At 44.0% G+C, this 90,684-nt stretch carries 78 protein-coding genes, 1 other RNA gene, 2 pseudogenes and 1 riboswitch (1 of these 82 running past the window's edge); of the genes and pseudogenes, 61 read left to right on the forward strand and 20 right to left on the reverse strand.

Features of this window, described 5'->3' with window-relative positions; all coding sequences use genetic code 11:
• From ABE613_RS02740 to ABE613_RS02810, 15 genes are all read left to right on the forward strand, one after another.
• On the forward strand, positions 1–774 hold the 3' portion of the coding sequence (locus ABE613_RS02740) for a nucleotidyltransferase domain-containing protein (RefSeq protein ID WP_347375607.1). Its footprint begins 489 nt before the window's first position; 774 of the gene's 1,263 nt are visible here — the last part of the coding sequence; its start codon lies beyond the left edge, outside the window; it ends in the stop codon at positions 772–774.
• A gap of 180 nt (positions 775–954) precedes the next feature.
• On the forward strand, positions 955–1,341 hold the full coding sequence (locus ABE613_RS02745) for a hypothetical protein (protein WP_347375608.1): 387 nt from the start codon (positions 955–957) through the stop codon (positions 1,339–1,341).
• Between the two features lie 180 nt (positions 1,342–1,521).
• The gene (locus tag ABE613_RS02750) at positions 1,522–1,962 is read left to right on the forward strand and encodes a S24/S26 family peptidase (RefSeq protein ID WP_347375609.1); all 441 of its coding nucleotides are present in this window, start codon (positions 1,522–1,524) and stop codon (positions 1,960–1,962) included.
• Positions 1,963–1,987: 25 nt separating this feature from the next.
• On the forward strand, positions 1,988–3,772 hold the full coding sequence (locus ABE613_RS02755; protein WP_347375610.1) for an ABC transporter ATP-binding protein: 1,785 nt from the start codon (positions 1,988–1,990) through the stop codon (positions 3,770–3,772).
• Positions 3,773–3,841: 69 nt separating this feature from the next.
• The gene (locus ABE613_RS02760; protein WP_347375611.1) at positions 3,842–4,603 is read left to right on the forward strand and encodes a tyrosine-protein phosphatase; all 762 of its coding nucleotides are present in this window, start codon (positions 3,842–3,844) and stop codon (positions 4,601–4,603) included.
• Positions 4,604–4,618: 15 nt separating this feature from the next.
• Positions 4,619–5,491, forward strand: a complete 873-nt coding sequence (locus ABE613_RS02765; RefSeq protein WP_347375612.1) for a hypothetical protein — start codon at positions 4,619–4,621, stop codon at positions 5,489–5,491.
• 1 nt (position 5,492) lies between these two features.
• Entirely contained in the window at positions 5,493–6,953 is a 1,461-nt protein-coding gene (locus ABE613_RS02770; RefSeq protein ID WP_347375613.1) for a polysaccharide biosynthesis tyrosine autokinase, read from the forward strand.
• 5 nt (positions 6,954–6,958) lie between these two features.
• Positions 6,959–8,452 carry a tyrosine-protein kinase domain-containing protein gene (locus ABE613_RS02775; protein WP_347375614.1) on the forward strand — a complete coding sequence of 498 codons (1,494 nt, stop codon included), beginning with the start codon at positions 6,959–6,961 and terminating at the stop codon, positions 8,450–8,452.
• Positions 8,453–8,465: 13 nt separating this feature from the next.
• Positions 8,466–9,404 (forward strand): LCP family protein, encoded by a 939-nt coding sequence (locus ABE613_RS02780; RefSeq protein ID WP_347375615.1) that lies wholly within the window; start codon positions 8,466–8,468, stop codon positions 9,402–9,404.
• 224 nt (positions 9,405–9,628) lie between these two features.
• The gene (locus ABE613_RS02785; RefSeq protein ID WP_347375616.1) at positions 9,629–11,053 is read left to right on the forward strand and encodes a D-alanyl-D-alanine carboxypeptidase family protein; all 1,425 of its coding nucleotides are present in this window, start codon (positions 9,629–9,631) and stop codon (positions 11,051–11,053) included.
• Positions 11,054–11,588: 535 nt separating this feature from the next.
• Positions 11,589–14,753: an isoleucine--tRNA ligase gene (ileS, locus tag ABE613_RS02790; protein WP_347375617.1), complete on the forward strand. Its 3,165-nt coding sequence runs from the start codon at positions 11,589–11,591 to the stop codon at positions 14,751–14,753.
• Between the two features lie 37 nt (positions 14,754–14,790).
• On the forward strand, positions 14,791–17,277 hold the full coding sequence (locus ABE613_RS02795) for a glycogen/starch/alpha-glucan phosphorylase (protein ID WP_347375618.1): 2,487 nt from the start codon (positions 14,791–14,793) through the stop codon (positions 17,275–17,277).
• Positions 17,278–17,350: 73 nt separating this feature from the next.
• The gene (locus tag ABE613_RS02800) at positions 17,351–18,277 is read left to right on the forward strand and encodes a SpoIID/LytB domain-containing protein (protein ID WP_347375619.1); all 927 of its coding nucleotides are present in this window, start codon (positions 17,351–17,353) and stop codon (positions 18,275–18,277) included.
• 44 nt (positions 18,278–18,321) lie between these two features.
• Positions 18,322–19,080 carry a peptidoglycan DD-metalloendopeptidase family protein gene (locus tag ABE613_RS02805; RefSeq protein ID WP_347375620.1) on the forward strand — a complete coding sequence of 253 codons (759 nt, stop codon included), beginning with the start codon at positions 18,322–18,324 and terminating at the stop codon, positions 19,078–19,080.
• A gap of 151 nt (positions 19,081–19,231) precedes the next feature.
• Positions 19,232–19,480, forward strand: a complete 249-nt coding sequence (locus ABE613_RS02810; RefSeq protein WP_235232481.1) for a GIY-YIG nuclease family protein — start codon at positions 19,232–19,234, stop codon at positions 19,478–19,480.
• A gap of 62 nt (positions 19,481–19,542) precedes the next feature.
• Here ABE613_RS02810 and trhA read toward each other — a convergent pair whose 3' ends face one another.
• On the reverse strand, positions 19,543–20,205 hold the full coding sequence (gene trhA / locus ABE613_RS02815) for a PAQR family membrane homeostasis protein TrhA (RefSeq protein ID WP_235232480.1): 663 nt from the start codon (positions 20,203–20,205) through the stop codon (positions 19,543–19,545).
• Positions 20,206–20,480: 275 nt separating this feature from the next.
• Between trhA and ABE613_RS02820 the strand changes: the two genes are divergently transcribed.
• Complete coding sequence (locus ABE613_RS02820; protein WP_347375621.1) at positions 20,481–21,050, forward strand: ECF transporter S component; 570 nt, start codon at positions 20,481–20,483, stop codon at positions 21,048–21,050.
• A gap of 30 nt (positions 21,051–21,080) precedes the next feature.
• On the opposite strand, the gene ABE613_RS02825 is transcribed toward ABE613_RS02820, so the two are convergent.
• From ABE613_RS02825 to ABE613_RS02835, 3 genes are all read right to left on the reverse strand, one after another.
• Positions 21,081–21,974, reverse strand: a complete 894-nt coding sequence (locus ABE613_RS02825) for a LysR family transcriptional regulator (RefSeq protein ID WP_347375622.1) — start codon at positions 21,972–21,974, stop codon at positions 21,081–21,083.
• 286 nt (positions 21,975–22,260) lie between these two features.
• Entirely contained in the window at positions 22,261–22,869 is a 609-nt protein-coding gene (locus ABE613_RS02830) for a nucleoside recognition protein (RefSeq protein ID WP_347375623.1), read from the reverse strand.
• Between the two features lie 122 nt (positions 22,870–22,991).
• Positions 22,992–24,356 carry an MATE family efflux transporter gene (locus ABE613_RS02835; RefSeq protein ID WP_347375624.1) on the reverse strand — a complete coding sequence of 455 codons (1,365 nt, stop codon included), beginning with the start codon at positions 24,354–24,356 and terminating at the stop codon, positions 22,992–22,994.
• 195 nt (positions 24,357–24,551) lie between these two features.
• Here ABE613_RS02835 and ABE613_RS02840 point away from each other — a divergent pair, with 195 nt between their 5' ends.
• On the forward strand, positions 24,552–25,079 hold the full coding sequence (locus ABE613_RS02840) for a spore maturation protein (protein WP_347375625.1): 528 nt from the start codon (positions 24,552–24,554) through the stop codon (positions 25,077–25,079).
• A gap of 77 nt (positions 25,080–25,156) precedes the next feature.
• Here ABE613_RS02840 and ABE613_RS02845 read toward each other — a convergent pair whose 3' ends face one another.
• The 4 genes from ABE613_RS02845 to ABE613_RS02860 all read right to left on the reverse strand — a co-directional run bounded on the left by ABE613_RS02845 (position 25,157) and on the right by ABE613_RS02860 (position 30,013).
• Positions 25,157–25,792: a hypothetical protein gene (locus tag ABE613_RS02845; RefSeq protein WP_347375626.1), complete on the reverse strand. Its 636-nt coding sequence runs from the start codon at positions 25,790–25,792 to the stop codon at positions 25,157–25,159.
• A gap of 172 nt (positions 25,793–25,964) precedes the next feature.
• Positions 25,965–26,765: an MBL fold metallo-hydrolase gene (locus ABE613_RS02850; protein ID WP_347375627.1), complete on the reverse strand. Its 801-nt coding sequence runs from the start codon at positions 26,763–26,765 to the stop codon at positions 25,965–25,967.
• 185 nt (positions 26,766–26,950) lie between these two features.
• Positions 26,951–28,729 (reverse strand): DUF885 domain-containing protein, encoded by a 1,779-nt coding sequence (locus ABE613_RS02855; protein ID WP_347375628.1) that lies wholly within the window; start codon positions 28,727–28,729, stop codon positions 26,951–26,953.
• Positions 28,730–28,915: 186 nt separating this feature from the next.
• On the reverse strand, positions 28,916–30,013 hold the full coding sequence (locus ABE613_RS02860; RefSeq protein ID WP_347375629.1) for a COG1361 family protein: 1,098 nt from the start codon (positions 30,011–30,013) through the stop codon (positions 28,916–28,918).
• 237 nt (positions 30,014–30,250) lie between these two features.
• Between ABE613_RS02860 and ABE613_RS02865 the strand changes: the two genes are divergently transcribed.
• The 4 genes from ABE613_RS02865 (at position 30,251) to ABE613_RS02880 (ending at position 35,675) form a co-directional block, all read left to right on the forward strand.
• Positions 30,251–31,198 carry a hypothetical protein gene (locus ABE613_RS02865; RefSeq protein ID WP_347375630.1) on the forward strand — a complete coding sequence of 316 codons (948 nt, stop codon included), beginning with the start codon at positions 30,251–30,253 and terminating at the stop codon, positions 31,196–31,198.
• A gap of 594 nt (positions 31,199–31,792) precedes the next feature.
• On the forward strand, positions 31,793–33,721 hold the full coding sequence (gene metG, locus ABE613_RS02870; protein ID WP_347375631.1) for a methionine--tRNA ligase: 1,929 nt from the start codon (positions 31,793–31,795) through the stop codon (positions 33,719–33,721).
• 114 nt (positions 33,722–33,835) lie between these two features.
• Positions 33,836–34,822: a diaminopimelate dehydrogenase gene (locus tag ABE613_RS02875; RefSeq protein ID WP_347375632.1), complete on the forward strand. Its 987-nt coding sequence runs from the start codon at positions 33,836–33,838 to the stop codon at positions 34,820–34,822.
• 85 nt (positions 34,823–34,907) lie between these two features.
• Complete coding sequence (locus tag ABE613_RS02880; protein ID WP_347375669.1) at positions 34,908–35,675, forward strand: TatD family hydrolase; 768 nt, start codon at positions 34,908–34,910, stop codon at positions 35,673–35,675.
• A gap of 232 nt (positions 35,676–35,907) precedes the next feature.
• On the opposite strand, the gene ABE613_RS02885 is transcribed toward ABE613_RS02880, so the two are convergent.
• Entirely contained in the window at positions 35,908–36,252 is a 345-nt protein-coding gene (locus ABE613_RS02885) for a hypothetical protein (protein ID WP_347375633.1), read from the reverse strand.
• 123 nt (positions 36,253–36,375) lie between these two features.
• Between ABE613_RS02885 and ABE613_RS02890 the strand changes: the two genes are divergently transcribed.
• From ABE613_RS02890 to nrdG, 3 genes are all read left to right on the forward strand, one after another.
• Complete coding sequence (locus ABE613_RS02890; protein ID WP_235232466.1) at positions 36,376–36,591, forward strand: helix-turn-helix domain-containing protein; 216 nt, start codon at positions 36,376–36,378, stop codon at positions 36,589–36,591.
• A gap of 175 nt (positions 36,592–36,766) precedes the next feature.
• Positions 36,767–38,956, forward strand: coding sequence for an anaerobic ribonucleoside-triphosphate reductase (nrdD, locus tag ABE613_RS02895; protein WP_347375634.1), 2,190 nt, complete (start codon positions 36,767–36,769; stop codon positions 38,954–38,956).
• A gap of 15 nt (positions 38,957–38,971) precedes the next feature.
• A complete protein-coding gene (nrdG, locus tag ABE613_RS02900; protein WP_347375635.1) occupies positions 38,972–39,463 on the forward strand; it encodes an anaerobic ribonucleoside-triphosphate reductase activating protein in 492 nt (163 codons plus the stop codon).
• 70 nt (positions 39,464–39,533) lie between these two features.
• On the opposite strand, the gene ABE613_RS02905 is transcribed toward nrdG, so the two are convergent.
• On the reverse strand, positions 39,534–40,574 hold the full coding sequence (locus ABE613_RS02905) for an AraC family transcriptional regulator (RefSeq protein ID WP_347375636.1): 1,041 nt from the start codon (positions 40,572–40,574) through the stop codon (positions 39,534–39,536).
• 247 nt (positions 40,575–40,821) lie between these two features.
• Between ABE613_RS02905 and ABE613_RS02910 the strand changes: the two are divergent.
• From ABE613_RS02910 to ABE613_RS02920, 3 genes and pseudogenes are all read left to right on the forward strand, one after another.
• A pseudogene (locus ABE613_RS02910) lies at positions 40,822–41,808 on the forward strand (L-arabinose isomerase family protein); the annotation flags it as partial.
• A 19-nt stretch (positions 41,809–41,827) separates the two neighbouring features.
• The gene (locus tag ABE613_RS02915; RefSeq protein ID WP_347375637.1) at positions 41,828–42,529 is read left to right on the forward strand and encodes an L-ribulose-5-phosphate 4-epimerase; all 702 of its coding nucleotides are present in this window, start codon (positions 41,828–41,830) and stop codon (positions 42,527–42,529) included.
• A 23-nt stretch (positions 42,530–42,552) separates the two neighbouring features.
• Positions 42,553–44,145, forward strand: a complete 1,593-nt coding sequence (locus tag ABE613_RS02920; RefSeq protein WP_347375638.1) for a xylulokinase — start codon at positions 42,553–42,555, stop codon at positions 44,143–44,145.
• 334 nt (positions 44,146–44,479) lie between these two features.
• Here ABE613_RS02920 and ABE613_RS02925 read toward each other — a convergent pair whose 3' ends face one another.
• The 3 genes from ABE613_RS02925 to aroF are packed head-to-tail and all read right to left on the reverse strand — an operon-like array spanning position 44,480 to position 47,330.
• The gene (locus ABE613_RS02925; RefSeq protein WP_347375639.1) at positions 44,480–45,223 is read right to left on the reverse strand and encodes an SDR family NAD(P)-dependent oxidoreductase; all 744 of its coding nucleotides are present in this window, start codon (positions 45,221–45,223) and stop codon (positions 44,480–44,482) included.
• A gap of 15 nt (positions 45,224–45,238) precedes the next feature.
• Positions 45,239–46,300 (reverse strand): 3-dehydroquinate synthase, encoded by a 1,062-nt coding sequence (aroB, locus tag ABE613_RS02930; RefSeq protein WP_347375640.1) that lies wholly within the window; start codon positions 46,298–46,300, stop codon positions 45,239–45,241.
• Positions 46,301–46,313: 13 nt separating this feature from the next.
• Positions 46,314–47,330, reverse strand: coding sequence for a 3-deoxy-7-phosphoheptulonate synthase (gene aroF / locus ABE613_RS02935; RefSeq protein WP_347375641.1), 1,017 nt, complete (start codon positions 47,328–47,330; stop codon positions 46,314–46,316).
• Positions 47,331–47,547: 217 nt separating this feature from the next.
• Between aroF and ABE613_RS02940 the strand changes: the two genes are divergently transcribed.
• Both ABE613_RS02940 and ABE613_RS02945 read left to right on the forward strand, forming a co-directional pair.
• The gene (locus tag ABE613_RS02940; protein WP_347375642.1) at positions 47,548–48,171 is read left to right on the forward strand and encodes a 4'-phosphopantetheinyl transferase family protein; all 624 of its coding nucleotides are present in this window, start codon (positions 47,548–47,550) and stop codon (positions 48,169–48,171) included.
• A 12-nt stretch (positions 48,172–48,183) separates the two neighbouring features.
• Entirely contained in the window at positions 48,184–49,914 is a 1,731-nt protein-coding gene (locus tag ABE613_RS02945) for a glycoside hydrolase family 2 protein (protein ID WP_347375643.1), read from the forward strand.
• A gap of 25 nt (positions 49,915–49,939) precedes the next feature.
• Here the strand turns inward: ABE613_RS02945 and ABE613_RS02950 are convergent, their stop codons facing one another.
• Positions 49,940–51,190 carry an ammonium transporter gene (locus ABE613_RS02950; protein ID WP_347375644.1) on the reverse strand — a complete coding sequence of 417 codons (1,251 nt, stop codon included), beginning with the start codon at positions 51,188–51,190 and terminating at the stop codon, positions 49,940–49,942.
• A 117-nt stretch (positions 51,191–51,307) separates the two neighbouring features.
• Entirely contained in the window at positions 51,308–51,646 is a 339-nt protein-coding gene (locus tag ABE613_RS02955; protein ID WP_347375645.1) for a P-II family nitrogen regulator, read from the reverse strand.
• Between the two features lie 412 nt (positions 51,647–52,058).
• On the opposite strand from ABE613_RS02955, the gene ABE613_RS02960 reads away from it, so the two are divergent.
• The 5 genes from ABE613_RS02960 to tadA all read left to right on the forward strand — a co-directional run bounded on the left by ABE613_RS02960 (position 52,059) and on the right by tadA (position 57,467).
• On the forward strand, positions 52,059–53,222 hold the full coding sequence (locus tag ABE613_RS02960; RefSeq protein WP_347375646.1) for a MalY/PatB family protein: 1,164 nt from the start codon (positions 52,059–52,061) through the stop codon (positions 53,220–53,222).
• Positions 53,223–53,342: 120 nt separating this feature from the next.
• Positions 53,343–54,479: a hypothetical protein gene (locus ABE613_RS02965; RefSeq protein WP_347375647.1), complete on the forward strand. Its 1,137-nt coding sequence runs from the start codon at positions 53,343–53,345 to the stop codon at positions 54,477–54,479.
• A gap of 32 nt (positions 54,480–54,511) precedes the next feature.
• The gene (locus ABE613_RS02970) at positions 54,512–55,939 is read left to right on the forward strand and encodes a deoxyguanosinetriphosphate triphosphohydrolase (RefSeq protein ID WP_347375648.1); all 1,428 of its coding nucleotides are present in this window, start codon (positions 54,512–54,514) and stop codon (positions 55,937–55,939) included.
• Positions 55,940–56,005: 66 nt separating this feature from the next.
• Positions 56,006–56,950 carry a DUF6128 domain-containing protein gene (locus ABE613_RS02975; protein ID WP_347375649.1) on the forward strand — a complete coding sequence of 315 codons (945 nt, stop codon included), beginning with the start codon at positions 56,006–56,008 and terminating at the stop codon, positions 56,948–56,950.
• Positions 56,951–56,993: 43 nt separating this feature from the next.
• Positions 56,994–57,467, forward strand: coding sequence for a tRNA adenosine(34) deaminase TadA (gene tadA, locus ABE613_RS02980; RefSeq protein WP_347375650.1), 474 nt, complete (start codon positions 56,994–56,996; stop codon positions 57,465–57,467).
• Between the two features lie 55 nt (positions 57,468–57,522).
• Here the strand turns inward: tadA and ffs are convergent.
• Positions 57,523–57,784: signal recognition particle sRNA large type (ffs, locus tag ABE613_RS02985), an RNA gene on the reverse strand.
• 134 nt (positions 57,785–57,918) lie between these two features.
• Between ffs and ABE613_RS02990 the strand changes: the two genes are divergently transcribed.
• The 6 genes from ABE613_RS02990 to ABE613_RS03015 all read left to right on the forward strand — a co-directional run bounded on the left by ABE613_RS02990 (position 57,919) and on the right by ABE613_RS03015 (position 64,463).
• Positions 57,919–59,640, forward strand: coding sequence for a B12-binding domain-containing radical SAM protein (locus ABE613_RS02990; protein ID WP_347375651.1), 1,722 nt, complete (start codon positions 57,919–57,921; stop codon positions 59,638–59,640).
• A 216-nt stretch (positions 59,641–59,856) separates the two neighbouring features.
• Positions 59,857–61,368: a VanW family protein gene (locus ABE613_RS02995; RefSeq protein ID WP_347375652.1), complete on the forward strand. Its 1,512-nt coding sequence runs from the start codon at positions 59,857–59,859 to the stop codon at positions 61,366–61,368.
• 38 nt (positions 61,369–61,406) lie between these two features.
• On the forward strand, positions 61,407–62,339 hold the full coding sequence (locus ABE613_RS03000) for an AIR synthase-related protein (protein ID WP_347375653.1): 933 nt from the start codon (positions 61,407–61,409) through the stop codon (positions 62,337–62,339).
• Complete coding sequence (locus ABE613_RS03005) at positions 62,293–62,784, forward strand: Lrp/AsnC family transcriptional regulator (protein ID WP_347375670.1); 492 nt, start codon at positions 62,293–62,295, stop codon at positions 62,782–62,784. The genes ABE613_RS03000 and ABE613_RS03005 overlap by 47 nt, the downstream gene beginning before the upstream one ends.
• Entirely contained in the window at positions 62,784–63,953 is a 1,170-nt protein-coding gene (locus ABE613_RS03010; RefSeq protein WP_347375654.1) for an aminotransferase class I/II-fold pyridoxal phosphate-dependent enzyme, read from the forward strand. Before ABE613_RS03005 ends, ABE613_RS03010 begins: the two co-directional genes overlap by 1 nt.
• Before the next feature lie 18 nt (positions 63,954–63,971).
• Positions 63,972–64,463 (forward strand): tRNA (cytidine(34)-2'-O)-methyltransferase, encoded by a 492-nt coding sequence (locus ABE613_RS03015; RefSeq protein WP_347375655.1) that lies wholly within the window; start codon positions 63,972–63,974, stop codon positions 64,461–64,463.
• Positions 64,464–64,532: 69 nt separating this feature from the next.
• Here the strand turns inward: ABE613_RS03015 and ABE613_RS03020 are convergent, their stop codons facing one another.
• The 4 genes and pseudogenes from ABE613_RS03020 to ABE613_RS03035 form a co-directional block, all read right to left on the reverse strand.
• On the reverse strand, positions 64,533–66,428 hold the full coding sequence (locus ABE613_RS03020; RefSeq protein ID WP_347375656.1) for an extracellular solute-binding protein: 1,896 nt from the start codon (positions 66,426–66,428) through the stop codon (positions 64,533–64,535).
• Positions 66,429–66,433: 5 nt separating this feature from the next.
• Complete coding sequence (locus tag ABE613_RS03025; protein WP_347375657.1) at positions 66,434–67,270, reverse strand: ABC transporter permease; 837 nt, start codon at positions 67,268–67,270, stop codon at positions 66,434–66,436.
• A gap of 499 nt (positions 67,271–67,769) precedes the next feature.
• Positions 67,770–68,849 (reverse strand): annotated as a pseudogene (locus tag ABE613_RS03030) (ABC transporter ATP-binding protein); the annotation flags it as partial.
• A gap of 15 nt (positions 68,850–68,864) precedes the next feature.
• Positions 68,865–69,398, reverse strand: coding sequence for an XRE family transcriptional regulator (locus tag ABE613_RS03035; RefSeq protein WP_235232440.1), 534 nt, complete (start codon positions 69,396–69,398; stop codon positions 68,865–68,867).
• A gap of 135 nt (positions 69,399–69,533) precedes the next feature.
• On the opposite strand from ABE613_RS03035, the gene ABE613_RS03040 reads away from it, so the two are divergent.
• The 21 genes from ABE613_RS03040 to ABE613_RS03140 all read left to right on the forward strand — a co-directional run bounded on the left by ABE613_RS03040 (position 69,534) and on the right by ABE613_RS03140 (position 90,454).
• On the forward strand, positions 69,534–69,890 hold the full coding sequence (locus ABE613_RS03040) for a hypothetical protein (RefSeq protein ID WP_235232439.1): 357 nt from the start codon (positions 69,534–69,536) through the stop codon (positions 69,888–69,890).
• Between the two features lie 73 nt (positions 69,891–69,963).
• A complete protein-coding gene (locus ABE613_RS03045; protein ID WP_235232438.1) occupies positions 69,964–70,464 on the forward strand; it encodes a shikimate kinase in 501 nt (166 codons plus the stop codon).
• Between the two features lie 302 nt (positions 70,465–70,766).
• On the forward strand, positions 70,767–72,059 hold the full coding sequence (gene murA / locus ABE613_RS03050; protein WP_235232437.1) for a UDP-N-acetylglucosamine 1-carboxyvinyltransferase: 1,293 nt from the start codon (positions 70,767–70,769) through the stop codon (positions 72,057–72,059).
• A 114-nt stretch (positions 72,060–72,173) separates the two neighbouring features.
• The gene (locus ABE613_RS03055; protein WP_347375659.1) at positions 72,174–73,349 is read left to right on the forward strand and encodes an MFS transporter; all 1,176 of its coding nucleotides are present in this window, start codon (positions 72,174–72,176) and stop codon (positions 73,347–73,349) included.
• A 128-nt stretch (positions 73,350–73,477) separates the two neighbouring features.
• A riboswitch (SAM riboswitch) is annotated at positions 73,478–73,577 on the forward strand.
• Positions 73,578–73,694: 117 nt separating this feature from the next.
• On the forward strand, positions 73,695–74,882 hold the full coding sequence (gene metK / locus ABE613_RS03060; RefSeq protein ID WP_235232435.1) for a methionine adenosyltransferase: 1,188 nt from the start codon (positions 73,695–73,697) through the stop codon (positions 74,880–74,882).
• A gap of 77 nt (positions 74,883–74,959) precedes the next feature.
• Positions 74,960–76,456 carry a HAMP domain-containing sensor histidine kinase gene (locus ABE613_RS03065; RefSeq protein WP_235232434.1) on the forward strand — a complete coding sequence of 499 codons (1,497 nt, stop codon included), beginning with the start codon at positions 74,960–74,962 and terminating at the stop codon, positions 76,454–76,456.
• Complete coding sequence (locus ABE613_RS03070) at positions 76,449–77,138, forward strand: response regulator transcription factor (protein WP_235232433.1); 690 nt, start codon at positions 76,449–76,451, stop codon at positions 77,136–77,138. Before ABE613_RS03065 ends, ABE613_RS03070 begins: the two co-directional genes overlap by 8 nt.
• A 137-nt stretch (positions 77,139–77,275) precedes the next feature.
• Positions 77,276–78,655: a TrkH family potassium uptake protein gene (locus tag ABE613_RS03075; protein ID WP_347375660.1), complete on the forward strand. Its 1,380-nt coding sequence runs from the start codon at positions 77,276–77,278 to the stop codon at positions 78,653–78,655.
• A gap of 34 nt (positions 78,656–78,689) precedes the next feature.
• Positions 78,690–79,331 (forward strand): potassium channel family protein, encoded by a 642-nt coding sequence (locus tag ABE613_RS03080; RefSeq protein WP_235232431.1) that lies wholly within the window; start codon positions 78,690–78,692, stop codon positions 79,329–79,331.
• A 23-nt stretch (positions 79,332–79,354) separates the two neighbouring features.
• Entirely contained in the window at positions 79,355–80,152 is a 798-nt protein-coding gene (locus ABE613_RS03085; protein ID WP_235232430.1) for a TrmH family RNA methyltransferase, read from the forward strand.
• Positions 80,153–80,229: 77 nt separating this feature from the next.
• Positions 80,230–80,670 carry an NfeD family protein gene (locus ABE613_RS03090; RefSeq protein ID WP_235232429.1) on the forward strand — a complete coding sequence of 147 codons (441 nt, stop codon included), beginning with the start codon at positions 80,230–80,232 and terminating at the stop codon, positions 80,668–80,670.
• Positions 80,667–81,596: an SPFH domain-containing protein gene (locus tag ABE613_RS03095; protein ID WP_235232428.1), complete on the forward strand. Its 930-nt coding sequence runs from the start codon at positions 80,667–80,669 to the stop codon at positions 81,594–81,596. Before ABE613_RS03090 ends, ABE613_RS03095 begins: the two co-directional genes overlap by 4 nt.
• A gap of 22 nt (positions 81,597–81,618) precedes the next feature.
• Positions 81,619–83,712 carry an ornithine carbamoyltransferase gene (gene argF / locus ABE613_RS03100; RefSeq protein ID WP_235232510.1) on the forward strand — a complete coding sequence of 698 codons (2,094 nt, stop codon included), beginning with the start codon at positions 81,619–81,621 and terminating at the stop codon, positions 83,710–83,712.
• A complete protein-coding gene (locus ABE613_RS03105; protein ID WP_235232427.1) occupies positions 83,713–84,693 on the forward strand; it encodes a biotin--[acetyl-CoA-carboxylase] ligase in 981 nt (326 codons plus the stop codon).
• Positions 84,686–85,015 carry a DUF6145 family protein gene (locus ABE613_RS03110; RefSeq protein ID WP_235232426.1) on the forward strand — a complete coding sequence of 110 codons (330 nt, stop codon included), beginning with the start codon at positions 84,686–84,688 and terminating at the stop codon, positions 85,013–85,015. Before ABE613_RS03105 ends, ABE613_RS03110 begins: the two co-directional genes overlap by 8 nt.
• An 82-nt stretch (positions 85,016–85,097) precedes the next feature.
• Positions 85,098–85,868, forward strand: coding sequence for a type III pantothenate kinase (locus ABE613_RS03115; RefSeq protein ID WP_235233685.1), 771 nt, complete (start codon positions 85,098–85,100; stop codon positions 85,866–85,868).
• A gap of 72 nt (positions 85,869–85,940) precedes the next feature.
• Positions 85,941–86,897, forward strand: coding sequence for a tRNA dihydrouridine synthase DusB (dusB, locus tag ABE613_RS03120; protein WP_347375661.1), 957 nt, complete (start codon positions 85,941–85,943; stop codon positions 86,895–86,897).
• Positions 86,898–87,140: 243 nt separating this feature from the next.
• Complete coding sequence (greA, locus tag ABE613_RS03125; RefSeq protein ID WP_235233683.1) at positions 87,141–87,623, forward strand: transcription elongation factor GreA; 483 nt, start codon at positions 87,141–87,143, stop codon at positions 87,621–87,623.
• 74 nt (positions 87,624–87,697) lie between these two features.
• Positions 87,698–89,629, forward strand: coding sequence for a lysine--tRNA ligase (gene lysS, locus ABE613_RS03130; protein WP_347375662.1), 1,932 nt, complete (start codon positions 87,698–87,700; stop codon positions 89,627–89,629).
• A 227-nt stretch (positions 89,630–89,856) separates the two neighbouring features.
• Positions 89,857–90,150, forward strand: coding sequence for a type II toxin-antitoxin system RelB/DinJ family antitoxin (locus tag ABE613_RS03135; protein ID WP_347375663.1), 294 nt, complete (start codon positions 89,857–89,859; stop codon positions 90,148–90,150).
• On the forward strand, positions 90,140–90,454 hold the full coding sequence (locus ABE613_RS03140) for a type II toxin-antitoxin system RelE/ParE family toxin (protein WP_347375664.1): 315 nt from the start codon (positions 90,140–90,142) through the stop codon (positions 90,452–90,454). The genes ABE613_RS03135 and ABE613_RS03140 overlap by 11 nt, the downstream gene beginning before the upstream one ends.
• The last annotated feature ends 230 nt before the right edge of the window (positions 90,455–90,684 follow it).

The raw sequence follows: 90,684 nt of genomic DNA on the forward strand, positions 1-90,684 counted from the left end.
CTGCCGCAGGAGATTCCTTATATTAATCCGCAAAATGGTGTGTATATTGAGATGCATTTTGACCTGTTTGCAGAAGAGTCCGGTGCATATGGGCACCTGAACAGAGAGTTTGGAGATGTATTTGATACTTGTATCAGTGAAGAGATTCAGGGTCAAACAGTCTGGACGTTGAGTCCGACGATGCATCTTTTTTACCTGATCTGTCACAGCCTGAAGCACTTTCTCCATGGCGGGTTCGGAATCCGGCAGGTCTGTGATATGGTAATGATGGCAGAACACTACGGAGCTGATATTGACTGGGAGTATATATACGGGAGATTACAGGAATTACGCATGGAAGGGTTCTGGAATGGACTGGCGGAGATAGGACGGAAGTATCTTGGATTCTCTTTTGAGAAAGCGCATTATCCGGTGTTCCTGCAGAAAGAACACGTGAACTGTGATCATCTGCTTCTTGATCTCCTTGACAGCGGCATCTTCGGCGACAGCACGATGGAGAGAAAGCACAGTTCTAATATTACACTGGCAGCAGCAGAAAGCGGAAAGAAAGATACCGTGGCTTCCGTGAAGGCATCCCTGTTTCCGGGGAAAGCCTATATGGAAAAAGGATATCCGTGGATAAAAAAATGCCCGTGGCTTTTGCCGGTAGCCTGGGGCATGAGAATCGTGGGTTACTTAAAGAGAAAAAGAAAGAGCAGCAAAGAAGAGCCGGGCGGCGTGGAGATTGGAATGAGCCGGGTGGAGCTTTTGCGGGAGTATGGTATTATAGATTGATGAGAGGCTTGATAATGGATGGATATATATTATTTAAGAATAATAAATAGGTACAAAATATCCGTTTATTTATAAAATTATTGTTGACTTTTCCTTATAATATAGAGTATACTTAAACATAGAATTATAGAAATGAAGGTTTATCGAATGTAGCATAGATATGAAGGAGTGGAGTAATTTATGAGGAAAGAATATGTAAAGCCATCAATAACAAGTGAAGAGTTTGTAGCTAATGAGTATATCGCCGCATGTTGGAATATAAGGTGTAATGTACCATATGGGTATGGATATTATGAAACGAATGGCAAGCCGGGATATCAGTCTGATGATGTCTATATTGCTGAAGGGAGCGGATGTAAAAAAATGCATGAAGCAAGAGGTATTGATGCAGCCGGACCGGCGGCTAATGCAATGTGGCAACCAACTAATGTATTTGGTCAAAAAGTGGGGGATCCTTACGGAGTATTCTATTTCAAGGCAAAAGGAGATCATTGGGGTGATTCCAATCACCATTTTTGCACATTAGATAAAGTGAATTGGGATCCAAATCCAAATGCATCGAACTAGTGAGATTAATTCAATACAGTTTTATGAAACATGATTTTTAATTATATGAAAATTTTGCGAACATATTGTGTGTGATATATGTTTTGCAAAATTTTCTTTTTGTTTATAGATATATGCCAATCTACTGATATCTGTGCTACAATGCTTCTGTATAAGCATATGGCAGAGTGGAGGTTATCCATGAGAAGAGTTGATACGCAGGAATATTTATCTGTATTGAAGGATCTGGTGCAGGAGGGAAAGGAAGTGAGCCTTCTGGTGGCTGGCAGCAGTATGTCTCCGTTCTTGATCCATGAACGCGACTATGTGTATTTCCGGCAGCCGGACCGGGAACTTCGTAAGGGGGATATTGTATTTTTTCAGAGGAAGAGCGGGCAGTATGTGATGCACCGGATCTGGAAGGTGCGTCCAGAAGGATATTATATCGTTGGGGATGCGCAGATTGACATAGAAGGACCGGTCCTCAGGGAACAGATCTTTGCAATTGTGACAAAGGTGCAGAGAAAGGGCAGATGGATAGAGCCCGGAGACTTCTGGTGGGAGTTTTTTGAGCATGTGTGGCTTCATATGATACCGGTACGACGTATGATCATGAGCGTGTACGCGAAGATAAGAAGATAGAAGTTCTGATACGTGGAGGAATTAGATGGAAGAAAATCAAAGTGGAAAAGGAATATCCTTTGAATCGTTGGATATATTGATAAAGAGATGGAAGGATGGGACATTTTCGGAGATCATTGATGACTGGAAATGGATATTTTCCTATAGTAAGAGATACAAGAGTGCGATCATATTCTATACGCTGCTTGGTATATTCAGTACATCCATGGGGCTTGTGAGCAGTGTGGCGAGTAAGTATATGATTGATATTATTACCGGATATCAGACGAACAAGCTGTGGATCATGATTGCGATTACACTGGGAAGTGCGGTGTTCAGTCTGGTGTTTTCCAATGTGATCAACCGTGTGTCAGCAAAGCTGAGTATCTATATTAATAATGATATTCAGGCGGATATATTTGATAAGATTATAGATGCAGACTGGTTGGAGATTAATAAGTACAGCAATGGAGATGTGCTGAACCGTTTTAACAGTGATGTGAGTACGATCAGTAGTAATGCCATTAGCTGGCTTCCGACGATTGTGATCGCAGTCTATAATTTTATCGCTACGTTTGTTGTCATCTGGCATTATGATAAGATTATGTCTCTGCTTGCATTTGCCAGTGCGCCGGTTATGCTTCTGATGTCGAAGTTTTTGATCTCGAAGCAGCGGGAGTATGCAAGAAAAGTCAAAGAGATGAACAGTGATATGATGACGTTCGAAGTGGAGACTTTTTATAATTTTGATACGATCAAGTCTTTTGGCATCTCTTCTTTATATGGGAAGAAGATGAGGGAATGGCAGCGCAAATATAAGGATGTAAGTCTGGAGTACAATATGTTCTCTATTAAGACAGGGGTATTCATGTCAATCATGGGAATGATCGTGCAGTATGCGGCATTTGGCTACTGTCTGTTCCGTCTGTGGACGCATGATATTACGTATGGAACGATGACATTGTTCTTGCAGCAGAGAGGCAACCTGAATTCCGCGTTTAATAATGTGATTTCGATTATTCCGAACTTTTTAAACAGTTCTATATCTGCGCACCGTATCCGGGAGCTGGCACAGCTTCCGAAGGAAGTGCATATTGCGGAGAGCAGTAAGCTGGATGCGCTTGCAGAGCATGGATTCGAAGTGCGGATGCGGGATGTGGATTTTTCCTATGTGGAAGGAACACGGGTAATTACAAAGTCTTCGTTCCGGGCATGCCCGGGAGAGATCGTGGCTTTGGTAGGACCGTCTGGAGAAGGTAAGACAACCATGATTCGTCTGATCCTTGGATTGATTCGTCCGGAAGCGGGACAGGCGGTCATCAGGGGCTTGGATGGAAGTGAAGTGGAGATGAATGTGGAGACGAGACATCTCTTTGCCTATGTTCCCCAGGGAAATACAATTCTGTCGGGGACGATTGCGGAAAATATGCGGATGGTGAAGGAAGATGCCACGGATGAGGAGATTATTGAGGCGTTGAAGGTATCCTGTGCATGGGATTTTGTCGGAAAGATGCCGGAGACGATCAATAGTAATATCGGTGAGAGAGGCCGTGGCTTTTCGGAAGGACAGGCTCAGAGGATTGCAATCGCACGGGCAGTGCTTCGGGATGCTCCAATCCTGCTGCTGGATGAAGCAACGTCTGCATTAGATGTAACGACGGAACGGCAGGTGCTGAGAAATATTATCAGTCAGCGGCCGAACAAGACTTGTATTGTGACGACGCACCGGCCGAGTGTGTTGAATATGTGTCAGCGGGTATACCGGGTGATGGAAACGACGGTCACTGAACTGTCAGAGGAAGAAGCTGGAAAGATGGCGATGGATTTTTAGTAGTTTTTTACACAGAGAATGCATTTTGTGATATAATTACACATTATTGCATGAATAAAGGATGATAAAATGATAGATATACATGCGCATATTTTACCAGGTATAGATGACGGGGCGGAGGATATATACGATACTCTTGAGATGGCGAGAATGGCGGTAGACAGTGGCGTGAAAGCTATGGTGGCGACGCCGCACTGTAATCTGCCGGGGCTTTTTGATAATTATTTTAGCGATGCTTATGTCAAGGTGTTCCAGGATAGTGTACGGGCGTTGGCAAGGGAGAAGATTCCGCTTAGGCTGTATCCGGGAATGGAGGCTTTTGCGACGTATAATCTGCCGGATCTGCTTGTGGATGGGAAGATTATGCCGCTCAATCAGAGTCGCTATGTGTTGGTGGAATTTTCTTTTGATGAAGATCCTGATTTTGCAACGGATCTGCTGCGCAGGATGTGTGCGGTAGGTGCCAAGCCAGTAGTTGCACATGCGGAGCGATATGAATTTATTCAGGACCGGCCGCAGATTGCGTATCAGTGGAGACTGAGCGGATGTGTGATACAAGTGAATAAGGGGAGTTTTCAGGGGAGATTCGGAAGAAAGGCACAAAGGATAGCTTATCGTATGCTTAAGCATAATCTGGTCTCTGTTGTGGCAAGTGATGCACACAGTCCGTTTCAGAGGACACCGTATATGTTGGATGCATATGAGGAAGTGTGTGAGGAGTATTCTAAGAGATGTACAGATCTTGTGTTCAAACACAATCCTGAGAGAATCTGCAGTAATAGTCCCATATTGAAACGGAAACCAATCGAGTTTTCTGAGTATGATATATAGATAAGGAAGTAGAGTATGAGAAGATTAAGAATAGTCATATGTATAATATTTGTCGTGTCGTGTATTCTGTTTGCAGGATATCAGGTGAAGGTAAGAGTGTTGGAAGATCATACGGCACCGGAGATTCAGTGTAAGGAAGATACGGTGTCCGTCAGCGTGGCAGATCAGGAGGAGGCTCTCTTAAAGGGGGTCACGGCGAAGGATAATAAAGATGGGGATATTACAGATTCTATTCGAATCTCCGCGATGTCACATTTCATTAATAATAAGCGTACCGTGACGTATGTGGTCTTTGATAAGGCCAATAATATGGCGACTTTGGAACGGACGGTGGAATATACAGATTATACGTCTCCGAAGATCCACATGCTGAAGCCTCTGCGTTTTTCCAGTACAGATCAGGCGGATACAACGATGTCAGAGTATCTGTCCGCGGAGGATTGTCTGGATGGGGATCTGACCAATCAGATTCGTACGATTGTGGATAACAGTTATTATAGTGGACAGGCAGGAACATTTCCAGTGACTCTGCAGGTCAGCAACAGTGCGGGAGATGTGTGCTCGGTAGCGGCAGAGATGACGATTACGGATTCAGATGACCGTCAGGAGCGTTATAAGGAGTATCCGCTTCTGTCAGAGTATATCGCATATACAACTGTGAATCAACCCATTGATCCGGCTGCTTACCTGATTGGAATTGAGAAAAATGGGACGGAATATACTTATGAAGCGGATGGTGCTATGATTGCCGGAACCAGGGAGGCAATCGGAATTGCATCTTATGTAGATTATGAGAATCCAGGTGTCTATACGGTGGAATTTACTTATACAGGTGACAGTGGTGTGACTGCAGTTACCAAGTTGTATGTGGTTGTGGAAGGAGAATAGAATGAGCAGAGACGAGAAAAATAGAGACGAGATATCGGCAGCAGTTGATTCGGGAGTCGATCTTTTTACTCTGGTGCAGGATATTCTCAGGAATTGGTGGGTGATTCTTCTGGGAGCACTTGCAGGAGCGATGTTAACCTATGTAGTAACGAGTGTACAGTATGTCCCGGAATATACGACGACGGCTACATTTGTAGTCGGTTCCAAAGGAAGTAATAATACCTACAGTAATCTTTCAGCAGCATACAGCATGGCACAGACCTTTGAAAAGGTATTGAAAAGTAATGTCATGGAGAAGATTATCTGTGAGAATCTTGGAATGGAAGAAGTAGATGCGAAGATTACTACGGAGGTAAAGGAAGGGACCAATCTGCTCACGCTAAATGTGACGGCAGACACGGCGAAGGATTCCATAGATATTATCCGGACGATCATGGAGCACTACTCAGAAGTGTCTATTTATACAGTGGGAAATGCGGTTCTTAGTGTACTGGAAGAACCGAAGATGCCTTATGCATCGACCAATCCATTGAACACAAGAAGAGAGATGAAGAAGGGATTCTTAGGTGGAGCCGGAATATGTATCCTCTTATTTGGACTTTTATCCTTTATGCAGAATTCGGTCAAGCAGGAGAAAGAGATTGAGAAAAAACTGGATGCGAGAAGTCTTGGCGCGATCAGCTATGAATTCAAATACAAGACGCTGCGGGAGTTCGTACATCATAAGAAATCTGCTGCGCTGATCGATAATCCAATCGCAAGTTTTCCGTTTGTAGAGAGTTACAAGAAGCTGGCGGCGAAAGTGGAATACCAGATGGCGAAGGATGATCGCAAAGTTCTGGTGGTTACAAGTACCGCGGAGAATGAAGGAAAGTCTACGGTGGCAGCGAACCTTGCAATCAGTCTTGCGGAGCAGGGGAAGAAGGTTATTCTTGTTGATGGTGATATCCGCAGACCTTCTCAGTTCCTGATCTTTGATCTGAAGGTTGAGGAGAAGAATGAGCTGGGTGAATTCCTGAAAGGTTCTGGTGTGCTGACGGATATATTGATGAAAGGGGAACGACCGCATCTGTTCTTCCTTGGCGGAAGAAACTGTTATTCTTCTTCCACTGAGATCCTTCATACAGATAAGCTTCCGAAGTTGATGAATGCATGTAGAAAATATGCGGATTATGTAATCATTGATACTCCACCGGCAGGGCTCATGGGAGATGCGCAAGTATTTGCACAGTGTGCAGACGCGGTATTGATGGTAGTAAGACAGAATTATATGCTGGCTGAAGATGTTAATGATATTATGGATGATTTTCGTGATAATCATACGAAGATCCTGGGTGTTGTGCTCAATGGAGTGCAGACATTTTCCAGTGTGGCAGACAGCTCGGTCGGACGCTATTATGGCAAGTATGGATATGGACAATATGGTCATTATGGGAATTATAATAAGAATAGAGGGAATTGAGGCATATGGAAGATTATAGAGAAATGTCCGGGAAGGAATCTCGGGAAGCGCCTGAGAAGATAGATCTTACGTCGCTTCTGGTTGATTTTTGTCAAGGGGTGCGTAAGTTATGGTGGCTGATCGTAGTTTTGACTGTGTTTTTTGCAGTGAAGAATTATTTTACTACTACAACTACTTATGTGTCTCAATATGTTGCGTCGGCGACGGTATCGGTGAATTCTACCACTGGAAGTTCTGCACAGGATATGGCACAGATATTTCCGTACATTCTTACCAGCGGTGTTCTGGAAGATGTAGTGGCGGAAGATCTAGGAGTGGCTACCCTTCCAGGTACGATTAGTGCAGAGGCGGATGAGGGAACCAACCTGCTCACAATCTCTGTGACGGCAGATGACCCGCAGGTGGCGTATAATACACTGGTCTCTGTGTTAGACAATTATCCGCAGGTAGCAGAGTTTGTTGTGGGAAAGACGCAACTCACCGTGTTGGATGAGACGGGAATTCCGTCAGATACAAAGCGTTCAGAGGTAATTCGAGGTTCCTATAAGAGAGGCGCTTTAAAAGGAGCTTTGATTGGATGTGTCATACTGGTTCTCTATGTGTTGCAGAGAAGAACGGTGAAGTCCAAGAAAGAATTAAAAAAGCAATTGAATCTGATGGATTGTGGAAGTGTTCCGTATATTCGGGTGAAGAAGCGTAAGAAAGAGACATTTCACAATACGTTAAGTCTGTTGAATGAAAGAATCTCACAAGGATATGTGGAAGCAATCCGAAAAATAAGAATTAAGGTAATGCGGGATATGGAGGAGAATGGTTTCCAGTCTCTTCTGATTACCAGTTCCATTCCAGGAGAAGGTAAGACGACCCTTGCGGCGAATCTGGCTATCTCAATCGCGAAGCAGGGGAAGAAGGTAATCCTTGTGGATTGTGATATGAGAAATCCATCTGTTGCGGGTGTGATGAATGAACAGGAGAAGCACCCTGGGCTTGGAGTGGTTCTGAAAAAGGAAGTTGCCATTAAGGATGCTATGGTAAATGTAGAAGTGCAAAATGGAAGTCTGAAGGTGCTCTACGGTGGTGAGAATGACGAAGGAAATACGAAGCTTCTGAGTTCAAAGAGCATGCGGGCGTTGGTTCAGGCATTGATTAAGCAGGCGGATGTTGTCATATTTGATACGGCCCCGTCGGGATTGCTGGCAGATGCCCCGGTACTTGCACGATATGTGGATGCAGCACTCTATGTGGTACGTTATGACCATACGAAGATGAGGCAGATTCGAGAAGGTGTGCAGGCTCTTGCGATGAGTGGCATCCACATCATCGGTTATGTATTTAACGGTGACAGTTCAAGCAGAAGCCGTGGATATGGGTATGGTTACAGCTATGGATATAAGCGTTATGGCGGCTATGGGCGTTATGGAAGCCGGAGTCATTATGGAAATTATACGGACGCAGAAAAAGGAACACAGGATCAAGACGGACGTGTCATTAAGGAGTAAGGAGGCACTGTAGATGAAGTTTTTCAGAAAGCATAAAAAGCGGAAGATTATAGGAATTGTCATACTGGCAGTGATATTGTTGATTGTAGGTGTCTATGGTTCTATTATCTGGAAATTCTACAAAGATACGGTTGATATTGTTCCTGCAGATGAGGTGGATCCAAAGGCGAAGTCTGTAAAAATTGCAGAGGCGGATCAGAAGGATGACGAGGTATACAATGTGCTGTTGGTCGGTACAGATTCCAGAGATCCGAATTCAGACATGGGACGTTCTGACAGTATGATGCTGGTTTCATTTAACAAAAAGGAAAATAAATCTACGGTGGTTTCCTTCTTGCGAGATTCGCTGGTAGATATCGATGGTTATGGCAAGAGTAGACTTGGTCATACCTACGCATATGGAGGGGTCGGTCTTACGATCAACACCATCAATAAGACTTATGATCTGGATATTCAGAATTATATTACCATTAATTTTGAAAATCTGGTCGGCATTATCGACGAAATCGGCGGCGTGAAGGTATATATTTCCGAAGAAGAGGCAGAATATTATCGTCAGAACGGTATGCCGAATATCGAGTCCGGCGATGTGATTCTGACAGGCTCCCAGGCACTGGCACATGCCAGAAACCGTACGCTGGGAAGTGATTTTGAGAGAACGAGAAGGCAGCGCAGCGTCATGTACGGAATATACCGCAAAGTAATGGAAGATAAAGATCCTTCCTCCATTCTCTCGCTGATCAATTACTGCATGAATCAAGTTGAGACGAATATGAGCGTGACAGAGATCTACGATATGGCCAAAGATGTCCTGGCGGTAGATAATCTGAAGATGCAGCAGGCAAGTCTTCCGCAGGATGGAACTTATACGGATATCACCTATGAGGGGATGGCAGTATTGGAGATAGATTTTGATGCGAATAAGAAGTTCCTGGAGGAATTGCTGTATTAATCGCTGGATGGCTGCGTGAATGGTAAGATTTGAATATGTTTTGTGATAAAAGGAGAGGCGTGTACTCTCCTTTTTGTGTATGGTGCGTGGGTGTTGAGTTATCTTGTGTATTCATATTGCGCATAACATTGTACATGGAAATAAAGAGGGAGATATGATAAAATGAGTAAGAGATATAGAGCATGCTCTGTAAAGGGTGCTCGGAATGTACGGAGGAAATATCTATGAAAAGAGGCAGGCGGATCCTGGCAGTCTTTTTGATGATGGTCGTCTTGTCGGTCATCTTATGTGGTGGAATCTGTCCGGGAATGATCCTGACGGTATCGGCCACAGAGATGGCAGAAGAAGGGGACGAAGGGCTGACGGAGCAGGAGAAAGCCGAAAAAGCGGAGCAGGAGTTGCAGCAGCAAGTCTATGCGATGCCGGTTGAGAGTAATGGGTGGGAGAACTGGCCTCAGGGACCCGGAACCTACGGCGAGGCGGCGATTGTGATGGAGGTAGGGACGGGAGCGATCTTGTATGCGAAGAATATTGACGATCACCACTATCCGGCAAGTATTACCAAAGTGCTGACAGCGTTAGTGGCGTTGGAGAATGGGCAACTGACGGATACGGTAACATTTTCCCATGACAGCGTAGCATTTCTGCAGCCAGGAGATTCTTCGGTGGGCTTGAAAGAAGGCAACATTATCTCGCTGGATCAGGCATTGCACGCTACTTTGCTTGCATCAGCCAATGAGGCGGCTTATGCGGTGGGAGAAAGTGTGGGAATCAATGCCGGATATGATTATAACTGGTTCCTGGAACAGATGAATACCCGGTGTAAGGAACTGGGCGGAGAGAATTCGAATTTTGTGAACACTAATGGGCTGCACGACCCGAATCATTATACCTGTGCGAGGGACATGGCACTGATTGGAAGAGAGTTGTTCAAGTATCCAGAATTCTTCAGTATTGTACAGACTTTGAATTACGAGATTCCTGAATCAGAGACCACGGAGCAGCACGTCTTCCAGCAGAAGCATAAGATGCTGATTCCAGGGAACTCGAATTATTATGAATATGCGATTGGTGGAAAGACCGGATACACATCCGATGCGCTGTCTACGCTGATTACCATGGCGGATAACGGCAACTTACAGTTGGTGTGCGTCGTGCTGCGCACCCATGGGGCAAATATATACCCCGATACAAGAAATCTCTTCGATTATGCATTTGCCAACTTCCAGAAGATCTCCGTGGAAGAGAATGAAACATCAGAAGATGTGGATGAATGCAGTGGATATGTCGTGGTGCCAAATGGCGTGGAATTCACGGACTTGGCTATGGAGATTATTCCAGATGGCGGGACAAGTACAGAAGCCACACTAGAATATCGCTATGATGATCAAGTAGTTGGCTCTGCCCGGGCTGTGCTAAGCCAATCTTATCTGGCAGAACACTCCGCAAAAGTGCAGGATGTCAAAGAGCTGCGGGCGCAGACAAAAGAAAAATCGGAGGATAATGAGAAAAACCTGTGGGAAAAGCTCGTCGAGAAATTCGGCAAAAAGTCCCTGGCCGAAAAAATCATCATCCTCGTAGCCAGTATCTTATTACTGGTGCTGATTGCAGTATTTTTACGCACCATGATCGTCAGAAAACGAAAGTAATTTGGGACGGGGGTTTTTTCATTTTCCTCCGTCCCAAATTAAAATATCCCTGTCCCTTTTTCGATTTACCCTGTCCCCTTTATACAATATGACGAAAAATATGCAGAATCATTGTGAAAAAATCCCTTGACGAATCAAGGGGGTTTTCAGTATAATAAAACCGCATATTGAGAAAAATGTTGACGAAGACAGTAGGTTATATTTGAACGATGCAGAGAATCGGGGATGGTGGGAGCCTGATACAAGTAGAATATATCTGAATATCACTTCCGAGTTGCAGTTCCTGAAAGGCGGTAAGTTGAACCGAGTAAAGGCTGCCGGGATTCGCCCGTTACAGAGAAGACATATGATAGTATGTTTAGGTGGTTTATAAACGTAAGTACAGCTTTCGTCCTATTCAGGACGGAAGCTTTTTTGTTCTATATCCATGAAAAAATTCATTTTGGGTACAGGGCATATTTCAATTAGGTACACCACATTTTTTATTTTGGGACGTAGTACTTTGCAAAAGTACTACGTCCCCAAGGAGGTTATTATGTATAAGAAGGTTTCTACAGATTTGAATTTTGTGGACAGGGAGAAGGCTACTGAGAAGTTCTGGGAGGAGAATCACATCTTTGAGAAGAGTATGAAGGAGCGTGAGGGGAACGAGATCTACATGTTCTACGATGGTCCTCCGACTGCGAATGGCAAGCCGCACATCGGCCATGTGCTGACGCGTGTTATCAAGGATATGATCCCGAGATATCGTACGATGAAGGGCTATGAGGTTCCGCGTAAGGCTGGATGGGATACTCACGGTCTGCCGGTTGAGCTGGAGGTTGAGAAGGCTCTTGGCCTGGATGGCAAGGATCAGATCGAGGAGTATGGTCTGGAGCCATTTATTAAGAAATGTAAAGAGAGTGTGTGGAAATACAAGGGTATGTGGGAGGATTTCTCAGGTACTGTTGGTTTCTGGGCGGATATGGAGAATCCGTATGTTACGTATGATAATAACTTTATTGAGTCTGAATGGTGGGCATTAAAGAAGATCTGGGACAAGGGTCTTCTGTATAAGGGATTCAAGATCGTGCCTTACTGCCCGCGTTGTGGAACTCCGCTGTCTGCGCAGGAAGTTGCGCAGGGATATAAGGATGTTAAGGAGCGTTCTGCGATCGTTCGTTTCAAGGTCATTGGCGAGGATGCTTATTTTCTGGCATGGACGACGACGCCTTGGACATTGCCGTCTAATATCGGTCTCTGTGTGAACCCGGATGAGGAGTATGTGAAGGTAAAGGCTGCGGATGGTTATGTATATTACATGGCCGGAGCACTGCTGGATACGGTTCTTGGCGGTCTGGCGGAGAAGTCTGGCGCTGCTGAGGGAACCGCTGATTATGAAGTCCTTGAGACTTATAAAGGAAAGGACCTGGAGTACAAGGAGTATGAGCCGTTGTATCAGTGTGCTTATGACTGTGCAGCGAAGCAGAATAAGAAAGCGTTCTTTATTACCTGTGATTCTTATGTAACATTGACAGATGGTACTGGTGTGGTTCATATCGCACCTGCATTTGGTGAAGACGATGCCAAGGTCGGACGCAAGTACGACATGCCGTTTGTTCAGCTGGTTGATGAGAAGGGTAATATGGGAGAGACGACTCCATTTGCCGGATTATTTGTGAAGAAGGCTGATCCGGAAGTGCTGAAGGATCTGGAAGCAAGAGGACTGTTGTTCGATGCTCCGAAGTTCGAGCATAGTTATCCACACTGCTGGAGATGTGATACTCCGCTGATCTATTACGCTCGCGAATCCTGGTTCATCAAGATGACGGATGTTAAGGATGATCTGATCGTGAATAATAATACCATCAACTGGATTCCGGAAAGTATCGGTAAGGGCCGTTTTGGCGACTGGCTGGAAAATGTTCAGGACTGGGGTATCAGCCGTAACCGTTACTGGGGAACTCCGCTGAATATCTGGGAGTGTGAGTGTGGACATCAGCATTCCATCGGCAGCATTGCGGAATTGAAGGAAATGTCTGACAACTGCCCGGATGATATCGAGCTGCACCGCCCATATATTGATGAAGTGACGATCAAGTGTCCGATCTGCGGTAAGGAAATGCATCGTGTTCCAGAGGTTATCGACTGCTGGTTCGACTCTGGTTCTATGCCATTTGCTCAGCACCACTATCCATTTGAGAATCAGGAATTGTTCGAGAAGCAGTTCCCGGCAGATTTTATTTCTGAAGCGGTAGACCAGACCCGTGGATGGTTCTATTCTCTGTTGGCAATCTCTACTCTGATCTTCAACAAGGCACCATATAAGAACGTTATCGTTCTGGGCCATGTGCAGGATGAGAATGGACAGAAGATGAGTAAGTCCAAGGGAAATGCGGTGGATCCATTTGACGCACTGGAGAAATACGGTGCAGATGCGATTCGTTGGTATTTCTATGTAAATAGTGCTCCGTGGCTGCCAAATCGTTTCCACGGAAAAGCAGTAACCGAAGGACAGCGCAAATTCATGGGAACTCTGTGGAATACTTATGCTTTCTTCGTACTGTATGCGAATATTGATGAGTTTGATGCAACCAAGTATGCATTGGAATATGATAAATTATCCGTTATGGATAAATGGTTACTGTCCAAGCTGAATACTTTGATCAAAGAAGTAGACGATGATCTTGGCAATTACAGGATCCCGGAAGCAGCAAGAGCATTGCAGGATTTTGTGGATGATATGAGTAACTGGTATGTAAGAAGAAGCCGTGAGCGTTTCTGGGCAAAGGGTATGGAGCAGGATAAGATTAATGCTTACATGACTCTGTACACAGCACTTGTAGAAGCCTGCAAGGTTGCAGCTCCGATGATTCCGTTCATGACGGAAGATATCTACCAGAATCTGGTAAGAAGCATTGATCAGGATGCGCCAGAAAGTATTCACCTGTGTGACTTCCCGGTGGCAAATGATGATTATATCGATGAGGAACTGGAGTCTAACATGGATAAAGTCCTGAAGCTGGTAGTGATGGGACGTGCCTGCAGAAATGCTGCAAACATCAAGAACCGTCAGCCAATCGGACAGATGTATGTAAAGGCATCTTTTGAGGTTCCAGAATTCTATCAGGAGATCGTAGAAGACGAATTGAACGTAAAAACTATGACATTTACACAAGAAGTCCGTGATTTTACGTCATATTCTTTCAAACCTCAACTAAAGACAGTGGGACCAAAATATGGTAAAATGTTAGGAGGCATTAAGGCAGCGCTCGGTACGATCGACGGAAATGCAGCAATGGATGAGTTGAATGCTACAGATGCCCTGAAGTTAGATATTAACGGACAGGAGATTACACTGTTCCGTGAAGATCTGTTGATTGAAAGCGCTCAGATGGAAGGCTATGTATCTGAAAATGATAATGGTATCACAGTGGTTCTGGATACGAATCTGTCAGAAGAGCTTCTGGAAGAAGGATTTGTACGTGAGATCATCAGTAAAGTACAGACCATGCGTAAGGAAGCTGGCTTTGAAGTGATGGATAAGATTGAGATCACTTATGAAGGAACAGAGAAGGCTGAGAAAGTATTTGCAGCAAATGCAGAGACTATTGGAGATGAAACACTTGCACTGAAGGTGGAGAAAGCGGCGCCTGCAGGTTATGTAAAAGAGTGGAAGATCAATGGAGAAAAAGTGACACTTGGCGTGGAAAGAAAATAATCTTGCCCCAGGCTTGAGTAAAGGAAGGGAAAATATTATGTATAATCCAAGATTTGAAAAAGAAGCATTTAAAAAAGAAGTGGAAAGCAATGTAAAGCATTTATTCCGCAAAACAGTAAAAGAGGCAACACCACAGCAGCTGTTTCAGGCAGTATCATATGCAGTAAAAGAAGCAATTATTGATGACTGGATCGCAACGCAGAGACAGTATGACAAAGATGATCCGAAGATCGTATATTACATGTCTATGGAGTTCTTGTTAGGAAGAGCACTTGGCAATAACCTGATTAATATGACAGCGTATACAGAAGTAAAAGAAGCATTGGACGAGATGGGAATTGACCTCAATGCCATCGAAGATCAGGAGCCGGATCCGGCACTTGGTAATGGCGGTCTGGGACGTCTGGCAGCCTGCTTCCTGGATTCACTTGCATCTCTGGGATATGCAGCATATGGCTGTGGTATCCGTTATCGTTATGGAATGTTCAAACAGAAGATTGAAAATGGTTATCAGGTAGAGACACCGGATAACTGGCTGAAAGACGGCAATCCGTTTGAATTAAGAAGACCAGAATATGCCAAGGAAGTTCGCTTTGGCGGAAATATCCGTGTTGAGTACGACAATCAGACTGGGGATATTCGCTTTAAACAGGAAAACTACGAATCTGTTATGGCGGTTCCATATGATTATCCAATCGTAGGATACAATAATCATGTGGTTAACACCTTACGTATCTGGGATGCAGAGCCGATCGTAGACTTCCAGCTGGAGTCATTTGACCGTGGAGATTATCACAAGGCAGTAGAGCAGCAGAACCTGGCAAAGAATATTGTAGAGGTCCTGTATCCAAATGATAATCATTATGCAGGAAAAGAGCTGAGACTGAAACAGCAGTATTTCTTCGTATCTGCAAGTCTTCAGGCAGCAGTTGCAAAATATAAGAGAAAACATGACGACATTCACAAGTTATATGAGAAGATGACCGTGCAGATGAACGATACACATCCAACCGTTGCAGTTGCAGAGTTAATGCGTATCCTGCTGGATGAAGAGAATCTGGGATGGGATGAAGCATGGGAGATCACCACAAAAGTCTGTGCATACACCAACCATACCATTATGGCAGAGGCTCTGGAGAAATGGCCGATCGACTTGTTCTCAAGACTGCTTCCTCGTGTATACCAGATCATTCAGGAGATCGACCGCCGTTTTATTGAGCAGATCCGTGCAATGTATCCGGGTGATGAGAATAAGGTTAAGAGCATGGCAATCTTAAGAGACGGTCAGGTGAAAATGGCTCATCTTGCAATCGTTGCCGGTTACTCTGTCAACGGTGTGGCAAGACTTCACACAGAGATTCTGAAGAAACAGGAATTAAAAGATTTCTACCAGATGATGCCACAGAAGTTCAACAACAAGACAAATGGTATCACGCAGAGACGTTTCCTGATGCATGGTAACCCGCTTCTTGCTGACTGGGTAACCGAGAAGCTTGGAACCAAGGACTGGATCACAGACCTGTCTCTGATGAGTGGACTGAAGCCGTTGGTTGATGATCCGAAGGCTTGTCAGGAATTCATGGATATTAAGTATAAGAATAAAGAACGTCTGGCAAAATATATTCTGGAGCACAACGGAATAGAAGTGGATCCAAGATCTATCTTTGACGTACAGGTAAAACGTCTTCACGAATACAAACGTCAGCTGTTGAATATTATGCATGTTATGTATCTGTATAATCAGATCAAAGAGCATCCAGAGAAACATTTCTTCCCAAGAACATTTATCTTTGGTGCCAAAGCATCTGCAGGATACATCCGTGCAAAACAGATTATTAAGCTGATCAATTCCGTTGCAGATGTCATCAATAATGACCGCAGCATCAACGGCAAGATTAAAGTTGTATTTATCGAGGATTACCGTGTATCCAATGCAGAGATGATCTTCGCGGCAGCAGATGTCAGCGAGCAGATCTCAACGGCTTCCAAAGAAGCATCTGGTACTGGTAATATGAAGTTCATGTTAAATGGTGCTCCGACTCTTGGAACTATGGACGGTGCAAACGTAGAGATCGTGGAAGAAGTCGGAATTGAGAATGCATTTATCTTCGGTCTGAGTTCAGACGAAGTCATTAACTATGAGCAGAATGGCGGCTATAATCCATGGGATATCTATAACAACGATCCAGATGTGCGCAAAGTCGTTGACCAGCTGGTAAATGGAACCTACTCAAATGGCGACACAGAGATGTACCGTGATCTGTACAATTCTCTTCTGAACACCAGGGGCGGCAACCGTGCAGATATGTACTTCATCCTGAAAGATTTCCGCGCTTATGCAGAGGCACAGGAGAAGGTAGGAGCAGCTTACGAAGACAAGGAAAGATGGGCGAAGATGGCTCTTCTGAATACTGCTTGCTGTGGTAAATTCTCTTCTGACAGAACTATTCAGGAATATGTGGATGATATCTGGAAACTGGATAAGGTGACTGTTGAAGTGAATAATGAGGTTCCTGAGTATTAATAAGATGTTCAAATCGTGAAAAAATAGAATAAAATATACGACCCTTCCATACAGTGTATGGGAGGGTATTTTTATGCGAGCAAAGTTCAAAAAATTCGGATGTTATGTCATCATTATTATATTACTGCCATACGTGGTCACGGTGTTCCTGAATGGGCCAAGCATTACTTCTTACTCGCATGTGGATGAGACGTATGTGAAAGTAAAGGTGGCGGATGCTTCAGGGGATGAAGCTGCCGGTGGGGATGCTACAGCAGGAACCGTAGTGGAGATGCCGATTGAGGAATATTGTGTGGGAATGCTAGCAAAAGAGATCCCGGCATCTTATGAAGAAGAGGCATTAAAGGCACAGGCGATTCTGGTTCGGACGGATGTCTATAAGAAGATTAATGAGTCGGGAAGCGATACGGTATTGGAAGGTGACTTCTGGACACAAAAGCAGATGGAAAAGGCATGGGGCAGTAAATATTCGAAATATTATCATAAGCTTGAGGAGGTCTGGAGTGAGACCGAAGGGCAGGTGCTCAATTACGGGGATACACTGGCACTGACACCATTTTTCCGGCTGAGTAATGGCTGGACTCGTGATGCCAAAGAGGTATTGGAAAGTGAAGATTATCCTTACCTTAAGATCGTAGAATGCCCGGACGATATCGAAGCCGAGAAGCAGCTGCAGACGGTGACAGTGGATGATATGGACGCAGAGATCACGGCAACTGATACCGCAGGATATGTGTTGAATGTCCGTGTCGGACAGGAGAATGTCAGTGGCGAAGAATTTCGCAATACATACAAGTTGGCTTCGGGATGCTTTACCTTACAGCGCTGCAACGGACAGATCCGGATCACGACTAGAGGGATTGGTCATGGGCTGGGGTTAAGCCAGTATGAAGCCAATCAAATGGCAAAAAACGGCAAAGCATATGAAGAGATTTTACAATATTTTTTTGAAGGAACCGAAATCAAAGAAGTCGCAGAAATATTACTGGATACAGAATAAGACCATCGCGATCTGGCAAAAATATAGTCAGAGGTGGTGATAAGATGAATAAAAAGCAAAAGCCTTCGCAGAAAAAGAAGGCTGCTACCGTTGCGGCAGTATTATGCTTTGTGGCAGCAATTGCAATAGTTGGAACATATACATTCAATGACTATAAAACGACACAGCAAAAAGAACAGCTTGCGCGGGCGGAGGAAACCAATGATACAGAAGATGAAAAAGATACAGAACCGGCAGAAGAGGCCAACAATCTAGTTGTCAGCAATCAAGATGACACTAAGGAGCAGGAAGACCAGAATCAGGAAGACACTGCTGACACGGGTGGTACCAGTGGAAACGGAAGTGCAGTACAAAGTACATCCGGAAGCGGAACGAACGTAAGCTTTAATGAAGACAGTACACTTCTGTGGCCGGTAGACGGTACGATCCTGATGAGCTATAGTATGGACAAGACCGTATATTTCTCGACCCTGGATCAGTATAAGTACAATCCGGCAGTCATTATCTCCGGTGCCGAAGGTGACCAAGTCATCTCCGCGACAGCCGGAATCGTCAAATCCATCGATGTCACGGCAGAGACCGGAACGACCGTCAATGTAGATATCGGCAATGGATACGAACTATTCTACGGTCAGCTCAAAGAAGTACCGGTTAAAGTCGGCGATTACGTGGAGGCAAAGACCGTGTTAGGTTATGTCAGCCAGCCGACCAAATACTATAGCGTAGAAGGATGCAACGTCTATTTCGAGATGCGAAAAGACGGACAACCAGTAAATCCAGTCGAATACCTGGCAGAAGAATAAGTCTTGTTTGGGGACGGGGGTTTTTTCATTTTCCTCCGTCCCAAATTCAGATATCCCTGTCCCTTTTTCAAGTATCCCTGTCCCCATTTGACAATTGTGGAAATTTTTCTATAATAATAAACAATATGAAAAAATAAGTCGGAGCAGGAATATGAACTATACATATATTGTGAGATGTAAAGACGGAAGCCTCTACACTGGCTGGACAAATGATATAGAAAAGCGTATAAAGGCCCATAATGAGGGAAAAGGAGCGAAATATACCAAGTCAAGACGACCGGTAAAGTTGGTGTATTATGAGGAGTTTCAAACAAAAGAAGAGGCTATGAAAAGAGAGTATGCGATCAAGCATATGCGACGAAAAGAGAAAGAAAAGATCATTGGGGACAGGGTAAATTGAAAAAGGGACAGGGATATTTGAATCTGGGACGGAGGAAAATGAAAAAACCCCCGTCCCCAATTTTAAAGTACGAATGCGTACATGACGATGAAGTGGCAGGCACTGCCGCCCATAACGAATAGGTGGAAGATCTCGTGGCTGCCGAAGTATTTGTGGCGGCTATTGAAGAGTGGCAGCTTTAATGCGTAGATGACTCCGCCTACGGTGTAGATGATTCCGCCGGCGAGGAGCCAGCCGAAAGCAGCCGGTGACATGGAGTTGAGCAGTTGGGTAAATGCCAGTACGCAGGTCCATCCCATGCCGATATAAAGCACGGAGGATACCCATTTTGGACAGTATACCCAGAATGCTTTGATCAGAATCCCGACAATTGCGATTCCCCATACAATAGAGAGGAGAATGATTCCGGTCTTCCCTTTGAGGACCAGCAGGCAGATTGGTGTATAGCTTCCGGCGATGAGTACGCTGATCATCATATGATCGATTTTCTTTAAGATTGTATTGATTTTCTCGGATTTATTAAAAGTGTGATATGTGGTGCTTGCCGCATATAATAGGATTAAGCTTATCGCATAGATTGCGATTGAGATTACGTATATCCTGCTTGGTTCGTGTGCGGCCTTTATCAACAAAGGTACTGCTGCAAATATAGCCATGAGCATTCCGATGAAATGTGTGATGGCGCTTCCTGGGTCTTTGATGTGTTCTTCGATTGACTGTGCCATAGTAACACCTCCTGAAATATTGAAATCACAACAAGTAGTTTTTAATACTACATAATCTATATGTGTATATTATACCCGATATTCCTAAAATGCAAGCAGAATTTGAAAATTTAAGATTTTTCTTAGAAAATGAGTAAGTGTGTTCATAAATAATCAAGTGGCATGGTTAAATATAAAATAACTGGCTGTTTCTGTAAATCCACATTGATGATAACATAATTTGGAAAATCAAAGGAGTGTAGAGAAAGGTAGGAAGAGTGATGGAGGCAGAAACAGTGAAAACGAATTCGAGAGATAATGTAAAAGCGATGGTGATTACCGCTTTTTTTGCAGCAATTACATTTTTAGGAATACAGGCATTTCGCATCCCGCTCCCGGCAGCGATAGGAACACCATTTGTGCATTTTGGACATATTTTTGTTGTAATGGGGTTATTACTTCAGGGCGGAAAAAGAGGTGCGATATCTGGAACGATCGGTCTGGTCGTATTTGATATATTGAATGGATATATTCAGGATATTCCACAGGTCTTTATCGAGACAATGGTAAAATGTCTGATTGTGGGAGCGATCTTTTATTTGCTTCAGAATAGAGCAGCGCAGGATAAGAAGAGGGAGTATAGAAATGCGATCATATGTGCGATTATCTATGGCTGTTTGAATATTGTGATTGAGCTTGTGATGGGAACGATTAAGATGATGTTGCTGGGAAGTGGATTTGCGGCGGCATTTGTCGGATCAGTCGTGTCAATTCCGGCAACAGCAATCAATGCTATATTTATGGTCGTTGCGATTGCGGTGCTGTATAAGCCCGTCAGCAATATTTACCGACGAATCGCATGCTAGAATTGCAGGATAGATCCGCCGGCAAATGGATTACTCAGAATCAGGAATATGTTTTTTTATATAATGAATGAATTCTGTGGCGACGTGGGATAGTTGATGATCTTTGTTCCAGATTAAGACATAGGAGGCCGTCACGGAAGGATTGACCAGTTCTTTTATGCAAATGTCGGAGCTTATGCCCACTTCTGCTGCAGAAGCGGGATATATGGCAATTCCGACGCCTTGGCGTGTTAATTCAAAGGCATTGAGCATATGGGCAATTCGGCAGCGGATCTTAGGTTTCTGACCGGTCATCTGAAACCATCCGCTGATTTCCTGGAGACGGGATGCACGCGAAGGGATTATAAGGTCATAAGGTGCCAATTCCGCTAATTCAATGGTGCTTCCTTCATGACGTGCAAGTGGATGCGAGGACGGAATCATGGCAATCCAGGGCTCTTTATAGACGGAAAGTGCTTCTACACCTTCTGCATTATGAGGTTTCATGATGATTGCCAGATCGCATAATCCCTTCATGACGCGGTTTACGACGTCGTCCGAGTTCCCGTTCCAGAGATTGTACTGTACATGAGGATGAAGCTGATGAAAGCCCGCAATCCACTCGGAAAACAGACGGGGAGCATGGCCCTCTACGGACGCAAGAAAAAGAGTTCCCTGAAGTCCCTGCTTCATTTCGCGGATTTCTTCCGTGGATTTATTTACCAGATCGATCACCTGGATGGCGTATTGGCGAAATAACTGACCTTCTTCCGTAAGCTGGAGCGCATGCGGATTACGGATAAATAATTTCACGCCCAATTCATTTTCCAGATCTTGAATCTGACGGCTTAGCGGAGGCTGTGCAATACAAAGCTTGTCTGCAGCCCTTGTAAAATTCATTTCCTCGGCAACCGCCAAAAAATAGCGAATATGTCTTAATTCCATCGTAAAATATCTCCATTCCATCATACTTAAAAGGTATTAATATAAGCTTATTATATGTATTTCCATATAAGGAGTCAATGTGTTATATTAAAATCAACAAAAGGAAGTATACTATGAAAGCTTTACAGTTTGCACCAGATAACCCATGATGTTACGCAATGCTGAAAAAATGAATAAAGACTGTAATGGAAGAAATAGATAAGGGATACCGACAAATGTGCGTCAGGTATCCCTATTTCGTTGCCGTACTTTTGGAGAAAGCCCTCGGGCAGCAAGTTTTCACAGCTTATGAATGGTCCATAATCTTACAATAAAGTAATGCAGCCAATGTACTTATGGATGTTGCGATAATCCCGGCGCCCACGATGGCTGCTGGATTCACACTCCCATACTGACTGCGGTAAGCAATAACATTTACAGGAATCAATTGCAAAGAAGAAATGTTAATGATCAAAAACGTGCACATCTCATTGCTTGCTACACCCCTTTTTTGAATCGGTCCCGGCTGACGCTCGCTCCTTCGATCCTCCTCCAATCGGCCAAGCTCCTCCATTGCCCGCAGGCCCGCCGGAGTCGCTGCCCATCCAAGCCCTAATACATTAGCGATCAGGTTCGTTGTGATATGCTCCTCAGCAGGATGCCCTACCGGAAGATTGGGAAATAAAAAGCGAATCAACGGTCGGATTCTGCGGGATGCACTTTGAATCAGCCCCGCTTTCTCGGCAATTTCCATTAGTCCCACCCAGAGAGACATGACCCCCATCATAGTAATACACAGAGAGATAGCCTCCTTGGAGGAATCAATAGCAGCATTGGTAATATCCGGCATACGGCCTGTAAAAGCTGCAAAAATAATTCCAAGAAGAATCATGGCTGCCCAAAGATAATTCAACATAATAAACACCTTGCAAAGCTTTTAGTATAGGATATGTTGTAAATTGGGGACGTAGTACTTTGCAAAAGTACTACGTCCCCAATTTACAAATGTGGTGTACCCAAATGAAAAATGCCCTGTACCTATTTGTCACTTTTCTCTAATTTTCTCCATACTGTGAATATCATTGTAACGAAGCAGACTGTTCCGCCTACAAAATTGGATATGGGTTCTGCAAGAAATACGCCATTTGTTCCAAGGGTAGCAATTGTTGGAAGCCATAAAGTGAGTGGAATTACGATAATTGCTTTTCGGAATAAGGAGAAAAAGACTGCGTGTCGATATTTACCCAATGCGGTGAAGGTGGATTGACCGGCAAATTGTAAAGCCATCATAAAGATTCCGAAAAAGTATAAATGCATGGCGGGTACGCCTTTTTCCAAAAGTTCAGGATCGCTGTTGAACAGGTGGATAAAAAAGCGCGGGAAGAAGAATAGCAGTGCCCATGCTGCGAGGGAAAAAAGGATACAGAATAAGGTGGTAAATTTAATGGAAGATTTTACCCGGTCGTATTTTTTGGCGCCATAATTAAAGCTCATTACGGGTTGAGCACCGCTTGTCATTCCATTAACTGGCATGGTAATAATTTCGCGGACAGAGTTGATAACGGTCATGATTCCAACGTATAAGTCGCCGCCATATTTCTGCAAAGTTGCGTTACAGATAATCTGGACAGAACCGTTAGTAATCGCCATAATAAATCCAGCCATGCCAAGAGCGGTAATCTCTTTGATCAGCGATGGCTGCAGTGTCATAGATTCTCTGGTCAACTTGATAATTGCTTTTTGGCCGATCAGGAAATGAAAAACCCAGATGGAAGAAACGCATTGGGAAATAATGGTAGCCAGCGCGGCGCCTTGAACATCCATGTGGAGACCAAAGATAAATATTGGGTCTAATATCAGATTGAGGACAGCGCCGATTGAAACAGTCAACATTCCGGTAATCCCGAATCCCTGAGCGTTGATAAAATTGTTCATACCAAGGCTGGTCATGACAAATAATGTTCCCAGCAGGTAAATGCGAAGATAAGCATCAGCGTAAGGATAGGTAACATCACTGGCACCGAAAAGATATAATAACGGATGCTTAAATACAAAACACAAAATGGCCAGGACCGTTCCAGATAATAAAAGCATAGTAAAAGAATTTCCCATAATCTTCTGCGCACGTTCCGTTTCCTTGGCGCCGCGGGACATGGAAAATAAAGGAGCTCCGCCCATGCCAAATAGATTGGCAAAAGCAGTGATGATCGTAATAACAGGCAGAGTAAGTCCAATTCCAGTTAAAGCTTCTGTGGAAGTATGCGGGATATGACCGATGTAGATCCGGTCAATGACATTATATAAGACATTAATTAGTTGCGCCAAAGTCATAGGAACCGCAAGACGCAAAATATTTGCAGCAATACTTCCCTGACCAAAATCCTTCTTTTGTTGCGTTTTCATGTTATGCGTTTTCATGTTATGTGTTTTTATGTTACGTGTTCTCATATCTATCACCATTACAATTTATAGTATTTTATATCATAAAATCTCTAATAAGTAGTATATGCGTAGTAAGAAAGATTTTCAATTATAAAAAACCCTGTCCCTACATATAATGTAAGCAACTATATGGGAAGTATGAAATGGGGAACTTATGTGAAAATCTTGATGTATGTGACGGATTTTATTGTTCCGCTTGTTATCTTTGGAATTGTAAGTTATGGTGTTTTGATGAAGGTGGATGTCTATGATACTTTTATTAAGGGGGCGAAAAGTGGATTTTATACGGTGATTAAGATTCTTCCGACATTGGTAGGGTTAATGGTTGCAGTGGGGGTATTGAGGGCTTCAGGGTTCCTTGATTTTTTGTCAGATATTATTGGGAGATTTTCTGAGTACATAGGCTTTCCCGGTGAATTGGTGCCGCTTACAGTCGTGAAGATGTTTTCTTCATCGGCCGCAACGGGACTTTTGTTGGATGTATATAAGGAGTATGGCACAGATTCTTATATTGGACTGATTGCATCTATCAGTATGTCGTGCACAGAAACTATTTTTTATACAATGAGTGTGTATTTTATGACGGCGAAAGTAACGAAAACAAGATATACACTGGGAGGTGCCATGTTTGCTACATTTGCCGGACTGATTGCAAGTGTGATCCTAGCCGGGCTGATGGCCTGAGGAAAATATGAATATAGAATGAAAAAGGACTGTCTATGACAGCCCTTAGAATATGTATCCAATCACTATTAATTTTACTATTTGTCTTTATCCTTGTCCTTGCTGCGTGGATTTTTCCAAATATTCAAGGCGGCGATGATACCGACAATATATAAAATGCTTATCAAAATCATTGGATTGTCTTTGAGCAGGTATACGATAGCAACGATGGCCGCCAGAGAGATCGTTAGCTGGAAAGCGATCAGCAGTCGCTTCTCTTTCACTTCTTTTGCCTGTTGCAGAAATTCTAATCGTTGTTGCTCTAACTTGAGATAATCCATCAGATCCTCATCTTTAATACGCGAAAGAATCAATTTGTCCCTTGTGTTCTCAACATCACGGGCGCGAGAACGGAAGAAATGCCTGTGGGGTTTTTCGTCTTCATCGCAATCTATATCGTCGAAATCGTCGTATTCATATGAAGCCTTTTGCTCTGTAGTGTGAGACGTTGTAGATTCATTTGATGTTGCAGATTCTGTACGTTCAGCCGCAATAGATTCTTTTGCTGCAGCAGAATCTACATCTCCGCCAGGTACTGGATTAACGGAATTGTCTGCTGTTATCTGCGCTTCTGCTTCTATTGAATTTGATTTATTCCCAATCGACACAATTTTATTTGCATCAGACTTGCTTTCGATATTCTCTTCTTTAACCATATTTACTTCTTCAGACACAAGCTATACCTCCCTGTTAAATTTCTTTTATCATAACAATTTCCGACATAAAATTCAACAAATCTGATGAATGCAATTCTTAAATTTTATGGTAGTCCGAGGAAAAAGGGACACGGTAAAATGAATTTGGGACGGGGGAAAATGAAAATACCCCCGTCCCAAATGAAACGCTTTAAAGTGTGAAAGTCTCTAAATCATCCGGTACAAACAAATTTCCATGATAATATTGCCGGCCTTCTTCGGTATATAGTTTTTTCCGTTCTGCCAGATGTGATTCTTCGGTATGATAGAGCAGAAGGTTAGGGATCCCGAGCTTTTCTGCAAGCTGGCAGGCTTCTTTTACTGTACTGTGGTGTTTTTCGTAAGGTTTGAACTTGTCTGCTTCGCGGAACAGACAGAAGGCTTCATGTAAGAGCCAATCACTGTCTTTTACATATTCAAAATTGACTTCGTTGTATGGCTCGTCTCCAACGCAAGTGAATTTTATGCCATTATTCAGCTGCATGGTAAATCCAAATTGTTTCGCCTTTGTAGAAGCAATGTCAAAGAAGGTTATTGGACAGTCAAGGATTTTGCGTTGTTCACCATTTTTTACAATATCAAATTGGATTCTTTCGCCCATATGTCTGCAGACCTTTTGTTGAATGGTCATGCTGGCGATTGACCGAATTTTTTCAGACAATTCTCTGTGGCAGTAGATATGTAAGTCACCGTCATATTTTCCCTGATTCATTTTCTGACCGATAATGCGAATCAGCCAGATGATCCCAAGAACATGGTCCACATGCTCGTGAGTAACAAAAATATCATGAATGTCAGTAATCTGGATTTTAGTATCTTTTAAGACTTTTAATATCCGATTTCCGCCGCCGGCATCCACCAGAAAATGTCTGTCGCCATCCGAAATGGCAAAACAAGTATTGTAGCATTCTGATACGGCAGCATTTCCGGTCCCTAATATTGTTAGCTTCATATAAACATCTCCAATCTTTTGCTTTTATATCATGTTTTCAATAGAAATAATGGTTTGGTAGTTTTCAGTATAACACAGGAAATAAAGTAATGCCCAGTTGCTTTCAGCGAGATTCACAATAATGGTAGTATTGGTGAAAAAATACAAAAAGGGACAGGGTAAAGTCAAAAAGGGACACGGTAAATTTAATCTGGGACGGAGGAAAATGAAAAAACCCCCGTCCCCAATTCTTCAAATGACGCTGGCCCGATGTCGAGCACGGCTTTGTGGAATCTTTCTTGTGTGAATTCACTTCCCCATTTTTCGATTGCTTCTTTTTTTAACTCCAGAAATTCGACATATCCAATATAATATTTCAGATAGTTTCCGGGATCGGCTATGATTAGGTGGAAGATATCTTCGATGGTATTGGTATCGGTAATTCCGTAGCTTCGGAAGAAGGATACGGTGTCGACCAGGGTCCAGCCGTCGTAGTGTATGCCCATGTCAGCGAGGGCGTAGAGTCCGAGGATGACGGAGCTATTCTTCTGCAGAAGTGTGGACTGTGCTTTGGAGATGGGAGCGTAGTAGTAGCTCAGCATCTCGCTGTAGGTGGCCCAGCCTTCGGTGTAACCACCGTAATTCAGAAGTGTGCGGATGGGATCTGGATTCTGGCTGGCGAAGTAGGTGGTCTGGTACAGATGACCGGGGTATCCTTCGTGGGCAAGGGTCGTGAACAGGGACAGATCGTCGGGCAGATGTCCCTGATTGATGTAGATGACGTTGTTTTCTGTGTTGTCGATGGCTGGAATCATATAGAAAGCCGGACTAAGATACTCTTCCATGGATTTTTGGACGTATTTGATCTGCGTATTCACCTGTGGCGGCTCAGGAAAGTCTTTCCCCAATTTGGATTCTAACGTTGTCAGAATGGCAGCGGGATTGGAGTCTTTCAGAATCGCCCCCTGTGTTTTAAATATGTCGGAAGAGACGGAAGCTTCTTCGGTGGCGGTGGATTGTTCCTGGGTCAACACATCTTGCATAGCCGTGAGATCATCGATCATCTGATTTTGTGTCAATTGCTGAAGTTCTGGAATGCTGCGAGAGGAACCAGTCTCACTGGCAACCAGAATCTCGTAATATTTCTTCCCGTCTGGAAGATAGCAGAGTCCATTATGGTTCTTTCCACTGCCGCTTAGTGCGGTCAGGCCTTCTATTAACTCTTTATATGCCGGGAAAATATATTCCTCGATGCATCGGGAATTTTCTTCTATATATGTATTACGCTGTGAATCCGTAAGATCCAGAGAATCCAGTCGTTCTTCGAAAGAAGAATAGAGATAATTGGAATTCCCCATATTGATAAATGCCTGGCATTCTTTGATAATGTCATCGGCGGAGTAAGAAGCCATAAATAGCCCCATCTCGGATTTTTCATTTTCAAATTCGATAATAGAACGGAAATATTCTGGTGTTTTGGTCAAAAGTTCCAGGTAGGTATCGATGTCGGAAGTGTCATAGAATTGATATTCCGACAGAAGTACCGGAAGTTGAGACTGGGTGCCGGTCAGAGGCGCCAGAGGTTCTTCGTACAGTGCATATTTAGATTCTGCCAGAGTATCCGTCAGACTGTCCTCCAGTATATCATAGGTGCGTTGGTTTTCATCGGAAAGGCGGCTGCGGTCGTAAGATTGAAGAAGCGCAAGTGCATTTTCCGCAGAAGCGCAGATGGCTTCGGTGTCAGTAGTACAAGTACCGTAGGTTACCGGGGCATCCGTGATTCCAAAGGCTTCGGGATCTTTTAATGTATAGTGAAGTGTGATAGTACTGCCGGAGACTTCCGTACAGAAAAGTTGGTGTGTATATTCAAGAAAACGCTGATCTTCGCTTTTGTCGAGATGTAGGAACAGCTCTGTGGCTAAGAAGAAAAGAATGGTAATAGAGAAAACAATTGCCACAGAGCGTTTCTTAGAGATTTTTGTCATGATGGTCCCTGAAAAAATGATTTGTATCACTATATGCGGAAAATTATTTTACAATGCAGATAATTCTGAATGTAGCTCGTGCAAAATGTATCGGAAGAAGGATAAGAGAAAGACATCGAGATGAATCTTTTTCAGTAATTAAGAAACATATCGATGTCTTTTTTCATTAAGATGTTTGATATCCATTTAAACAGTTCTTCTTTTTCTCAAGACGATTACAATTGCAGATGCTGCTATGAGCAGAGCTGCCAGAGGTGCTGTTGCCTCAGCAGGGTCTCCGGTTTTGACTACGGAAGAAGCATTTGCAGTGTTAGCTACATTTTCCACAACAGCAGTTGAAGTACTGGTATTCTGTCCATTTATATTCTGTCCGGTTGAGCCCTGAGAACCATTGCCTTGTCCACCCTGATTGCCAGAGGATGGTGAAGCGACTATCGGGAAATGATAACTATCTGTGAGATTGCCGTAACCGTTTAAATTATCTTCGAAACCGTTGCAGCTCACATCGATGCATAGGTGTGTATTATCACCGATTGATTCGGCAGGGAAAGTTATCGTACCTTTGATTGTGACGGATGACTTTGGGGCAAGACTTTGAATCACTGCATCAGGACTGTCTATCGCTACTCCATCCATTGCCTCGTAATCAATGATTGCATTCCAATGATAGAGTTCTGTGAAGAAATTCAGCCCTCCGGCTGTAACCGTGATATCTTCCAACGGAGAATCCGTATTATTTGTAATCGTTACAGCAAATGGGTAAGGGGTTCCGGCAACTGCTTCGTTGATTGGATTCCACTGAGTCAGTTCGATAGAAAAGATCTGCTGGATTGTAAGGTCAAAGAAATTCCATCCAATGATAACAGACTCTCTAGAGGCACCTGTCTCAGGATCTACATAAGTACCATATAAGTCAACTTCACCGAGGGATTCTCCTGGGTAGACATCTGAATTGATTGTTACGGGTACTGTTACTGGCTCCGTGTTCTCAAGATTAATCGTAATATACCCATCTTCGTCTGTAGTTCCCATGGTGGAGGTAAATGGTCCGCTGATAGCAAGATAGAGATCTGTGTAACATTCTACTGCTTCGGAATCGATCGTAAAGGTAAGCTTCAATTCGCTTCCAGCCATGATTGCATCTTCAGGTACACCAGTAACAGAGATGATGGGTTCTTCTTCCTCCTCTTCCCCTTCAGCAAAAACAGGTAAAGTGATCATCATACTGCAGGCCACTGCCAATGCCAGTGACACCTCACATAATTTTTTCATCCATTTTTTCATATATGTATTTCTTCCTTTCTTAGAATGATAGAGGTATTCATGCATGATAGAAGTCTAGCATTTCCAGGGTTTCCCATCAATAAGGTGAAATTTAACATTTTTATTACCAATTGGTTTCTGGCGTTGGTGTCCCTGTAGGTCTTCCGGATACGAATAAAGTTATAGTAGCAGGAATGTGTGTTGGAGGGATGTGAATTTACACACGTCAATGTGCGAATGTTATCTGGAGGATGAAGAATGAATCATTTATATACTACAGAGGGGGTTCTTGAGCTTGCGAGGGAGTGCCTTCATATGGGGATGCAGGAGCGCCCGGAACTTGAGTGGCTTAAGGAGAGGCATGTGCGGGTTCGCTGCAAATATCAGCTTAAAAGCAAGCAGGAAACGGATGCTTTTCTCTATGAGCGTATGTATGGACGTACACCGGCAAAAGATTCAGAAGCTTTGAAGATACGATATTGGCGAACCGGCAGATATATGCCGGCGAACCGGGAGCAGTGTCTGCGCCTGGGGAAGGCTTTGGAGCTGTTGCCGGAAGAAATGGCTTACTTACTGCAGAATTACTATGACCGGTGTCTGGATGTCTATGATGCGTCAATGGATTTGTCGGATGTCCGTTACCAGGAAAAGAAGGATTGTATGAAGAAATTGGCAGGGACATATATCCAAAATGCATCACCGAAGAGGATGATTTGTCTGAACATTTCACTGGAAAATCCACAGGCCTGTCTGAGGCATCTGTACTTTACGGATGCATTTCATTATATAGATACGGTTGTTCCGGCGGATTCTGATATTCTGCTACGGCATATTACCAGTACAAGTTATGAATCGGAATTTGCAAGACAGATGAAATTATTAGGTGAGATTCCAAGAAAGACCATGCTGCGGCATCTGATTATCTTTAATCTGCCACAGCTTACATTGGACATAATAAATCAACAACTTGCATTTCTGGGGTATCTTCCGCTTTGTGAAGAACATACCATGGCCGGCGCAGAGCGGCTGGACTGGTTGCTGATTCGTATCATTCAATTGTATGAAGCGTTATGTGATAAAACAGACGAAGAAAAGAGTCTTGCATGGTTTCAAAAGACCTGTCGCGTGCTGGATCGGTTTTTTGTCGAGGAAAAGGAGCCAAAGATGCGCTTTATGCATTTTAAGGCATTGGATCTGCAGTTGTGAGATGGCTGGTCTGTTATTCGGTTTATGAAAATGTGGAAAAATGGGCTTTTATTCTCTGGCATATCTTGACATCAAAGCCTTCGTTATGCTACGATTTTTATTACGGATAAATATGTAAACGCAGTGATGAAGAGAGTATGCAATAGGAAGTTCTACAGAGAATTCCCGGGGATAGAGATCCGAAGGCTGAGAGGGATGGATGGAATATGGCAGAAGATGGCTTTGGAGCGGCGTGGATGAGCGAAGTAAGAAGTGCGAGGCGCACAACATCGTAAGTTCATGAAGGGAACCGCCCTTTACAGCGGCAGGATGTTTTCGACACCCAATAAGGCTTTCTGTCGTGAGGCAGGAGGTAAACAGAAGTGGTAACACGGGATTTCTCGTCTTCTCTGAATCTTCCGGATATAAGATCTGGAGGAGTCAGAGAAGGCGTTTTTTATTCTATATGATTCATAAAATAATCTGTAGGATGATCTGATGGGGTATTTTGTGGGGCATTTTGTGGTGGCCATAAAGTAGAAGAGAGAACATCTGCGAAAAAAACCGTCTTGTGCGTCAGACATATTTATGAACAATGAAAAAGGAGAGGGAATTATGAGCGATAAACCAAAATATTATATCACAACGGCGATTGCCTATACGTCCGGCAAACCGCATATTGGAAATACCTATGAGATCGTGCTGGCAGATGCAATTGCACGTTACAAACGCAGCCAGGGATATGATGTGTTTTTCCAGACCGGTACCGATGAGCACGGCCAGAAGATTGAGCTGAAAGCGCAGGAGGCAGGCATCACACCGAAGGAATACGTTGATAATGTGGCAGGAGAGATTAAGAGAATCTGGGATCTGATGAATACTTCTTATGATAAATTTATCCGCACAACGGATGAAGACCATGAGAAACAGGTTCAAAAGATTTTCAAAAAATTATATGACCAGGGAGACATTTACAAAGGATCTTATGAAGGTCTGTACTGTACTCCTTGCGAGTCTTTCTGGACAGAGTCACAGTTAGTAGACGGCAAATGTCCGGACTGCGGACGAGAAGTAAAACCAGCCAAGGAGGAAGCATATTTCTTCAGAATGAGCAAATACGCAGACCGCCTGATTGAGCATATTAATACACATCCGGAATTCATTCAGCCGGTATCCCGTAAAAATGAGATGATGAACAATTTTCTGCTTCCGGGACTTCAGGATCTGTGTGTGTCCAGAACCTCCTTCAAGTGGGGAATTCCGGTAGATTTTGATCCAAAACATGTTGTCTATGTATGGCTGGATGCGCTGACCAACTACATCACCGGAATCGGATACGACTGCGACGGCGACAGCACAGAGCAGTTCAAGAAAAACTGGCCGGCAGACCTGCATCTGATTGGAAAAGACATCATCCGCTTCCATACTATTTACTGGCCAATCTTCCTGATGGCACTGGATCTGCCACTTCCGAAACAGGTATTTGGTCATCCATGGCTTCTTCAGGGAGACGGAAAGATGAGCAAATCCAAAGGAAATGTACTTTACGCTGACGAACTGGTAGATTTCTTCGGAGTAGATGCTGTACGTTACTTCGTACTTCACGAGATGCCATTTGAAAATGACGGCGTTATCTCCTGGGAATTGATGGTAGAGCGTATGAACTCTGACCTTGCAAATACATTAGGAAACCTGGTTAACAGAACCATTTCCATGACCAATAAATACTTCGGCGGTGTAGTGACCGACAAAGGTGTTGCTGAGACAGAAGAAGAAAAGGCGGTAGATGTTGATCTGAAAGCGGTGAGAGACAATACACCAAAGGCAGTAGATGCCAAGATGGAGAATCTTCGCGTGGCAGATGCCATTACTGAGATCTTCACACTGTTCAAACGCTGCAACAAATACATCGACGAGACCATGCCATGGGCGCTGGCAAAAGACGAAGCGAAAAAAGACCGTCTGGAGACCGTGCTTTACAACCTGATTGAAAGTATCAAAGCAGGCGCAAGACTTCTGGAATCCTTCATGCCAGAGACATCCGAAAAGATCCTGGCACAGCTTGGCGATGGAAAAGTGACCGAAAAGCCGGAGATTCTCTTCGCAAGACTGGACATCAATGAAGTTATGAAAAAAGTAGAAGAACTTCATCCACCGGTAGAAGAAGAGCCAGAAGCTTCCGCAGAGGAAGAAGAAGTCATCGACATCGAAGCAAAACCAGAGATCACCTTCGACGACTTCGGGAAGATGCAGTTCCAGGTCGGAGAGATCATAGCTTGTGAAGAAGTTCCGAAGTCCAGAAAACTCCTGTGCTCACAGGTAAAAATCGGAAGCCAGGTAAAACAGATCGTATCCGGCATCAAGGCACATTACAAACCAGAAGAAATGGTCGGCAAAAAAGTCATGGTACTTGTAAACTTAAAACCAGCCAAATTAGCAGGCGTGCTGTCCGAAGGCATGCTCCTGTGCGCAGAAGACGCAGATGGCAATCTGGCATTGATGACACCAGAAAAAGACATGCCCGCCGGGGCGGAAATTTGTTAATTTGGGGACGTAGACCTTTTTAAAAGGTCTACGTCCCCAAATGAAAAATGTGGTGTACCTTTTTGTAAAACGGGGTGTACCTTTTTGAAAGAAAGAGAGAGGTTTGAAGGAATTATGGAGAAAATTAGAATTGGTATTGTAGGTTATGGTAACATCGGCAGAGGTGTGGAGCTTGCGATTGCGCGCAATGAGGATATGGAGCTGAAAGCGGTATTTACACGAAGAGATCCGGCGAGTGTGCAGATTCACACAGAGGGTGTGGCTGTGAAGCGTTTCGATGACATGCTGTCGATGAAGGATGAGATTGATGTGATGGTGCTTTGTGGAGGTTCTGCAACGGATCTTCCGGTTATGGGTCCTGAGATTGTGAAGAATTTTAACACCATTGATAGTTTTGACACGCACGCAAAGATTCCGGAATATTTTGCAAATATGGATCGCGAGGCAAAAGCTGGCGGCAAGATCGGAATCATTTCCGTGGGATGGGATCCGGGTATGTTCTCGCTGAATCGTCTGTATGCCGAGTCCATTCTGGTGCAGGGAAGTACGTATACATTCTGGGGCAAAGGTGTCAGCCAGGGGCATTCTGATGCGATTCGTCGTGTGCCGGGAGTGAAAAATGGCATCCAGTACACAGTTCCGATTGAAGAGGCAGTTGACCGCGTCAGAAGCGGAAGCGAGCCGGAGCTTACTACAAGAGAAAAGCATCTCCGTGAATGTTATGTGGTACCGGAAGAAGGCGCTGATCTTCAGGCAATCGAAGAAGCTATCAAGACCATGCCAAATTACTTCGATGAATATGATACCACGGTAACATTTATCACTGAAGAAGAATTGAAGGAAAATCACAGCAAGATGCCGCACGGCGGATTCGTTATCCGAAGCGGTGAGACTGGCAATGCAGGCAATAAACACGTTATCGAGTATTCTCTGAAACTGGACTCCAATCCAGAATTTACCGCAAGCGTCTTAATTGCCTATGCAAGAGCAGCTTACAGACTGTCACAGAAAGGTGAAAGCGGTGCAAGAACCGTGTTCGATATTGCACCGGCAATGCTGTCGATGAAGGCACCAGAAGAGTTACGTGCAAAATTGTTGTAATTTGAAAAGGGGACAGGGTAAATTGAAAAAGGGACAGGGAGATTTTAATCTGGGACGGAGGAAAACTCAAAAACCCCCGTCCCCAATGATCTTTGATTCGCATGCTCATTATGATGATGAGCAGTTTGATGACGACCGGGAGGAGCTTCTTGGTTCTATGACGTCGCTTGGCGTTGGCACGATTGTGAATGTGGGAGCGTCTTTGCGAGGCTGCGAGAGGGTGTTGGAGCTTGCAAGGCGGTATCCGTTTGTCTATGCGGCGGTTGGGGTGCACCCGGATCATGTGGGTGATCTAAATGAGGAGACGTTTGCCGTGCTGAAAGGCTGGTGCCAAGATGAGAAGGTGGTCGCAGTTGGTGAGATTGGGCTGGATTATTACTGGGATGTAGAGCCGCGTGAAGTGCAGAAAGAGTGGTTTGTCCGGCAGCTGGAGCTTGCGAGAGAGCTGAATCTACCGGTGAATATTCACAGTCGGGATGCGGCTGAGGATACGTTCGTGATCATGAAGGAACATGCAAAGGGGCAGGAAGGAATCATTCATTGTTATTCTGGGTCAAAAGAGATGGCGTTGGAATATGTGAAGTTAGGATTTTATATAGGGGTCGGAGGAGTTGTCACTTTCAAAAATGGCAAGAAGTTAAAGCAAGTAGTAGAAGCGGTTCCTCTGGAATCTATCGTATTGGAGACCGATTGCCCGTATCTTGCACCGGAACCGAACCGTGGCAAGCGTAATAATTCTTCCTATATTAGATACGTTGCAGAAGAGATCGCAAGATTGAAGGGGATGACCGGTGAGGAGGTCATAAAACAGACTGAAATAAATGCAAAAAAAGTGTATGGACTGGATGACTAGTCCATACACTTTTTTACTCTTATAGAAATTGATATGCCAAAGGATGATTCATCGGTAAGACTGCGACCAGTTCATCTTCCGCCAGAAGATATGCTTTATATTTCTGTACCCACCAGAACCAGCAGGTCCACCAGAGTCGGCAAATATAAAGACCCGGGATGCCGCACTTTGCAATGATGAAGAATGTAATTTCTTCAGAGAATTTTGTTAATGATAATGAAGAAGATGAGCACTAAAAATCAATCTCGGTAACGATCTGACCCGAACCATTGCAGAGAACGGTGTCGTAAGGAACCCCGAGATAATAGTGCAGACTGGTGCGGTACAGCTCCAGTTCATAATATGAATTCAGATATTTTCCATTTCGCATCTGGCAGTCATCCACAATTTCTCTGGCCAATACCTCCTCTTTGATTGGAAAAAGACGGTTGATGACAATTGTCAGATGCGTTTCCGTAAGATTGGAAGAAGTAAAAATGGTAGAATGCATGACTTTGTAAGGCTGGTTTTCAAACCAGACGAAAAACAGCAGAATAAGCATAAATACAATGGCCGTAAGCCGCCTCTTTTGCTTCAATATCTTCACTCCCTTCACGGATAAGAACAGACACTGTATCTTATTACAGTGTAAATTAATATATCTATTTTTTCAATGGAAATATGGGTATACTTAACACAAAGAAATGGCATGGTGTTGAGTATGAGTAAGATAGTGATTGATTTGGAAAGAGTTCTGGCAGAAAAAGGTGTCAGCAAAACACAACTTTGTTATATCTGCAGGCTGCAGCGGACACAGTTGAACAACTACTGTAAGAACAAGGTTGTCCGTGTCGATTTGAACACAATTGCAAAAATCTGCGATTGCCTCGAATGCGATGTAAATGACATTTTAAAATTGGAAAAAGAAGAAGTATAGCGGCCGCTGCCTTTTACAGGCAGCGGTTGTTTTATACTGTCTTTCATAGAAAAATAAAATATTTTGTAATTTCTTCTTCCCTTTATAGTAATTTTAGTGTATGATAGTAAATGCACTAGATATAGTGCGCAGGTAAATAATTAAAACAATATTTAGTACAAAAGTGAGGACGAGTATGAGAATAGACGTAAAAACGAATGTAATTAAGCGAAATGGGGAAGAGGTATATTTTGACCTGACAAAGATTATCAATGCGATCAAAGCAGCGAACAATGAGGTGGACAGGATCCATCAGATGAATGAATATCAGATTATGGCCATTGCGGACAATGTTGCGGATCAGGTACAGGAGTCTACACATGCGGTTCATGTAGAAGATATTCAGGATATGGTAGAGCGCGGCATTATGGAGATGCGTGGCTACGAGGTGGCACAGAAGTATGTCCGCTATCGTTTTAAGCGAGAGTTGACTCGTAAGTCTAACACGACAGATAATGGAATTCTGTCTTTGATCGAGAATATTAATGAGGAAGTGAATCAGGAGAATTCCAATAAGAATCCGGTGATTAATTCTACACAGCGTGATTACATGGCCGGAGAAGTCAGCAAGGATTTGTCAAAGCGTATACTTTTGCCGGAAGAGATTGTAAATGCCCACGAAGCTGGAATCATTCATTTCCATGATTCTGATTATTTTGCGCAGAAGGAACACAACTGTGATCTGATCAATCTGGAGGATATGCTGCAGAATGGTACAGTCATCAGTGAGACGATGATCGAGAAGCCGCACAGCTTCTTTACGGCTTGTAATGTAACGACGCAGATCGTGGCACAGGTCGCAAGTAATCAGTACGGCGGACAGTCATTTTCACTGGCACATCTGGCACCGTTCGTAGATGTCAGCAGAAAGAAGATCCGTAAGAACGTCATTGCAGAGCGGGAAGAATGCGGCGAGAGTATGGATGAACAGATCATCGATAAAGTAACTGAGCGCAGATTAAGAGACGAGGTAAAGAGTGGAATCCAGACGATTCAGTATCAGTTGATCACGTTGATGACCTGTAATGGTCAGGCGCCATTTGTTACGATGTTCATGTATCTGGATGAGGTGGAAGAAGGACAGACCAGAGACGACCTGGCAATGATCATTGAAGAAGTGCTGAAGCAGAGAATGCAGGGCGTGAAGAATGAAAAAGGCGTATGGATCACACCGGCATTTCCAAAGCTGATCTACGTGCTGGATGAGGATAATATTACGGAAGATTCCAAATACTGGTATCTGACAGAGTTATCTGCACAGTGTACGGCAAAGCGTATGGTGCCGGATTATATTTCCGCTAAGATTATGAAGCAGTTGAAAAAGGGAAATGTATACACATGTATGGGCTGCCGTTCTTTCCTGACGGTCGAAGAGAGTCAGAAGAATCCGGACGGTTCTTATAAGTTCTACGGACGTTTCAATCAGGGTGTTGTTACGATTAACCTGGTGGATGTGGCATGTTCTTCTGAAGGAGATATGGATCGGTTCTGGAAGATTCTGGATGACCGTCTGGAATTATGTCATCGTGCACTTCGCTGCAGACATGAGAGACTTCTGGGAACCGTATCAGACGTTGCCCCGATTCTGTGGCAGCATGGTGCACTGGCACGTCTGAAGAAAGGTGAGACCATTGATAAATTATTATATAATGGATATTCTACGATTTCATTAGGCTACGCAGGCCTCTATGAGATGTGTATGCGTATGCTTGGCAAGTCACATACAGATCCGGAAGGAAGAGTATTTGCCCTGAAGGTTATGCAGAGACTGAATGATAAGTGTGCAGAGTGGAAAGCAGCAGAGAATATCAGCTATTCTGTATACGGAACGCCGATGGAATCCACCACTTATAAGTTTGCAAAATGTCTCCAGAAGAGATTTGGAATCATCAAAGGTGTTACAGATAAGAACTATATTACAAACAGTTATCATGTTCATGTATCTGAAGAGATCAACGCATTTGACAAGCTGGAGTTTGAAGCCGATTTCCAGAAATTATCTCCGGGCGGGGCAATCAGCTATATCGAAGTACCGGATATGCAGCAGAACATTCCGGCAGTGCTGTCCGTAATGCAGTTTATCTATGATCATATTATGTATGCAGAACTGAATACCAAGAGTGATTACTGCGAAGTATGTGGTTATGACGGAGAGATTCTGATCAAGGAAGATGAGTGCGGCAAGCTGATCTGGGAGTGCCCGAACTGCGGCAATCAGGATCAGGATAAGATGTCCGTGGCAAGAAGAACCTGCGGTTATATCGGAACCCAGTTCTGGAACCAGGGAAGAACCCAGGAAATCAAAGACCGAGTACTTCACTTGTAAAAGGAATCTGATGTTATGAATTATGCAAATATTAAGAAATATGATATTGCAGACGGCCCAGGGGTGAGGGTGTCGCTGTTTGTATCAGGATGCCGGCACCACTGCAAGGGATGCTTTAATTACGAAGCATGGGATTTCGAGTATGGAAGGTCATACACAGCCGAGACAGAGGCTGAGATCCTGGAAGCCTTAAAGCCAGGCTATATCGCCGGGCTTACCCTCTTGGGCGGAGAGCCCTTCGAGCCGGAGAATCAGGCAGAACTTGTAAAACTGCTCCGGAAAGTCCGGGAAACCTATCCAGAGAAAAGCATCTGGAGTTACACCGGATACGTCTACGATAAAGACCTGGTGCCCGGCGGGCGGGCATATACCGATGTGACAGACGAGATGCTGTCCTATCTGGACGTGCTGGTAGATGGGCCGTTCGTAGAAGAACTGAAAGATATTACACTACAGTTTAGAGGCAGCAGTAATCAGAGAATCCTAGAAATGAGCAAAAAAAGGTAAAAAGGGGACGTAGTATTTTGCAAAAATACTACGTCCCCTTTTGCATTTTGCCCTGTACCCAATTGAGCGATTATCCTCTTTTTCTGTATTGTGATGGGGTCATCCCATATCGTTTCTGAAATATCTTATAGAAATATCCCTTATTATGATACCCGACAATATCGGCAATTTCTTCTACGCTTTTTGAGGAAGTGGTCAGTAGGTGTTCTGCCTTTTCCAGGCGGATTTTCTGCACGTAGGCGGAATAGGTCATGCCGGTCTTGGCTTTGATCAGGCGGTTGAAATAATCTTCCTGATAATGGAAGGTGTCGACTAACTGTTGAATTGTAATGTCGGCAGAATGCTGCTGGATGTATTCGGAGACTTCTTCGAAGATGATCCAGTTCATGGTCTTGCGCTGTTCTCTGGATAAGGAGAATTCGTATGTGGTGCTGAGCAGGCGGAAGATGCGAAGCAACAGGCCTTTGCAGATGTAGCGGGAGCCGATGGTGTTGCTGCATAGTTCTTTTAGCAGCAGGTACAGGCAGTCTTCTAATGCTTCGGTGGCATCAGCGCCCGGACGGAAATGTAGATATTGTTGTACATCTTTTTGCTTCAGCAGTGCAGATTGAAGAAAAGATATAATTTTCTGAGTAGTTACATTTTCATCCATGATCTCTGCAAACATATCGTTAGCAATCCCGAGAAACAGAATGATGGCGGGCTGATCCAGCAGATAATCCTGGTGCAGACAGTTCTTGTCGATCAGGCATAGATCGCCTTTCGAGAAAATGATATCTTTACCCAGAATCCGCTGGCGAAATTCTCCTTCTACTACGTAGGTCAATTCGATGTAATCGTGGGTGTGAAGTTGTGTCTTCTCGCCGGAAGAAAAAGGAAGCTGATAACAAAAGGGTGAAGGAGCAGGCTGCATTGTGGCGTAAAGATTCTGTGCAGAATCAATGTTCCAGCACAGGGCGAAGATTCGGTCCTGCTCTAGTAATGGGTAAGTCTTTACTTCCTGGACGGACTTGGAATATTCTGGACAGACGAGTCTGGGACCAAGTTTATGGTCTGCAGGAAGAAGACCCTGGTCGGAAGAAGTAACCTGCTGGCATAAATAGGAAAGCATCAAAGTGATATCCTCCTGTATTTGATATAGAAAATGTCACAGCTAAAAATCAGGGTGTGGCCTGATAGTATATGTCAATTATAGCACAGATAGGAGCGAAGGAAAATGAATTACAGGTCGGAATAGGTAACTTTGGGGAGAAATCGACAGAGTTATGAAATTGCGGAAAACTTCCGCATTTTCTTATAATAAAACCAGAAAATGACATAGCACGTATCGATTACATCAATCAAAAAATGAAGAAAAGGAGAGGAGCCATATCCGTGTCATGCGTATTGAAGATAATATGCAAAATGTTGCAGTAACAGAAGGCGACAAAGTAGAAGCGCAGATTAAATTTGGCTGGGAAGTGGATGCTTATCCGGTCAATGAGATTGTGGAAGCCGTCAATGCAGTATCTCGGGCAGACATTGACACACTTGTGGAAGAATATTATGATAAATATGAGATTCTTCTGGAAGGCAGAGATGCGAAAGAATTCCGTGACCATGTAGCTGTTCAGGCCGGAATCGAGATTGGATTTGAGAGATTCCTGGAGGAAAAGAACTATCAGGCAATCGTAACTCATTTCGGAGATCTTGGTGGATTAAAACAGCTTCCGGGACTTGCCATCCAGAGACTGATGGAAAAAGGATACGGCTTTGGAGCAGAAGGTGACTGGAAGACTGCTGCCATGGTGCGTGTTATGAAGATTATGACGGAAGGAATGAAGGGTGCGAAGGGAACTTCATTTATGGAAGATTATACCTATAATCTGGTACCTGGAAAAGAAGGAATCCTGCAGGCGCATATGCTGGAAGTATGCCCGACCATTGCTGACGGCAAGATCAGCATCAAAGAGCAGCCATTATCTATGGGTGACAGAGAAGATCCGGCAAGACTGGTATTTACGGCAAAAGAAGGGCCGGCAGTTGCAACATCCTTGATTGACCTTGGTGACAGATTCCGCCTGATCATCAATGATGTCAATTGCAAGAAGACCGAGCAACCAATGCCAAAGCTTCCGGTGGCAACTGCATTCTGGACACCGGAACCGAACCTTCAGACGGGTGCAGAAGCGTGGATTCTGGCAGGTGGTGCACACCATACTGCATTTTCTTATGATCTGACAGCAGAGCAGATGGGCGACTGGGCTGCGTACATGGGAATTGAAGCGGTCTACATTGACAAAGATACGACCATCCGTCAGTTTAAGAATGAACTTTTGTGGAACAGTGTAGTATTTCGTAAATAATAAGAAGAGGTAGGAAAAGATGCTTGAAAAATTAAAACAAGAAGTATATGAAGCGAATATGCTTCTCCCCAAATACAATCTGGTAACATTTACCTGGGGAAATGTAAGCGGTATTGACCGAGAGAGTGGCTTGTTCGTCATTAAGCCGAGTGGAGTAGAATATGAGAAGCTGACACCGGAAGATATGGTGGTTGTGGATCTGGACGGTAATAAAGTAGAAGGAAGATATCATCCGTCTTCCGATACTGATACCCATGTTGTTCTTTACAATCGCTTCCCGAACGTAGGAGGAATCGTACATACGCATTCTTCATGGGCAACGAGCTGGGCGCAGGCCGGAAGAGGAATTCCATGTTATGGGACGACCCATGCGGATTATCTCTATGGGGAGGTCCCTTGTGTGAGAAATCTGACAAAAGAGGAGATTGAAGAAGCATACGAGAAGAATACGGGAATCCTGATTGCAGATGAATTTGAGAAAAATGGACTGGATTACGCTGCGACACCGGCGGTATTGTGTAAGAATCATGGACCATTTACCTGGGGAAAGGATGCCCATGAGGCAGTACATAATGCAGTAGTTCTGGAAGAAGTGGCGAAGATGGCAGCACGCTGTGAGATGATCAATCCACAGAATCAGCCTGCGCCGCAGGAACTGCAGGATAAGCATTATTATAGAAAACACGGCGCGAATGCTTATTACGGGCAGCCGGGGAAATAAAAAATATGAGGAGGCTAATGAACATGAGTGATGTAAAGCAATTGATCGAGAGCGGAAGAGCATTTCTTGGAATTGAATTTGGCTCTACGAGGATTAAGTCCGTATTGATCGATGAGAATCACAATCCAATCGCATCTGGAAGTCACAGTTGGGAAAATCGTTTCGAAAATGGTATCTGGACGTATACGCTCGATGATATCTGGACAGGTTTGAGAGATAGTTACAGAGATCTGGCAGAGAATGTGCAGCAAGAATATGGAGTTGTGATTAAGAAGCTTGGAGCAATCGGCTTCAGCGCGATGATGCACGGATATATGGCATTTGATAAGGAAGGAAATCTTCTGGCGCCATTTGCAACCTGGAGAAATAGTAATACAGGTGCAGCGGCTGAGGTTCTGATTGATCTGTTCCAGTATAATATTCCTCTGAGATGGAGTATCGCACATCTGTATCAGGCAATCCTGGATGATGCAGATCATGTAAAGGATATTACCTATATGACGACACTTGCAGGATACATTCACTGGAAGATGACGGGAGAGAAAGTGCTGGGAGTTGGCGATGCTTCCGGTATGTTCCCGATTGATATGGCAACCAGAGATTATGACGAAGAGATGATTCAGAAGTTCGATCAGCTCGTGGCAGATAAGAATTATCCGTGGAAGATTCGAGAGATTCTGCCAAAAGTACTGGTGGCAGGAGAGGCAGCCGGCGTCCTGACGGAAGAGGGAGCAAGACTTCTGGATGAATCTGGCAATCTGGAAGCGGGCATTTTGCTGTGTGCACCAGAAGGAGATGCAGGAACCGGAATGGTAGCGACCAACAGCGTTGCCAAGCGCACCAGCAACATTTCCGCAGGAACATCCTTCTTCTCTATGGTAGTACTGGAGAAGCCATTGAAAAACCTGCATACAGAGATTGACATGGTTACGACACCAGACGGAAGCCTTGTGGCGATGGTACACTCCAATAACGGAACCACTGACCTGAACGCCTGGGTAGGCCTTTTCAAAGAATTTGCAGACAGCATCGGTGCAGATGTAGGCATGGATAAGATGTATGGTACCCTTTATAACAAAGCGCTGGAAGGCGATGTTGACTGTGGAGGAATCCTCTCTTACGGAAATTATGCAGGAGAGCCAATTACAGCGGTTGAAAAAGGAAGACCGATGGTAGTAAGAACCCCGGAGAGCAAGTTTACCCTTGCGAACTTTATGCGGTCCCATCTGTATACAGCGCTGGGCGTCATTAAAGTAGGAATGGATATCCTCACCAAAGAAGAAGGCGTAGAGATTGATACCGTCCTGGGGCACGGCGGATTGTTCAAGACCAAAGGCGTAGGACAGAAAATCCTGGCAGACGCCATCAATACACCAGTTGTAGTCATGGAGACTGCAGGAGAAGGCGGTCCCTGGGGAATGGCAATCCTTGCGGCATACATGGTACAAAAAGAAGAAGGAGAAGCATTGGGCGATTATCTGAATCATAAAGTATTCGGCGAAGATGCAGGCTCAAGAATCGATCCAGACCCAGAAGGAGTGGCAGGATACGAAGTATTCATGGAAAGATACAAAAAAGGATTAGATATCGAGCGGAAAGCATGTGAAGATTTATAAAAAGGTAAAAAGGGGACGTAGTATTTTTGCAAAATACTACGTCCCCTTTTGTAAAATGCCCTGTACCTTTTTGCACATTTTTAGCGCTTGTTTCATATTTGCGTCGCAAAATGTTAACAATTAGTTTGCATTTTCATCACATTTTCATCACAGATTCTGGGTATACTATAATTGTTCTAAGGAACAACACTTAAATTCTTTTTCATAACTTTTTCCTCAGGGCTGCACTCCTCCCAAACATGCAGTCCTATTTTATTGCTTATATGTAACTATGTATATCTGACATAAAAAATCGTCGCTTCGAAGGCAACGATTTTTGCATTTTATACTGTTCTTATACTGTTGTATATAGATCGATACATTGTCCGGTCATGACCAGAGGTGCATCGGTCAGTAAGTAGACGATGGCGTTGGCTACATCTGTGGCGCTTCCCATAACCGCATCATCCTGTCCGACGGAGTGATTATATACGCGCTGTCCCGGAGTGTCGACGATTGCCGGTGCTACTGCATTGACTTGGATGCCGTATTCTTTGGTCTGGATAGCGGCTGTCTTGGTCATGGTGACGATGGCGCCTTTGGCGACAGAATAAGCACCCATCTGAGATGCAATTCTTCCCATTCTGGAAGAAACGCTGACAACTCGTCCGCTGCCCTGCTTTATCATTACTGGCAGAACATGCTTGAAGCAGAAGAATGGAATCTTGATGTTGGTCTTGATGATCTGATCCCATTGTTCTTCGGACCACTCCCAGAGTTTGATTGCCTGATGCTCAATGTTCTTATAGATTTCCTTTGGATATCCGCCGGCATTATTGACCAGAATGTCGATCCTTCCGTATTTTTCTACTACAGTATCTACCATAGCCTGGACTTCAGCCTCTACGGTAAGGTCGTGGGACAAAGAGATTGCCTTTCCACCGTTATCTTCGATCATTCTTACTGTTTCATCCAGGTCTGCCTGTGTTCTTGCGACAGCAACGACGGTGGCACCTTCAGCGGCGACAGCCAGTGCGGCTTCACGTCCGATTCCCTTTCCAGCGCCGGTTATGATGGCGATTTTTCCTTCTAATTTCATGATGATTCCTCCATATTATATGTTTTGATCATATTGGTTAAAAAATTCAATGGTTGCAGGGTGTATATAACTGGAGCCGATATCATGCAACAGGATAATATTTAACTTGTTGTTCAGATTTTTCTTGTCAAGAGCAATTGCTGCGGTCAGATCTCGAAGCGGCAGATTGCACGCATGAGGCAGACCATATATATCCAATACTTTTCGTATGCGGTCAGCGGTTCCGGAGGCGGTCAGACCCTGGGCTTCGGCCAGCAGCGTGAGCTGGTACATGCCGATGGACACGGCCTCTCCATGGCTTTCTCTTCCATAGTTAAAATGTTGTTCGATGGTATGTCCGAGCGTATGTCCGAAGTTCAGGAGCATACGTTCGCCAGTGTCGAATTGATCGTGTTCTACAACCACGCGTTTGATATCTACGCATCGTTGAATGATGGCAGGCAGTTCTTCTTTCAGATCATCAAAAGAACTGTGCGATTCCAAGGTGTGGAATAATTGTGCATCTTTGATACAGCCGTATTTGATGACCTCTCCCATACCATCGCTGATAAATCGTTCCTCCAATGTGTTCAGTACCAACGGATCAATGAGTACCAGTGCGGGCTGATAGAATGCGCCAACCAGATTCTTTCCTTGTGGCAAGTCTACAGCGACCTTGCCGCCGACGGAAGAATCTACCTGTGCGAGAAGTGATGTTGGAATCTGTACCAACTTGACACCGCGCAGGTAACTGGATGCGGCAAAACCAGCCAGATCACCAATGACGCCGCCGCCAAGTGCGATGACCAGATCACTCCGGGAGATCTTGGCGTTAAGCATAGCACTGTAGACGCCGGGGAGTGTCTGGAAATCTTTTGTGGCTTCTCCGTGAGGAAGTACAACATGGTGGCATTCGTAACTGTCTGATAGTCCGGCAATGAGTTTCTCTCCATAGAGAGGAAATACCTGATCATCTGAGATGATCATGATTCGTTTGCCAGAGAACACGTCAGCGATATAAGAAGCGGCCTGGGACAGGATGTTATTTTCAATATAGATGGGATAGCTGTTTTTTCCCAGATTCACGGTTAACTTCATAGGTTACTCCTGATTATGACATCTGCTTCCCGATCACTTTGGCAATCTGGGAAACTTCTTTGATAAGGGTATCGTATTTGGCGGGTTTTAATGACTGCGCACCATCACACAGCGCACATTCCGGGTCATTGTGGACTTCTACCATGAGTCCGTCTGCGCCTGCAGCGATCGCAGCCTTTGCCATTGGTTCTACAAGCCACCATTTACCGCCGGCGTGGCTTGGGTCTACGACAACAGGGAGATGTGTCAGTCTGCGGAGCACCGGAATGCTCTGGAGATCCAGAGTATTTCTGGTGTAAGTTTCAAAAGTACGGATTCCGCGTTCGCAGAGGATGACATTTTCATTACCGGCAGCCATGATATATTCTGCGGACATGATCCATTCTTCATAGGTCGCGTTGAGACCTCTCTTTAAGAGAATCGGACGGTCAAGCTGTCCTAACTGCTTTAAGAGATCGAAGTTCTGCATGTTGCGGGCACCAATCTGGATCAGATCGACTTTTTCGTTGAAAACATCCAGATATTGTGGGGACATCAGTTCTGTTACGATTGGAAGACCGGTTGCAGCTTTGGCTTCACATAAGATGTCCAGACCTTCCAGTCCAAGGCCCTGGAAAGAATAAGGGCTGGTTCTAGGTTTGAAAGCACCGCCTCTTAATAAATTAGCACCGGAAGCTTTGGCGGCCTTTGCAATCTCCAGAACCTGGTCAACGGATTCGACAGAACAAGGACCGGCAATCAATGCCAGATGACCGCCACCGACCTTAACACCAGATACATCTACGACGGAGTCTTCTGGATGGAATGCACGGTTTGCCAGTTTGTAAGGCTCTTGAACGTGCATAACCTTATCGACAGCCTTGTCTACTTCAAAGAGTTTCGGGTCAACCTGCGTTGTGTCTCCGATACATCCGATGATGGTCATCTCGGCACCTTCCACAACATGAGTGTCCAGACCCTTCCTCTTGATCAATTGCTCGACACGGGAGAGGTCATCCTTCGTCGCGCGTGGTTTTAATACAATAATCATAGTACTCCTCCATATATTTCAATACTTGTCAGATTGTCTAAATATTCACACTGTAAAACTTTAACTGTTTAAAGTGTGAAAAACTAATGTTATACTAACGCATGAATATTTGAATGTCAACACTTTTTTGGAAAATATTTTATAATCTGTGGTACACTACATATATACTAGTAGAAATAGAATTCCTATAAGATCGTCAAAAGTGCAGGAGGCAATTATGGTAAGAGTCTGGATGGCAGATATCACCCCATTATTAATAGAAGAAACATATCGGGCATATTATCGAGAACTTCCCGAATGGCGTAAGGAGAAGGCTGACAGGCATCATCATCTGATTGACCGGGCGCAAAGTGTAGGAGCGTGGAGTCTGTGGATGCGGGTAAAAGAACGGTATGGTTTACTCGATGAGGTTGTCTATAATCTCTCTCATTCGGGAAATTATGTGCTGTGTGCGTTCAGTGATACGCAAGGAGCCAAAGTAGGGTGTGACCTGGAAGTGGTCAAGGACTTGCGGGAAGCGGTGGCAAGGAGGTTCTTCTGTCAGGCGGAATATGAGCACCTGATGCAGACTGAGGAGCAGGAGCGGACACGACGATTCTTCCGGTATTGGGTGTTGAAGGAGAGCTTTCTGAAGGCAACTCGGCGGGGCATGGCGCTGGATACACGTTCATTCGAGATTGGATGGGATGAGAATGACAGCCCTTATCTAAAAGATCAGCCGGAAGAATTCCCAGAGAGATATTATTATCAAGAGTATCATAGGGCCAATGTGGATGCAGGGATTGCAGTCTGTACCACGGATCCAGAGATTGATAAGCAGCTTTATCTATTAGAATTGTAAGGAGTGGATGTGATGAAAAGACTTCGGACAAGATGGGCGGACCGAGTAGATGAGAATCATGTGTTAGAGGAATATCCAAGACCACGGATGGAACGGGACAGTTATGTGAATCTGAACGGGCGTTGGGACTATGCCATTACCAGAGAAGGAACCAAACCAGAGGTATATGATGGCACGATTCTGGTGCCTTTTTCACCAGAAGCAGATCTTTCGGGAGTGAACCGTCAACTGCAGCCGACAGAATATCTCTGGTATCACCGGACACTGCCCGGGCAAGTGAAGCCGAAAGCAGGAAAACGATGGCTGTTGCATTTTGGTGCGGTAGACCAGTATTCGGTCGTGTACGTGAATGGAAAGCTTCTGAAGAGACATCTGGGAGGATATCTGCCTTTTACGGTAGATGTAACGGAGGTTTTGTCGGATACAGCCAATGAGTTGCTGGTGATGGTGCAAGATTACAGTGATGCTTCTTACTATAGTAGGGGCAAACAAAAGCTGAAGCGCGGAGGTATGTTTTATACAGCGCAGAGTGGAATCTGGCAGACAGTATGGATGGAAGAAGTGCCGCAACAATATATTACGGACATTATCGTCACACCTCTTTATGATCAGAATACCTTGCAGATCAAGGTGACTGCTTCTCAAAAGGAATTGGCAGAAGAGGTGACGATCACCGTATCGTCTGAAGAAATGCAGCCACTTCAGGTGACCAAAGGGGTGGGAGAAGATATTATGATTCCTCTGTCGGAGGCACATCCCTGGAGCCCGGAAGATCCATTTCTATATAATATAGAAGTGCAGATGGGATCGGATCATGTGCGAAGTTACGCTGCCATGCGAAAGATTAGTGTGGAAAGAGATCCAGAAGGAATTCCAAGGATATTTTTGAATAATCAGCCGTATTTTCAAAAAGGGGTATTGGATCAGGGATATTGGCCGGAGGGGCTGTATACACCACCTTGTGATGAGGCGATGATCTACGATATTCAGACGATGAAAGATCTGGGATTCAATATGCTAAGAAAGCATCTGAAGATTGAACCGCAGCGGTGGTACTATCACTGTGACCGCCTGGGAATGCTGGTGTGGCAGGATATGGTCAATGGAGGAAAGTCATATAAGTCGTGGTATGTGACGTACCTGGCGACCGCAATGGAATTCTTCCATATAAAAATGAAGGATTCTTACCTGTGGCTGCTGGGAAGGAGAAATGAACGTGGACGGCGTCAGTTTGTAGAAGAGATGCGAAAAACCATCGAGCATCTGTATAGCCATCCATCCATTGTAACCTGGGTCATCTTCAATGAAGGATGGGGGCAGTTTCATGCCAATGTTGTGACGAATATTGCAAGAGAGATGGATCATACAAGGTTGATCGATCAGGCCAGCGGATGGTTCGATCAGGGAGGTGGTGATATTCACAGTATCCACGATTATTTCTTCCCATTGAAAGTACACTCGGAGACCAGAGCGACGGCATTGACGGAATTCGGAGGATTCTCCTGGCGGATCCCAGAACATAGTATGTACCAAAGTGTCTATGGATATCGTGTGTATACGTCAAAGAAAGAATTGAACAGAGGTTATCGAGAACTGATAAAGAAAGAAATACTTCCCAACATCCCACGAGGATTGTCGGCAACCATCTACACCCAGTTGTCTGATGTGGAAGAAGAAGTAAATGGAATCCTGACCTACGATCGAGAAATTGTGAAAATTGACGAGGGGGACGGGGGTTTTTGAAAAAAACCCCCGTCCCCGTTTCGTACTATATTCTAAAATTGAAGTCTGCGTAAGCGGAAGAACCATGTTCATGTACATCCAGACCATCGACTTCCTCTTCGCGGGAAACTCGAAGTCCGATTGTCTTGTCGATTAACTTGAATACAATGAATGCCATTACGAGTACATACAATGCTGTTGCGCCAACACCAATCAGCTGTGTTACAAGATCACATCCGTCTCCAAATACTCCGGTAAGGATCGTTCCAAGAGCACCGCAGACACCGTGAACGCTGATAGCACCAACTGGGTCGTCGACTTTTACTTTCTGGTCGATAATCTCTACAGAGAATACGACTACGATACCAGCAATGATACCGATGATGATTGCTTCCCATTCACTTACTACGTCACATCCTGCAGTGATTGCAACGAGACCTGCAAGAGAACCGTTGAATGTCATAGATACATCCGGCTTACCGTAGCGAATCCAGGTTACGATCATCGCGAGTAAGGTTGCTGCAGCGGCTGCAAGGTTGGTTGTCATAGCGATATGTCCAAGGCTTGTTGTTGCAGCAGTTGTAGAACCACAGTTGAATCCGAACCAGCAGAACCACAGGATGAATACACCAAGCGCTGCAATTGGAAGGTTGTGTCCCGGAATCGCTTTTGCTTTGCCATCTTTGCCGTATTTTCCAATACGAGGTCCAAGGATCATGGCACCAACAAAAGCACAGATACCGCCGACCATATGTACTGCAGTAGATCCGGCAAAATCATGAAAGCCTAACTCTGATAAGAAACCGCCGCCCCAGATCCAGTGACCAGATACTGGATAGATGAAGATACTGATGGCTGCACTGTATGCCAGGTAAGCTGCGAATTTTGTCCGCTCAGCCATGGAACCAGATACGATGGTTGCAGCTGTTGCGCAGAATACAGTGTGGAAGATGATGAAAACTCCGATTGGAAGTCCGTTAAACATTCCATCTGCATCTGCCAATGTGGTAGGATTAAAGAATCCTTTGATTCCAACGATTCCGTTCCAGTCAGTTCCGTGCATCAGAGCAAATCCGAAGACGAAGAAGAGTAAACTTCCAAGAACGAAGTCCATCATATTTTTCATTAAAATGTTACCTGTGTTTTTGGCCCTGGTAAAACCGGCCTCACACATTGCAAAACCAGCCTGCATAAAGTATACGAGAATTGCACCGATCATGGTCCACATAATGTTCATGAGAAGGCCAGATGCTTCCGCCACATCCATGCCGTTTTCTATTAAAGTTGCTAAATCCATAAAATTACCTCCTAAGCTTCTGTGTGAATGAAAAAGGAGATAATAGCGTTTTTTTAATATCGCGATTATCTCCTTCGATAGCAGTGTATGTTCATGTTGTATTGGGTTGTATGTAGTTTACAAAGCATCAGATCCACGCTCACCGGTACGGATACGAACTGCATCTTCTACTTCATATACAAATATCTTTCCATCACCATAAGTTCCGGTACGAATCTCAGATGTAATCTTTTCAATTAATGTCTCTGCAATATCTGGTTCGATGACGGTCTCTACTTTTACCTTTGGCAGAAGGTTTACATTATATTCTGCACCACGGTATACTTTTTTGTGTCCTTTTTGGTTACCGTAACCCATTACGTTGCTGATCATCAGACCATTTACATTACTTTCATCAAGTATGTTCTTCAGGTCTTCCAGCTTTTCAGGCTGAATAATTATTTCCAATTTTTTCATAGAGCCTACCTCCTTAATCTCACTCCGTATTCCTTTTTGAATCTGTCACCTTACAATGAAAGCCTGAAATTGAACGCCTGCGATGACAGATTCATTCGGATACATCATAACAAAAATGGCGCCTTCCCCGAAAGGAAAACGCCTTTGTTTTTGATGTGTCTTATTATACACAACCGGATAATTTTGTAAATAGAAATTTTATGAAAAATTAAGATTTTATGACAAATGTACAGAAAAAACAAAAAACAAAAGAAAATTTTGTTGGAAAATATGTTAGGAATCCATCACAATTTGGGCGAAAAAGAGAATATAGTTATATGTTTATAAAATGAAAACTTGTATAAGTAATATCGATAAAGTAGAATTGTTGTATAGAAGTTTTAGGAAAATGATAAAATGAGAGGTCAGAGAAATGAGTAAGGTAGTATATAAAAAAAGGAAAAATACTGATGCCGTGAAGTGGGACGGACTAAAGAAGAAGTTTGGACAAGATGATCTGATTCCGCTCTGGGTGGCGGATATGGATTTTGAAGCACCAGATTGTGTAAAAGAAGCCTTAAAAGAATATGTAGACTATGGGATATATGGTTATTATCAACCACCAAAAGGATATAAAGAGGCTTTTATCAGATGGGAAGAGACTTATCATCATTATCAGGTGAAAAGAGAGTGGATTCGTTTTGCACCGGGGGTTGTTCCGGGAATTAACTGGCTGTTACATGTTTTGACTAAAGAAGAGGATGGGGTTATTATTATGCCGCCAGTATATTATCCATTCCGTGATGCGATAGTTAATAATAATAGAAAACTAGTGGAAAGTCCACTGGTTCGTAAGGAACACAGATATGTAATGGATTATGAAGACTTTGAACAGAAAATTGTGGATAATAATGTGAAGTTATTCGTTTTTTGTACACCGCATAATCCTGTGGGGAGAGTATGGGAAAAACAGGAGATACAGAAAGTATTGGATATCTGTAAGAAACATAAAGTCTATGTGTTGGCAGATGAGATTCACCAGGATATTGTAATGAAAGGACATCAGCAGATTCCGGCAGCATCTGTGGGAAATTATAATGAGATTCTTGTTACTCTGACAGCGGCAACAAAAACATTTAATCTTGCTGGATGTCAGAATTCGATTCTTGTGATCCCTGATGAGCGTCTTCGTAAATTATATGATCAATATATGACTGAGATTCGGATAACGGGTGGCAATGCATTTGGTTATATAGCAGTGAAAAGTGCTTATGAAAATGGACGAGAATGGTTGGAGGAATTACTTGATATCATTGAAGAAAATTATCATCTGATGAAGGAAACTCTGGAGCGGGAGCTGCCGAAGGTGTGGATTCCTGAGCTGGAAGGTACTTATCTGATGTGGATTGATCTGGGGGCATATATAGCGCCAGAAGAGATGGAAATGATCATACAGGGAGAATGTGGATTGGCAGTAGACTATGGTGCATGGTTTGGAAGCGAGGGATACGATGGATTCATCCGCGTAAATCTTGCAACCAGTCGGGAGAATATCCAGAAAGCATCCCAGAGGATTGTAGATGCATTGAAATATTAAGTCATCGGTTGACTGGATTTTTTTGATTTGTTAGAATAAGAAGGGGGAAAAAGCTAGATTTATCAAGCAATAAAAAAGTTTACAGGAGTATAATTTTTAATATAATAAGGAGGAAATGCAATGCTGGATTTAACATTTGGGGAGCAAGTCAAAATTATCTTAAGCCGTAAGGGCATGACGATCAAGGAACTCGCTGAGACGATTGAAAAACGTACCGGGAAGAAGATGTCTCGTCAGAATCTGACGCAGAGACTGGGACGAGATAATTTTCAGGAACAGGATATGCGTATGATCGCAGAGATTCTTGGATGCCCATTTCAATTAAGTATTCTGGGCGATAATATTTCATCAGAAAAATCGAATAATAATATAGAAGAAAATGTACAGATGGACAAGGCTGATAATGCTGGTTCGACAGAGGTACCTGTTCAACCGCAGGCAGAGACTCATGAGAGGGACATTACCATCGGCGAACTTGTGGATATTCATGAGGAGCTGGACGCTATGATTGCAGAAGAAGGTGTGGGAGAACCAGAAGAATATATCGGTGAAGTGGATGCATATGAGTATGATGAAGAACCGCAAGAGGAACAGATGGCAGGAGAATCTGAAGAGATTGTGAAGTCATTTGCGGAAGAATATGTTGAGTCACAAAGCGAATCGGTGGAAGAACTTCTACAGGAAATCGAAGATATTGAAAGTGAGCGTAAGCCTCAGGAAGAAGAGAAGAAATCAGAAGAAAAAGAAGAGGAAGAGCAGCTGCATGGGTGGAAAGCATATCTGATGAGACGTAAGAAAAAGCGTACGAAAGAGCAAGAGGAGCCAGTTGAAGATATGGCAGAAAACTCTGAAGCAATCCCAGAAGCAATCTCAGAAGAAATCTCTGCAGAAGAGTCACATGAAGAGCTACATGAAGAGCCATATGACGAAGCGGAAGAAGAATTTGCAGAAGAATCTGCAGAAGAGCAGCCTGTAGAAGAACAATATATGGAAGAACAATATACAGAAGAGCAATATACGGAAGAATATATGGATGAGGAAGAGGATCTGGAGAAGGGAGAGATTAACCCGTACACTGGCAGAGAGTATGAGTCCAACAGTGTCCGTATGCATCCATCGCGTATCGGTTATGTACAGGTCTATGACCGGTCAACTCATCAATGGACAGATATGACAGAGTGGGCATTCCTTGGCTATCAGGAACGTAAGAAGGTGTTACTTGGCAAGGATTATGAGCCGCCGATCTATCTGGATTAATCAGTATTTATAGAAGGAAAGTGTGAGAACGGGTGAATTGGGAACAGTTATTGTCAACGAAGAGAAATAGAGGCGGTTCGGGAAAGAACCGATATGTGAGGAATACGGATCTGCGAAGTGAGTTCGAGAAGGATTATCATCGTATCATCGGAAGTGCATCTTTTCGCAGACTGCAGGATAAGACCCAGGTGTTCCCTCTGGATAAGAGCGATTTTATCCGGACAAGGCTGACCCATTCATTGGAAGTATCGTCTTTTGCCAAGTCTCTGGGACAGAATATTGGAGAAAATATATTGGTATATAAGAAAGATCCTAGTTTTACACCGAGAATGAAGGAAGATATCTGTAGTATCCTACAATGCGCAGGGTTGATTCATGATATTGGGAATCCGCCGTTCGGTCATTTCGGAGAGGACACCATCCGGGAATGGTTTCAGAAAAACCTGCCGGTGATGGAGTATCATGGAACTCCGATCGACACCATCCTTACGCCGCAGATGAGAGAAGATTTTTATCATTTTGAAGGAAATGCTCAGGCGTTGCGTCTGGTAAGCAAGCTGCATTTCCTGGTGGATGAGAATGGAATGAATCTGACGTATGCCTTGTTGAGTACGATTATAAAATATCCGGTATCTTCACTGGAGATGAATCCGAAGTCGGGAGATATCAAGGATCGGAAGATGGGATATTATTTTGCAGATCAGGAGATCTTTGAAGACATTTCCAAAGAGACGGGAACGAATGGAAAGCGGCATCCGCTGACGTTTATTCTGGAAGCGGCAGATGATATTGCTTATAAGACGGCAGATATAGAGGACGCATTTGTCAAGGGATTTTTAAGTTATCACAAATTATTAGAAGAACTTACAGAGCTTCAGGAATTGTATTTTCGAGGAGGAGGCGGCGGCTTCCAGCCGGCGGATAAATTAACGGAGCTATATCTTCGGGCGAAGGAAATGCATGTGGAGAATCCGGAAGAATATGCGATCAAGAATTGGATTGTCCGGGTGCAGGGATTTGTGATCAACTGCGCCACTTATGGATTTACATCGAATTATCAGGCAATCATGCAAGGGACTTACGGGCATGATCTGTTCTATCAGACATTTGCAGAGAAACTGATGGATCTGTTGGGAGATCTGGCTTTCCGGGAAGTATTTACTTCGGAGCCTATCTACCGCATGGAAGTCACCGAAGCGACCATGCTGGATTTCTTATTGGACAAGTTCATGACAGCAATTATAAAATATGATGATAAGACACAGAAGCTGGATTCCATTGATGAGCGTATGGTCTCATTTATCTCCAGTAATTATAAAAAGGCATATCATTACCATGCACGAGGGAAGTCGGAGATTGAGAGATTATATCTGCGAATCCTCCTGGTGACAGACTATGTCTGTGGAATGACGGACAGTTATGCCAAAAGATTATATCAGGAATTGAAGGCAATCGTATAAGAAAGGAATTTTTTTCGATTCTGGGGAATAGATTGTGATAAATAAACCAGAATGGGAAGTGGAAAATTGAAGCGTTTTATTCGTTATCTGTACGAATATGAACAAGGAAGAAGACTGCGAAATGTAGGATTTATTAAGGTAGAGCAGGGTGAAGATGAGTGTGCGGTACATATTCATGGAAAGGGACTGCACATGAAGGGTGAGAAAAAGCTTCAGTTGTATCTGTTCTATGAGGAAAATGGCGAATGTATAGGTGTATGGCAGGGAACAGTAGATAATGTAAACCCTGCCATTAATTACAGGCTGTATTATACGAAAGAGGATGTGGGCATACCGGAGAATTTTATGAAGATCAACGGTATGATTCTGGAAAGTGAAAATGGGCATAAGTATGCCGCAGTCTGGGATGATATGCCGGTAGATGTCGACCGCATGCGGGTATGGCAGCAGAAACCGGAGCGAGTCACGATTGTGGAAAAGCTGGAGCGTATGGCAAGAGAGAAGGATGCCGAGGAGGAAGAGCGTGCGCCAGAAGAAGCAGTCATTCAAAAAGAGCGTAATCAGCCAGAGATGCATCGGCCTGTGGAGGAGCAAAATGAACATCAGGAGCAGATGATCACGGCAGAACAGATTCCGATGGAAGAAGAACCGGCTGTAGAAGAGCAGGATGTAAAAGGACAGTGTCCCTCGTGCAGATTCCAATGCTCCAAGATTCAACGCAATGAGCTGGCAAGGCTGCCGCGGTGTGAGTGGAAACTGGCCAACAACAGCTTCTTGTTACATGGATATTATAATTACCATCATCTTGCTCTCATTGATGATGGAAAGGGACTAAGACTTGGCGTGCCGGGAATCTACCATCCGCAGGAAGCAAAAGCGGCAAGTGCATTTGGGTTCGCTGAATTTATCTCGATTCAGGAGATTGATCTGGAGCTTACGGAGGATGAGGGCGATGAATCGGAACAATTTGGCTATTGGTGTCGTTATGTAAAAGGGCCAAGAGCATTTTAGCTATCAAAGGTTTATTGTATAAGATATGTATGGGGAGAAGATCATGCCGAGTGTAGATGAAAAGTACATGAAAGAGGCCATCAAGCAGGCCAGAAAAGCATATGCCATAGGAGAAGTGCCCATTGGATGTGTTATTGTATACCAGGATAAGATTATCGGGAGAGGATATAATCGACGCACGATCGATAAGAATACGCTTGCTCATGCGGAATTGATTGCTATTAAGAAGGCGAGTAAGAAGATGAATGACTGGCGGCTGGAAGAGTGTACAATGTATGTGACTCTGGAACCGTGCCAGATGTGTTCGGGGGCGATAGTGCAGTCAAGAATGACTCGTGTTGTGGTAGGATGCATGAATCCAAAGGCGGGCTGTGCCGGATCCATATTGAATCTTCTGCAGATGGAAGAGTTCAACCATCAAGTGGAGCTTACCACAGGAGTGCTGGGAGAAGAATGCAGCCAGATGATGAAATCATTTTTCAAAGAATTGCGGGAGGCAAAGAAGAAAAAAGTTTAAAAAAAAGCACTTTGTAAGCATTGATGACTTGCAAAGTGCTTTGTTGTTCTCTTTTTCGTGCGATGCGCTTCGAACGCATTTTCACAGACGTTACCTTGACAGTTAACTCAGCTCAGGCACCCTCACGGCACCCGGAAGATTCTGCTTAGTGCTGCTTCGTTCCCGACCTGACACAGTTCACAGATTTCCGTCGCGTAAGACCCAGGCATCTACGCCACTTATCAAGGGCAGCTCTGCAAAAATGTGCCCTCTGCGCACCATACCCCTGCTATAGCGGATTGCAGGTACAAGGTACCGCTAACACCCCGGCTGCACGAGTCTTTATTTTACATTATTTTTGCAGAAATGTCAACCGGACTGAGCGGATTTGTCTCTGTCTTGAGTTTATAAGAGTTCTTCTACTATTGACCAGGGATGATGTGCAAGTATATAATCAGTTAAGGTGATGAGTATGAAGATCTTATTAACAGCAATTAATGCCAAATATATTCACTCCAATCTGGCAGTATACAGTCTGAAGGCATACTCTCAGGATGAAGGGGTGGAGCTGGCGGAATATACGATTAATCAGCGAAGTGAAGATATTCTGATGGACATCTATAAACGCAGGCCGGATGTGCTGTGCTTTTCCTGCTATATCTGGAATCTGGATGTGGTTGAAGAATTAATAAGAGAACTTGGGAAACTGATGCCGGATCTTGCTATATGGCTTGGTGGGCCGGAAGTATCTTATGATGCGAAGGATGTGTTATGCCGTCTGCCGATGGTCCGTGGAGTCATGAAAGGAGAAGGCGAGGAGACATTTGCCGAACTGTGTAAGATATATCGATGCAGCAAGCATACGGATGAAGAGCTGGAGAATCTTGCCGGAATCACATTTCGCAGAGCGGATGGGACAATCATTGAGAATCCATGGAGAGAAGTGATGGATCTGAGCAAGGTGCCGTTTGTTTATCAGCGCATAGAAGATTTTGAGCACAAGATTGTCTATTATGAATCCAGCCGCGGTTGTCCGTTTTCCTGCAGCTACTGCCTCTCTTCTGTGGACAAGCGTCTGCGCTTCCGTAATCTGGAACTGGTGAAGCAGGAATTGCAGTTCTTTCTTGATCATAAGGTGCCGCAGGTCAAGTTTGTGGACAGAACATTTAACTGTAAGCATGATCACGCGATCGCAATCTGGAAGTATATTGCAGAGCATGATAATGGAATTACGAACTTTCACTTTGAAGTGGCGGCAGACTTGTTGAATGAAGAGGAGCTGAAGATTCTTGAAGGTATGCGTCCGGGACTGGTGCAGCTTGAGATTGGGGTGCAGTCAACCAATCCGGATACTATCCGGGCAATCCGCAGAACGATGGATTTTGACAAAGTAAGCGAAGTGGTCGCAAGAATCCAGAAAAAGGGGAATATTCACCAGCACCTGGATCTGATCGCGGGACTTCCGTATGAAGATATCCAGAGCTTTGCCCATTCCTTTGATGACGTCTATGCATTAAAACCGGAACAGTTACAGCTGGGATTTTTGAAGGTGCTGAAGGGTTCTTATATGGAAGAACAACAGAAGGCTTACGGGCTGGAGCATAAGAGCAGACCGCCCTATGAGGTCCTCTATACAAAGTGGCTGTCTTACGAGGATGTGATCCGGCTGAAAGGAATCGAAGAGATGGTGGAGGTTTACTATAACAGCAGACAGTTTACACATACGATAGAAGCATTAGAACGAGAATATACTTCCTCTTTTGAAATGTATGATCGATTGCGGGAATACTATGAAGAGAAAGGATATGGAAGTGTTCAGCATAAGAGAAGTGCGAGGTATGATATTCTGTTGAGTTATATTCTGTATCATCATCCCAAGAAAGTCCAATATTACCGGGAACTTTTGATTTATGATTATTATTTGCGGGAAAATGCGAAGACGAGACCGGAATTTGCAGGTGAATATAAAGTAAGCAAGGAAGAATTGCGGACGTTTTACGAAAATGAAGAGGAAAAACGAAAATACCTGGTGAATTATCAGGCATATAACAGAAACCAGATGCGAAAGATGACACACCTGGAATATTTTTCGTGTTTTGGAAAATATATTCTGTTTGATTATATGGAGAAAAATCCGTTGAATCAAGAAGCCCGAACTTGCGTGGCAGATTTCCAAGATCTTCACAGGAAATAAGATAGAAATGTGTCTTGAAAAATACTTATAAAAAGTTTAAAATGTATAAAATATAGCGTTAGGAAAAAGAAGGAAAAATTATGAATTTTAATAACAAAAAAACCAGAAGAATTATTGCAATTATTATTATGGTTATTATATTGGCGATGATTGCGACCATGATCATACCATATCTTATGGTATAATGTATCTGGCAAGGGGGATTACGAGAGTAGTATGGCAGGAGAGCATCATAGGAAGAGAAGACGTAAGAAAAAGAGAATGTCAAAATTGAGACGGCAGAGAAGAAGAATTCTTCTGTGTCTTGGTTTTTTGTGTCTTGCTATTGTTTTTGGGGTAAGTTATGGAGTTCTGTATCACTATGTCAATGGTTTCCCGAAAGAAAAGATATGTGACAATATATATATCGGCGCAGTGAATGTCTCTGGCATGTCTGAAACAGAAGCGAAAAACGAATTGATGGAGCATCTGAAAGCGGATCAGGCATTAACGCTTACGATGCAGGTTGATAAGAAGTCACAAGAAGCATCTCTGGAGGAGATGGGGCTGGGCTATCAGGACCTGGATAAGACGGTGCAAAAAGCGGTCAATTATGGCAAAAAGGGAAGCTTGTGGAAGCGGTATCGTCAGTTGAAAAAGCTGAAGAAGGAAAAAGTTGTATTTGATGAATCTTTTGTATTGGATGAAGAGAAGGCCGGTACAGTCATCAATGAAAGAATCGTTCCATTGGCGAATCATGCGGTAGACGCATCCATTGAAAAGAACAGTACGGGATTCAAGATCAAGGAAGAAAAAGAAGGCAAGACAGTAAATATAGAGGCTTCTGTTCAGGCGATCGAAAAGGCTCTGAATACCTCGTGGAAGCATGAAGCGTTGACGGTCGAGATGGTTCAGAAGAAGGAAAAACCGAAAATGGTGTCGGCAGATCTGGAGACGATCCAGGATGAGCTGGGAGCATTTTCCACAGATGCCGGCGGCGGCGAGAGATGGCAGAACCTTAAGACGGGAGTGGAGCATTTGAACGGGACGGTATTGATGCCGGGAGAAGAACTGTCGGTTCATGATAAGACAGCTCCATATGACGCGGAACATGGATACGTGGAGGCGGGCTCCTATGAGAATGGCCAGGTGGTAGATTCATTTGGAGGAGGAATCTGTCAGGTGTCCACAACATTGTATAATGCTGTCTTGTTTGCAGAACTGGAAGTCGTAGAGCGATATCCACATTCTATGCTCGTCAATTATGTGGAGCCTTCCAGGGATGCGGCCATAGCCGGGGATTATCTGGACTTTGTATTCCGTAATAATTATGATACGCCGATCTATATTGAAGGTGAGATCGACAGTGCCAATCAGCTTCGGTTCTGTATCTATGGCAAGGATACGAGAGATGCCGGAAGAAGTGTTGAGTTTGAAAGTGAGACTTTGGAGACAGAGGATTATGGCATCACTTATGAGGAAGATCCTAAGGCAGCTCTTGGCAGCATGCAATACGCGGGAAGCCCGCATACTGGTAAGACTGCTCAGTTGTGGAAGATTGTGTATCAGGATGGTGAGGAAGTCAGCCGCGATGTGATCAACAGCAGTAAGTATGAGAAATCCGATCAGATCATTAAGATAGGAACGGCTTCCGACAATTCACAGGCTTCAGCACTGGTAAGGTCAGCAATCGCAACGCAAGATCAGGCGAAGATCAATGAAGCAATCAGTCAGGCTTCGCAATATTAAGAAAATATCTGTATTAGAAGGAACAGTTGGAAATCGACATGAAGATAATGACACAAGATGAGTACGTGTTAAGTGAAACTGCAATTGTGCATGGGCAGTCGAAATATATCGTAATCCATGCTCTTGCCGCTGTCGTCAACTCGTTGGCAGCAGCGGGAGGAAAGTGTCTGGGGATGGAAGTGCAGATAACGATTCCAGAATATGCGTATTCATCAAAAATTCACGCAATAGAAAAAATCATCAAGGAAAGTTGTACACAACAGAAGATAGAGGAACTTAATGTTACCGGGAGAAAGAGCGGTGCGGCTGCTTATCCTATGGTCGTGGTAAATGGAGTTGCCCGTGCGCCTAAGGAAGAACCGTGGTGCCTGGAGACTGGACGAGCGGGACAGGAGATTGTTCTGACGAAGTGGATAGGTATGGACGGAATGCTGCAGATTGCAGCAGAAAAGGAACAGGAATTAAGGGAGCGTTTTGCGCCGGCTTTTATGAAACAGATTCTTTCTTACAGAAAGCATCTGTTTGCACTTACAGAGATAGAAGTTGCAAAAGCCATGGGCGTGTCTGCCGTGCGTCAGATTACTGAAGGGGGAATCCTTGCGGCTTTATGGAATCTGGCGAAAGAAGCAGGGACAGGGCTGGAATTGGATATGAAGAGTTTGTCGGTGCTGCAGGAGACGATTGAGGTCTGCGAGCACTACAGGCTGAACCCATATCAGCTGACGTCCGTTGGAAGCCTTTTGATGGTAACAGACGATGGGGAAGCACTGACAGATGCGCTTCGTAGTCATCAGATCCAGGCAGTAGTGATTGGAAAGATGACGGATAATAATGATAAAATACTCCACAATGGAGATGAAATACGGTATTTAGACCGACCTGCGCCAGATGAGATTTTGAAAATATTTTGCGGAGGAATGCATGATGGAAGAGACAAGAAAGCAGATATTACTGTATCTGGAAAAAAATAGCAGAGTAAACCTGGAAGAATTGGCTATTCTTTTGGGAACGGATGAAGTAACAATTGCCAACGAGATCGCTCAGATGGAGAAAGAAAAGATCATCTGTGGATATCACACTTTGATTGATTGGGATAAGGCGGGTGCGGAGCTTGTCAATGCGTTGATTGAAGTCCGTGTTACGCCAATGAGAGAGAAAGGATTTGATAAGACAGCAGAACGAATCTGTAATTATCCAGAGGTGACAGCAGTCTACCTGATCTCTGGAGGATATGACCTTCTGGTCAGTATAGAGGGCAAGACGATTCAGGAAGTATCCAGATTCGTATCCGGCAAGCTGGCTCCGATTGAAGAAGTAGTAAGCACTATGACGTATTTCATATTGAAGAAATACAAAGATCATGGGACGCTGATGTTCAAAAAGAATAAAGAAGAAAGGATGCTGGTGACGCCATAATGAGAGATCCATTATCAAAAAAAGTAGTTGGTATACAACCGTCCGGTATCCGAAAATTCTTCGATGTAGTTAATGAGATGCCGGATGCAATCTCTCTGGGTGTCGGCGAGCCGGATTTTGATACGCCATGGAGAATCCGAGAAGAGGGAATCTATTCACTGGAGCGAGGAAGAACGTTTTATACATCGAACTCCGGTTTGAAAGAATTAAAAGAGGAAATCAGTCGATATCTGCAGAGAAAAATCCATGTAACTTATGACCCGGAATGTGAGATTGCTGTAACGGTGGGCGGAAGTGAAGGTATTGACATCGCTTTTCGTGCGATGTTGGATCCGGGAGATGAAGTGCTGATACCACAGCCCAGTTATGTATCATATCTGCCTTGCACAATTCTTGCGGATGGTGTGCCGGTAGTCATCCCATTGCAGCAAAAGAATGAATTTAAACTGACAGCGGAAGAATTGGAAGCTGCGATCACACCGAAGACGAAGATTCTGGTTCTGCCGTACCCGAATAATCCGACAGGAGCAATCATGACAAAGGAAGATCTGGAGCCGATTGCAGAGATTGTGAAGAAATACGATCTGTATGTATTGTCAGATGAAATATACTCAGAGTTGACTTACAAATCTGAACACGTATCCATTGCGTCTCTGCCGGGAATGAAAGATCGCACTTTGGTGATCAATGGATTCTCCAAAGGCTTTGCCATGACTGGATGGAGATTAGGTTATATCTGTGGGCAGAAGAAAATCATGGAACAGATGATTAAGATTCATCAATATGCAATTATGTGTGCGCCGACGAACAGTCAGTATGCGGCAATCGAAGGCTTGAGAAATTGTGAGGGAGAAGTTCAGCAGATGCGAAATGCTTACAACCAGAGGAGACGGTATCTGGTTCATGAGTTTAAGCGGATGCAGCTGGATTGTTTTGAACCTTTTGGTGCATTTTACATATTCCCGAGTATTCAGGAATTTGGCATGACATCGGAAGAATTTGCCACTCGTTTTCTGGAAGAAGAAAAGGTGGCAGTCGTACCGGGAAGTGCATTTGGTGAATGTGGAGAAGGATACTTAAGAGTATCTTATGCGTATTCGCTGGAAGACTTGAAGGAGGCTATCGGAAGGCTGGGTGCCTTCGTGGGAAGATTAAGAAATGAAAGATAAAAAGCAGGAGGGATTGACATGTTGAATATTGTGTTGCATGAGCCAGAGATTCCGGCAAATACAGGAAATATCGGCCGTACTTGTGTGGCAACAAATACAAGACTGCATCTGATCGAACCGTTAGGTTTCCGCCTGAACGAGAAGAATCTGAAGCGTGCAGGAATGGACTATTGGGATCAGCTGGATGTAGTTACATACATCGATTATCATGATTTTCTGGAGAGGAATCCTGGCGCCAAGATCTATATGGCAACGACAAAGGCGCCAAAAGTCTACACAGAAGTTCAATATGAGCCAGACTGTTATATTATGTTTGGAAAAGAGAGTGCCGGAATACCGGAAGAGATCCTGGTGCAGCATAAGGATGACTGTATTCGTATTCCAATGGTCGGGGATATCCGTTCGCTGAATCTGGGCAATTCGGTAGCGATCGTTTTATACGAGGCGCTGAGGCAGAATGGATTCGCGGGCATGAATCTGGAAGGCCATCTGCATCGGCTGGATTGGTGATGATTGTGTATTTAGCAGGCAATAGAGAAATTGGGACGCAGATTAAAATTGCGTCCCAATTTTTCGCCTTTATTTGTCCGCGTTACTTGCGGCAATCTTTACTTTGCTCCACATATTACTAATGGTTTTTCTAGTCTCTTCATTATATACAAAGACCTCATCGTTATCATTATCCGTTCTTGGCATGTAGGCGCTGATTCCTTCGTAGTCACCGCCAGGACCGTACAGGTCATCCATGACTTCCTGATTCGGGGAAGTGTATCCTACATAACTGGAATTGTCGTAGGCACCATCGTAATCGCTGACGAAGTTGATAAATTCGTGAGCGAGTTCTGGATTCTTGGCATTCTTGGGAATGACCATAGCATCGGACCAGAGGTTGGTTCCGCTTTCTGGAAGATAGAATCCCATATCTTCATTTTCTGCCATGACGTAAGCTGCATCTCCTGAATAGATCAGTCCCAGAGCCTTTCTTCCCTGCGCCATATTATCAATGATCTCATCAGTAACAATCTCTGGTTTCATGGTCTGTACACACTGTACCAGCCAATTGTAAGCCTCTGTAAGTTCTTGCTCGTTGTCCGTGTTCATAGAATATCCAAGGGCTTTTAGCGCCATCATGAAGGAGTCTCGTTCAGAGTCATACAGATAGATGTCCCCACAATATTTTTCGTCCAGGAAGATGTTATAGCCTTCCTTTTCCAGATCTTCGATATCTACTTTGTTCTTATCATATACGATGCCGACAGTTCCCCAGAAATAAGGAACGGAATACTGGTTGCCCCGGTCGTAGGGCAGGTCTTTTACGGCATCTGCCAGTTTGTCCATGCAGTCCAGTTTGGAATGATCCAGTTTTTGAAGGTAATCTTCATCAATCAGACGCTGAATCATATAGTCACTTGGAACCAGAATATCGTACGCTTCCCCATTGGCCACCTTGATGTACATCTGTTCATTGGAGTCAAAGTTCTCCATGACTACAGTGGCACCGGTTGCAGCTTCAAAATCCTGAATGATATGTTCCCCGGTATATTCTCCCCAGTTATATACATAGAGAGTCTCTCCCTTGTAAGGGAGTGCATTGCTTGTTCCGTTAAGGTTTGCAAAGATGATGACTCCGACCATTGCGCAACAGGCAACAAGAACAGGGACAAGTGCTCGGCGTCGTTTGATATCGGTACGTTTTGCCTGTTTTGCCATGAACAGTGGTCCTACGTTGATGATAATCAGTGCAATCGTAATGATTACAACAACCAGAGTAGAGATCGCATTAATACTTGGATTTACACGTTTGCTCATGGTGTAGACCATGATACTTAAGTTCTTGACTCCGCTTCCTGTTACGAAGTAAGAGATGATAAAATCATCTACGGACATGGTAAATGCAATTAATGAGCCGGAGATAATACCCGGAGTAATCTCTGGGACGATGACTTTTATAAGTGCCTGCCAGGGAGTTGCGCCAAGGTCCATGGCCGCGTCAGCCAGATTGGGGTCCAGAGAGCGTATCTTCGGCATGACCGAAAGCATTACATAAGGTATACAGAAGGCAATATGAGCAAGGAGCATTGTAACATAGCCTTTTTCAATCTTAAATGTAATAAACAGAAGCATGAATCCGATGGCAGTTACAATCTCTGGGTTCATCAGGGGAAGATTATTCACCTGATCCATAATATCCCGGATAATTTTCTTGGATTTGCTAAGTCCAATGGCGGCAATCGTGCCGGCAATCGTTGAGATAAATGTTGCGATCAGCGCAATGCTGAAGGTTGTATACAAAGATTCCATCATATCGTGGGAATCCAGCATATGCTGATACCAGCGAAGAGAGAATCCGGTAAATACAGTCAGGGACTTTCCGTCATTAAATGAAAAGATCACCATATACAGGATCGGCAGATAGAAGAACACGATCATCAGAATCATTAATATTTTCCCAAAAGTGCGTTTGCTTTTTTTCATAATGATTATGCCTCCTTTCCGCCCTGGTTGTGAATCTCAATTTTGCGTACGGCCATCATAAGCAGCATCATAATGATTGCCATGATCATAGAGATGGCACTTCCGAAGTTCCACTCGCCAACCGTAATGAATTGATTTTCTATCATATTTCCGATTAAGAAATACTGTCCGCCGCCCAGGAGCTTCGGGATAAAGAAGGAGCTGACAGCAGGCAGGAATACCAGCGTAATTCCATTGATAACACCAGGCAGAGAAAGTGGCAAGGTTATGCGCAGAAACGTCTGCACAGGGCTTGCTCCCAGGTCTGCACCAGCCTCCAGTAAGGAATGGTCCATCTTACAAAGAGAGGTATTGATCTGTAAGATCATAAATGGAAGAAAGTTGTAGACCATGCCGAGCAGTACAGCGGCCTCTGTATATAACAGCTCTGTATTGCCAAATCCGATCAGGCTGAAAATGCGTTGAATCAGTCCTCCTTCACTTAACAGACCAATCCATGCATAAGTCCTTACGAGCATGTTGATCCACATAGGGATGGTAATACAAAGGACAAGAATATTCTGCACACGTTCCTTGCTGCGCGCAATAAAATATGCAACAGGATAGCCAAGAAGCAGGCAGATTACCGTTGTCTTTACAGCAATCATGATGGAACGCCAGAGAATTAATAAAAAGTCAGGGTCGGTAAAAAACTTGATATAATGGTCCAGCGTAAATGAGAACGATATGATGCTGTTCCCTGGTTCGGTAAAGGAATACATGGCAATGAGTGCCATTGGAAGCAGCAGCATGATCGCAGCCCATACAATATAAGGAATTGCTAATTGTGAAAAACGTTTCATTCTAATATACCATCCTTGACATCACGTGGATATCTTCCGGGAAGAATGTCAGGCCGACCTCCTGACCGACTTCGGAATAATCGGTTGTGTGAATCTTAAATTCACGTCCTGGTGTAGAGAAGGTAATCTGGTATACACCTTCGGTTATATTTTCAGGATCGAAATCATAATCAACACTGATATCTACGCTTTGGTCTTCATTGCTTAATTTCCAGCCCTGAGCGTTGGCCCATGTCTTGATATCTGTGTCTAGAGCCTGAGACTCGGTAATCTCGTCTACCGTCTTGAAGAAGTTAAATGCCATGATCGCTTCGTTGGCTTTCTCGTTCTTAACAAATGGCTGGTTTACGACGAAGATCGTACGCTCGATGCTGGTTCCGCTGGAAGTTGAGAAAGTAACTGGATATTGTCCTGGCTCTTCCTGAAGGTCGTATTCGATCTTGGCGATTGAGATGTAATCATCACTGACCGGATCCCATGCCTGTGCATTGGAGAGGGCGATGATCTCTTTGTCATCCAGGTCTTTTACATCTTCCACATCTACATAGAAGTTGTTCGCGCTGATTTTTTCGCTTCCATCTTCACTGGTTACATCATGATTACGGATGACACGCATGTTGACGGTAACACTGGTACCAGGAACGGTCTCTACGATAATCTCATAGTGAACTCCTTTAAATAAGATGCTTAGAACTTCTCCTGTCATCTTGCCGTCTTTGACATCTACGATATCTATATCTTCCGGTCGAATGATAACATCTACTTTTTCATTTTCACGGAACCCGAAGTCCACACAGTCAAAAGTGATATCGTCAAAACGTACTTTATAGTCTTCTAACATGGTTCCGGTCAGAATATTGCTTTCGCCGATAAAATTAGCAACATAGCGGTTGGCTGGCTCGTTGTAGATCTCCTGTGGTGTACCAACCTGCTGGATCTCACCATTTTTCATGACAACAATCTTGTCTGACATGGTAAGGGCTTCCTCCTGATCGTGAGTAACGAAGATGAAGGTAATACCGACTTCCTGCTGAATCCGTTTTAATTCATACTGCATTTCTTTTCTGAGTTTCAGGTCAAGAGCTGCCAGCGGTTCATCCAGAAGAAGGACCTTTGGCTCATTTACCAGGGCTCTTGCAATGGCAACACGTTGCTGTTGACCACCAGACAGTAAGGTTGTATTCTTGTTTTCATAACCTTCCAGACCAATCAGCTTTAGCATCTTCATGACCTTCTGTTCGATGACGTCCTTACTCATCTTCTTGATCTTAAGGCCAAATGCAATATTTTCGTAGACACTCAAATGTGGGAACAGGGCATATTTCTGGAATACTGTATTTAATTCCCTTTCATAAGGTGGTTTCTGGCTGATCTCTTCGCCGTCAAAAATCACCTTTCCCTCATCTGCTTCCAGAAATCCACCCAGAATCCGAAGCAAAGTAGTCTTTCCACATCCACTTGGGCCTAACAGTGTTACGAATTCATTTTCGTAAATATCAAGATTAATTCCTTTTAAGACAATCTGTCCGTCGAAGTTCTTCACGATATTACGAAATTCAATCAGTTTCTTTTCCTCCATCTCACTTCTCCTTCCTTAGAACATCGGTGGTGTTGTGATCCATAGTATTTTTGCTTCGATGTTCGTGTGATTGTATAAATAATGGCTTTTTGAGCCGTCCAGGTAAAAGGTCTCTTTTGATTTCAGTCGATATCTTTTGTTCTCTTGAATCAAAGTGACACTTCCTTTTAATATGTAGCCGAATTCTTCTCCCTGGTGTGCAGACAGAATCTGGCTTTTTTTGTGTGGTTTCAGAGTCAAAAGGATTGGCTCCATTCTGTTTTTCTGTGCATTGGGGATTACCCATTCAATCTGGTAATCTTCCTGCTCATCTACAAAAAAATCTTGCGTGGAAAATACAATCTGCTGTTCTTCTTCCTCATGAAAGAATTCTGACAGATTGGTTCCGAGCGCTTCCAGAATATCTTCCAGTGTTGCGATGCTTGGAGTGGTCAGATTGCGCTCAACCTGAGACAAGAATCCCTTTGTAAGCTCACTGCGTGAAGCCAAGTCACCCAGAGTAAGATCATTTTGCAGACGCAATTCCTTGAGCTTCTTTCCTATATCCAAACTCTTCACCTCCTGTTAGCTAATACTATACTTTTTTTTAAAAAATATCAAACAATTACTATTATACATATCTGTGGCAACAATGCAACCATTTGCATAAAATAATGTAGATATTTATTCTATCGAGGTGTGTATATGGATCAGAGAATGCCTTTCTATATGGCGTATCAGACGCCGATACTTTTTGACGATGACAGAATGAACCGAAGGGATTACGACTATATGAAAAGCCTGTACCCAGATACTGCGAAGCGGTTGGTTCCGCTCATTGAAGAAGAGTGTGACCGTATGGAGTATGATGGAAGTATGATGTATGATGAATATCCTGATCGGCTTCAGTTAAGGATGATGTGCAGAAGGGTAGGAGACCGGGCGAGGGAAGGCGAAAAGGATCCCGGGAGATGGCTGGATGATCTGATTGAAGTGATGTTATATCAAGAATTATGCAGGAGACGGTGTGAGCACAGAAGCTATCGGAGGCGATTTTTTTAGAATTTTTGAAAAGTGGACGAAAGAAAAAACTTATGCTAAAATAGGTGAAAATACAGAAGAAGGAGCAATATGAATGAATAATGTTATTCTGATTGGAATGCCGGCGGTCGGAAAAAGTACGGTTGGTGTTGTTGTGGCAAAACGACTTGGATACAAATTCGTTGATACAGATATATTAATTCAGGAAGAAGAAGGAAGATTATTACGCGAAATCATTGAAGAAAAAGGAATTCATGGTTTTCTTGAAATAGAAGATCGGGTAAATGCAGGAGTTGATGTGAAGAATACCGTGATCTCACCGGGAGGAAGTGTGGTATATTGTGAAAATGCAATGGAACACTATAAAAAAATCGGAACGGTCGTATATTTACAAGTGTCCTTTGAGACAATAAATAAGAGACTGAAAAATGCAAAAGGCAGGGGTGTTGTATTAAAAGAAGGCCAGACATTGAAGGATCTCTACGATGAAAGAGTTCGCTTATTTGAGAAATATGCGGATGTCACAGTTGCAGAAGATGGATTAAATCTGGAAGAGACAATTGAAGAAGTGTTAAAAACGCTGAAAATCCTGTAAAAAATTGGGAAATATTACGGATAAATTACATATTTGTAAAAATTATTTTACAAATCCCAATTCTATGGTATAATGTCCACGTGAGTATTGAGCAGTGCAAAAATAATCAATGACAATGATTCTGCTTGCAGAAGCGATTGTCAGGGATTATTTTTATAGGGCGAGAGCCCGTGATGAGGGAACCGAAGGTTACCGAATGGCACTGCGAAAAAGAGTGCAAAAATAATCAATGACAAAAATTGATAATGATTCAGATAGAGAAGCTTGAGAGTAAGTAATAGATAATAGTTTTGAGGTGTAATATGGAACAGTATATTATTAAGGGCGGGCATCCGCTTGTCGGAGAAGTTGAGATTGGCGGAGCAAAGAATGCTGCTCTGGCTATTCTTGCTGCAGCAATTATGACAGATGAGACGGTATATATTGATAATTTGCCAGATGTAAATGATATTAATGTACTGTTGGATGCGATCGCGGGTATTGGAGCGAACGTTCATAGAGTAGATCGTCATGCGGTCAAGATTAACGGAAAAAGCATCCAGAATGTTGACATAGAATATGATTATATTAAGAAGATTCGTGCATCCTACTACATGTTGGGGGCATTGCTTGGAAAGTATAAACGTGCCGAGGTTGCTCTTCCAGGAGGCTGTAATATCGGAAGCAGACCGATCGATCAGCATTTGAAAGGATTCCGTGCATTAGGCGCTGAGGTAGAGATTGAACATGGCAAGATTGTTGCTGAGGCAGAGCGTCTGGTAGGCAAGCATATATATTTTGACGTAGTAAGTGTTGGTGCTACCATTAATGTAATGATGGCGGCTACCATGGCAGAGGGAACCACTATTTTGGAAAATGTTGCGAAAGAGCCTCACGTTGTTGACGTTGCCAATTTCCTGAACAGTATGGGCGCCAACATCAGAGGTGCAGGAACGGATGTTATCAAGATCCGTGGAGTACAGCGCCTGCATAGTACAGAATATTCCGTAATTCCGGATCAGATTGAGGCAGGAACATTTATGTTCGCAGCAGCAGCAACCAGGGGAGATGTTACAGTATTGAATGTAATTCCAAAGCATCTGGAAGCTACCATTGCAAAGTTAATTGAGATCGGCTGCGAAGTAGAAGAATTTGACGATGCAGTCCGCGTGGTATCCAAAGGAGATCTGACCAGCACACATGTAAAGACGCTGCCATATCCAGGATTCCCGACAGACATGCAGCCACAGATCGGTGTAACCTTAGCTCTGTGCAAAGGGACAAGTATCATTACAGAAAGCATTTTCGAAAACCGTTTCAAATATCTTGACGAGCTTGCAAGAATGGGAGCGAATGTGAAAGTAGAAGGAAATTCCGCTACAATAGAAGGTGTAGAGAAGTTCTCCGGTGCAAGAGTCAGCGCACCAGACCTTCGCGCAGGAGCGGCACTTTGTATCGCAGGTCTCGCGACCGATGGCATCACAATCGTAGATGATATCGTGTATATCCAACGCGGATATGAAAGATTCGAAGAAAAAATTCGCGGAATTGGTGGAATTATTGAAAAAGTTGCTTCAGAAAAAGAAATTCAAAAGTTCAAATTAAAAGTCAGCTAATAATTGGGGACGGGGGTTTTTTCATTTTCCTCCGTCCCCAATTCATTTTTCCGTGTCCCTTTTTCAAATTACCCTGTCCCTTTTTAATATTTTGTAAAATATTGGAGAAAATAGATGAAAAAGATTCAAAACAGATATGCGATTCTTGCAATTGCATCTATTGTGAATTTTGTGCATGGTAATCCGTACATATGGACGGTGTTCCAGCCTTATGTGCAAAGTGAATACGACCTGTCGGTGGCAGCGTCCAGCCAGCCGTTCACGATTATCATTGGAATATTTGCGGTGGGAAATATGATCGGAGGCTATCTACAGCATAGATTGGGCGCAAAAAGGACAATTCTGGTAGGCAGTTTTGTCATGTGTGTCGGATTTTTTCTTGCAGGAATAGCACCATATGATATGCCGTGGATGATCTCTGTTGGATATGGTGTTCTGGGTGGATTGGGTTCTGGATGTGCATTTAGTCTCCTGGTGGCAGTGCCGCAGGCATGGTTCCCGGACAAGCGGGGGCTGGTGACTGGAATTACGGTAGGAGTAGTTGGAATATCTGGTGTACTGATGAATCCTTTATGCGATTTTACGTTAGCAACTCATGGGTATCATTTTTCTATGCTGATGGTAACTGTTATCTATGCGATATTATGTCTGGGTGCATTTTTTATAGAAGAAGCTCCTCCGGAATTGATGATACAGTCTTCTGGAAGCGAACATAATAATCTTCAGGGTAGGACAGAAAGCCAAAGACAATATACAACAAAAGAGATGATGCGGACCAGAACCTATTATGTGATCAGTATCGTGATGGCATTGGCAATCCCTGCATATGTGCTTGTGAATCCACTGATGAAATCACTGGGGATGGAGCGGGGACTGACAAACGCACAGGCACTCACAGGCGTAATGATCGCTTCATTTGCAAATATCGTCGGAAGATTCGCGGCTCCCTGGTTGTCTGATAAAGCTGGTTGTAAGATCGTAATTCGAATTATGTACGCTGTAGCGATGATATCTGTTCTTGGAATCACAGTAGCTAGAGGCGGCCTTTTTGTGTTGCTGATATCACTTGTGTGTATGGTATACGGAGGTGTGGTGAGCGTATTCCCAGTGCTAGTGTCTGAGAAATTTGGAATGAAATACCAAGGTATGAATTTTGGGGCGGTCATGCTCGGATATGGAAGCGTTTCTATATTATGCTCTTATCTGTTAGATGCAGCAGGACAAAGTCTGTCATTTATTATTGCAGGCGTAGCATGCCTGATTGGTCTGGTGGGGACAGGGTTATTTTAAAAAGGGACAGGGATATTTTAATTTGGGACGGAGGAAAATGAAAAAACCCCCGTCCCCATATTGACAAGTGTGGGAAAAGCGTGTAAAGTCTTACTCGTACACATTAACAATATAATAATGCAAACTTTCTCTTATTCAGAGCAGTGGAGATACAAAGGATCTGTGAAGCTGCGGCAACCCCAAGTGTATGGAAGGTGCCAACCTGAGCGAGTAATCGAACAATAAGAGGATTGGTTTATGAGAATATAAAACAGTCCGCTTAAGCGGGCTGCTTTTTTTCGTAAAGGCAAAAAGAGAAAGTGCGCGAAAGGGAGTTATCCCTTTGGTAGAAAAGGAGAGAAAAAGATGGAAAAACATTTATTTACATCCGAATCTGTAACGGAAGGTCATCCGGATAAGATGTGTGACCAGATATCTGATGCGATTCTGGACGCGCTGATGGAGCAGGATCCGATGAGTCGTGTGGCTTGTGAGACGAGCACCACTACAGGCCTGGTCCTTGTCATGGGTGAGATTACAACGAAAGCATATGTAGACATTCAGAAGATTGTCAGAGATACGGTAAGAGAGATTGGGTACACCAGAGGTAAATTCGGATTTGATGCGGACACTTGTGGCGTAATTACAGCGATTGATGAGCAGTCATCCGATATTGCAATGGGCGTTGATAAGGCTTTGGAAGCGAAGGAAAATAAGATGTCAGAAGAGGAACTGGATGCCATTGGAGCTGGAGATCAGGGAATGATGTTTGGTTATGCTTCTGATGAGACGCCGGAACTTATGCCGTATCCAATTGCGCTGGCACACAAGTTGTCACGAAGACTTACAGAAGTAAGAAAGAACGGTACACTTCCGTATCTGAGACCGGATGGCAAGACACAGGTGACGGTAGAATATGATGAAGACGGAATTCCAACTCGTCTGGATGCAGTGGTTCTGTCTACTCAGCATGACCCGGATGTGACACAGGAGCAGATTCATGAAGATATTAAGAAATATGTTTTTGATGCAGTAATTCCAGAAGGAATGACGGATGAGAATACGAAGTTTTTCATCAACCCGACTGGCCGTTTCGTTATCGGTGGACCGCACGGAGACAGCGGTCTTACCGGCCGTAAGATTATCGTAGATACCTATGGCGGTATGGCACGTCATGGCGGCGGGGCATTTTCCGGTAAGGACTGCACCAAAGTAGACCGTTCTGCAGCATATGCAGCACGTTATGTTGCGAAGAACATCGTGGCAGCAGGTCTTGCAAAGAAATGTGAGATTCAGCTTTCATATGCAATTGGTGTTGCACATCCGACCTCTATCATGGTAGATACATTTGGCACTGGAAAGATCAGCGAAGAGAAGATGGTAGAAATGATCCGCGAGAACTTCGATCTTCGTCCGGCTGGAATTATCAAGATGTTGGATCTGAGAAGACCAATCTATAAGCAGACAGCGGCTTATGGACATTTTGGACGTACAGATATTGATCTTCCATGGGAGAAACTTGACAAGGTAGAAGAATTGAAAAAGTATTTATAAAAATTTAATAAAAGTTTATGGGCGCTTTGATGTGAAGCGCCCTTTTTCATGCTATACTTTCCTTGGAGGTCATGTGTATGAAGCTAAAGACAAGATTGATCATCGCTTTTTTAACAGTGATTTTAATACCGATTTTTTTGACGGTTTCTATGGTGTGTCTGTTAGGGCATTATCAGATCAGCGCGATAGAAAAGACGTATGAGATATCTGGGACAACGGTTGCAAGCCTGTCGAACTCAGCACAAGTGCTAGCCAGACTAACCGAAAAGTCCTGGCATGAATTGAAAGAGATGGCATCGAAGAACCCAGAGAATATGGAGGATGCCACATGTCTGGAAGAATTTAATCAGAAGTTGGAGAAGAAAAAAGCTTATCTTCTGGTTCGCAAGGAAAATACAATCATTTACGTAGGAACAGATATGGAAGAGGCTGAGCCGGTGATCTCAGAACTTCCTGATTATGGAGAGGCAGATACGGAGTCGGAAAATGGCCTATACTTGGGCGGAGATGCCCATGCATTGGTAAAGCAAGTAGATTTTATGTATTCAGATGAAAAAGAAGGCAGTGCATTTATCGTCACCGATATGGGAAATATGATTCCGGAGGTAGAGCACTTTTTCCTGGAAGTGATCTTGATCGTGATTATTACGCTGGTTCTGACAGCGGCGGTCTTGATTATCTGGATTTATCGCGCAGTGATGCAGCCCTTAGGGAAGATGCAGGTTGCGGCAAAGAATATCAAAGAGGGGAATCTTGATTTTGAACTGAAACCGGAGGCTGATGATGAGCTGGGTGATCTTTGTCAGGATCTGGAAGAAATGCGAAAGAAGCTTCGGGATACCGCCGAAGAGAAAGTGAGATTTGACAAAGATAATAAGGAACTGATCAGCAACATTTCCCATGACCTGAAGACGCCAGTGACGGCAATCAAGGGATATGCAGAAGGGATTATGGACGGAGTTGCGGACACACCGGAGAAAATGGAGCGCTATATCCGAACCATTTACAATAAAGCCAGTGAGATGGATACGTTAATCAATGAGCTGACATTCTATACAAAGATTGATACCAACCGAATCCCGTATAATTTTAATACTCTTTCGGTTGATGCATATTTTGAAGATTGTGCGGAAGACCTTTCACTGGAATTAGAATCCAGGAATGTGGAATTTGGTTATTTCAATTATGTAGAACCGGGAGTCAAGGTCATTGCGGATGCGGAACAGATCAAGCGGGTCGTGCATAATATTGTAAATAATTCGTTAAAATATATGGATAAGCCGAAGGCGAAGATTAATCTTCGAGTCAAAGACGTGGGAGATTTTGTACAGGTTGAGATCGAAGATAACGGTAAGGGAATTGCGGCAAAAGATCTGCCCAATATCTTTGACCGGTTCTACCGTACAGATGCTTCACGCAATTCTTCCAAGGGTGGAAGCGGAATAGGGCTTTCTATTGTAAAGAAGATTATAGAAGAACATGGCGGCAAGATATGGGCGACGAGCAGAGAAGAGACTGGAACAACGATGTATTTTGTCCTTAGAAAATATCAGGAGGTACCGATATATGAGTAAAATATTAATCGTAGAAGATGAAGAGGCGATTGCAGAACTGGAACGAGACTATCTGGAGCTGAGTGGATTTCAGGTAGAAGTAGCCAATGATGGTGAGACGGGGTTAAAAAAAGCATTGAGTGAAGATTATGACATGTTTATTTTAGACCTGATGCTTCCGGGAATTGATGGCTTCGATATCTGCCGACAGATCAGAGATCTGAAAAATACACCCATTATAATGGTATCTGCCAAAAAAGACGATATTGACAAGATCCGTGGCCTTGGCCTGGGAGCCGATGATTATATGACAAAGCCATTCAGCCCAAGCGAGCTGGTAGCGCGAGTCAAAGCCCATCTTGCCAGATATGACCGACTGACAGGAAGCGCCAAAGAAGCTAATAAAGTGATTGAGATTCGAGGACTTAAGATTGATACAACAGCAAGAAGAGTCTGGATCAACGGAGAAGAGAAGACATTTACCACAAAAGAATTCGATCTTCTGACATTCCTGGCCAGCCATCCGAATCATGTATACACAAAAGAAGAATTGTTCCGTGAGATATGGGATATGGAATCCATCGGAGACATCGCGACCGTGACCGTGCATATCAAGAAGATTCGCGAAAAAGTAGAGATGGACACATCCAATCCACAGTATATTGAGACCATCTGGGGCGTGGGATATCGCTTCAAGGTATAGTTTGGGACGGGGGAAATTGAGATTTCCCCCGTCCCAAACTAAATTCTCCCTGTCCCTAATTCATTTGACAGTATCCCCCAGAATAAATATAATTGTGATATCATAGGTACATTAGAAAGAAAAAAGAGGATAGATTCATGAAGCAGAAAAAGCGAAGCATCCGATGGAATACCATGGGAATTCTGGTTGCAGGATTTCTTCTTGTGATATTGATCGGTGCATTTCTTTTGTGGCTGCCTGTCAGTAATCAGGAGCCGATATCTTTTATGGATGCATTATTTTCGGCTACAACAGCCGTCTGTGTGACGGGGCTTGTGACGGTGACTCCGGCAACGCAGTTTACTGTGTTTGGGAAGGTAATTCTTCTGGTATTGATTCAGATCGGCGGACTTGGGGTGATTGCCTGTGCGACTGCTTTTTTTCTGATTTTGAAGAGAAGGATTACCGTGAAAGAGCGGGTTGTGCTGCAGGAAACTTATAATATGACATCACTTGGCGGCATCGTTGGAATGGTGAAGAAGATATTGATCGGTACTTTTTTTGTGGAAGGTGTCGGCGCGGTGTTGTATGCATTTCAGTTTGTCCCGGAGTATCATCTGATCAAGGGAATCGGCTATGCAATTTTTCATTCTGTCTCTGCATTTTGTAATGCGGGTATTGACATTCTGGGGGATTCTAGTCTTGCAGGATATGTGACGAATCCATTGATGAATATTACGACAATGTCATTGATTGTCCTGGGCGGTATTGGATTCATTGTCTGGTATGATGTGATTGATAACGGACGGAAAATCTATCGTCGTGAAGTTCCAAGAAAATGGTGGTTTACAAGACTTAAGCTTCACTCGAAGCTTGCAATTGTGACGACATTGGTCTTGCTGGGAATTGGAGCGGTACTTACATTTGCATTGGAATATCATAATCCGGAGACTCTTGGCAATCTGAGGCTGGGGCAGAAGGTGATGGCATCGCTGTTTCAGTCGGTAACGACGAGGACTGCTGGATTCTTTACGATACCACAGGCTAAATTACACGAAGAGACGAGATTCATCAGTATTATCTTGATGTTCATCGGAGGGTCGCCGATGGGAACTGCGGGCGGTGTGAAGACTACGACGATTACGATGTTGGTGCTTTCCTGTATTACATTGATTCGTGGGGGAAATGATACCGAGTGCTTTGGTCGTAAGATTTCAAAAGAGAATTTCCGGATGGGATTTACGATTGTAATGCTTGCATTTACGGTATTTCTTACAGGTACGACCGTGATTACGATTATAGAACCGGATGAAGTGCCATTTTTAAATATCATGTATGAGACGGCATCTGCAATCGGAACGGTAGGATTGACGGCTGATCTGACACCGCATCTGTCACGGGCAAGCCAGGTTGTAATTATGATGATGATGTATATAGGAAGGTTGGGACCGATGACACTGGCGCTGCTCTTTGCTGGGAAACCGAATCCGCGGGACAGAATTCGGGAACTTCCACCAGAGCGGATTATGGTAGGATAATGTCGGAAACAGACTCATAAATGGGGGTAGAAAAATGAAGAAACAATACGCAGTATTTGGCCTGGGAAGCTTTGGTGAGAGCGTGGCGATTGCGCTGCAGGGACTTGGATGTGAAGTCATCGTAGTGGATGACGATATGGAGAGGATAGAAGATATTTCCAATTCTGTATCCTACGCGATGAAAGCGGATTTTGGAGATCCAGATGTTGTCCGGTCGCTGGGCACGAAGAATCTGGATGGAGTAGTAGTCGCAGTTGCGGATAACATGGAAGCCAGTATTATGGCAACACTAGTCTGTAAAGAAATAGGCGTGCCATACGTTATTTCCAAAGCGAAAAATGATCTTCATGCGACTGTTTTAAAGAAAATCGGTGCAGATGCGATTATATTTCCGGAAAAGGAAATGGGAGTCCGCCTTGCGAAGAATCTAATGTCTGCAAATTTTGCTGACTGGATTGCGCTGTCACCAGATTATAGCCTGGTAGAGACGGTGATTCCACGTGGCTGGATCGGAAAGTCTCTGCAGGATCTGGATGTCAGACGAAAGTATGGAATCAATGTAGTTGGAATTAAGGTGGGAGAAGACGTAGAAGTGAATCCGAATCCCGAGAAAGCGCTGGAAGATGGAATGGTCATGATATTAGTGGGTGCGAATAAGGATCTGGAAAATATCTGACACGAAAGAGTGGAGGAAATCATATGATTACAAGTACTTCAAATGCCAGAGTCAAGCGTCTGGTGAATCTGAAGAAGAAAAAGAAAGCAAGAGATGAAGAACGGGTATTTCTGGTAGAAGGAATCCGTATGTTCCGTGAAGTGCCGACAGATCAGCTGGAAGAAGTCTACGTGTCAGAATCCTTTTATAAGAAGGAAAAAGATACGGTAGAAGCGGTGCTGCAAGGTACAGGAATCCGTCCGGAAGAATTGTCGGATACGGTATATGCTTATGCATCCGATACGAAGACTCCGCAGGGAGTTCTCTGTGTGGTCCGGCAAATGGAATATCCACTGGAAAAAGTAATCACCGGTCAATGTCCGATGATCATGGTATTGGAACACCTTCAGGATCCGGGGAATCTTGGCACCATCCTTCGAACGGCAGAGGGAGCTGGCGTGACGGGAATTGTGATGGACCGGGAATGCGTGGACATCTATAATCCCAAGACCATACGCTCGACCATGGGTTCCATTTACCGTATGCCGTTCTGCTATGTGGAAGACCTGAAGGCGGCGATCGGGAGTCTGAAAGAAGCAGGCATCGGTGTCTATGCGGCACATCTGGATGGGAGACATGATTATGACGAAGAAGATTATGGAAGACCATGTGCATTTTTGATTGGGAATGAAGGAAATGGTCTGTCACAGGAGACTGCAGAATTGGCAGATATTTATATTAAGATACCTATGGAAGGTCAGGTAGAATCGTTGAACGCTGCAATCGCGGCATCCGTCCTGATGTTTGAAGCGGGACGTCAGAGACGCCGACATGAGGGATAGAGAATTGCGCTTAGGGGAAAAGTATAGTAATATATAAGGCAAGGAATACTATCATTTAAGAAAAGAGGCGAAAGTTCATGCAGACAATTTATTGGCTGGCGATATTTGTTGTTCTGCTGATTATTGAAATCGTTACGATGGGATTGACTACGATCTGGTTTGCCGGAGGTGCGTTGATCGCATTCTGTGCAGGTCTGATGGGATTCGGAACCACAGTTCAGATTGTTGTATTTCTCGCAGTGTCTATTGTACTGTTGGTGATGACGAGACCAATCGCGGTAAAGTATTTTAATCAGGAAAGGCAGAAGACAAATGCAGAGAGCCTGATTGGGCAGCAGGCATTGGTATTGGAAGACATTGATACGATGCAGGCCGTCGGGCGGGTAGAGATTCGAGGTCAGGAATGGTCTGCCAAGACCGATGAGCCAGACGGCAAGATTGCTAAAAATACAGTTGTTGTTGTAGATGGGATTCAAGGCGTAAAATTAATTGTAAGAGCCAGAGAGGAGAAAAAATGATAGGGAAAATTTTAGGAATTATTTTATTGGTTATTGTAGTAATACTGTTGATATCCTGTGTCAAGATCGTCAGACAGGCACAGGCGCTGGTTGTGGAGAGACTGGGAGCTTATCAGGCAACCTGGGGTACCGGACTTCATTTTAAAGTACCGATCATTGACCGGGTGGCACGAAAGGTAGATCTGAAAGAGCAGGTCGTTGACTTTGCACCGCAGCCGGTGATCACCAAGGATAACGTTACCATGCGGATCGATACAGTCGTATTTTACCAGATTACGGATCCAAAGATGTTCTGTTATGGAGTTGCCAATCCGATCATGGCGATTGAGAATCTGACAGCAACCACGCTCCGTAATATTATCGGTGATCTGGAGCTGGATCAGACGCTGACTTCCAGGGAGACGATCAATACTAAGATGCGAGCATCCCTTGATGTGGCAACGGATCCATGGGGAATTAAGGTAAATCGTGTCGAACTGAAAAATATCATTCCACCTGCAGCCATTCAAGATGCGATGGAGAAGCAGATGAAGGCAGAGCGTGAACGTCGTGAAGCAATCCTGCGTGCAGAAGGCGAGAAGAAATCTACGATTCTGGTGGCAGAAGGACATAAGGAATCCGCGATCCTGGATGCAGAGGCTGAGAAGCAGGCTGCAATCCTGCGTGCGGAGGCTCAGAAGGAAGCTATGATCCGCCAGGCAGAAGGCGAGGCTGAGGCTATTCTGAAGGTACAGCAGGCCAATGCAGATGGAATTCGTTTCCTGAAAGATGCCGGAGCCGATGAGGCAGTCCTTACGATGAAGAGCCTGGAAGCATTTGAGAAGGCGGCAGATGGAAAAGCAACCAAGATCATCATTCCATCTGAGATTCAGGGAATTGCAGGTCTTGTAAAGTCTCTGGCAGAAGTCGGAGCAAAAGACGAGTAGATAGGAAAGGATGTGATGGATTCTGAGACCCATCATTGACACATCAAAAGAATATGGCCTTGTATTTGACGGCGGCGGTGCGAGAGGTGCGTATCAGATTGGCGCGTGGAAAGCTCTCACAGAAGCAGGTGTTAAGATCAATGCAGTGGCAGGAACATCCGTGGGCGCATTAAATGGCGCCCTCGTTTGCATGGGAGACGTTGAGAAAGCAGAAGATATATGGAAGCAGATGACATTTTCTACAGTCATGGATATTGATGACGATTGGATGGAACGCTTGTTTCAAAAGGAGATGTCACTTCGCGAATTCTTAAATGAGGTGAAGACGTTGTTGAAAGACGGAGGTGTGGACATTACTCCTCTGCGGCAGCTGATTCACGAGACGATCGATGAAGAAGCCATCCGCAGAAGCGGCAAGGAATTCTGCCTGCTGACATTTTCATTGTCAGAATTTCGCGAACTGGATCTGGAGATGGAAGAGATCCCGGAAGGCATGCTGGAAGATTTCTTGTTAGCAAGTGCTTATCTCATCGGGTTTAAGAACGAACGAATCCACGGGAAAAAGTATATCGACGGCGGAGTCGTCAATAATGTGCCGCTCGGTTCGCTGGTGAAGCGGGGGTATAAAGATATCATCGAAGTGCGTATCTATGGACCGGGCCGTGAACCGCGGGTCAGGATGCCGGATGATGGCGTAAAATATGAGATCGCACCACGTGTAAAATTGGGAAGTATTATAGAATTCTCGGGAAAACGGAGTCGACAGAATCTGATGATTGGCTATTACGATGCGAAGCGGATGGTGTATGGCCTGGAGGGATTCATATATTATCTGAAGCAGACCCATGACGAGGCGTATTATGAAGAACTCATGAAAGAGATTCGGGAGATTGAAAAGGCGGAGATTGCATTTGTGCTCAAGCTGCCGCTTGGATTCTCGGATCAGGAATTATTCATGGGAATGTTGGAGGCAGCGGCGAAATTATTACGGATTCCGAAATATCAGATATACACAGTAGACGAATTATATGATATTGTATATAAGAAATATGAAACACGAAACGACCAGTTGAACCTTCCAAGGTTCGTACATGTACTAACGCAGCTGAGAAAGGAAATGAAGATGAACTTAAAAGGAAGAAATTTTTTGACATTAAAGGACTATACTCCGGAAGAGATTACATATTTGCTTGATCTGGCAGCAGATTTGAAGGAAAAGAAGAAGAATGGAATCCCCGTTGATAAATACAGAGGCATGAATGTGGCATTGATCTTTGAGAAGACCAGCACCAGAACCCGTTGCTCTTTCGAAGTAGCAGCTCACGACATGGGAATGGGAACTACTTATCTTGACCCGAGCGGATCACAGATCGGCAAAAAGGAAAGCATTGAGGATACAGCACGTGTATTGGGAAGAATGTATGACGGAATAGAGTATCGTGGATTTGGGCAGGAAATCGTTGAAGAACTTGCCAAATATGCAGGCGTTCCGGTATGGAATGGACTGACCAATGAATACCACCCGACACAGATGCTGGCAGACCTTCTGACCATCCGTGAACATTTTGGACATCTGGAAGGAATCAAGCTGGTATACATGGGCGATGCAAGATATAACATGGGTAATTCCCTGATGATTGCATGTGCCAAGATGGGAATGCATTTTGTTGCATGTACCACAAAGAATTATTTCCCAAATGAAGAATTGGTAGAGACTTGTAAAGGATATGCGAAAGAGAGTGGAGCTACTATCACCCTTACTGAAGACGTTGAAGCCGGTACAAAAGATGCGGATGTAATCTATACAGACGTATGGGTATCTATGGGTGAGCCGGATGAAGTATGGGAAGAACGAATCCGAGAGCTGACTCCGTATAAGGTGACTGCAGAAGTTATGAAAAATGCCGGAGAAAAAGCAATCTTCCTGCACTGTCTGCCAGCGTTCCATGATCTGAAGACCAAGATTGGAAAGGAAATTCATGACCGCTTCGGCATCGATGATATGGAAGTTACGGACGAAGTATTTGAATCCGAACAATCCAAGGTATTTGATGAAGCGGAGAACCGTATGCATACCATCAAAGCAGTCATGACAGCAACATTAGGAGAGAGATAGATGAAAGCGGAGATCTTACGCTTACTGAAAGAAAGTGACAACTATATATCCGGCCAGCAGTTATGTGATGATTTCCACGTATCACGTACAGCTGTGTGGAAGGTGATGGAACAGTTGAAAAAAGAAGGCTATCAGATCGAAGCGGTGCGTAATAAAGGGTACCGTCTGATCGACAGTCCGGATGTCATGTCACAGGCTGAGATCGACAGTCTGATGAAGACAGAATGGGCCGGAAGACATACCGTCTATTATGACGAGACGGATTCGACCAACAATCGGGCCAAGGATGCCGGCGAAAAGGGGGCAGAACACGGTACGCTTTTTGTGGCCGACCGACAGATCGCTGGGAAAGGCCGCCGGGGAAGAGCCTGGGAATCACCGGCTGGAAGCAGCATCTATATGACGATATTACTGTATCCAAGGATATCCCCGATGAAAGCCCCACAGCTTACACTTCTGATGGCCATTGCGGTGGCAGAAGGAATCCGTCAGGTAACGGGTCTGGATACAGGTATTAAGTGGCCCAATGATATTGTGAGAAATGGCAAGAAGATCTGCGGAATCCTGACGGAGATGAGCACGGAGATCGATTACATCAACCACGTGGTCATCGGAGACGGAATCAACGTGAATCAGGAGACATTTCCGCAAGACATCCAGAATACAGCGACTTCACTGAAGCTTGAATTGGGACGGAATGTGAAACGCTCCGAACTGATTGCCGCCATAATGGAACAATTTGAAAAATGCTATGAGACATTTCTCCAGACAGAAGATCTGTCAGGAGTAAAAGAACAGTACAATTCCCTGCTTGTGAACAAAGATCAGGATGTAAAAGTACTGGAGCCTGGTAATGAATACGAGGCCCACGCGTTGGGCATCAACGAGACAGGAGAACTGCTCGTAAGATTACCCGACGGGCAGGAAAAAGTCATCTATGCCGGAGAAGTGTCTGTCAGAGGAGTATATGGATATGTATGATGAAAAAGTGGTGCTCTGCGGCGCCAATTCGTATGAAGAAAAATATTATTTGAATCCGGATTTTGATCAACTGCCGGATACAGTCAAAGATGAATTAAAGATTATGTGCGTTCTCTACGTCCACGATGTGGGCGGAATCCTGACACTGGTCTATGAAGAAAACGGAGAACTGTGCTTCGAAGTAACGTCTGAAGAAGGCGATCCAATGTTCGACGATATCGGAAGCCAGCTCAAGATCAAGCAGCTACAGAGAGAGAAGAAAGACTTGCTGGAAGCTCTGCAGATGTACTATAAAGTATTCTTTTTAGGCGAAGAAGTGTAGGAGGAAAGAGAACATGCTGTTTGCAGCAGTTTAGAAAGAAAAAGAACATGCTGTTAGTAATAGATGCAGGAGGAAAAAGAACATGCTGTTAGTAATAGATGTAGGGAATACCAACATTACATTGGGAGTATTCGATGGAGAAAATCTGCTGGGAACCTTTCGGATGATGACTAAGCTCCCAAGAACTTCCGATGAATACGGAATCACATTAAAAGAACTGATTGAACGGCAGGGAATTAAAAGTTCAGAGATCAATGCCGCTATTGTGGCATCTGTAGTGCCGGATATCATGCACTCCCTCGGAAGTGCAATGATCAAATACTTCGGCATCAAGCCAATGGTTGTGTCCGCCGGCATCAAGACCGGTATCCGAATCGTTACCGAGAACCCGAAACAGATCGGTGCAGACCGCATCGTCGATGCAGTGGCAGCATATACCCTGCACGGCGGCCCTGTCATCGTCATCGACTTCGGAACCGCAACAACCTACGACATCGTCGGACCAAATGGAACCTTCGAAGGCGCCGTGATTGCGCCAGGTATCCGCATCTCCGCCCAGGCACTGACCGGACAGGCAGCCATGCTCCCGGCAATCGAAATCAAAAAACCAGATTCCATCATCGCCAAAGAGACCATATCCAGCATGCAGGCCGGTATCGTCTTCGGCCAGATCGGACAGACCGAATACATCGTCAGAAAGATCAAAGAAGAATCCGGCTACCTCGATGCCAAAGTCATCGCAAGCGGAGGCCTCGGCAAGATGATCGCAGCCGAGACAGATATCATCGATATCTACGATTCACAGCTCACATTAAAAGGCTTAAGAATCATATATGAGAAGAATAAAAAGTAAAAAAGAGTAAAAAGGGGACGTAGTAAAATTGAAAAGTACTACGTCCCCAATTGTAAAATGTGGTGTACCCAAATGAACATTAGAAACGTAAAAATTGACAATCCGTACATCCTTGCTCCGATGGCGGGGGTGACTGACTTACCGTTCCGGCTGCTTTGTAAGGAGCAGGGAGCGGGACTTTTGTGTATGGAGATGATCAGTGCCAAGGCACTGCAGTATAAGAATAAGAATACGAAGGCTTTGCTTGCGATTCATCCCAAGGAGTATCCGGTGTCGCTGCAGTTATTCGGCTCTGACCCGAAGATTATCAGCGAGCAGGCGAAGCGGATTGAGGAGCTTCCGTTCCAGATCCTCGATATCAACATGGGCTGCCCGGTTCCGAAAGTGGTCAAGAATGGGGAGGGCTCGGCCCTTATGAAAAACCCGAAACTGGTATATGAGATTGTATATCAGACGGCGAGGGCAATTCAGAAGCCGGTCACCGTAAAGATTCGCAAGGGTTTTGATGACACTTGTATTAATGCGGTGGAGATCGCGAAGATCATCGAGGAAGCCGGAGGGGCAGCAGTGGCTGTCCACGGAAGAACCAGAGAGCAATATTATTCCGGCAAGGCGGACTGGGAGATCATCCGCCAGGTCAAGGAAGCGGTCTCGATTCCTGTCATCGGAAATGGAGATGTGACCTCTGGGGAAAAGGCGCTGGAGATGCGCGAAAGAACCGGATGTGACGGCGTGATGATCGGAAGAGGCGCCCAGGGCAATCCGTGGATCTTTCACGAATTTCTGGAATATGACAGAACTGGGAAGCTTCCGCCAAGACCTTCCAAAGAACAGATCAAAGAGACCATGTTAAGGCATGCAAGACTTCAGTTGGAATTCAAGGGAGAATACCTGGGTATCCGGGAAATGCGAAAGCACGTTGCCTGGTATACCAAAGGGATGGAAGGTTCTGCCAAACTGCGGGATGATATCAACAAAGTAGAATCCTACACAGAGCTCGAATCGCTTTTAAACGAAAGAATAAAATAGATATTTGCTAATAAAAAAACATCCTTTAACATATACTTAATCAATGCCAGAATCCATTTATAAACCTACGATAAAATATGTTGACATTGACGGGTCGTTTATGTATAATAATGGAATTGTGAAAGTCTCTTTATATTACAAAAGAACAGCATGGATGTCAGACGCGAACGATAAAGTTAAGAACAACTTTTAGCAATAAATTACCGGGACAAAAGTATTAAGAAAGAAAGGAAATGAAACACAATGGAAGCAAAGAAAAGATTACTTACTTATGCTGGTTTAAAAGCGCTGGAAGATGAACTGGAGAATCTGAAAGTCGTAAAGCGTAAAGAGGTTGCCGGCAAGATCAAAGAGGCCAGAGAACAGGGCGACTTATCTGAGAATGCAGAGTACGATGCAGCAAAGGATGAGCAGCGTGATATAGAAGCACGAATCGAAGAACTGGAAGGAATCCTTAAGAATGCTGAAGTCGTAGTAGAAGATGAAGTAGACTTTGATAAAATTAACGTTGGATGTACTGTAAAAGTATTCGATAAGACATTTGATGAGGAAATGGAATTCAAACTGGTAGGTTCTACAGAGGCAAACAGTCTGGAGGGAAAGATCTCCAATGAATCACCGGTAGGCCAGGCACTGATCGGATGTAAAGTAGGAGATACCGTAGAAGTTGAGACCCAGGCAGGTGTAATGGAGTACGAAGTATTACACATTAGCCGTTCATTATAGTTCACTGAGATGGATCGTTTCAGACTCCTCATGCCGGGGAGTCTGAATTTTAAAATAAGGAAGGAGAGGAAAACGTGGCTGATCAGCAGAAAAAAGTACAGGAACCAGATATCAATCAATTAAGAAAGGTTCGCCGTGAGAAACTGGCAGATCTTCAGGCAAATGGAAAGGATCCATTTGTAATTACCAAATACGATGTAACCTGCCATGCAATGGACATCAAGGAAAATTTCGAGGAAATGGAAGGAAAGCATGTATCCCTGGCAGGACGTATCATGCAGAAACGTGTTATGGGAAAGGCCTCTTTCTGTAATATCCTTGACCAGAGTGGTAATATCCAGTCTTATGTAGCAAGAGACAGTATCGGAGAAGAAGAATACAAAGACTTCAAGAAGATGGATATCGGCGATATCGTAGGTCTGGAAGGAGAAGTCTTCAAGACCAAGACAGGAGAGATCTCTATCCACGCATCTGCTGTAAAACTTTTATCCAAGAGTCTTCAGATCCTTCCGGAGAAGTTCCACGGATTGACCAACACAGATATCCGTTACCGCCAGAGATATGTAGATCTGATCATGAATCCGGAAGTCCGCGATACATTTATCAAACGTTCCAAGATTGTAAGCTCCATCAGAAGATATCTGGACGGACAGGGATTCCTGGAAGTAGAGACTCCAATGCTGGTAAGCAATGCCGGAGGAGCAGCTGCAAGACCGTTCGAGACACATTTTAATGCATTAAGTGAAGACTTCAAGCTGCGTATTTCCCTTGAATTATACCTGAAGCGTCTGATCGTCGGCGGACTTGAGAGAGTCTACGAGATCGGAAGAGTATTCCGTAACGAAGGCCTGGATACCAGACACAACCCGGAATTCACACTGATGGAATTATATCAGGCATATACGGATTACAACGGAATGATGGATCTGACCGAGAACCTGTACCGCCATGTAGCACAGGAAGTTCTTGGCACTACCAAGATCGTATATAAAGGCATCGAGATCGACCTCGGACAGCCATTCGAAAGAATTACCATGGTTGATGCAGTTAAGAAATATGCAGGCGTTGACTGGAACGAAGTAGAGACATTGGAGCAGGCAAGAGCACTCGCAGACGAGCATCATGTAGAATACGAAGAAAGACATAAAAAGGGCGATATCTTAAGCCTCTTCTTCGAAGAATTCGCAGAAGAACACCTGATCCAGCCGACATTCGTTATGGATCACCCGATCGAGATCTCTCCGCTGACCAAGAAGAAACCGGAAGATCCGAACTATGTAGAACGTTTCGAATTCTTCATGAACGGATGGGAAATGGCAAATGCATACTCCGAGTTAAATGACCCGATCGATCAGAGAGAACGTTTCAAAGATCAGGAAGAACAGCTCGCTCAGGGTAACGATGAAGCCAACACCACCGACGAAGATTTCCTGAATGCACTGGAGATCGGTATGCCGCCGACAGGTGGAATCGGATTCGGAATCGACAGAATGTGTATGCTGCTGACAGGGGCAGAGGCAATCAGAGATGTATTGTTGTTCCCGACAATGAAAACCATCGGTGGAGCTGAGACTAAAAAAGTGGTTGTAGCAGAAAGTAAAAAGGAAGAGACAAAGACTGCAGAAGTCATTGATTTCTCCAACGTAACCATCGAGCCACTGTTTGAGGAAGCTGTTGACTTTGATACATTTAGCAAATCTGATTTCCGTGCCGTAAAAGTAAAAGACTGTGTGGCAGTTCCGAAGAGCAAGAAACTTCTGCAGTTTACTTTGGATGATGGAACAGGTGAAGATCGCACAATCTTAAGCGGAATTCATGAGTATTACGAGCCGGAAGAACTGGTAGGAGAGACATGTATCGCTATCGTAAACCTGCCACCGAGAAAGATGATGGGCATCGATTCTTGCGGTATGCTGATTTCAGCAGTACACGAAGAAAACGGAAAAGAAGGATTGAATCTGCTTATGGTAGATAACAAGATTCCGGCAGGAGCAAAGCTTTACTAGGAAAAAATTTGTTTTAATTGAATAAATAGAGAAGAAAAAGCCGTGAAACAGAGTTTGTAAAAACTTTGCCTCATGGCTTTTTTGTGTATATTTGGTTGGAGATGGCAGCGTTGCTCAGCGCATTGGCCAAGGGGATAGAGCAAAAATGGTTGCAAAATCAATACAAATGAATTGAACTAGAAATGATTATGCATTATAATGATAAAAAAGAAATGGGGGAATAATGAATGGCTAGTACAATACAAGTACGTGTTGATGATGAGTTAAAGAGAAAGTCAGATCAGTTGTTTAAAGATCTTGGCACAGATACTACTTCTGCAATCCGGATGTTTTTGACACAGGCTGTTGCAAATAATGGTTTTCCATTTGAAATAAAACGGGTGGAGCATAATCCGTATGCTACCATGTCTGAAGAAATGATGTTGGAGAAACTGGAGAAATCAAGAGTATCTGCATCAAAGGGTAACTATAGATCTGCGGATGTGGTTATTGCTGATATGAGGGAAAAGTATGGAATATAAAGTAGTAATAACAGCAGATGCCGAAGAAGATCTAAATCAATACATCAGATATTTGCTTATGGTTAAAAAAAGTGATCAAGCGGCGAAAAATGTTCTGGATGATTTTGAGGCTACTATTCGGAGTCTCAAAAGTGTTGCAGGAAGTTTGAAGACATGTGATAATCCTCGATTAAAAGAGCTGGGATATCGAAGGATAAATTTTCTCTCACATAGGTATTTTATGCTGTATCGAATTGCTGAGGATATTGTGTTTGTAGATAATATTTTTCATGAATTACAGGATTATGAAAATAAAATGATTTAACAATATTTAGCAAGAATTCCCCCATCCTCTTAGGTGGTTGGGATGAATTGCAAAGAAAGAACATATGTTCTTGAAATTCGGCGGGCATTGTGGTATAATATACTCAGTACTAAAATGCATTTTTAAATTCCAGAATGTAAGAGTAAATTCCATATAGGTCGAAGTTACTCCTGCACACATATTTGCCATATTGATTGCTACTGTTATTTCTCTGTATAATGTACTTGCAG

The sequence above is a fragment of the Dorea chungnamensis genome (assembly GCF_039832125.1).
GTDB lineage: Bacteria > Bacillota > Clostridia > Lachnospirales > Lachnospiraceae > JAFBIX01.

What these genes read in the sequence shown, in the direction of transcription:
- ABE613_RS02745 (WP_347375608.1), top strand. Translation starts at nt 955, where the DNA reads ATGAGGAAAGAATATGTAAAGCCATCAATAACAAGTGAAGAGTTTGTA.
- ABE613_RS02750 (WP_347375609.1), top strand. Translation starts at nt 1,522, where the DNA reads ATGAGAAGAGTTGATACGCAGGAATATTTATCTGTATTGAAGGATCTG.
- ABE613_RS02755 (WP_347375610.1), top strand. Translation starts at nt 1,988, where the DNA reads ATGGAAGAAAATCAAAGTGGAAAAGGAATATCCTTTGAATCGTTGGAT.
- ABE613_RS02760 (WP_347375611.1), top strand. Translation starts at nt 3,842, where the DNA reads ATGATAGATATACATGCGCATATTTTACCAGGTATAGATGACGGGGCG.
- ABE613_RS02765 (WP_347375612.1), top strand. Translation starts at nt 4,619, where the DNA reads ATGAGAAGATTAAGAATAGTCATATGTATAATATTTGTCGTGTCGTGT.
- ABE613_RS02770 (WP_347375613.1), top strand. Translation starts at nt 5,493, where the DNA reads ATGAGCAGAGACGAGAAAAATAGAGACGAGATATCGGCAGCAGTTGAT.
- ABE613_RS02775 (WP_347375614.1), top strand. Translation starts at nt 6,959, where the DNA reads ATGGAAGATTATAGAGAAATGTCCGGGAAGGAATCTCGGGAAGCGCCT.
- ABE613_RS02780 (WP_347375615.1), top strand. Translation starts at nt 8,466, where the DNA reads ATGAAGTTTTTCAGAAAGCATAAAAAGCGGAAGATTATAGGAATTGTC.
- ABE613_RS02785 (WP_347375616.1), top strand. Translation starts at nt 9,629, where the DNA reads ATGAAAAGAGGCAGGCGGATCCTGGCAGTCTTTTTGATGATGGTCGTC.
- ileS (WP_347375617.1), top strand. Translation starts at nt 11,589, where the DNA reads ATGTATAAGAAGGTTTCTACAGATTTGAATTTTGTGGACAGGGAGAAG.
- ABE613_RS02795 (WP_347375618.1), top strand. Translation starts at nt 14,791, where the DNA reads ATGTATAATCCAAGATTTGAAAAAGAAGCATTTAAAAAAGAAGTGGAA.
- ABE613_RS02800 (WP_347375619.1), top strand. Translation starts at nt 17,351, where the DNA reads ATGCGAGCAAAGTTCAAAAAATTCGGATGTTATGTCATCATTATTATA.
- ABE613_RS02805 (WP_347375620.1), top strand. Translation starts at nt 18,322, where the DNA reads ATGAATAAAAAGCAAAAGCCTTCGCAGAAAAAGAAGGCTGCTACCGTT.
- ABE613_RS02810 (WP_235232481.1), top strand. Translation starts at nt 19,232, where the DNA reads ATGAACTATACATATATTGTGAGATGTAAAGACGGAAGCCTCTACACT.
- trhA (WP_235232480.1), bottom strand. Translation starts at nt 20,205, where the DNA reads ATGGCACAGTCAATCGAAGAACACATCAAAGACCCAGGAAGCGCCATC.
- ABE613_RS02825 (WP_347375622.1), bottom strand. Translation starts at nt 21,974, where the DNA reads ATGGAATTAAGACATATTCGCTATTTTTTGGCGGTTGCCGAGGAAATG.
- ABE613_RS02830 (WP_347375623.1), bottom strand. Translation starts at nt 22,869, where the DNA reads ATGTTGAATTATCTTTGGGCAGCCATGATTCTTCTTGGAATTATTTTT.
- ABE613_RS02835 (WP_347375624.1), bottom strand. Translation starts at nt 24,356, where the DNA reads ATGAAAACGCAACAAAAGAAGGATTTTGGTCAGGGAAGTATTGCTGCA.
- ABE613_RS02850 (WP_347375627.1), bottom strand. Translation starts at nt 26,765, where the DNA reads ATGAAGCTAACAATATTAGGGACCGGAAATGCTGCCGTATCAGAATGC.
- ABE613_RS02855 (WP_347375628.1), bottom strand. Translation starts at nt 28,729, where the DNA reads ATGACAAAAATCTCTAAGAAACGCTCTGTGGCAATTGTTTTCTCTATT.
- ABE613_RS02860 (WP_347375629.1), bottom strand. Translation starts at nt 30,013, where the DNA reads ATGAAAAAATGGATGAAAAAATTATGTGAGGTGTCACTGGCATTGGCA.
- ABE613_RS02865 (WP_347375630.1), top strand. Translation starts at nt 30,251, where the DNA reads ATGAATCATTTATATACTACAGAGGGGGTTCTTGAGCTTGCGAGGGAG.
- metG (WP_347375631.1), top strand. Translation starts at nt 31,793, where the DNA reads ATGAGCGATAAACCAAAATATTATATCACAACGGCGATTGCCTATACG.
- ABE613_RS02875 (WP_347375632.1), top strand. Translation starts at nt 33,836, where the DNA reads ATGGAGAAAATTAGAATTGGTATTGTAGGTTATGGTAACATCGGCAGA.
- ABE613_RS02880 (WP_347375669.1), top strand. Translation starts at nt 34,908, where the DNA reads ATGATCTTTGATTCGCATGCTCATTATGATGATGAGCAGTTTGATGAC.
- ABE613_RS02890 (WP_235232466.1), top strand. Translation starts at nt 36,376, where the DNA reads ATGAGTAAGATAGTGATTGATTTGGAAAGAGTTCTGGCAGAAAAAGGT.
- nrdD (WP_347375634.1), top strand. Translation starts at nt 36,767, where the DNA reads ATGAGAATAGACGTAAAAACGAATGTAATTAAGCGAAATGGGGAAGAG.
- nrdG (WP_347375635.1), top strand. Translation starts at nt 38,972, where the DNA reads ATGAATTATGCAAATATTAAGAAATATGATATTGCAGACGGCCCAGGG.
- ABE613_RS02905 (WP_347375636.1), bottom strand. Translation starts at nt 40,574, where the DNA reads ATGCTTTCCTATTTATGCCAGCAGGTTACTTCTTCCGACCAGGGTCTT.
- ABE613_RS02915 (WP_347375637.1), top strand. Translation starts at nt 41,828, where the DNA reads ATGCTTGAAAAATTAAAACAAGAAGTATATGAAGCGAATATGCTTCTC.
- ABE613_RS02920 (WP_347375638.1), top strand. Translation starts at nt 42,553, where the DNA reads ATGAGTGATGTAAAGCAATTGATCGAGAGCGGAAGAGCATTTCTTGGA.
- ABE613_RS02925 (WP_347375639.1), bottom strand. Translation starts at nt 45,223, where the DNA reads ATGAAATTAGAAGGAAAAATCGCCATCATAACCGGCGCTGGAAAGGGA.
- aroB (WP_347375640.1), bottom strand. Translation starts at nt 46,300, where the DNA reads ATGAAGTTAACCGTGAATCTGGGAAAAAACAGCTATCCCATCTATATT.
- aroF (WP_347375641.1), bottom strand. Translation starts at nt 47,330, where the DNA reads ATGATTATTGTATTAAAACCACGCGCGACGAAGGATGACCTCTCCCGT.
- ABE613_RS02940 (WP_347375642.1), top strand. Translation starts at nt 47,548, where the DNA reads ATGGTAAGAGTCTGGATGGCAGATATCACCCCATTATTAATAGAAGAA.
- ABE613_RS02945 (WP_347375643.1), top strand. Translation starts at nt 48,184, where the DNA reads ATGAAAAGACTTCGGACAAGATGGGCGGACCGAGTAGATGAGAATCAT.
- ABE613_RS02950 (WP_347375644.1), bottom strand. Translation starts at nt 51,190, where the DNA reads ATGGATTTAGCAACTTTAATAGAAAACGGCATGGATGTGGCGGAAGCA.
- ABE613_RS02955 (WP_347375645.1), bottom strand. Translation starts at nt 51,646, where the DNA reads ATGAAAAAATTGGAAATAATTATTCAGCCTGAAAAGCTGGAAGACCTG.
- ABE613_RS02960 (WP_347375646.1), top strand. Translation starts at nt 52,059, where the DNA reads ATGAGTAAGGTAGTATATAAAAAAAGGAAAAATACTGATGCCGTGAAG.
- ABE613_RS02965 (WP_347375647.1), top strand. Translation starts at nt 53,343, where the DNA reads ATGCTGGATTTAACATTTGGGGAGCAAGTCAAAATTATCTTAAGCCGT.
- tadA (WP_347375650.1), top strand. Translation starts at nt 56,994, where the DNA reads ATGCCGAGTGTAGATGAAAAGTACATGAAAGAGGCCATCAAGCAGGCC.
- ABE613_RS02990 (WP_347375651.1), top strand. Translation starts at nt 57,919, where the DNA reads ATGAAGATCTTATTAACAGCAATTAATGCCAAATATATTCACTCCAAT.
- ABE613_RS02995 (WP_347375652.1), top strand. Translation starts at nt 59,857, where the DNA reads ATGGCAGGAGAGCATCATAGGAAGAGAAGACGTAAGAAAAAGAGAATG.
- ABE613_RS03000 (WP_347375653.1), top strand. Translation starts at nt 61,407, where the DNA reads ATGAAGATAATGACACAAGATGAGTACGTGTTAAGTGAAACTGCAATT.
- ABE613_RS03005 (WP_347375670.1), top strand. Translation starts at nt 62,293, where the DNA reads ATGGAAGAGACAAGAAAGCAGATATTACTGTATCTGGAAAAAAATAGC.
- ABE613_RS03010 (WP_347375654.1), top strand. Translation starts at nt 62,784, where the DNA reads ATGAGAGATCCATTATCAAAAAAAGTAGTTGGTATACAACCGTCCGGT.
- ABE613_RS03015 (WP_347375655.1), top strand. Translation starts at nt 63,972, where the DNA reads ATGTTGAATATTGTGTTGCATGAGCCAGAGATTCCGGCAAATACAGGA.
- ABE613_RS03020 (WP_347375656.1), bottom strand. Translation starts at nt 66,428, where the DNA reads ATGAAAAAAAGCAAACGCACTTTTGGGAAAATATTAATGATTCTGATG.
- ABE613_RS03025 (WP_347375657.1), bottom strand. Translation starts at nt 67,270, where the DNA reads ATGAAACGTTTTTCACAATTAGCAATTCCTTATATTGTATGGGCTGCG.
- ABE613_RS03040 (WP_235232439.1), top strand. Translation starts at nt 69,534, where the DNA reads ATGGATCAGAGAATGCCTTTCTATATGGCGTATCAGACGCCGATACTT.
- ABE613_RS03045 (WP_235232438.1), top strand. Translation starts at nt 69,964, where the DNA reads ATGAATAATGTTATTCTGATTGGAATGCCGGCGGTCGGAAAAAGTACG.
- murA (WP_235232437.1), top strand. Translation starts at nt 70,767, where the DNA reads ATGGAACAGTATATTATTAAGGGCGGGCATCCGCTTGTCGGAGAAGTT.
- ABE613_RS03055 (WP_347375659.1), top strand. Translation starts at nt 72,174, where the DNA reads ATGAAAAAGATTCAAAACAGATATGCGATTCTTGCAATTGCATCTATT.
- metK (WP_235232435.1), top strand. Translation starts at nt 73,695, where the DNA reads ATGGAAAAACATTTATTTACATCCGAATCTGTAACGGAAGGTCATCCG.
- ABE613_RS03065 (WP_235232434.1), top strand. Translation starts at nt 74,960, where the DNA reads ATGAAGCTAAAGACAAGATTGATCATCGCTTTTTTAACAGTGATTTTA.
- ABE613_RS03070 (WP_235232433.1), top strand. Translation starts at nt 76,449, where the DNA reads ATGAGTAAAATATTAATCGTAGAAGATGAAGAGGCGATTGCAGAACTG.
- ABE613_RS03075 (WP_347375660.1), top strand. Translation starts at nt 77,276, where the DNA reads ATGAAGCAGAAAAAGCGAAGCATCCGATGGAATACCATGGGAATTCTG.
- ABE613_RS03080 (WP_235232431.1), top strand. Translation starts at nt 78,690, where the DNA reads ATGAAGAAACAATACGCAGTATTTGGCCTGGGAAGCTTTGGTGAGAGC.
- ABE613_RS03085 (WP_235232430.1), top strand. Translation starts at nt 79,355, where the DNA reads ATGATTACAAGTACTTCAAATGCCAGAGTCAAGCGTCTGGTGAATCTG.
- ABE613_RS03090 (WP_235232429.1), top strand. Translation starts at nt 80,230, where the DNA reads ATGCAGACAATTTATTGGCTGGCGATATTTGTTGTTCTGCTGATTATT.
- ABE613_RS03095 (WP_235232428.1), top strand. Translation starts at nt 80,667, where the DNA reads ATGATAGGGAAAATTTTAGGAATTATTTTATTGGTTATTGTAGTAATA.
- ABE613_RS03105 (WP_235232427.1), top strand. Translation starts at nt 83,713, where the DNA reads ATGAAAGCGGAGATCTTACGCTTACTGAAAGAAAGTGACAACTATATA.
- ABE613_RS03110 (WP_235232426.1), top strand. Translation starts at nt 84,686, where the DNA reads ATGTATGATGAAAAAGTGGTGCTCTGCGGCGCCAATTCGTATGAAGAA.
- ABE613_RS03115 (WP_235233685.1), top strand. Translation starts at nt 85,098, where the DNA reads ATGCTGTTAGTAATAGATGTAGGGAATACCAACATTACATTGGGAGTA.
- dusB (WP_347375661.1), top strand. Translation starts at nt 85,941, where the DNA reads ATGAACATTAGAAACGTAAAAATTGACAATCCGTACATCCTTGCTCCG.
- greA (WP_235233683.1), top strand. Translation starts at nt 87,141, where the DNA reads ATGGAAGCAAAGAAAAGATTACTTACTTATGCTGGTTTAAAAGCGCTG.
- ABE613_RS03135 (WP_347375663.1), top strand. Translation starts at nt 89,857, where the DNA reads ATGGCTAGTACAATACAAGTACGTGTTGATGATGAGTTAAAGAGAAAG.
- ABE613_RS03140 (WP_347375664.1), top strand. Translation starts at nt 90,140, where the DNA reads ATGGAATATAAAGTAGTAATAACAGCAGATGCCGAAGAAGATCTAAAT.